Genomic DNA, 115,009 nt, shown 5'->3' with positions numbered 1-115,009 from the left:
GCCGCCCCCCCCCCCCCCCGCCCGGGGCGGGCGCCCCACCACCACCCCCCCCCCCCCCCCCCCCCCCCCCCCCCCGGCCCCCCCCCCGGGCCCCGCCGCCCCCCCCCCCCCCGCGGCCGTGTCAGCGCACCAGCAGCGCCACGATCCTCCAGTTCGCGGTGTCCGGCGCGCCGACGCGCAGTTCGGTCACCCGCCCCGAAGCCCCGCCGTCCAGGACGAACTCCTCCCACTGGTACGCGCCCGCCGGCACCTGCGGTCCCGGCGCGAGCACCTCCGTCCCGTCCGCCGCGACGGTGATCCCGGGCGTGGCGTAGCCGTCGTCGCCGCGCAGCACGGAGACCGTGCTGCGCCCGGCGGGCAGGCGCAGCCGCAGCAGCGCCGCGGGCTGGTTGTTGACCATGTCGCGGCGCAGCACGTCGGGGGCGCCGCGGTCGCGGGACATCGGCGCCGGCGCCCCGCCCGTCCAGCCGTAGTCCGCTCCTTCGGTCCAGGAGGAGTCGGGGGTCAGGGCGCGGTAGGAGGAGGTGAGCGGGGAGCCGGCCGGGCCCGCGTCGAGCGCGAGGGCCACGTCGTCGCCGTGCGGCACGGCGTAGCCGCGCACCGGCTCTCCGGTCACGGTCCGCCCGTCGATCCCGACGCGGGGCGTCAGTTCGTACGTGGCCAGCCGTCCCGCGGGGGCGGCGACGGCGGCGGGCGGGGTGACCTCGACGTCGAGCACCGGGTCGGAGTCGAGGTCCACGACCTCCCGTACGGTCGTCGTCGCCCAGCCGTCGGGCGCCCCGAGCGACACCGTCACCTCCGCGACGGGATCGCCGCCGGGGCGCAGCGCGCGGGTCAGCCGTACCCGTACGGCATTGGGGCGGTCCGCGAACAGCGGGAGGTCCGCGGCGAGTTCCACCGGCGGGCGCTGCTCGCGCGCGATGTCCTCCTCCAGCGCCGTCAGGAACTCCCGGAGCCGCGCGGTCACGTCCGGCTGCCGCGCCGTCAGGTTCACCGACTCCCGCGGGTCCGCGTCGAGGTCGTACAGCTCCGGCAGATAGCGCTGGTCCGAGCCGCGCCGCCGGACGTGCAGCTTCCACCGGCCGTCGCGTACGGCCGCGGCCCGCGCGCTGAGGAAGAACGGCACCGGCGCGCGCTCGCGCAGCCGTGCGCCGCGCAGCGTCGGGGTCAGGTCGGTGCCGTCCAGCGGCACGCCTGGATCCGGCTCGACGCCGGCCAGCGAGCACACCGTCGGCAGCAGGTCGAGGAAGGAGACCACGTCGTCCGACTCCCGGCCGCGCGGCACGGTGCCCGTCCAGCGGGCGATGAAGGGCACCCGCACGCCGCCCTCGAAGACCTCGAACTTCCGGGACCGCAGCCCGCCCGACGAGCCCTCGAACCAGGGGCCGTTGTCCCCGGCGACGACGATCAGGGTCTCCCGGTCGAGACCGCGCTCGGCGAGCGCGTCGAAGAGGCGGCCGAGGTGGTGGTCGACGGACTCGATGGCGTCGCCGTAGAGGCCGCCGCGGGAGACTCCGTCGAACTCGGGCTCCACCGCGAGCGGGAGGTGGGGCATGGTCTCGGCGAGGTAGATGAAGAACGGCCGGTCGCCGGCGCGGTCGATGACGCCGATCGCCTCGTCGGTGAAGCGCCGGGTGAGCGTGGCCAGATCGGCGTCGCTGTTCAGCGTCTCCACGGGTTGCTCGTCGCGCCAGACCTCGGTGGGGTACGTGTCCGCCGTGTACATCGCGTCGACGCCGAAGAAGGAGTCGAAGCCGTGCCGCGCCGGGTGGTGGGCGTCGAGCCGGCCGAGGTGCCACTTGCCGATCGCCGCGGTGACGTAGCCCGCGGTGCGCAGGTACTCGGGCAGGGTCCGCTCCGCCGTGCCGAGACCGTGCGCGTCGTCGCGGCTGAGCACGTCCGGTATGCCCGTGCGCGGCGGTACGCGGCCGGTGAGCAGTGCGGCGCGCGAGGGGCTGCACACGGGGGCGGCGCAGTAGCCCTGGGTGAAGCGGGTGCCCTGGCGGGCGAGCCGGTCCAGCCGCGGGGTGCGGATCAGCGGGTGGCCGTAGCAGCCGAGGTCGCCGTAGCCGAGGTCGTCCAGGAGGACCATGATGACGTTCGGGCCGCCGCCCGGGGGCCGGGCGGGCTGCGCGGCCGCGGTCTGCAGGTGGGGCCCGCCGACCGAGACGGACAAGGCGCTCGTACCGAGCGTCGCTGCCGATCCTGCTAAGACACCGCGACGGCTGACCAAGACGGACTCCCTTCCGACGCCGGCGCGTAGGGAGACCGGCAGGTGCCGCCGATCCTCGGACTTCGGCGGCCCCTGCGTCAAATAAGAGCGTATTACAGGTTTGTGAAGGCGTGCGGGAAGGGGCTTCCCGGCGCCGTGGGAGCAAGTCGGCGGCGGGGCCGCCGCGTCGGGCGGCCACGGGCCGCGCCGGGCTACCGGCCGCGGCGCGGCCGGGTCAGTGCACCACCAGCGCCACGAGCGTCCACCTGTTGCCCCCGGTGCCGGTCAGCCCCAGATCGATCGTCCGTCCTTCGGCCCCGCCGTCGAGGACGAACTCCTCCCAGCGGTACGCCCCCGCGGGCAGCCGCGGGCCCGGCTCGATCACCGTCTCGCCGTCCGCCGCCACCGTGAAGCCGTGCGTGGGCCGCTTGTCGTCGCCGCGCAGCAGCGAGATCCGGCGCCGGCCGGCGGCCAGCCGGAGCCGCAGCACCGCCGCCGACCGGTCGCGGACCACGCCGCGGCGCAGCGGGTCGGGTCCCGCGTGCGCGCGGGACTGCGGCGGCGCCGAGACCCAGCCGAAGCCGGCGGCCCGGTCCCAGGCGGTGGCGGGGGTCAGATGGCGGTACGAGGGCAGCGCCGGGCGTCCTTCGGGTCCCGCGTCGAGCGCGAGGGCCGCGTCGCGGCCGTACGGCACGGCGTGCACCTGCACGTCGGCGCCGGTCACGGTCCGGCCGCCGACGACGACCCGGGGCGTGAGCCGGTGGCCCCGCAGCCGCCCGGCGGGGGCGCCGGCCGAGGGCGGCGGGGTGACGTCGACCTCGACCACCGGGGCGGCGGTCAGGTCGACGGCCTTCCGCACGGTCGTCGCCGTCCAGCCCGCCGGCACCGCGACCGTCACCGAGACCTTGGCCTTCGCCTTGCCGCCGCTGTCGCCGTCCGGCCGCAGCGCGGGCGACAGCCGTACCCGCAGGGTGTTGGCCCGGCCCGCGAAGAGCGGGGGCTTCGCGGCGAGCGCCACCGCCGGGCGGCGCTCGGAGGCCACGTCCTCCTCCAGCGCGGCCAGGTACGTCCGCAGCCGCTCGGTGACCTCGGGCCGGCGCGCGGCCATGTTCGCCACCTCGCGCGGGTCGGCCTCCAGGTCGAACAGCTCGGGCAGGAAGCGCTGGTTCCGCCCGGCCCGCCTGACGTGCAGCTTCCAGCGGCCGTCGCGTACCGCCGCCGCGTGCCGGCCGAGGAAGAACGGCACCGGCGGGCGCTCGCGCAGCCGCTCGCCGCGCAGCACCGTGCGCAGGTCGGTGCCGTCGAGCCGCACCCCGGGGTCCGGCACCACGCCGGCGAGCCCGCAGAGTGTCGGCAGCACGTCGAGGAACGAGACCACCTGGTGCGAGTCCCGGCCGCGCGGGACGGTGCCCGTCCAGCGCATGAGGAACGGCACCCGCACCCCGCCCTCGTAGCAGCCGGACTTGCGGCCGCGCAGCCCGCCCGTGGAGCCCTCGAACCAGGGGCCGTTGTCGCTGGCGACGACGACCAGGGTGTCCCGTTCGAGACCGCGGTCCGCCAGGGCGCGGAAAAGGCGGCCGAGGTGGTGGTCGACGGACTCGACGGCGTCGCCGTAGAGGCCGCCGCGGGAGCGGCCCTCGAACTCGGGCTCGACGGCGAGCGGGAGGTGGGGCATGGTCTCGGCGAGGTAGATGAAGAACGGCCGCTTCCCGGCGCGGTCGATCACGTCGATCGCCTCGTCGGTGAACCGGCGCGTTAGCGTCGCCAGGTCGGCGTCGTTGCGCAGCGTCCCCACCGGGGCGCCGTCGCGCCAGATCTCCGTGGGGTACGAGTCTTCGGAGAACATCGCGTCGACGCCGAAGTACGAGTCGAAGCCGTGCCGCGAGGGGTGGTTCTCGTCGAGCCGGCCGAGGTGCCACTTGCCGATGGCGGCCGTGTGGTAGCCCGCGTCCCGCAGATAGCCGGGAAGCGTCTTCTCCGCGGCCCGCAGCCCCTGCGAGTCGTCCCGGCTGAGCACCTTGCGCACGCCGGTGCGCGGCGGTACGCGGCCGGTGAGCAGCGCGGCGCGCGAGGGGCTGCACACGGGGGCGCCGGAGTAGCCCTGGGTGAAGCGGGTGCCCTGGCGGGCGAGCCGGTCCAGGTGCGGGGTGTCGATCAACTCCGAGCCGTAGCAGCCGAGATCGCCGTACCCCAGGTCGTCCAGGACGATCAGGACGACGTTCGGGCCGCGGCCCGGCGGCCGGGTCGGGTCGGGGTCGGCCACCGCCGCGCGGGCGTTGGGCGCGCCGGCGGACAGCGGTAAGGCGGTCGCACCGACCGCGACCGCGGAGGTGGCGAGGACTTCGCGACGGCTGGCCATGACGGGCTCCCCTCGGGCGCCGGCGCGCTGGAAGGGACCGGCAGTTCACGCCGATCTTGCGCGACGGCGGACCTTCCGTCAAATAAAGCCCTACTAAAGGTTTATGAAACCTTGTGGGTGGGAACCGCCCGGCCCCGATCGGGTAAGTCAGGAGCCGAGCTGCTGGCGCAGGTACTTCGTCGTCTCCGGATCCGCGGGCAGCAGCGTCTCCAGCGCCAGCTCCGAAACCGTCACGTCCATGGGCGTGTTGAAGGTCGAGATGGTGGAGACGAACGACAGCAGATGGCCGTCGTGCGCGACCCGCAGCGGCAGCGCGAACGGGGCCCGGCCGCCGACCTCCTCGACCTCCTCGTCGCCCGCCTCCGGCGGGAGCGGATAGGCCGCCACCTCGTCGTACAGCTCCTTCAGCGCGGGCGAGCGCACGAGCGAGAGCTGGCGGTCCATCTGGTGCAGCAGATGGGCGCGCCACTGCGGCAGGTTGCGGATCTTCTTCGCCAGCCCGCCGGGGTGCAGCGTCAGCCGCATCGCGTTCAGCGGCGGGCGCAGCAGCTCCTCCGGCACCTCGTCCAGGACCAGCATGATGCCGCGGTTGGCGGCCACCACGTTGTACGCGCCGTCCACCACCACCGCGGGGAAGGGCTCGTGCGCGGCGACGAGCTGCTCGACGCCCTGGCGCAGCTCGGCCATCGCCGGGTCGTCGAGCGGCGTCTCGGGGTAGTGCGGCGCGTAGCCGGCGGCGAGCAGCAGCGCGTTGCGTTCGCGTACGGGCATGTCCAGGTGCTCGGCGAGCTTGAGCACCATCGCCCGGCTCGGCCGCGACCTGCCCGTCTCGACGAAGCTGATGTGCCGGGCCGAGGAGTCCGCGCGCAGCGCCAGCTCCAACTGGCTCAGCCCGCGGCGCTCCCGCCAGTTGCGCAGCAGGGCGCCCGCGGTGGCGGTGCCGTCGTCGGGGCCGCCCGTGCGGGGCGTGCCGCCGGCCGGCGTACCTGGGGTGACGGGGAGACCGGGGGTCGTCATGTCATCGACGGTAACCGAGCCCCGCGGGGTACTGTCGGCCGGGAACCGCCCCGCCGCGAAGGGAGCACCTCGCATGGCCGTCGAACCGCTTTCCCCGCAGGAGACCGAGGACCGGCTCGCCGGGCTGCCGGGCTGGTCGGTGGCCGAGGGGGAGCTGCTGTCGCGCACGTACCGCTTCGACGCGCACCCGCCCGCCGCGGCGATGGTCGCGGACGTCTCCCGGATCCAGGAGGAGCTGGGGCACCACGCGATGCTCACGCTCGGTTACAACACCCTCGATATCGCCGTCAACACCCACAGCGTGGGCGGCCGGGTCACCGAGCTGGATTTCGACCTCGCCCGCCGGATCGAGGCCGTCGCCCCGGAGCACGGCGCGAGCTGACGCCCCGCCGCCTCACCCCGGGGCGAGCAGCCGCTCCCGGGCCGCGGCGACCGCCGCGTCCGGCAGCCCGGCCTTGGCGAGGTACGCCGCCGCGTCGAAGGTCGCGTGCGTGTCGGTGACGACCTGCGTGGCGGTACGGCCCGAGCGGGCCTGGATTTCGGTGATCTCCAGCGTCTGGTCCGGGTGGCCGAGGGCGGCCGCGGCCCGCCGGTGGTTGGGCCCGCTGAGCAGGTAGTCGGCGGCGATGTCGGCCGCGGCCACCCCGGCGAGCGTCAGCAGCACGAAGGAGGCGAAGCCGGTGCGGTCCCGGCCGGCGGTGCAGTGCACCACGACGCCGCCCGGCGGGGCCGCGGCGACCTCGCGGACGACGGACGCCGCCACCTTCGGCACGTACTCCAGATAGGCGGCCCAGGTCAGCGGGGTCCCTTCGAGGTGGCCCCAGTCGCGCCACCAGCGCACGTTCCCCGCCAGCTCGTCCACGGGCACCCGGACCAGGCCGATGCCCTCCGGGCGCGGCAGGCGGGGCCGGTGGTCGATGGCGTTGCGCAGGTCGATCACCGTACGGACGCCGTGGTCCGCGACGGCGGCCCAGCCCGCCGCGGTCAGCCCGTCCAGGTTGTCGGCGCGCACCAGCGCGCCGGGCCTGGTGCGGCGGCCGCCGGCCGCGGGCAGCCCGCCGAGGTCGCGTACGTTGAAGCAGCCGTCCCAGTCGAGCTCACGTCCGGCCCGTGCAGCCATCTGACTCCCCCTCGATGATCGACTTCCGGTCGCCCCCTCAGACGCGGTTGCGGGTGCAACGGTTCCGAGCGGGACGACCGGTGGCCTGTGGGCGGGGTGCGTCAGTTCACGTCGTCGGGGTTGTCGCCGATGCGGTTGCCCGCGTCCAGGCCCGCGACGGCGGCCATGTCGGCCTCGTCCAGCTCGAAGCCGAAGACGTCGATGTTCTCCCGGATCCGCGACGGGGTGACGGACTTGGGGATGACCACGTTGCCCAGTTGCAGATGCCAGCGCAGCGCGACCTGTGCCGGGCTGCGGCCGTGCTTCTCGCCCAGCTCCCGCAGCACCGGCTCGTCCAGCAGCCCCTTGCCCTGGCCCAGCGGCGACCACGCCTCGGTGGCGATGCCGTGGGCGGCGTGGAAGGCGCGCACGTCCGCCTGGGCGAAGTCCGGGTGCAGCTCGACCTGGTTCAGCGCGGGCACGACAGTGCCCTCGTCCAGGACCCGCTGCAGATGGGCGGGCTGGAAGTTGGAGACGCCGATGGCGCGGGCGCGCCCGTCCGCGTGGATCTTCTCCAGGGCCCGCCAGGTCTCCAGGTACTTGTCCTTGGCCGGCGCCGGCCAGTGGATCAGGTACAGGTCGACGTGGTCCAGGCCCAGCCGGCGCAGCGAGTCGTCGAACGCGCGCAGGGCGGCGTCGTAGCCCTGGTCGGAGTTCCACAGCTTGGTGGTGACGAACAGCTCCTCGCGCGGGAGGCCGGACCCGGTCAGGGCCTTGCCCGTGCCCGCCTCGTTCCCGTAGATGGCGGCGGTGTCGATGCTGCGGTAACCGGCGTCGAGGGCGGTGCGCACCGCGGTCTCGGCCTCCGCGTCGGGCACCTGCCAGACGCCGAAGCCGAGCTGCGGCATCGCGACGCCGTTGTTGAGGGTGATGGTCGGAACGTTGCTCACGTGGGATGCATCCCTCTTCGTCGAAAAGTTCGTACAGGCGGTTCGCCCTCCCGACGCTAACCGCGATCGGCCGCCGTGGCATTCCCCCGATCAGCATCCGGACCGGGGCTACGTCTGGTACAGGGCCTCGACCTCGTTCGCGTACGCCTTCTCGATCGCCCTCCGCTTCAGCTTCAGCGACGGCGTCACCAGCCCGTGCTCCTCGGTGAACTGCACGGCCAGGATCCGGAACGTCCGGATCGACTCCGGCGGCGACACCTGGGTGTTGGCCGCCACCACCGCCCGCCGGATCTCGGCCTCCAGCTCCCCGTCCCTGACCAGCTCGGACGGGGTCATCGAAGGCCGGCCGCGCATGAGCTGCCAGTGCGCCACGCCGTCCGGGTCCAGGGTGACCAGCGCTGCGACGTACGGCCGGTCGTTGCCGACGGCCAGGCACTGCGACACCAGCGGGTGCGCCCGCACCCGCTCCTCCAGCGGCACCGGTGAGACGCTCTTGCCGTTCGACGTCACCAGCAGCTCCTTCTTCCTGCCGGTGATCGTCAGATAGCCGTCCGCGTCCAGGCTGCCCAGGTCGCCGGTGGCCAGCCAGCCGTCGCGCAGCGCGTGCGCGGCGCCGGGCCGGTCGCCGATGTAGCCGCTGAAGACCTGCGGGCCGTGCAGCCAGACCTCGTCGTCGGGGGCGATGTAGACGGTGATGCCGGGGATGGGGATGCCGACGGTGCCGTAGCGGGGGCGCTCGGGCGGGTTGGCGACCGCGGCGGCGGTGGTCTCCGTCAGGCCGTAGCCCTCGATGACCGTGATGCCCGCGCCTGCGAAGAACAGCCCGAGCCGGCGCTGCATCGCCGAGCCGCCGGAGAACACGAAGCGGGTCCGGCCGCCGAGCGCCGCGCGCATCTTGGCGTACACCAGCTTGTCGAACACCTGGTGCTCCACCCGCAGCGCCGGGCCCGGCCCGCGGCCCGCGTCGAACGACGCGTCCTCGCGGGCCCGGGCGTGCCGGACGGCGACGTCGGCGGCCTTGTCGAAGACCGCGAGCCGGCCCTCGGTCTCGGCCTTGCGGCGGGCGGCGGCGTAGATCTTCTCGAAGATGTGCGGTACGGCCAGGATGAGGCTGGGCCGGAACGTCCTGAGGTCCGCGAGCAGCACCGGCGCCGACGGGTCCGGCTGGTGACCGAGCTTGACCCCGCCGCGGACCGCGGTGACCTGGATCATCCGGCCGAAGACGTGCGCGAGGGGGAGGAAGAGCAGGGTCGCCGCGGGCTCGCCCTGGTACGGGCGGAAGAGGGCCTCGTAGCGCAGCAGGATGTTGTCGGCCTCGGCCATGAAGTTGGCGTGGGTCAGCTCGCAGCCGCGCGGCCGGCCGGTGGTGCCGGAGGTGTAGATCACGGTGGCGGGGGAGTCCGGGGTGACCGCGAGGCGGTGCCGCTCCACCACGTCGTCGTCGAGGTGCGCGCCGGCGGCGGTCAGCTCGTCGATGGCGCCCTCGTCGATCTGCCAGAGCAGCTTGAGCCCGGGCAGCTTGTCGATCACCGAGCCGACGGTCATCGCGTGGTCCGCGCTCTCCACCACGCAGGCCACGGCGCCGGCGTCGTGCAGCATCCAGTACGCCTGGTCGGGGGCGGAGGTCGGGTAGACGGGCACGGCCTGGGCGCCGATCGACCAGAGGGCGAAGTCCAGTTGGGTCCACTCGTACCGGGTCCTGCACATGATCCCCACCCGGTCGCCGAACCGCAGCCCCGCGGCCAGCAGCCCCTTGGCGAGGGCGAGCACCTCGTCGCGGAAGGTCCCTATCGTCACGTCCCGCCACTCGCCGTCGACCTTGCGGGCGAAGGCGATCTGCCCGGGATCCTGCGCGGCCCGCTGGAAGACCGCGTCCGCCAGCCCCCCCGACTTCTGTGCGTCTGCCAGGGGAGGCACGGTGAACTCGCGCAACGCTTTTCTCTCCTCAGACGGTGGGGCGCCCGGCGCGGCGACCGTACCCGAGGAGGCCGCTGATCTGCGGTCCTCCATCACCTCTGCACGGAACCTCTGCGAGGGGCGCACGTCGCCCGGCCGGCGGGAAAGGGTGGCGAGTCCAGCATGGCGCGGCGCACGGGGGCGCGGGGCGGGGACGGGGAAAGTGCGAGGGCCCGGTCCGTACGCCGCGGGTGGCGGCGGCGTACGGACCGGGCCCTGCTGCTCCTGCGGCGTCCCTACAGCGCCCCCGCGTCAAGGGCCGTCCACAGCGACGGATACAGCGGCCGGAAACCCAGCTCCGCGCGGATCCGTGCGTTCGAGACCACCCCGTGCCACGGGTCGTCCGACGTCCGCTCCGCCATCCCCTCGGGCACCGGCGCGCCGACCAGGTGCAGCAGCTCCAGCGCGCTGACCGGCGCGTCGTCGGCGACGTTGTAGACCCGCCCGGCGAGTCCCGGAGCGCTCAGCACCCGCCACAGCGCGCGGGCGACGTCCGCCTGGTGCACCATCTGGATCCGCTGGTGCGCGGCCATGTGCGGGGTCCAGCGCAGCGACGCCTCCAGGTGGCCGTCGCCCTCGCCGTAGACGAACGCCAGCCGCGCGACCCGCACGTCGAGGCCGCGGTCCCGGTGGAGTTCGAGCAGCCCCTGCTCGGCGGCGGTCTTCGACCGCGGGTACGCGCCGGCCAGCGGGCCGTCACCGCGGGGCTCGTCGGCCTCTACGGCGGGGCGGCCGCGGCCGGCGCCGTAGACGAGGTTGGTGCTGGTGAAGACGAAGCGGCGCACGCCCGCCGCGGCGGCCTCGGCGCCGAGGGCGAGCGTCGCGTCGCGGTTCACGGCGTACGCCTCCTCGTCCGGTACGTCCCGGAAGGCCGCGGCGACGTGCACCACGTCCCGCACCCCGGCCAGCGCCCGGCGCCGGTCGCCGGGCTCGCGCAGATCGCCGACGACGAGGCGGGCGCCGCGCCCGGCGAGCGGTGCGGCCCGCTCCGCGTCGCGCACCAGGAGCCGCACCTCCTCGCCGCCCGCCCACCGCAGCAGCCGCGGTACGAACCGCTGCCCCACCGCCCCCGTCGCTCCCGTCACCAGCACGCTCATCGTCACTCCGCTCCTCGTACGCCGATGTCCCCGCCACCCTGCGGCCGGCGTGCCCGCGGCGGGAGAGACGGCTTCATCCGGGGACGGGCGGTCCCTGGCTGCGGGCGCAGCGCTCCGGCACCCTTGGTGGACATGGACAGAACGGAGCTGGCCGACTTCCTGCGCCGCAGCCGCGCGCGGCTCACCCCCGCGGACGTCGGCCTGCCGCCCGGGGCGCGGCGCCGCACGCCGGGCCTGCGGCGCGAGGAGGTCGCGCAGCTCGCCGGGATGTCCGCCGACCACTACACCCGGCTCGAACAGGCCCGCGGCTCCCGCCCGTCGCGCCAGATGCTCGCCGCCGTCGCCCGCGGGCTGCGCCTCGGCGACGACGAGCGCGACCACCTGTTCCACCTGGCCGGCGAGGAGCCGCCGCGCGCCCGCGGCGCGGGGGCGCACGTCCGCCCGGGGCTGCTGCTGATCCTCGACCGGCTCACCGACACCCCGGCGCAGGTGCTCGCCGACTGCGGTGACGTGCTGGCGCAGAACGCCCTGTCGCGGGCGCTGTCCGGGGACACCGCCGACCGGGCCGGGGACGGGCGCAACATCGTCTGGCGGTTCTTCACGGAGCCGGAATCCCGCGCGCTGATCCCGCCGGAGGACCGCGAGGACGTCGCCCGCCGCGCCGTCGCCGACCTGCGGGCCACCGTCGCCCGGCGGCCGGACGACGCCCGGGTGGCCGGGCTGGTACGGCGGCTGCGGGCGCGCAGCGCGGAGTTCGCGGCGCTGTGGGAGGCGCACGACGTGGCGGTGCGGCGCCGCGAGGCCAAGCGGTTCGTGCACCCGGTGGTGGGGCTGCTGGAGCTGGACTGCGAGGTGCTGCTGAACCCGGAGCACGACCAGCGGCTCGTGGTCTACACGGCGCGTCCTGGCAGCGAGTCGTACGAGCGGCTGGAGCTGCTGCGGGTGGTCGGGCTGCAGCGGCTCACGGGCTGAGGCCGCTCCGCTCCCGGGCGGTCACGGGCGGGGCGTACTCGCGTACGAACTCCCGCCGCCACCACGCCCCGGTGCGGCGCAGTTCGGCCCAGCCGGTGTACTCGTACCGGAACAGCCGCGCGCGGACGCTGCCCGGCGGGTGGTCGGGGAAGGGGTTGTGGGCCAGCAGCCGCAGGGTGTCGCGGTCGCCGTCGAGCAGCCGCAGCAGGAAGGGCCCGAACCACCGCTCCGCGTACGCGGGGGAGAGCGCCGCGAACCACATCAGCCAGTCGAGCCGCAGATGGTACGGCGCGAACTGCCGCGGCAGCCGCCGCGGATCGCCGGGCTTGCCCTTGAACCCGTACTCCCGCCACTCGCTCGCCCCGGTGGGGCGGGGGTCCGCGGTGCCCTCGACGACGATCTCGTGCCGTACGCGGGTGATGCTGCCGAAGGCGCCGTAGGTGTTGACGAGGTGGAGGGAGTTGAACGAGGCGTTCATCCGCTGCCGCCGGGAGAGCAGGTTGCGGGCGGGCCACCAGCTCAGCGCCAGCACGAGGGCGGTCGCGGCGAAGACGGTGACGTCGAACCAGATCGGCGTGGCGCCGAACTCGGGCGGCCCGGGCAGCGGGGTGTGGTCGGCGACGAGCTGCCCGTCGATCGCGGTGAGGGCGATGAGGATGGTGATCCAGTTGAGCCAGGCGAAGTTGCCGGAGAGCACCAGCCAGAGCTGGGTGAGGACGATGGCCGCGGCGGCGCAGCCGGCGACCGGCTGCGGCGTGAACAGCAGCACGGGCAGCACGAGTTGGGCGACGTGGTTGGCGGCGGCCTCGACGCGGTGGAGGGGCCGGGGCAGATGGTGGAAGAACCAGCTCAGCGGCCCGGGCATCGGCTGGGTCTCGTGGTGGTAGTAGAGGCAGGTCAGCTTGCGCCAGCACCGGTCGCCGCGCATCTTGATCAGCCCGGCGCCGAACTCGACCCGGAAGAGCAGCCAGCGCAGCAGGAAGAGCACCAGCACGGGCGGCCCGACGGTGTCGTTGCCGAGGAAGACCGCGAGGAACCCGGCCTCCAGCAGCAGCGACTCCCAGCCGAAGGAGTACCACGCCTGCCCGACGTTGACGATCGACAGATACAGCGCCCACAGCACCGCCCACACCAGCATCGCGCCCCACAGCGGCACCGCGTCCGCCGCGCCCGCGGCCACGGCGGCCGCCAGGGCGGCACCGCCCCAGGCGACCCCGGCGAACAGCCGGTCGGAGTACCGCACCTGGAACAGACTCGGTGCCCGCCGGAACGGCACCCGCGCGGTGAACCGCGGCACGGGGAGCATGCCGCGGGAGCCGATGAGCGGCCGGAACTGCAGCGCCGCGGCGACGAAGGCGACGACGTACAGCAGGGCGAGCCCACGCTGGAAAACCAGCCGGCTCAGCCAGTACCCCTCGAACGAGAACCACGCCACGACGCCATCCGTACCACCACCGCCACGGGGCCCACACCCCGCCGCGCCGGATCAGCGGGCACGGGGGCGGACCGGAGCGCGGGCGCCACCGGCAGCGGACGGATCCCGCACCGCCGGGGCCGCTACCGCGGCCAGCCCGCGGACGGGGCGCCGCTGCCGCCCTCGTCGTACCGCTCGGCGCAGCGCTTCCGCACCTCGCTGTCGACCAGCCGCCGGGCCGCGGCGGCGCCGTTCGCGCGCCGCTCCTCCTCGGCCTGTTCCACGACGTCGAGCAGGATCGTGTTCTGCCCGTCCGACAGGCCCTTCTGCTGGTAGTCGGACTCGCTGCCGCCGCCGGGCCCGAGCTGGTCGCGGGCCCAGTACGTGATGAGCCGTACGCAGACGGCCTCGGGCGAGGCGGCGCTCCGGGACGGGGGAGCCGGCGTTTCGCCGCGGCCGGCCGCCTCGTCCGCGCCGCCGCCGCACGCGGTCAGGACCGCCGCGAGCAGCGCGGCGGACGCGATCGGAGTCCGGGTTCGCCTCGTCGCCATGACCACGCAGTCGACAGTATGCGAACCGCCCGCTCCCGTGTATCCGCTTTGTATCGGCGCCCCTTTCAATCGCCGGGTCACCGACGAGAAGGGGAGCACCATGCGCAGACGATTCCACCGGCTGTTCGCCGCGGTGAGCGTGGCCGCCGCCGTGGCCGTCGCGACGCCGGTCGCGGCCGCGGCGCCCCAGGCCGGCCCGTCGTCAGAGACGGCGGCGCCGCTGGCCAGGCCCGGCTTCAGGATGCCGTTCATCTGCGGCCAGACCTGGCGCGGCAACAACTGGCGCGGTCACGGCCCGGCGCACTCCATCGACTGGAACCACTACAACGCCCAGGGCACCCCGGACGACCTCGGCCGCCGGGTGCTCGCCAGCGCGGGCGGCACGGTCGTCGCGTCGTACTACTCCACCGGTGACGGCTACGGCAACACCGTCGTCGTCGCCCACGGCGACGGATGGCGGACCCGGTACGCGCATCTGAAGGAGCGCACCGTCGCGCGCGGCGCGCAGGTGAAGCGGGGCCAGGTGGTCGGGAAGGTCGGCGCCACGTCCGCCGTCCACGACTTCACCCCCCACCTGCACTACGAGCAGATCCACAACGGTGCCGTCGTCGTCGCGGTCGTCCAGGGCGTCACCTGGTACGACTACCTCGACCGGCGGCTGAAGAGCACGAACGGTTGCTGACGTACCCGCGTGGAGCGAATGCGGCCGATTCCCGGCGCATTCGCTCTACGCGCGTCATCCCTGGCCGGAGTGCAGCGACCGCAGCTTCTCGTGCACCGCCTCGGCCCGGTCGTGCGCCTCCAGCCGCCGCCAGGTGGACAGGGAGCGGAGGAAATAGTGCCGCGCGGTCTGCACCCTGCCCGTCGCGCGGTGCAGCTCACCGAGCAGGCAGGCGAGACTCGCCTCCGCGCGCCGGTCGCCCAACTGCCGCTGTACGGCGAGCGCGTCGGCCAGCAGCGCCGACGCCTCGCCCGCGTTGCCGCGGCGCAGGCACAGTTCGCCGATGCTCTCCTGCACGTAGGCGGCGCAGTGCGTGTCGGCGAGGGCGCTGAAGATGTCCAGGGCCCGCTCCAACTCCGCCCGCGCCAGGTCCGGTTCGCCGCGCAGGTCGTGCAGCACGGCGATGCGGCGGCGGACCTGCGCCTCGCGGTGGCGGTCGCCGAGGTCCCTGGCCAGCTCCAGCGCTCCGTCCAGCCACGCCGCCGCGGCTCGCGGCTTCCTGCACGCCAGCCAGACGGAGGCGATCGCGTTGCGCGCGACCGCCTCGCCGTGCCGGTCGCCGGCCTCCCGGAACCCGCTCAGCGCGTCGGTGAACGTCGCCAGCGCCGCGTCGGGGTCGCCCAGGATCCGGTGTACGGATCCCTCTCCGGCCGCCGCCACCGCCTCGCCTGCGGGGTGCCCGACCGCCCCGAATATCGTGCGTGCCCAGACGAAGGAGTCGAGGGCGTCGGCGTAGCGGTCGCGGTAGAGGTGGAGTTGCCCGATGTTGCGGAGCAGCGCCGCGGCCCGTGCGTCCGACGGGGCCGGTATCGCGTCGAGCACCAGTTGGTGCGTGCGCAGCCAGTCGCCGTAGTAGCCGCGCAGGTCGAAGAAGCTCGCCAGCTCCAGCGCGAGGTCGGCGGCCTGCGTGACGCGCCCGAGCCGCAGCGCCGACTCCACCGTGGCGACGAGGACGCGGCGTTCGGTCTCGAACCACTCGACGGGCGCGGCCCGCACGGCCCGCGTGATCTCCGCGCCCGCCCCGGCCGGATGCGCCGCCGCACCGCACACGCCGAGGAACCGCGTGGGCATCGCCGCGTTCGCCGCGCGCGCGAGCGCGGTCAGGGCGTCGACGATACGGAGTTGCTGCCGGCGGCGCACCGTGAAGGTGTCCGCGTCTGCCAGCTCGCGCGCGTAGCAGCGCAGCAGATCGTGCATGCGGTAGCGCGGCAGCCCGAGCCCGTCGGTCCCCACGGCCTCGATCAGGTGCCTGTCGGCCAGCGTGGCCAGCGCTTCGGCGGCGTCGTCGGCGGCGCCGCCCACGGCGACGGCCACGAGCCAGCCGCCCACCGGCTCGGCCGGCAGCCGGCCGAAGGCGCGGAAGGCCGTGGCCGCGGCCTCCGGCAGGTGGCGGTAGCTCAGCTCCGCGCTCGCCCGCACCTCCAGCTCGCCCGCCTGGAGTTGGTCGAGCCGCCCGCGCTCGTCCTGGAGGAGATCGGCCAGCGTCGCCGCGGTCCAGGACCGCCGGCTCGCCAGCCGTGACCCGGCGATCCGTACGGCCAGCGGCAGCGAGCCGCAGCCGGCGAGCACCCGGTCCGCGCCGGCCGCGTCGGTGGCCAGCCGGTCCGGCCCGGCGACCGTGCCCAGCAGGGCGCGGGCCTCTTCCTGCCTCAGCTCGCCAAGCGAGAAGTGGTGCGCCGGCAGGTCGGGCATCCGGCGGCGGGAGCTGACGAGCACGGCCGAGCCTCCGGTGCCGGGCAGCAGGGGGCGTACCTGCGCGCCGTCGGCCGCGTCGTCGAGAACGATGAGGAAGCGCCGCTGCGCCAGGCGCGAGCGGAGCAGCGCGGCCCGTTCGCTCTGCCCGGCGGGGACCGTGCTGTCGACGACACCCAGGCCGCGCAGCATCTCGGCCAGGACGTCGGCGGGGTCGCGCGGCCGGTCGCTCAGCCCGCCGAGGTCGACGAAGAGCTGGCCGTCGGGGAACGCCGAGCGGGCCCGGTGCGCCACGTGCACCGTCAGCGCGGACTTCCCCGACCCCGGCGGCCCCGACATCGCGACGACGACCGGCCGCCGGTCCGCCGCCGCCAGCAGTTGGTCCAGTGCGGCGATCTCCGCCGTCCGGCCGGTGAAGTCCGGTACATCCATGGGTAACTGGGACACGGGCACGACCGCCGCCGCGCGGCGCCGCGCGGCGTAACCGTTGACCTCCTCGCCGACCGCCCGCAGCGGCGTGCTCGGCTCGGTGCCGAGTTCGGCGGCCAGGACGCGCTCTGCCTCGGCGTAGGCGGAGCGGGCCTCGGTCGTACGGCCCGAGTCGTGCAGCGCCCGTACGAGCATGCGCCACAGATCCTCCCGCAGCGGATCCTCGGTGAGCCGGGAGCGCAGCTCGGCGAGGAGGAGCGCGTAGTCCCGCAGGCGCAGCCGGACCCCGAGGCACTCGTCGACCGCGGTCGCCCGCAGCTCCTCCAGCCTGGTGACGCCGGGGTCCCAGACCACGCTGGCCGGTACGTCCTGCAGTACGCCGCCGCGCCAGAGGCCGAGCGCCGTCTCGTAGTCGTGCAGCGCGGCGACGTCGTCGCCGCGGTCGCGGGCCGTGCGGGCCCGGTCCAGGCGCCGCTCGAAGAGCAGCATGTCGACGTCGTCCGGCGCGACGTCGAACGCGTAGCCGGACGGCTCCGTCCGCAGCCCCGCGGCGGAGATCCCCGCGGCGGACAGCGCCCGGCGCAGGTTGCGCACGTACGTGCGGACGTTGGCCACGGCCGACGGGGGCGCCCCGCCCGGCCACAGCACCTCGGTCAGGACGTCCACGGAGACGAAGCGGCCGGGCTGGAGCAGCAGCGTGGCGAGCGCCGCCCTCGGCTTCGGCCCCCCGATCCGGATCGGGACACCTCCCGCCCACACACGCAGCGGCCCCAGGAGTCCGAACGTCGGCTCCCCCATCCACGTACCTCCGTGTCGGCGGCCTGTCCTCGGCTCTGCGCCCCGGAGCGGGATGTGCGTCGCCGACGGCCTCGACAGTCATGGACATGACGCAATGTGTCAACCCCGCCCCGGCTCGCCGGACATGGCGGGAGAGCGGGGCGGGGCGGGCGCGAACACCGGCACCGACTCCCCGGCTCCCGGACGGGTTTCACCCTTCCCCACCGGGGCCGGCATCGCGAAGGCGACCAGCTCGGGCGGCGGTCTCCGGCCGAAGCGCCGGCCCTCCCGGGCGGGCCCGGGTCAGGACTGCCGGGGGAGGCGTGCCAGTTGGCGGGACTGGGCCACCAGGCGGTCGGCGGAGTCCCAGATCTCCGCGTCCTCCTCCATGTAGCCGCCCGCGACGTTGCGGGTCGTGTGGATCATCCGGAGCCAGCCCGGTGCCGGGCTCGCGCGTACGTGGGCGGTGAGTTCCAGCGTCGGGGCCCAGCCGATCGCGCCGAGGTCGAGGCTCACCGGGGGGAGGACGTCCACTGCCATCAGGAGGAGCAGGGGGTCGGGGTTGCGGGATTCGGGAAGGCGGAACCAGCCCTTCATTTCGCCGCGGCCCGAGGGGGCGCCGACCGCCCAGCCCACGCAGGACGGGTCCAGGCGGAGGTCGGTGCGGGTGAGCATCGGGGACTCCGCGCGGAACTCCGGCGGGGCCGCGTGGCTTCCTATGCACTGCTCCAACGGTGCCAGCGCGGGCGGCTTCGCGGAGGTCTGGACGTCGTCGGGCTGGTCGGCGAGGGTGCCGTACGCGGCCAGCACGCGCAGCCGGGAGACCGGGGCGGCGGTGTCCGGGTCCTGCTGGAGGAGTTCCGCGCCGCCGTGGGAGACGGAGTTGCCGCGGCGGATGGTCTCGGTGCGGACGACCGCGGGACCCGCGGTGGCCGTCGAGAGGTAGTACGCGGAGACCGACAGCGGATCCGGGTGGCCGGGGCTGTCGTCGCGGGGGGTGCCGAGTTCGGCGGCCAGGGCGCGGGCGGTGACCGCCAGCAGCACGCCGCCGTTGATGCCCTGGCCGACCTTCCATGCGCCGGGCAGGTCCGTGTCGTACGTACCGGGCTCGCCAGGGCGCGCGTGGACGGCGGTCTCCCGGTCGAAGTCCGGGGGAGGGGTGGTGGTCATGGCGTGCTTCGCTTTCGTCGTGCGGTGGGTGGGCCGATCTCGAACGCCTCGCAGAGGCCGTCGAGTACGTCGTCGATGGTCGACGCGCCGGTGGCCAGCGGCAGCGAGCCCCAGGACCACAGCTCCGCGGTGCCGTGCAGGGCGGACCACAGCGCGCCGGTGAGCAGCCGCGGGTCCGCGTCCGCCCGCCAGCCCTCGGCCTGCCGCGCCTCGACGAGGCGGACGAGGTTCTCGAAGCCGCCGAGGGAGGCGCGGCCCAGCTCGCGGTCGTGCGGGTCGAGCAGGTCGCGGCGGAACATCAGCGCGAACATCTCGGGCCGGGCCACGGCGTACTCCACGTACGCGCGCGTGCCCGTGCGCAGCCGCCGGGCCGGACTCGCGTCCGGCGGCAGCTTCGCCAGCGCCTCGCCGGCCCAGTCCTGCAACTCGCGGAAGCCCTGGGTGGCGACGGCCGACAGCAGCGCCGCGCGGTGCGGGAAGTGTTTGAGCGGAGCGCCGTGCGAGACGCCGCAGCGCCGGGCGATGGCGCGCAGGGTGAGGGCGTCGACGCCTCGTTCGTCGAGCAGTTCGAGCGCGGCCTCCAGCAGGCGCGCGCGGGTGTCCGCGGTCATGGTGGACAGTGTCTACCACCGAGGTGGACACTGTCTACTCGCCCCGGCGTCAGAGTGCGATGCGGTGTTCGCCTGCGTACACGTTCATGGTGTCGCCGCGGAGGAACCCGACGAGGGTCATGCCGGTCTCGGCGGCGAGGTCGACGGCGAGGGAGGAGGGTGCGGAGACGGCGGCCAGGACGGGGATGCCGGCCATCGCGGCCTTCTGGGCCAGCTCGAAGGAGGCGCGGCCGGAGACCATCAGCACGGTGCCGGCGAGCGGGAGGCGGTCCTGTTGCAGGGCGCGGCCGATCAGCTTGTCGACGGCGTTGTGGCGGCCCACGTCCTCGCGCAGGTCGATCAGTTCCCCGTCCGGGGTGAACAGCGCGGCGGCGTGCAGGCCCCCGGTGCGGTCGAAGACCCGCTGCCCGGCCCGCAGCCGGTCGGGCAGCACGGCCAGGGTCTCCGGCGTCAGCCGCATGCCGCCGTCGGCCAGGGGCCAGCGCGTCGTCGTACGGACCGCGTCCAGGCTCGCCTTCCCGCACAGGCCGCACGACGACGTCGTATAGACGTTCCGCTCCAGCGAGACGTCCGGGACCGGCACTCCCGCGGCCAGCCGCACGTCCACGATGTTGTACGTGTTCCCGCCCTCCGCGCCGTCCACCGCCCCCGCGCAGTACGTGATGCCCGCCAGCTCACCGCCCTCGGCCACCACCCCCTCGCTGACCAGGAACCCCGCCGCCAGTGCGAAGTCGTCACCCGGCGTCCGCATCGTGATCGCCAGCGCCCGGCCCGCCAGCCGGATCTCCAGCGGCTCCTCCGCCACCAGCGTGTCCGCCCGCCGGTCCACCCGCCCCCCGCGCACCCGCACCACCGGACGCCGCACCGTCACCCGACCCATCCGGTCAGCGTACGCGGCCGAGGGGAACCCCATCTTTGTCCTGGCGGTGGAGAAAGTAGATACCGATTCCTGCAGAACTTCTTCCCTCAGTGGCGAAGCACTGCTACGTTCCCCCTGGAATGCCGACAACGGCGTACGAGAACGACGTACGCGAGGCCGGGGAGGAGTGGCGTGAGGCGCATGACAGCTCGGCCCGCGAACGCGCACCAGGCGCGACTGCTCCGCCTGCTGCGTGACGGCGGGCCGAACTCCCGGGCGCAGCTCGGCGACCAGGTGGAGCTGTCCAGGTCCAAGCTGGCGGTCGAGATCGACCGGCTGCTGCAGACCGGGCTCGTGGTCGCCGACGGCCTCGCCGCCTCCCGGGGCGGACGCAGGTCGCACAACATCCGCCTGGCGCCCTCGCTGCGCTTCCTCGGCGTCGACATCGGCGCCACCTCCATCGACGTGGCGGTCACCAACGCGGAGCTGGAGGTGCTCGGTCATCTGACCCAGCCCATGGACGTGCGCGAGGGCCCGGTCGCGGTCTTCGAGCAGGCGCTGGCGATGGCGGCCAAGCTCCGCGCCTCCGGGGTGGCGGAGGGCTTCGACGGCGCCGGTATCGGCGTCCCGGGTCCCGTCCGCTTCCCCGAGGGTGTGCCGGTCGCGCCGCCGATCATGCCCGGCTGGGACGGCTTCCCGGTCCGCGAGGCGCTCAGCCAGGAGCTGGGCTGCCCGGTCATGGTCGACAACGACGTGAACATCATGGCCCAGGGCGAGCAGCACGCCGGTGTCGCCCGGGCCGTACGGGACTTCCTCTACGTCAAGATCGGCACCGGCATCGGCTGCGGCATCCTCGTCGGCGGCGAGGTCTACCGCGGGACGAACGGCAGCGCCGGCGACATCGGCCACATCCAGGTGGAGGTGGACGGGCGCCCGTGCGCCTGCGGTAACCGCGGCTGCCTGGAGGCGTACTTCGGCGGTTCCGCCCTCGCCCGGGACGCCGAGAACGCCGCCCGCGAGGGCCGTTCCGCGCAGTTGGCCGCCCGGCTGGAGGAGACCGGCGAGCTGGAGGCCAAGGACGTCGCCGTGGCGGCGACCGCGGGCGACGCGGTCGCGCTGGACCTCATCCGCGAGGGCGGCACCCGTACCGGCCAGGTCATCGCAGGACTGGTCAGCTTCTTCAACCCCGGGCTCGTGGTCATCGGCGGCGGCGTCACCGGCCTCGGTCACACGCTCCTCGCCGCCATCCGCACCCAGGTCTACCGCCAGTCGCTGCCCCTGGCGACCGGCAATCTGCCCATCGTGCTCGGCGAGCTGGGCCCCACCGCGGGCGTGATCGGCGCCGCCCGGCTCACCAGCGACCACCTGTTCTCGCCCGCCTGACGCCGGGCGCGGACGACCGCGTACCACCCGTAAGGCCCGCACCACCCCGTACGACCCACGCACCACCCCTGCACCACAGGCACCAGCAGCACCACCTGCACCACCCGCAGCACCCGCACCGTGCAACTCCCGCAGCACCCTCGGCCGACCGCGGCACCACCCGCTGAGGCCCCCGCACCACGCCGCTGCCCTCCGACCACCCGCACCGCATCACCCGCACCGCCCGGTGAACCCGCCCGTTTGCGCTCCGCCCTGCCCAAACTGCCCCTGCGCAGCCGCAGTCGGAGCACCGCCGAGGAGATCCGTACATGGCGCCTACGTCAGATACGCCGCCCACCCCCGCCACACCCCTGCTCACCATGACGGGGATCACCAAGTCCTTCCCCGGCGTCCGCGCGCTCGACGGCGTCGACCTCGACGTCGTGGCCGGCGAGGTGCACTGCCTGCTCGGCCAGAACGGCGCCGGCAAGTCCACCCTCATCAAGGTCCTGGCCGGCGCCCACCAGCCCGACGAGGGCACCATCGTCTGGCAGGGCGGCGAGACCGCGCTGAAGTCGCCCGTCGCCGCCATGCGGCTGGGCATCGCCACCATCTACCAGGAACTCGACCTGGTGATGCACCTGTCGGTGGCGGAGAACGTCTTCCTCGGCCACGAGCGCTCCTCCGGCGGGTTCATCAAGGCCCGCGAGGCGCTGAGCACAGCCCAGGACCTGCTGGCCAGGCTCGGCCACCCGGAGATCTCCGCGGCCACCATCGTCGGCGACCTCTCCGCCGCCGGCCAGCAGGTCGTCTCCATGGCGCGGGCGCTCTCCCACGACGTGAAGCTCATCGTCATGGACGAGCCGTCCGCCGCGCTCGACCCCGACGAGGTCGACAACCTCTTCCGGATCGTCGCCGACCTCACCGCGCAGGGCGTCGCCGTCATCTACATCTCCCACCGGCTGGAGGAGATCCGCCGGATAGGCGACCGCGTCACCGTGCTCAAGGACGGCCGCGCCGTCGCCCGCGGGCTGCCCGCGCAGAGCACGTCGACCAACGAGATCGTCACCCTGATGACCGGCCGCAACGTCGCGCACGTCTTCCCCGAGCGGCCGGAGGCACCGGGCGCGGGCAAGGATCCCGTCCTCACCCTCGAAGGACTCGCCAGGCAGGGCGAGTTCGCGCCGGTGGACCTCCGGCTCGCCCCCGGCGAGATCGTCGGGCTCGCGGGCCTGGTCGGCTCCGGCCGCTCGGAGATCCTGGAGACCGTCTTCGGCGCCCGCAAGCCGACCGCCGGCCGGGTGCTCGTCGACGGCCGCCCGCTGCGCCCCGGGAGCGTCACCGCCGCCGTCAAGGCGGGCATCGGGCTGGCTCCCGAGGAACGCAAGTCGCAGGCGCTGCTGATGACGGAGTCCGTCAGCCGCAACGTCTCCATCTCCTCGCTCACCCGCTTCTCCACCGGCGGCTGGCTCGACCGGTCGGGGGAGCGGTCCGCGGCGCGGCAGGCCGTACGCGACCTGTCGCTGCGCCCCGACAACCCCGACGCCCCCGTCCGCACGCTCTCCGGCGGCAACCAGCAGAAGGCCGTGCTCGCGCGCTGGCTGCTGCGCGACTGCCGGGTGCTGCTGCTGGACGAGCCCACCCGCGGCGTGGACGTCGGCGCCCGCGCCGAGTTGTACGCGCTCATCCGCAGGCTCGCCGACGAAGGCGTCGCGGTCCTGCTCGTCTCCAGCGAACTCCCCGAGGTCCTCGGCCTCGCCGACCGGGTCCTCGTGCTGCGCGAGGGCCAGGTCGTGCACACCGCCCCGGCCCGGGAACTCGACGAGCACCGGGTGCTCGACCTCGTCATGGAAGGGACCTCGTAAGTGTTGAGCAAATCGGACTCGCTCTCCGCCCCGGCGCCGGAGAAGCCGAGGGGGAACGGCAACGCCGCCGCCTGGCACAGTCATCTGGACTTCAGACTCCTGGCGCTGGTCGGCGTGCTCGGCCTGCTGGTCGTGGTCGGCGCCCTCACCAAGCCGGACCAGTTCCTGGACGTCGACAACTTCCGGCTGATCCTCACCCAGTCGTCGGCGATCGGCGTGGTGACCATCGGCGTGACGCTGGTCATCATCGGCGGCGGCATCGACCTGTCGGTCGGCGCCATCGTCGCCCTCGCCTCGGTCTGGGCGACGACGCAGGCGACGCAGGACTACGGCCTGACGGGCATGCTCTTCTGCGCCGTAGCCGTGGGCATAGGCTGCGGCCTGGTCAACGGCGTGCTCATCGCGTACGGCAGCCTCGTGCCGTTCATCGCCACGCTGGCCATGCTCGCCTCCGCGCGCGGCTTCGCCGAGCAGATGAGCGACGGCCAGACGCAGATCGTCGAGGTACAGGCGGTGCTGGACCTCGGCAACGCGGACGCCCGCATCCTCGGCATCCCGTACCTGGTGCTCATCTTCCTCGGCGTCTCCGCCCTGGGCTGGGTGCTGCTCAACCGCACCACGTTCGGCCGCCGCACCGTGGCGGTCGGCGGCAACCCCGAGGCCGCCAGGCTCGCCGGCATCGACATCAAGCGGCAGCGCCTGCTGCTGTACGCCCTGTCCGGGCTCTGCTGCGGCATCGCGGCGTTCATGCTCATCGTGCTCGCGGGCTCCGGCCAGAACACGAACGGCAACCTGTACGAACTGGACGCCATCGCGGCCGCGATCATCGGCGGCACCCTGCTCAGCGGCGGCCGGGGCACCATCATCGGCTCCGTGCTGGGCGTGGTCGTCTTCACCACCATTACCAACCTCTTCGCGCTCAACAACGTGCAAAGCGACGTACAGAAGATCGCCAAGGGCGCGATCATCGTCGCCGCCGTCCTTATCCAGCACCACACTTCGCGTAAATCCTCGACGCAATGAAGGGTCGTACCCACATGCCAGAATCGCCTTTCAGCCGTAGAAACATGCTCTTCGGCGCCGCCGGAGTCTCGGCTGCTGCCTTCCTCACCAGTTGCACCAGCAATGACGACAGTGACGACGACGGCGGCTCCGAGCAGCAGCAGGCCAACGTCTCCGAGGACAAGCCCGGCAAGCCGGTCACCATCGGCTTCGCCGGCCCGGAGGCCGACCACGGCTGGCTCAACGCCATCAACGACAACGCGCGCTCGCGCGCGGAGAAGTACGAGGACGTCACCCTCGACATCACCGAGGGCTCGAACGACACGGCCACCCAGATAGGCCAGGTCGACTCCCTGATCAACAAGAAGGTCGACGTCCTGGTCATCCTGCCGGCCGACGGCAAGGCGATGACGCAGGCGGGGCTGAAGGCCATGCGGGCCGGCATCCCCGTCGTCAACCTGGACCGGATCTTCAACAGCCCGCAGGCGTACCGCTGCTGGATCGGCGGCGACAACTACGGCATGGGCCTGAACGCCGGCCGGTTCATCGGCGAGCAGCTCAAGGGCAAGGAGAACGCGAAGGTCGTCGAGCTGGCCGGGCTCGACAACCTGGAGCTGACCCAGCAGCGCACGAAGGGCTTCGACGACGCGCTGAAGAACTACCCCAACATCGAGAAGGTGGCCCGGCAGGCCGCCGAGTTCACCGTCGAGTCGGGCCAGCGCAAGATGTCCGACCTGCTCCAGGCCGTGCCGGAGTTCGACGCCATGTGGAACCACGACGACGACCAGGGCGTCGGCGTCAAGCGCGCCATCGACCAGTCGGGCCGCGACGAGTTCATCATGGTCGGCGGCGCCGGTTCCAAGGCCGTGATGGACTCCATCAAGGCCGACGACTCGGTGATCAAGGCCACCGTCCTCTACCCGCCGACGATGGCCGCCTCCGCGATCGACCTCGCGCGCGCCCTCGGCCAGCAGAAGGGCGTCTCGGGCATGGCCGAGTTCGAGATCCCGGCGTCGATCACGCTGTACTCCGCCGTCGTGAGCAAGGACAACATCGACCAGTACCTGCCGACCGGGTTCAACTGACGGGAATCCAGCGCCAGGAGCCGCACGCCCGGAGATCCCGGAACGACCGCTGCGGCGCGCCGGAAGCAGCCTACTGACAAGGAGTTCTATGTCCCACGACACGACCGCACCCGCGCTCGGCGTCGGCATGGTCGGCTACGCGTTCATGGGGGCGGCCCATTCGCAGGGCTGGCGGACCGCCGCCCGGGTCTTCGACCTTCCGCTGACTCCCGTCATGGCCGCGATCTGCGGCCGCGACGAGGACAAGGTGGCCACGGCGGCCCGCAAGATGGGCTGGGCCGCCACGGAGACCGACTGGCGCCGGCTCATCACCCGGGACGACGTGCAGCTCGTCGACGTCTGCACGCCGGGCGACAGCCACGCGGAGATCGCCATCGCCGCGCTGGAGGCGGGCAAGCACGTGCTGTGCGAGAAGCCGCTCGCCAACACCGTCGCCGAGGCCGAGGCGATGGCCGACGCCGCGGCGCGGGCGCGGGAGCGCGGGCAGTTGGCCATGGTCGGCTTCAACTACCGCCGGGTGCCTGCCCTGGCGTACGCGCGCGAGCTGATCGCCCGCGGCCGGCTGGGTGCGCTGCGGCACGTGCGTGTGACGTACTTGCAGGACTGGCTCGTCGACCCGGAGTTTCCGCTCGCCTGGCGGATGCAGCGGGAGAAGGCGGGCTCCGGGGCGCTCGGCGACCTCGGCGCGCACATCGTCGACCTGGCGCAGTTCCTCACCGGCGAGCCGCTGGTGGGGGTCTCGGCACAGACCGAGACGTTCGTGAAGGAGCGACCGCTGCCGTCCGCGGCGGCGGGGCTCTCCGGCGCGGCGGCGGGCGGCGGCGAGCGCGGTCCGGTCACGGTGGACGACGCCGCCCTGTTCACCGGCCGGATGGCCTCGGGCGCGCTGGCGTCCTTCGAGGTCAGCCGGATGGCCGCAGGCCGCAAGAACGCCCTGTCGGTGGAGCTGAACGGCGAGCACGGCTCGCTCTCCTTCGACCTGGAGCGGCTGAACGAGCTGCAGTTGCACGACCACGCGGAGCCGGCCGAGACCGCCGGCTTCCGGCGGGTCCTGGTCACCGAGCCGGAGCACCCGTACCTGGAGGCGTGGTGGCCGCCGGGCCACGGCCTCGGGTACGAGCACACCTTCGTGCACCAGGCCCGCGACCTCGTCCACGCCATCGCCACCGGCGCCCAGCCCGCGCCGTCCTTCGCGGACGGGCTGCAGGTCCAGCGGGTGCTGGCGGCCGTGGAGGAGAGCGCGGAGAAGAACGCCGTCTTCACGCCCGTGGCGCAAGCCGGCCAAGCCACCTGACCCCACCGGATCAGCCGACCACCCCCGGAGGCACTCCGGAGAAAGAGGCAGCACACGATGCCCCGGTCCTTCACCCTGTTCACCGGCCAGTGGGCGGACCTCCCCTTGGAGGAGGTCTGCCGGCTGGCCCGCGACTTCGGCTACGACGGCCTCGAACTCGCCTGCTGGGGCGACCACTTCGAGGTGGACAAGGCCCTGAACGAGCCCGGTTACCTCGACGGCCGCCATCAGTTGCTGGAGAAGTACGGCCTGAAGTGCTGGGCGATCTCCAACCACCTGGTGGGCCAGGCGGTCTGCGACCACCCCATCGACGAGCGCCACCAGGCCATCCTCCCGGCCCGGATCTGGGGCGACGGCGAGCCCGAGGGCGTCCGGCAGCGGGCCGCCGCCGAGATCGCCGACACCGCGCGGGCGGCGGCGGCCTTCGGCGTCGACACCGTCGTGGGCTTCACCGGCTCGTCGATCTGGCATCTGGTGGCGATGTTCCCGCCGGTCCCGCCGCACATGATCGAGCGCGGCTACCAGGACTTCGCCGACCGCTGGAACCCGATCCTGGACGTGTTCGACGCCGAGGGCGTGCGCTTCGCGCACGAGGTGCACCCGTCCGAGATCGCGTACGACTACTGGACGACGCACCGGGCGATGGAGGCGGTCGGGAACCGGCCCGCCTTCGGGCTGAACTTCGACCCCAGCCACTTCGTCTGGCAGGACCTCGACCCGGTCGGGTTCCTGTGGGACTTCAAGGACCGCATCTACCACGTGGACTGCAAGGAGGCCCGCAAGCGGCTCGACGGCCGCAACGGCCGGCTCGGCTCGCACCTGCCCTGGGGCGACCCGCGCCGCGGCTGGGACTTCGTCTCGGCGGGCCACGGCGACGTGCCGTGGGAGGACGTCTTCCGGATGCTCCGCTCGATCGACTACGCGGGGCCCATCTCGGTGGAGTGGGAGGACGCCGGCATGGACCGGCTGCAGGGTGCGCCGGAGGCGCTGCGGGCGCTCAAGGCGCTCGACTTCGAGCCTCCGCAGGCGTCGTTCGACGCCGCTTTCGGGGGCGACTGACCGCCGCGGCGGCGCGGAGCGCAGCCCGGCGGCGGCACCTGCCGCCGGGCCGCTCCGGCATGCCCGGGGGGCACTTTGTCCTTATCAAGGATGAAGATAACTGAAGTCCTGTCAAAGGGCTTCTCTATCCCGCAAAAGACGGTTACGTTCCTGTGATGTCCCTGACATAAACCCCCCACTCTCGGCAGGAGAGATCAGGTGCACACCAGAAAGATCCGGAGAACGCTCACGAGGACGGTGGCGGCCCTGCTGGCCGTGCCGGCCCTCGTGCTGAGCACGTCCGCCAACGGTGCCGCGCACCCGGGCGAGGACCACGAGGCCCCGGCCGCGGCGGAGTTCCAGCAGGTGACGCTGGCCAAGGGCGAGCCCGAGATGGGCGAGCCGATGACCATGGCGGTGCTGCCCGACCGGTCCGTGCTGCACACCTCGCGCGACGGCACGGTACGGCTCACGGACGCCGCCGGTACGACCAAGGTCGCCGGCAAGCTCGCCGTGTACAACCACGACGAGGAGGGCCTGCAAGGCGTCGGGGTCGACCCGGGGTTCGCGCAGAACCGGTTCGTCTACCTCTACTACGCCCCGCCCCTGGACACCCCAGCGGGCGACGCCCCCGCCGACGGCAGTGCCGCCGACTTCGCGCCGTTCGACGGCGTCAACCGGCTCTCCCGCTTCGTCCTGAAGGACGACGGCACCCTCGACACCGGCAGCGAGAAGGCGGTCCTGGACGTGCCCGCCTCCCGCGGCGTGTGCTGCCACGTCGGCGGCGACATCGACTTCGACGCGCAGGGCAACCTGTACCTGTCCACCGGCGACGACACCAACCCGTTCGCCTCCGACGGCTACACGCCCATCGACGAACGCGCCACGCGCAACCCCGCGTTCGACGCCCAGCGCTCCGCCGGCAACACCAACGACCTGCGCGGCAAGGTGCTGCGGATCAAGGTCGAGGCGGACGGCTCGTACACCATCCCGGACGGCAACCTCTTCGCGCCCGGCACCGAGAAGACCAGGCCCGAGATCTACGCCATGGGCTTCCGCAATCCGTTCCGGCTCAGCGTCGACAAACCCACCGGCACCGTCTACGTCGGCGACTACGGCCCCGACGCCGGCACCGCGAGCGACGCCCGCGGGCCCGCGGGGCAGGTCGAGTTCGCCCGCATCACCAAGGCGGGCAACTTCGGCTGGCCGTACTGCACCGGCGACAACGACGCGTACAAGGACTACGACTTCGGCTCCGGCGCCTCCGGCGCGGCCTTCGACTGCGGCGCGCCCGTCAACAACTCGCCGCACAACACCGGACTGACCGAACTGCCGCCCGCCCAGGCGGCGTGGATCCCCTACGACGGCAACTCCGTCCCCGAGTTCGGCAACGGCTCCGAGTCCCCGATGGGCGGCCCGGTCTACCGCCGGGACGAGGTCGCGGACGGCTCCGCCGTGGCCTTCCCCGCCGAGTACGAAGGCGACTTCTTCGCCGGCGAGTTCGGCCGCAAGTGGATCAAGCGGATCGAGCAGGGCGACGACGGCACCGTCTCCGCCATCAACGACTTCCCCTGGTCCGGCACCCAGGTCATGGACATGGACTTCGGCCCCGACGGCGCCCTCTACGTCCTCGACTACGGCACCGGCTACTTCGGCGGCGACGAGAACTCCGCCCTCTACCGCATCGAGAACATGACCGGCGGCGCCTCGCCGGTCGCCGAGGCGAGCGCCGACAAGACCTCCGGACAGGCACCCCTGGCCGTGCAGTTCTCCTCCGCGGGCACCACCGACCCGGACAGCACCGAGCTGACGTACTCCTGGGACTTCGGCGACGGCGCCACCTCCGACCAGGCCGACCCCGCGCACACGTACGCCGGGAACGGCACGTACAACGTCACCCTCACCGCCACCGACCCCGACGGCCTCACCGGCAGCGCCAACGTGCAGATCACCGTCGGCAACACCGCGCCCACCGTGACCCTGGACCTGCCTCAGGACGGCCAGTCCTTCTCCTTCGGCGACGACGTGCCCTTCGAGGTCACCGTCGCCGACCCGGAGGACGAGACCGTCGACTGCGCCAGGGTCCGGGTCGCCTACATCCTCGGCCACGACTCCCACGGCCACGAGATGACCAGCGCCAACGGCTGCAGCGGCACCCTGAAGACCGCCGCGGACGGCGAGCACGACCCCAACGCCAACCTCTACGGCGGCCTCACCGCCACGTACACCGACGGCGGAGGCGGCGGCCAGGGCGCCCTGACCGGGACCGACCAGGCCAAGCTGCAGCCCAAGCACCGCCAGGCCGAGCACTACGACAGCGCCCAGGGCGTGGCACCGCAGAGCAAGCCGGCGGCCAACGGCGGCAAGACGGTCGGCGACATCCACGCCGGCGACTGGATCGCCTTCGAGCCCTGGGTCCTGTCCGATGTCACCGGGTTGACCGCGCGGATCTCCTCCGCCGGCGCGGGCGGCACCCTGGAGGTGCGCGCGGGCGCCCCCGACGGGACGCTCCTCGGCTCCACCGAGGTGCCGGTCACCGGCGGCTGGGACACGTTCCAGGACGTCACGGCGAACCTGTCGGGCGCCCCGGACGGCACCACGAAGCTCTACCTCGTCTTCGCCGGCAGCGGTACGGACGCGCTGTACGACGTCGACGACTTCACCCTCACCACCGGATAGCTCCCCCACCGCCCCGCCGGCTCCGGCCGGCGGGGCGTCCCACCCGACGAGACCCTCAAGGAGCGCACCATGAAAGCTCCCGGACGCCTCGCCCTCGCGACGGCGGCGGTCGTGCTCACCACGCTGGCCATGAACACCTCCGCCGTCGCCGAGAAGCCGGCGAAGAAGAAGGAGGGCGAGCACGTGCTCGTCTTCTCCAAGACCGCCGGTTTCCGCCACGACTCCATCCCCGACGGCATCGCGACCATCCAGCAGCTCGGCGCCGACAACGGCTTCACCGTCGACACCACCGAGAACGCCGCCGTCTTCACGCCCGGCACCCTCCAGCAGTACGACGCCGTCGTCTTCCTCTCCACCACCGGCGACGTGCTCGACGCCAAGCAGCAGCGGGCCTTCGAGAACTACGTGCGCGGGGGCGGCGGCTACGTCGGCGTGCACGCCGCCGCCGACACCGAGTACGACTGGCCGTTCTACGGCGGCCTCGTCGGCGCGTACTTCGACTCGCACCCGCAGATCCAGCAGGCGACGGTCGAGGTCGAGGACCACGACCACCCCGCCACCGCGCACCTGGGCGACCAGTGGGTGCGTACCGACGAGTGGTACAACTACCGCACCAACCCGCGCGAGCAGGCCCGCGTCCTGGCGACCCTCGACGAGGGCTCGTACAGCGGCGGCAACATGGGCGGCGACCACCCCATCTCCTGGTGCCAGACCTACGAGAGCGGCCGCTCCTTCTACACCGGCCTCGGCCACACCAAGGAGTCGTACGCGGAGCCCGAGTTCCGCACCCATCTGCTCGGCGGCATCCAGTACGCCGCCGGGGCCGTCGAATCGGACTGCAGTTCTGCCGAGAGCGACTACACTCCGATCTTCGACGGCACTTCCACCGAGGGCTGGAAGCAGGCCGGGCCGGGCTCGTTCCGCCTGGAGGACGGCACCCTGACCTCGGAGGGCGGCATGGGCATGCTGTGGTACGAGGCCAGGCAGTTCGGCTCGTATTCCCTCAAGCTCGACTGGCGCATGGAGGGCGACGACAACTCCGGCGTCTTCATCGGGTTCCCGCCCTCGGACGATCCCTGGTCGGCCGTGAACAACGGCTATGAGATCCAGATCGACGCCACCGACTCCCCGGACCGGACCACGGGCGCCGTCTACGGCTTCCAGTCCGCCGACATCGCCGCGCGCGACGAGGCGCTCAACCCGCCCGGCGAGTGGAACACCTTCGAACTGCGCGTCGAGGGTGAGCACCTGCAGATCTGGCTCAACGACGTGAAGATCAACGACTTCACGAACACCGACCCCGCCCGCAGTCTTGCGGACGGACACATCGGGATCCAGAACCACGGTGCGGACGACCGGGTGTCGTTCCGCAACATCCTGGTGAAGGATCTCCCGTGAACGCCGTGGGCGGGGGGTCACGACGCCTCCCGCCCACGGGCGCACCGTGTATCTGAACTGAACACACGTGGGAGGCAGCAGCCGTGACGGTCCATCCACAAGACACAGCGCCGCAACCGGCGAACCCGGCGACGGCCGATACCGGCGTCTGGCTCATCGGCGCCCGCGGCTCCGTCGCCACGACCGTGATCACCGGCTGCGCCGCGCTGGCCGCCGGACTCCACCCCGCGGCCGGCATGGTGACCGAGACCGCGCCGTTCGCCGACTGCGGGCTGCCGGCGCCCGCCCGGCTGGTCTTCGGCGGCCACGACGTGGCCTGCACCCCGCTGCCCAAGCGCGCGGACGAACTCGCCGCCGGCGGCGTGCTCCCGCACGGGCTGCCCGCCGCCGTCGCCGCGGAACTGGCCGCCGCCGACGAGGAGATACGCAACGGCGGCCCCGAGCCCGGCGAGCCGTACGACGAGCAGGCGCTGATCGACTCGTACGCGGCCGACATCACCGACTTCGTCCGCCGCCGCAACCTCGCCCGCGCCGTCGTCGTCAACGTCGCCTCCACCGAGCCGGTCGCCGAGGGCGACGCGCTGCCCGCCTCGTCCTGCTACGCCGCGGCGGCCCTCAAGGCCGGCTGCGCGTACGTCAACTTCACCCCCTCCACCGGCATGCACCACCCGCGGCTGCGCGAGCTCGCCGCCGCCTCCGGCCTGCCGTACGCGGGCCGCGACGGCAAGACCGGCCAGACGCTGCTGCGTTCCGTGCTGGCGCCGATGTTCCTCCAGCGCGCGCTGGAGGTACGGGCCTGGTCCGGCAGCAACCTCCTCGGCGGCGGCGACGGCGCCAACCTCGCCGGCGACCCGGCCGCCGCGGCGGCCAAGAACGTCGGCAAGGAGCGGGTGCTCGTCGACTCCCTCGGCGCCGGAGTCGACGGCGAGGTGCACATCGACGACGTACCGGCCCTCGGCGACTGGAAGACCGCCTGGGACCACGTCGTCTTCGACGGCTTCCTCGGCACCCGCATGGTGCTCCAGACCATCTGGCAGGGCTGCGACTCCGCGCTCGCCGCACCGCTGGTCCTCGACCTCGTCCGGATCGTCGCCCGCGCCCACGAGGCCGGGATGTCGGGTCCCGTGCCGGGCCTCGGCTTCTTCTTCAAGGACCCGGACGGGGGCCCGCCCGGGCTCGCCGACCAGTGGCGCGAGCTGCTGTCGGTCGCGGAGCGCCTGCGGGTCGCGCGATGAGCGCGCCGCAGCCGAAGCGGGTGCGGCGGCGGGGCGGCATGCGGCTGCTCGCGCTGGGCGCGGGCGCAGGTGCCGCCGGGGCCGGCGTCCTCGGCGCCGTCGCCGCCGCGCGGGGCCGCGGGGCGTCGCCGGCCGCCGCGGTGGCGGGCGTCGCCGGGCTGCTCGCGCTGGGCGGCGGCGCCGCGGTCAGGCGCCGGCGGGCCGTGCCGGTCGCCGCCGCCGCCGTCGCCGTCTCCGGGGCCGTGCTGGGCGCGGCCGCCGCGGGGGTGGCCGCGCGGGTACGGCGGGACGCCGGCGCGGCACCGGCGGGCCGCGGGCCCGTCGCCGCCGTGGCCGGGGGAGTGGCGCTGCTCGCCGCCGCCGTCCCCGGCGCCGTGCTGCGCCGGCCGCGTACCGCCGGGCCGATCGAGCCGCAGGCGCGCAGCGCCCAGGGGCGCAAGCAGCCCGCACCGCCCGCCGCGCAGGCCCGCGCCTGGGTCGAACTGCTCCGCGTCTCCGCGCTGTTCACCGTCCCCGGCGACGCCCTCGCCGGCGCCGCCGCGGCCGGGCTGCGACCCAACCGCGGCACCGCGCTGGCCATCGGTTCCTCCCTCTGCCTCTACGAGGCGGGCATGGCGCTCAACGACTACGCCGACCGCGACCTCGACGCCGTCGAGCGCCCGCACCGCCCGCTGCCCTCCGGCCGGATCACGCCCCGCGCCGCGCTGACCGCCGCCGCCGCCCTGACCGCGGCGAGCCTCGGTCTGGCCGCGGCCGCGGGCCGCCGGCCGCTCGCGCTCGCCACCGCGCTCGCGGGGGCGGTGTGGGCGTACGACCTGAAGCTGAAGAACACCCCCGCGGGCCCGGCCGCGATGGCCGCCGCCCGCACCCTGGACCTGCTCCTCGGCGCCGCGGCCACGGAGGCCCGCGCGGCCCGCAGGGCCGCACCGCCGGCCGCCGCGGCCGGCGGGTACGCCACCGCGCCGCCGGCCGGCGCCGCCTCGTCCGCCCTGCGCCACCTCCAGGGCGGCGACGGCACCGGCTGGGCGGACGGACCGCTCGCCGCCGCCGTCCTCCTCGGCGTCCACACCTACGCGGTCACCGTCGTCTCCCGCCGCGAGGTCGAGGGCGGGTCGACGGCCGTCCCGCTCGTCGGCCTGGCCGTCACCACCGCCGTCGCCGCCACCCTGCGCCGCGGCAACGACCCGTATCCGCAACCCGATCCGCACCGCCGGCCGGACGGCTCCCCGCCGCCCGGCGGACCCCGGCTGGCCCTCACCCCCGGCGACCTGCTCGCCGGGGCGTACGCCGCCACCGCCGTCCGCCCGTACCTGCACGCCGCGCTCAACCCCAGCCCGCAGCTCACCCAGCGCGCCGTCGGCGGCGGCATCCGCGCCATGATCCCGCTGCAGTCCGCCCTCGCCGCCCGCGCCGGCGCGCCCGGCAGCGCCGCCGCGCTGCTGGCCCTCGTGCCCGTCGCACGCCGGCTCGCGCGGAAGGTGAGCCCCACATGAGCCGGCTGCGCCTGGCCTACGGCACCAACGGCCTCACCGACCTGCGGCTGACCGACGCCGTCGCGCTTCTCGCCGACCTCGGCTACGACGGCATCGCGCTCACCCTCGACCACATGCACCTCGACCCGCTCGCGCCCGACCTGCCCGCCCGCACGGCCACCGTGCGGCGGCTGCTGGCGCGGCACGGGCTCGCGGTGACCATCGAGACCGGCGCCCGCTACGTCCTCGACCCGCGCCGCAAGCACCACCCCACCCTGCTCGACCCGGACCCGGAGGCCCGCGCCGTACGCTCCCGGCTGCTGCGCACCGCGGTGAACGTCGCCGCCGAGCTGGGCGCCAACGCCGTGCACTGCTTCAGCGGCACGCGCCCGTACGGGGTCTCGGAGCCGGACGCCTGGAAGCGGCTGGGCGAGGAGCTGACCCCGGTGCTCCAGGCCGCGGACGCCGCCGGGGTGCCGATGGCCATCGAGCCGGAGCCCGGCCATCTGCTGTACGACCTCGCCGGGTTCCACCGGCTGCGCGAGGAGCTGGACGACCCGCCGGCGCTGGCGCTCACCCTCGACATCGGGCACTGCCAGTGCCTGGAGGAGGCGCTGCCCGCCGACTGCGTACGGGCCGCCGCGCCCTGGCTCGCGCACGTCCAGATCGAGGACATGTGCCGGGGCGTGCACGAGCATCTGCCGTTCGGCGAGGGCGAGATCGGCTTCCCCTCCGTGCTCGAAGCCCTGCAGACCACCGGCTACCAGGGCCTGATCAGCGTCGAGCTGCCCCGGCACTCGCACGCCGGGCCGGAGCTGGCGGGCAGCTCCATCCGCTTCCTGCGCGCGGCGGAGGAAGAGGCGCGGGCGAGGGGGTCGGTGCCGTGCTGAGCCTCCCGTACGCACCCGCCACCGCGCCGCGTGCCGCATCCGTGACCCGAGTGAGAGGAGCCGCGCAGTGGTGACCCCCGACCCCGCCGCACCCGCACCCGCCGCCGACCCCGCCGCACCCGCCACTGCCTCCGCCCCGGCGGCCGCGACGGTCGCCGCCCTGCGCGCGTCCGTCGAGGCCGGTCTCGCGCCCGAGGCCCGCGAGTGGCTCGCCGCCGCGCTCGCCGACGCGGCCGCCGGCACTCCCGGGCCCAGCACGGGGCTGCTCGCCTGGGAGGCCCACTTCGCCGCCGCGCGCCGCCGCACGGGCGCCGGGGCCGCCGACGCCGTACGCGTGCTGATCCTGCACGCCGCCCGCGCCGACGAGGAGGTCGCCACCCGGGTCTACGACCGCGGGGACGCCGCGGAACGCCGGGCCGTGCTGCGCGCGCTGCCGCACCTGGGCCTCGGCCCCGGCGCCGTACCGCTGATCGAGGACGCGCTGCGGACCAACGACACCCGCCTGGTCGCCGCCGCCCTCGGCCCGTACGCCGCCGAGCACCTGGGCGGCCACGCCTGGCGGCAGGCCGTCCTCAAGTGCCTGTTCACGGGCGTGCCCGCCGACGAGATCGCCGGCCTCGCCGACCGCGCCGCCGGCGACGGCGAACTCGCCCGCATGCTCGACGACTACGCCCGCGAGCGGACGGCCGCCGGCCGCGCCGTACCGGCAGACCTCGACCGGATCCTCGCCCTGACCCGCAAGGAGGTGTGATGCGCATCTTCGACCCGCACATCCACATGACGTCCCGCACGACCGATGACTACGCCGCCATGTACGACGCCGGCGTACGCGCCCTCGTCGAGCCCTCCTTCTGGCTGGGGCAGCCCCGCACCTCCCCGGAGAGCTTCTACGACTACTTCGACTCGCTGCTGGGCTGGGAGCCCTTCCGCGCCGCCCAGTACGGCATCGCGCACCACTGCACGCTCGCCCTCAACCCCAAGGAGGCCAACGACCCGCGCCTCCTGCCGGTCCTTCAGGAGCTGCCGCGCTACCTGCTGAAGGACCACGTCGTCGCCGTCGGCGAGATCGGCTACGACTCCATGACCCCCGAGGAGGACCACGCGCTGGCCGCCCAGTTGGAGCTGGCCGCCGACCACGGGCTGCCCGCCATGGTGCACACGCCGCACCGCGACAAGGCCGCGGGCCTGGCCCGTACGCTCGACGTCGTCCGCGAGTCCAGGCTGGCGCCCGAGCGCGTGATCCTCGACCACCTCAACGAGACGACGGTGGCCGCCGCCCGGGACAGCGGCTGCTGGGCGGCCTTCTCCATCTACCCCGACACCAAGATGGACGAGGACCGCATGGTCCGCATCCTGCGCGAGTACGGCACCGAGCGGATGCTCGTCAACTCCGCCGCCGACTGGGGCAAGAGCGACCCGCTCAAGACCCGCAAGACCGCCGACGCCATGCTCGCCGCCGGCTTCACCGACGCCGACGTCGACAAGGTGCTCTGGCAGAACCCGGTGGAGTTCTACGGCCAGAGCGGCCGGCTGGAGCTGGAGCCGGAGAAGCCGGAGGCCGGCGGCGCCACGTACGAAGGGAACTCCATCCTGCGAGGGGGAAGCTGACCCATGCGGTTCCGACACCCCGACGGCTCCCTCGTCCATCTCGCGTACTGCACCAACGTGCACCCCGCCGAGGATCTCGACGGGGTGATGGCGCAACTGCGCGACCACGCCGAGCCGGTGCGCCGCCGGCTCGGCCGCGACCGGCTGGGCATCGGCCTGTGGCTCGCGCGCGACGCCGTCCGCACCCTCGGCTCCGACCCCGCCGCGCTGCGCCGGCTGAAGAAGGCGCTCGACGAGCGCGGCCTGGAGGCCGTGACCCTCAACGGCTTCCCGTACCAGGGGTTCGGCGACGAGGTCGTCAAGTACCGCGTCTACCGGCCCGACTGGACCGAGCCCGAGCGCCTGGACCACACCGTCGAACTGGCCCGGCTGCTCGCCGCGCTGCTGCCCGACGACGTCACCGAGGGCACCATCTCCACCCTCCCGCTCGCCTGGCGCACCGACTTCGACGACGCCGCCCGCAAGGCGTCGCTGACGGCGCTCGGCACCCTGGCCGCGCGCCTCGACGCCATCGAGGAGCTGACCGGCCGCTCCATCCGCGTCGGCCTGGAGCCGGAGCCGGGCTGCACGGTCGAGACCACCGCCGACGCGGTCGCGGCGCTCACCGCGGAGGGCGCGCCGCCGCCGGAGCGTATCGGCGTCTGCGTCGACACCTGCCACCTGGCCACGTCCTTCGAGGACCCGGCCACCGCCATCGCCGGCATCACGGGCGCGGGCCTGCCCATCGTCAAGTCCCAACTGTCGGCGGCCCTGGTGGCCGAACGGCCCGCGGATCCCGGGGTACGGACCGCGCTGGCCGCCTTCGCCGAGCCGCGGTTCCTGCACCAGACCCGGATCCGCGCCGCCGACGGCACCGTACGGGCCACCGACGACCTCGACGAGGCCCTGGCCGGCGGCCTCCCCGACGACGGCCCGTGGCGCGCCCACTTCCACGTACCGCTGCACGCGCCGCTGGAGCCGCCGCTGACGGCGACGACGCCGGTGCTGGAGGAGACGCTGGCCCGCCTCGTCGGCGGTCCCGCACCGCTGACGAGACACCTGGAAGTGGAGACGTACACCTGGCAGGCTCTGCCCGCACACCTGCGGCCGCGCAGCCGCGCACAGCTCGCCGACGGCATCGCCGCCGAACTGTCCGTCGCCCGCGACCTGCTCACCTCGCTCGGCCTGAAGGAGCTGCCATGACGCCCCCGAAGCGGCTGGTCGTCGTCGACGTCGTCGGTCTCACGCCGCGTCTCCTCGACCACATGCCGAACCTGCGCGCGCTGGCCGACGCCGGCTCGAACAGCGCGCTGACGCCGCCGCTGCCCGCCGTCACCTGCACCGTGCAGTCGACGATCCTCACCGGCGCGCCGCCGGCGGAGCACGGGATCGTCGCCAACGGCTGGTACTTCCGCGAGCTGGGCGAGATCTTCCTGTGGCGCCAGCACAACGCGCTCGTCGGCGGCGACAAGCTGTGGGAGGCGGCCCGGCGCGCGTACCCCGGCTACACCGTGGCCAACGTCGGCTGGTGGTACGCGATGGGCATGGACACCGACTACATCGTCACCCCGCGCCCCATCTACTACGCCGACGGCCGCAAGGAGCCCGACTGCTACACCCGGCCGCCTGAGCTGCACGACGAACTGACCGCCGCCTTCGGCACGTTCCCCCTCTTCAACTACTGGGGCCCGACGGCGAGCATCGTCTCCTCGCAGTGGATCATCGACGCCTCGCGGCACATCCTCGACGCGTACAGCCCCGACCTCACCCTCGTCTACCTCCCGCACCTCGACTACGACCTCCAGCGCTACGGCCCCGACGACCCGCGCTCGCACGCCGCCGCGCGCGAGCTGGACGACGCGCTGGCGCCGCTGCTTGCGGACGCCAGGGCGGCGGACGCGGAGACCGTGGTGCTCTCGGAGTACGGCATCACGCAGGCGGCCACGCCCGTGGACGTCAACCGCGCGCTGCGCAAGGCCGGGCTGCTGGAGGTCTACACCCAGGACGGGATGGAGTACCTGGACCCGTGGGCGTCGCGCGCCTTCGCGGTCTCCGACCACCAGATCGCGCACGTCTACGTCCGCGACCCGGCCGACATCGAGGCCACCCGGGAGATCCTCACCAAGCTGCCCGGGGTCGCCGACGTGCTCTCCGACTCCGGCAAGAAGGCCCACGGCCTGGACCACCCGCGCGCCGGCGAGCTGGTCGCGGTGGCGGAGCAGGACGCCTGGTTCACGTACTACTACTGGCTCGACGACGACCGTGCCCCGGACTTCGCCCAGCTCGTCGAGATCCACCGCAAGCCCGGCTACGACCCCGCCGAGCTCTTCATGGACCCCACCGACCCGTACGTACGTCTGCGGGCCGTCTCCGCGATCGCCCGCAAGAAGGCCGGCATGCGCTACCGCCTGGCCGTCGTCCCGCTCGACCCCGCCCCGGTACGCGGCACCCACGGCCGCCTCCCGGACGACGAGCGCGACGGCCCCGTGCTGCTCACCACCCGGCCGGGGGCGACCTCGGGACCCGTACCGGCGACCGACGTGAAGTCACTGCTGCTGTCGCTCGCCGGTCTCGACTGAATCCCCGTCAAGGAGCGTTGCCATGTCCACCAAGAACAGAGACGAACTCGACCACGCCGTCAACAGACGCAGATTCCTCGGCGTCGCGGCCGGCACCACGGCGGCGGCCATCGCCGGCACCGCGGGCGCCGCCGGCGCCGCCGCGCAGCCGCAGGGCGGCGGCCACGGCCGCCCGGCCGTCCCCCGGGGCAACCTGGGCATCCAGCTCTACACCCTCCGCGACCAGATCGGCACCGCCGGCTTCGCGAAGGTCTTCGACGCCCTGGAGCGCTACGGCTACGACCAGGTCGAATACGCCGGCTACACCCAGGGCAACGGCCCCCTCACCCTGCCCCAGCTCCGCCGCCTGGCCCGCAACCACGGCCTGCGCGGCATCGGCAGCCACGTCGCGTACCACGTCGGCGACCCGTCGGGCTACTCCTTCGCCACCAGCCTGGAGCAGGTCCTCGACGACGCCGAGACCCTGGACCTGCCGTACGTCGGCACCTGGGACGGCCCGTTCCGCTACGGCAACACGGTGGCCGGGGTGAAGCGCGCCTCGGCGGAGTTCAACGCCTACGGCGCGGCGGCCCGCCGCCGCGGCCTGCGGTTCTACCAGCACAACCACGGCAACGAGTTCGGCTTCTGCAGCGACGACCCGACGGTGCGCATCTACGACCTGATGCTGGCCGAGACGGACCCGGACCTGGTGTTCATGGAGATGGACATCTACTGGGCCTACACCGGCGTCCACCGCTTCAGCGTCCGCCCGGACGGCACCCCGGCGCCGTTCGACCCGCTGGACTACGTCACGGCCGACCCGCGGCGCTTCCCGCTCTTCCACGTCAAGGACGGCGAGCACGACGCGGCGTCCCAGGACGGCTACCACATGACCGACGTGGGCGACGGCGACATCGACTACCAGCGCTTCATCGGCACGGTCACCCGGGGCCGGTACCGCAAGTACCACAACTGGCTGGTCGAACGCGACGACGCGGTGAGCCCCGACACGAACCCGGCCGGCTCCCTGTCCACGGCCCGCCGCTCCGCCGCCCACCTCCGCCACCTCCGCGCCTGACCCCGGGGGCCCGGCCCGGCCGTCCCGCCCGGCCCGGGCCCCCGTACCCGCCTCGCCCGAATCCCCCCGGCCCGCCGCCCCACCGGCGGGCCGGGGCCCGGACCGCTCACCATCCGCAACGGGCAGCCACGTACCGTAACCAAATACTGGTGCGAACGGCCCCGGAATCCTTGGTATCGTTGGCCGTGCCCCGCGGCCCTCTGCCGCGGCACGGCAACCCGGTCCGGGTGGCGGAATGGCAGACGCGCTAGCTTGAGGTGCTAGTGCCCGTTAAGGGCGTGGGGGTTCAAGTCCCCCCTCGGACACACAATTGCCCCACGACCGCGGGTTCGCGGGCAGGTGTCATTGACACCCGGATCTCACCTGGAGTGAGGGACGGGTGTTTTGTTCTGTGTCCGTCCCTGGTGGTGGAGGGGGCGCTGGTCAGCCGATGCGGATCCTTTCTCTCCTCGGGGTGCCGGCGGTCAAGGAGCTGTCCGCCGGGTCGTAGGTCAGGGTCACGTTCTCGGCCCGCAGCCGGGCGGCTGCCGCTTCGGGATCCGTCGGCTCGTCGCCTTCGGTGAGGCGGAGCAGCAGGGCGGGCAGGCGGGCCAGGATGCGGTCCTCACGGACGTAGGTGTTGCGTGACGGGCCGGCGCCGGGGCCGGTGGCGCTGGTGTGGCCGTGGCGGCAGCGGTAGGCCGCGCGGCCGTGGGACCAGCAGGAGTCCATCCGCCGCCCGCACACCCCGCAGCGCAAGAGTCCGGCGAGCAGGTAGGTGCGCCTCGGCGCGGTGGTGGTGGCCCGCGTGCCCTGGACGGCGACGAAGTCGGCCTCGCTGACCAGAGCCGGATGCGCCTGCTGGCGGGAGATGATCCAGTCCTGCGGCGGGTTCCAGCGGGCGATGTCGCGGTGGCCGAGGGTGGTGTTGGCCGGGTCGATCAGCTCCTGGTCGGTGCGCTGGCGGTTCCACACCTGCCGGCCGGTGTAGCGGGGATTGGCAAGGATCGCGCGCACCGCGGTCAGCGTCCAGCGTGTGCCGGTGCGGTGCGGGTTGCGGTCCGGGTCGGCCGCCGACGGACACGGCACCGCCGCGTCGTTGAGGGAACGGGCGATGCGAGCCACGCTCTTGCCCGACTGGCGTTGCGCGAACATCCAGGAGACGACCGGTGCGGTGGTGGGGTCGGCTTCGAGGCGCTGGGCGCGGGCGCCGCGGCGTGCCCAGGCTCGGTTCGGGTGCGGGCCGGCGTCGGCGAGGCGGTAGCCGTAGGGCGGTCGGCCGCCGAGGTAGCGTCCTTGTTCGCGGGCCTGGACGGTCATGGCGGTCCGGGCTCGAAGGCGGGCGCGGGCGATCTCCCGCTTGGACAGGATGCCCAGCAGGATCATCAACTCCTCGTGCCCGGCAGGCTCGGGTCGACAGGGCCGCCCAACTCGGGCAGCCACAACCGCATGCCATGATGCTCGAACAGCGGGGCCATGGCGGCGAACTGGCTGCCGTGGAAGGCGCGTTCGCTGGAGCCGATCACCACCGCATCGAAGGTACGGTCCGGATCGGCCAGGGCGTCGATCAGCCGGGCGGCTTCCGGGCGGCGGGGCCAGGGCAGCACGCGGCTGTGCCCGACATCGAAGAACTCGGCGGTGATTCGTCCGTGCCCGGCGACCAGCGCCTGCGCACGCATCAACTGCCAGCCCCGGGAGGTGTCCGGGTCCTGGTAGTCCTCCGTCGACACCCGCCCGTAGAACGCAAACCGCACCCCAGCCTGGGCCTTCGGCGCGGTCGCCTGGCTGCCCACCCACGTGCCCAACGCGCCCCGATCAGCAGGTGCGTCGAAAAGTGGCAACGTGCCCGACGAAGCCATGCGAACCTCCCTGCAGGCGCCACCCGACCAGGCCAGAGGGATCGGAATCCTCCGGGTACGCCATTGGGACCGTCGCATGCACAGCCGCCGAAGGGAAACGGAAGTCGCTCGTCCGGGTGAAGGGGTATTGACAAGCCCGCACCACCGACTCTCTTGATCCGTGATGGCGCGCACTCCGGGGCCATGATGTGAACTCTCATGCTGGTTGCCCGTGGGCCGAAGTGTTCCGGTCAAGGCGATCTTGCGAGTGCATGCCGAGCCCTAGTTCACGCTGGTGAGGCTGTCCCTTGAAAAGAGCCGCACCCAATGCCGATGGGATGTCGGCGGCCACTACTACTCTGACAGCCCCGAGCCTGAGATCGGGGACGGGGACGCGCGCCATTGAAGCCACGAACTGCTGGACGTAGCGAGTTAGGCACGGTCTCGTCGGAATCACGAGCACGCGCATGAAGGGAACGTGGTGGCGCACGGTTCAGAGAACGTCGGCTGGGGTCAACGTCCTGGCACGCCCGACTCCGCTGGAACAGCAGCGGCACGCATACCCGTCGAGACGGCCAACACGCCCGAGAGTGGCACACCGGGTCCGGCAACGCCGGCGGCGGCTGCTGGCCGTGACTCCGCTGCTGCCCCGCTGGTAGTGACCAAGGTGGCGGACATGCCGCTGGAGTCGCTGACTCCAAAGTACGAGGAGGGGCACCACGGGACGTACCTGCGCCGGCTGGAGGAGGCGGTCAAGGACCCGAAGAACCTCAACATCGCGCTGACAGGTCGCTACGGCGCGGGTAAGTCGAGCGTACTCAACGAGTTCCAGGCGAACCATGACAAGTCCGTGTTGCGCCTGGCCATCTCGACCCTCGCCCCGGGCGAGGAGGGTGAGAGCACCACGAACCGCATCCAGAAGGAGATCGTCAAGCAGTTGCTGTACGGCGCGTCGGAGAAGGTCGGGAAGAACTCTCGGTTCCACAAGATCGCCGTCTTGGGCAAGCGTAAGGCGTTCGCGCAATCGGCGGCGGTCGTCGGCACCGTCGGGGGCTTGCTGTACCTGCTCGGGCTGCTGCCGCACATCAAATGGACTGGTGCTCACGAGGCCACGTGGGTGCGGGTGGCGGCGTGGGCCGGCGCCGCGGTCCTCGCGACGCTGTTGGTGAGCGCTGTGCGGATGCTGACTTACGGCCGCCTCACGGTCTCCGATGTGTCGGCGGGTGGCGCGGCGCTGACCCTCACGGAGAAGCCGCAGTCGTTCTTCGACATGTACCTGGACGAGATCGTGCACTACTTCAGTCGGGAGTCGAAGGACATCGTGGTCTTCGAGGACCTCGACCGGTTCGAGGACCCGCACATCTTCGAGGCCCTGCGCGAACTGAACATCCTGCTGAACGAGACCCCAGAGCGGCGTGCGAAGCGGCACGGGAACAGGCCTGGGCACGCGCTGCGGTGGCTGCTCGGGCATATGAAGGAGGACTGGCCCGACAGGCTTGCCACGAAGCTTTCCTACAGGTGGGCTGCGCGGCTCCTGGGTCTCGGTACGCCGCTGCGATTCGTGTACGCCGTCAGGGACAGCGTCTTCGGCAAGATCGATGCCGACACCGCGTCCAGGGCCGTATCCACGACCGCCGCTGGGATCGGCGCCGCGGAACCCGTAGAGGCCACCCCCACGATGGTCGCCGCCACCGATGGGGGTATGGACGCGGCCGCCGCTGAGACGCTGCGGGCCAACCGGACGAAGTTCTTCGACGTGGTCATTCCGCTGGTACCGTTCATCTCCCACCGCAACGCCCGCGACCTGCTCCAGAACCTGCTCAAGCACCGCGGCATCACCGGCATCGAATCGCGATTGGTTAACACCGTCGCGCAGCACTGCACCGACATGCGCCTGATGCGCAACATATGCAATGAGTATCTGGTGTTCGCCGAGCGACTGCTGGAGCCAGTGGAGCCGAACAAGACTGCGCCTGGGATGGACGCGAGCCACTTGTTCGCGCTGGTGGTGTACAAGAATTTCCACCTCGAGGACTTCGAGAACATCACCCGTCGTGACAGCGACCTGGACCGGCTCTATGACCTGCATCAGCGCTTGGTGCGGGAGTCCATCGCGGCCAAGGACCAGCGCAAGCGCTTCCTGCTTGCCGAGCCAAGCCGGGTGCGCACCAGGAGCAGCGACGCCGAGCGGCTCGGCAAGCGTCTGCGGCGCTACGCCGAGGCTGAAATAAAAGGTACGGGCTGGAGCTACCTCAGATTCGTGGTCGGCTCGGACCGGTTCATTGTCGACGACGTCACCGACTACGCCTTCTGGGCAGCGGTCGCGCAGGCTCAGCGCCTCACCATCGCGGTCTCACCCGGCCAGGCGCATAGTCAGACTCAAAACGTCGCCACCTTCGACAGGGCCGGACTGGAGATGTTCGCACCCGAGGGGCTCGACGCGCACCGGTGGGCCGAGTTCGACGCGACCGCCGTCGACGCCGAGCTCGATGACATCGAGCGCGACATCGAGGAGCTGCGATGCGCCGACTTCGCTCAACTGGTGAAGATGCCCCGGTTCGAACTGACGCCGACCCCGACGGCTGACGGTGCTGGCCCGCAGGACCAGCAGTCCCCGCAGACGTTCGCTCAGCTGCTGGTCGCGACCCTGAAGTCGCAGCTCGCGTGCGAACTTGTCCGCCGCGGTTACATCGACCGAAACTTCCCCCTCTACGCCGCCCAGTTCTACGGCACCTTCACCGGCGTTGATGTCGCGAACTTCATGGTCCAGCACGTGCAGAACAACATCATGGCCATCGACTACGACCTCAGCCGCGCCGGCGCTGTCGCCAACCTGCTGGCGGAGGCCGAGGAGGCCGGCGAGGAGCTCGTGCACACGGTCGCCGCGTACAACATCGACATCGTCAACCACCTCCTGGCCACCGACCACCCGGGTGCCGGTGACGTCGCCAACCAACTCGTTGCTGGCTGGCCTAGCGAGGGCGCGTCAACCTTCCTGGCCGCGTACTTCACCTCCGAGGCTGCCGAACGCGACAAGCTGGCTGCGCGCCTAACCGAGCACCGGTGGCGTGACGTGTTCACCTACCTGGTGGGCAATGAAGGTGTCCCGGAGGACGCGCGCACCAGCTTGGTCAGCGCCGCGCTGTGTGCCTTCGACCCGGACGCGACCTACGACCTGGATCAGGGCGTCCGCGCGTTCGTCCTCAAGAACTACCGCGAGATGCCGGCCTTCACCGGGCCTCAGCCCGCAGACGAGCGCGACCCGGAACGGCTGGATGAGATCCTGCGCCGCGCCAGCATCGTCGTCCCCGAGCTGAAGCCGCTCAAGGAAGACATCCGGAAGCGCGTCGTCGATGCGAACCGGTACGAGCTCACCGCCGACAATCTGCGCTCGGCCCTCGACATCACGGGCGATGTGTCGCTCGAGAAGGTCCACGGCAACCCAACCGTGTACGCGTACTGCCTCGACGACCTGCCGGCCTATCTGGCTGCGGTTGACCAAGACCCCAAGACCGACCACGCGCTGATCAGCCCGCAGACCCTCATCACCGTGCTCAACGACATCGTTGAGGACGGGGATAACCAACAGGTCGACCCGCACTCCGGTGACCTCGCCGACGTGCTCGCACGCACATCATCTGACGCGCGGCTGCGCAGGCTGCGCGATGCGCCGAAGTCCACATGGACGGCGCTCGCCGCGGCCGACCTGTTTCACGCGTCGCTGGCCAACCTCGAGAGCTATCGCGCCGAGGTCGGCTCCATCGACACTCATCTCGCGTCGTTGCTCGAGCAAGCTGGGACCATCAACGTCGACGAGTCAGAGGACACCGCGGACCCGGACGGAGCCGACTACGACAGTCAGGCCGCGGCAGTTGCCATCCTGAATGCGAGCACCATGGCTACCTCCGTACGCGTCGACCTCGTCACCAGCCTGGGCGCAGCCACGCCGCTGCCGGTCGACGGCCTTGTCGCAGAGGGGAACGACCTGTTCGCGCTCCTGCTCGAACGCGGGATTGTCGACGACGACGAAACGTCGTTCGCACACTTCCGCGCAGGCGGCTGGCCCGCCCTTGGGCGCGCCATCAAGGGCTCGAAGAACATCGGCAATTTCGTCAGCCCCGACCTTGTCTCCGGGATGGTCGGCGAGGTGCTCACGGACTCCATGACTGCCGCCAAACTTGGAGCTGAGATCCTCGCCGACGTCGAGGACTACGTGCCCGATGACAACTGGGCGGCACTCAACGCAGTTGCCGTCTACGCCGACGCCCAGCAGCTCCCACTGCTGCCGCAGACGGTGATCCGCATCGCGCGTGTCGGGCAGGAGCACAGAGAGGTCAACACACCGCTCGTGCTCCGTCTGCTCTGCTCCGCTGCGTCCGAGGCGTCCGCGGACGACATCGTCAACGCCTTCGCACACCTGGGAGGGCCATACAGCAAAATTACCCGGCCCGGTGCGACGTTCAAGGTCGACCGCGACGGGACCCATGACCAACTGCTCAAGGTGCTTAAGGCAGCGGGACGAATCACGCGCGGTACCACCCGTCTTAGCCCGCCCCGATACACAGTTACCGTGCTCTGAGAACCCCCGAGGCTTGCGAGGCGGCGACGGACCCTGCTGGGGCGGGCGAGGACCCACCACTGCCGGGTTGGCTCGTCGCTTTCGAATTCGGTGATGGCGGGCAGGCGGGCGGCGACCAAGCCGTAGAATCGCCGGCCCTTCGCGCCGGGGCCAGCGAACAGTCGCGCACGTAGTGGGCGCCCCAGCGGCTGGCGGACAGCAGGTGCTGCAGACCATCCGGAGTCGCGTGGCCGGTGTACTCCGCGAGCTCAAGTCTCCTGGTCGTGGCGACTTCTGGAGCCGTAGTCAGCGTCCATGGTGGAGGAGGGCGTGGTGGGTCCGGTCGTCTGCGTGGGCGGGGGAGCCCGCGTGCGATCGTGCTGTCCTACACCGGCTGATGCACTCTTTTCCGGAGGAGGACGGCGCTATGCGCGACTTTCTGCAGGGGGAGGTGACGGTCGAGGCGATGTCCTGATCCCAACCAGAACCACGTTGCGCTGCAACTCACGACTCGCACGGCGAGCCCTCCAAGCGCCCGATCACTGCTTCCATACGCAGACTTTCTCGGCACGACCCCGTGTCTCTTCCTCGACCTGGACGACGAAGGTGCGGCGCACCTGGAAGGTTTGCTCGACTCCGGCGAACCCGCCCCGGCACATTGGACGCAGGCTGACCTCTTCGAGGAGTGAGCGCGGAGCCTCGCGCCACCCTTGCAGCCTGTGGTCGCTGGGGCCGTTACCCAGCGCCAATGCGAGCTTCCTTCGCCAGGCCGCAGTGCACGGTCCTTTGAAATGATCGACCATCTGAGCTCGGAACTGGTATCGGTAGATGTTGTGGTCGTTGCCGGTGGTCGGCGAACAAGGAGTCGTGCTTGCGACGGGTGACGACCTGCCCGACCACGAAACGGCGGGATCGCGTCGAGCAGCGGTATCGGCTGGGTGACCCTTGCGGTTGCCGCCGGTTAGCAGGACAGCGAGCGAGGTGCCGTCCCCGTCGGTGGTCAGGTGATGCTTCGAGCAGGCTCGGCCTGCTCGAGGGCAGTCTGTGCCAGCACGTCACTTCCGACCTTATGCCGAGGCCGGCTGGGCAGGAGCTACCTCCTGGGGGCAGGGGTCAGATCTGGCTTATCGCCGAACGGGAATGTCGGCCACCCTTCGAAGCAAGAGCCATCGTTCAGTACCTCTGGATAACCCATGCCAGTGCGGTAAATAAGAGTGAGCGCGATGGCTGTGATCAAGGGCAACAACAGCAGCCACCAGAACGTACCTTGATGACCGTACGGCCTCCCGATCAAATGAATCATCACCTGGAGCAAGCCTAGAAGTGCGGTCATGCATAGCCATACCGTAGGCATTGTGACGAACGTCAGACCGAAACCGTTAGTAGCCGAATTTCCCCCGGGGCAGTCTTCCCAGGCGCTAACGGTCCAGCGGGTGCCGATCAAAGTCCCAAAGGCGGCAAGAAGGGGGGGGAGGGCGAACGCCAGGATCAAGTAGGCCCTTCTAGGCTTCCTTGTGTCCGGCCGGGCGCCCCCCTGCACAATCACCCTACTTCTCCGGCCAGAAATGCCATTCGCAAATTTCTGGGGTTCATCAGAATTTCTCCACCTGAGGAGCGCCCTCACGGGCCATAGCCTTGATATTGGCGATCACTTCCGCATAAAATTGCCCTGCGGTCATACCGCTACCGTACTTTTCGTACATGCCGATCCCCGCCGAGACCGTCATTCGGTCTCCTACGTCAGTGCGGCCGGCTCCGGGCGCTTCTACAGCTCCGTACTCGAGAGCCCATCGACCGAACCCGGCATGCATCCCGACGTACCCGTAGTGATAGTTCGACCAAATGTCGAAGTACGCCGACAAATTTTCCCCGGGAACCTGGAAGTTCAGGTCGCTATCGTTTGAGAACATGGCTCGCAATATACCTTTGTGATCCCAGGGTCCTCCCGATTTTACAAGTCCCCACCACATTATACCCGCGGGTCCGTAGGCTTTGTTTATTTTGGTCCAACCAAACCAGCTGAGCGGCCCCTCTTTCCCTAGCATCTGCCGCAGCAGCTTGACATCTTGAGAATTAATATTCTTCTTCATCTCGCCGTACATGAAGCGGGCAGCGAGGAGGAAGCGTGATTCCCCGTACTCCCGGTCGACTTGAGTTACAGCGCTGAACAGGCAGTCGTTCGATAGCGTCATCAACTGGCGGCCGGCTCTGACGAAAATGCCGCTGGGGTTCAGGGACGACCCCCTAATGCCACGTGCAGTATTCGACCAGCAGTTGGTATTGCTGTTGCCCCACCAGCAGGTGCCTGCGGGGTCGAGGCGGTGATTGGGTGCGTTACCCGCATAGGCGTACGCGGATTCGGCCGGCGTTCCCTGAGGCATCGTCAGTGGATCCGGGCTGGTGAAGCGGCCGGTAGCCGGAGTGTAGGTGCGTGCGCGGAGGTTGTAGCCGAGTGCATCGGCCAGAGACGGGTCTTCACCGCTGACGGGTTCCTTGTACTGGCCGGTGTAGCCGAAGTTGTTGCTGGGCTGTTCGGCGCCGGCGGCGGGGCCACCGGTGCCGAAGGCGCTGGTGTAGTTATAGGTCTTGGCGTGGCCGCCCGTTTCGGTGGTGAGGTCGGTGACGGAGCCGGTGAGGTCGCGGTGGTAATAGTAGGCGGTGTTGGTGCCGGAGATCGTCCGGTGCTGGGATTCGATCTGCTCGAGTGGGTTGTAGGTGTACTCGGCGTTGAGGGCTCCGGTGGAGGTGTACTCGGCTGCGAGCTGCGGCAGGGTGTTGTTGATGTCCCAGGCGAGGGTGACGTTGCCTCGGGTGCGCTTCACGCGGTTGCCGTCGGCGTCGTATTGGAACCCCCAGGTGCTGCCGGCGGCGGTCATCGACGTGAGGCGGTTTTCGGCGTCGTAGGCGTAGGTTCGGGCGCCGACCTGGGTTTGGTTGCCGTCTGCGTCGTAGGCGTAACTAGTGGTGCTGGAGCCGGTGGTGGCTTCAGTGAGTTGGTCGGCAGTGTCGTAGGTGTAGTTGGTGATTGCCCCATCTGGGGCGGTGCGGGTCTTGCGGTTGCCGACCTTGTCGTAGGTGTAGCTGGTTGTGGGAGCGCCGGTGGGGCAGGTCTCGCCTTCGGTGGGTGAAGTGCATTCGGTGAGCAGGCGGCCGGCGTCGTCGTAGGTGTAGTAGCTGTGTGCGGTGGTGGATTTGCGGGTGCTGGTGATGCGGTGTGGCTGCCCGGCCGGGTCGAGGGTGGCGTGCCAGCCGGAGAGCGTCACATTGGCCTTGGTGCTGGCGATGTCGGTGAGTCGGCCGGCGGCGTCGTAGTCGCGCTGCTCGGTGTATCCGTTGGCCGTCGGCAACTGGCTGGCCGTCAGGTTCGCGGCTGCATCGTATCGGTAGGTGGTGGTGGCGCCGGCGGTGGTGGCCGTGTCCTGGTTGCCGTTTGCGTCGTAGGTGTAGGTGGTGGTGTTGCCGCTGGGCGGCGTGCGCTTGACGAGCTGGCCGACGCCGTTGTAGCCGTAGGTGAAGCCGCTGCTCAGGCCGGGCACGGAGACCGTCTTGAGCTGCTGTAGCGGGTTGTAGGTGAAGGTGCGGGTGCCGCTGCCGTCCTTGACCTGGAGCCGGTTGCCGGTGGCGTCGTAGCCGACGGTGACATCGGGGGTGGCGTCGGAATAGTCGGTGACCGTCGGGCGGCCCAGTGCGTCGTGACTGATCGTGGTGGTGGTGCCGCGGGCGTTGGTGACTTCGTTGCGGTTGCCGTCCGGGTCGTATTTGTAGCTGGTGGTCCGGTTCAGCGGGTCGGTGGCCGAGGTCAGCTGGCCGATTTTGTCGTAGCCGTAGGTGGTGGTCTGCTCGTTGGCATCGACTCGCGTGGCGGTGTTGCCTGCGGTGTCGTATGTGTAGCGGGTCACGCCGCTGTCCGGGGCGCTGACTGACTTGATGCGGCCGAGGGCGTCGTAGTCAGTGGTGGTGGACTTGCCGTTGGGGTCGACGACGACGGTCTGGCGGTTCAGTACATCGAGCGTGTAGCTGGTGGTTCCGCCTAGCGGATCGCGGACTTCGGTGAGGTTGCCCGTCGCGTCGTAGTCGTAGGTGGTGGTGAACTGTGCCGGATCCGCTCCTTCGGCATGTCCGCGGGGGTCGACCTCGGTGCGCATCTGCCCGTCGGGGGTGTAGCTCCAGGTGCGCTGGTGGCCCAGCGGACTGCTCTCGCTGGCCTTCTGGCGGGCCGTGGTGTAGCCGTAGCTGGTGGTTTCGCCGTTGGCGTTGGTGACGGTCTTGAGCAGGTTGTCGTCGGTGTAGGTGTACGTCGGGCCCTTGCCGTGCGGCAGGATCTCCTGGGTGACGTTCCCGGCCGCGTCGTAGCGGGTTTCGGTCACTCGCTCCATCGGGTCGGTGATTTTGACCGGGCGGTCGAGTTCGTCGTAGTCGGTGGTGGTCAGTGCTCCCGTGGGGTCGACGCTCTCCGTCAGGTTGCCGTTGTCGTCGTAGCCGTAGGTGGTGGTGAACTGCGCCGGATCCGCGCCTTCGAGGTTGCCTCGTGGGGTGGTCGATGACGCCATCCGGCCGACCGCGTCGTAGGTGTAGCTGGTGCGGTTGCCCTCGGCGTCCACCGCGGACGTCATGTTGCCGCGCTTGTCGTACTCGGTGGTGGTGACGCTGCCGTCAGGGCCGGTGATTTTGGTGACCTGATTTGCCGCGTTGTAGTCATACGACGTCACCCGATCCAGCGCATCGGTGACGGTCTTGGTGTTGCCGTTGAAGTCGTAGGTGTAGGCGGTGGTGTTGCCCTGCGGGTCGGTGACTGTGGCCAGTCGGCCGGCGGCGTTGTACTCATTGGTGGTGGTGTACTTCGCCGGGTCCGCACCGGTCTCATTGCCGCGTGGGTTGGTGGTCGTCTTGATCCGGCCTGCGGCGTCGTAAGTGTAGGTAGTTTTCCGGCCTGCCGGAGTGGTTTGCGAGACCGGTAGCCCCTGGTTGTTGTACGCGTAGTCGGTGGTGCGGTCGCCGGGCTCGGTTATGGACTCCACCTGCCCGTCGGTGTACGTGTATGTCGTCGTACCCTCTGGTCCGGACACTTCCAGCGGCCGGTCCGAGGTCCCGTCGTAGCTGATCGTGGTGGTCTTCCCGCGGCCGTTGGTGTACGACGTCAGCCTGTCGGAAGCATCGAAGTCGAACTCTTCGGTCACGCCGCCTTTGGTCTGCGTGGCGACGTTGCCTCGGGCATCGAATGTGCGTTGAGTGGGCTGCACCTTGTCGTCATACTCGGTCTCGGGATTCAGGTGCTGGTCGAAATAGCGGCTGGTGTAGCCGCCTGCGGGACGGAAGCCGCGGATCAGAACCCCGGTCTCGTAGACGTCTGTCCACCGTCCGCCATCTGGATCGACCATAGTCGACTCACCCGACCCCGCCGGCAGATCGGGGTCCGGCTCCCAACTGAACGTGTACTCGCCACCATGGGCGTCGACCTGCGTGGCTATTCGCCCAGTAGTTGCGTCATAGGTATTCTGGGTGACAAGAGTCCCGCCTGGATCGGTGATCGAGGCCAGTCGGCCGCCTGTGTCGTAGCCGTACCTCCACACCGCACCGTCCACGCTGGTGACACTCGCCAACTGCTCACCTTCGTAGCGGTAGTCAACGGTTCGGGCGTCAGCCAACGTCACGGACGTCAGTCGCCCTGTGGCGGCATCCACATCAAGGGTGTGCTGCCGGCCGACGGCGTCCGTGACCGTGTCCAGGGTGCCGTTCGCGTAGCCGAGTGTCAGGCCCTTCCCCGAGCCGTCTAGCCATTTCACCAGACGTCCCGAGGTGTCATAGACGCGCTTGGTCTGGTCGATGTTCGTCAGTGTATGGCCGTCGGCTGTCGGTGTGAGTTTGTAGCGTGCTGGCTTCGGCGCTGTATACGTGCCGTCACCATTTGGGGTAAACCGCGCTACCGCCCCGTCGGTGTCGGTCAGCGTCACCGCATCGGCTGTGGCCGTAAGCTTGGACTCGAAGGACAGACGCCAGCCTTTACCCAACAGGCCATCCCCATTCTTAGCCAGCGAGGAGTAGTTCCGAGTCAGAGAAAGCGGCAACCCGCTGCCCGGCACGCTCGCGTCGGTGGCAGATTCCGTGACAGCACCTGTTGCGGTGTTCACCGGATCAGCCCGGTACACCTGGTAGGGGCAGGTGCAGGCGCCCGCCATAGAGCCGGGAACGCCGGGTGTGCGCAGCGCCGGCGCTGTCGGGGTGCGAACGGCCGTGGTCCAGCCAGTGGGAGTTTCGTAGTGCTGCCAGCTGTCAGCATCCAGCTGTTCGTAGTAGCTCCCAATTTCGTTGGCGTAGGACAGCTTCGCGTAGTAGTCCGTGCCTGCGGTGCCTGCGATCACACCGTCCGTGACACTCCAGGAACAGAGCTGGTCTCCCCCTTGGCCGATCCACTGCAAACAGCCACCGGAGGTATCCTTTCTCCTCAGGGTGGCGAAGTTGGTGATCCGGGTGGCCACCAGCGCGTTGTCCGAAGCCCGATATAGTTGGATGCGGATGAAGTACGGAAACCGCGCCTCTCCGGTCCAATTGGCATCCACCGACCATGTAGTGCGTCCGGGCCGCCCGTTGAACCACAAGGCCACGTTACTCGGTGCGTCGACGGCGAACGGATATTCCTCATCCGGATACGGCTGCTCCGGCCAGCCGTTGTATATGGAGCCCCAGATTCTGTCCGTGTTGTCGTCATCATCCGCTGCACGCGGCCCAGTCCCCGAACCTGAGAGAACGCCCTCGCGCAGCATCCCGACTCCCGAAGAGGGCGGCGGGAACGTCTCCTTGCTACCTTCGGAGCGAGTCACGGTGGGCGGCCGGACACGCTTGATCGGCTTGTAGCGATCCGCCATGTACTTCGCCCCATGCTGGAACCCCTCTAAGAGCTCAGCACGTTGAATCTGGGTTCGCCGCTCTTCACGGGTCATCGCCTTGGCAGGCTTCAGCGGTTGCGAGGTCCGCTTGGCCACAACCCCGGCTGGCACCGTCAGCGGCTCACCCTCCGCAGCGAACGGACCCGCTCGCAGCACATCGGTCAGCAACAGCGCCGCGAACGCGGCAAAAGCCGCAACAACCCGCAGATGCCAAGCACGCGTCAGCACAAGCCCTCCCCAGACACCAACGGCCCGATCGAGGACATCGAACGGGCGGTCGGACTCTCTCGCCTCACCAGGCTCACGTCAACCGATCGGACACGCTTTGCACTTGTGACATCACTCACCGCATTCGCTGTGCAACCTTTCCTATCGCTCGGCCGTCCACATCTGATGCTTTGTAAGGCGATAGTGACAGGAGAGCTGCATGCATCACCCGATCACCCACCTTGCTCTGAGACATCACCGCAGACGACACCGCACGGTGCTGACGCTGGCTGGGCTGCTTCTGATCCCGGTGCTGATCTCTCCGTCTGTCGCATCCCAGGCGCATGCCGCGCCGACGGGCACCGCACTGGCCGCAGGGGCGCAGGTGCGGTCGATGCCAGTTCCACAAGGCGGGCTTCCGGCCACGGAGACAGAACCGTTTGGACTGCTCGGCGCAGCGTGGCCCGCTGCGGCAAACGCCGCGGAGCACATTGAGGTCCGCACTCGCAGCACCGCCGACGGCGCCTGGTCTGCCTGGCGTCCGCTCGACGCTCAGGCTGCGCAGGTTTCCGAGGGCGAACCGAACGGAGCGCGGGAGCAGCGGTTGGTGACGGGGCCGTTGTGGGTCGGTGCCTCCGATGCAATCGAGGTGCAAGCGGCAGAAGGGCGCACTCTCCCGCAAGGGATTGATCTCACCCTCGTCACCCCTGCCACCGCTAGGAGTGAAGATGCTTCCTCGCCGTCGCCGGCCCCCGCTTCGCCCGAGGCACGGGATCTGCCCACTGCATCACTGGCGGCGGTCGGACGGCCGCCGATCACCACCCGCGCCGAGTGGGGAGCTGACGAGAACCTGCCCCAGCCACCGTCCTACAGCAGCGACGTCAAGGCAGTCATCGTGCACCACACAGGCGGCACCAACGCATACAACTGTGCCGACTCCGCGGCGATCGTTCAGTCAATACAGGCGTACCACATGGCAGACCCCGACCACCTGTGGAATGACCTCGGCTACAACTTCCTCATCGACAAGTGCGGCACCATCTTCGAAGGCCGCGCCGGCGGCATCGACCAGCCCGTGATCGGCTACCACACCCCCGGCTTCAACACCGACACGACCGGCATCGCCCTCATCGGCGAACTGGACACGGCCGAACCCACGCCTGCCGCCCACGACGCCATCGGCCGGCTCGCGGCATACAAGCTCGGCCTGACCGACCGCGATCCGCTCGGCACCGAAACCCTGACCGCCACCGTCGACAACGGCACCTACGCCGCAGGCGAGCAGGCCACAGTCCCCGCCATCGCCAACCCGCAAGACCTCGTTCTGACCACCAGCCCCGGAGCCAAGCTACTGGCACGACTGCCTACCATCCGCTCCTTCGCCGCCAGCCCCGCCGCCGCCGCCGCCACCCCGACCGCCGACATCGACCGCAACGGCGTGATCGACCTGGCCGCCGGCGTTCCCGAGGCCGCCGTCGGTACCCACGCCGGAGCCGGAATGATCACCGTGCTACCCGGCACCACCACCGGCCCGGACGGCACCATCCGGCCGATCACCCAGAACGCCACCGGCGTGCCCGGAAGCGCCGAAGCCGGCGACGCCTTCGGCACGGACAGCGCTTACGGCGACGTCAACGGCGACGGCTATGCCGACCTCGTAGTCAGCACCCCCGGCGAGGACGACACCGCCGGCATCGTCGACATCGGCAACGTGACCGTACTCGACGGTCCCGGTTTGACCACCGGCGCCAGCTACAGCATCCCCACCGCCGAGCGCGTCGCCGGCGCCAAACTCGGCACCGCCGTGTCCGTCGGCGACTTCAACAGCGACGGCAAGGCCGATGTCTTCGCCATCGCGCCCGGCGCACCGGCAACCTGGTGGCTCCGTGACAGCGCGACCGGCACCATCACCACCGGTCGACTGGCCACCTCCACCGCCGCAGCCGTCACCTTCCCCCAAGCCGCCACCGGCGACTTCAACCGCGACGGCTACACCGACGCGGCCGTCACCTACATCGATCCCGACGGCACCGGCCGCATCATGACCTTCCCCGGGTCCGCCGCCGGCCTCCAACCCGGCACCCGCCTGAACGCCACCGGCGGCCGGGCGATCGCCGCCGGCGATGTCAACGCCGACGGCTACACCGACATCGTCATCGGCCAGCACAACACCCCCGAATCCGGCGCCTTCACCGGCGGGCAGGTCACCGCCTTCTACGGCTCCGCCACCGGCATCACCACCACCGGCGCCACCACCCTCCACCAGGACAGCCCCGGCGTACCCGACACCGCCGAAGCCGGCGACTCCATGGGGCGCAGCGTCTCCATAGGCGACTACAACAACGACGGCTACGCCGATGTCCTAGCCGGCGTCCCCAACGAAGACATCACACGCGACGGTGTCACCTACGCCGATGCCGGCACCGCCCTCCTCCTGAACGGCAGCCCCTCCGGCCTCACCGGAACCGGCTCCCACGCCATCAGCCAGGACACCCCCGGTGTCCCCGACACCGCCGAAACCACAGATCGCCTCGGCAACGCCGTCTCTCTCACCGACCTCACAGGCGACACCCTCGCCGACCTCACCATCGGCGCCGGCAACGAAGACAACGCCAACGGCACCATCCTCCAAATCGACACCGCCCCCACCGGCATCCAACCCACCACCGGCACCTACTACGGCCCCGCCGCCATCGGCGCGCCCACCACCTCCCACATCGGCAACAACCTCACCCCTTAATGGGGTGGTCGGGAGTCGCTGATGATGGGGCAGAGGCTCAGCATGCGGACCAAGTTCCTGGTCGTGGCGATTTCTGGAGCCGTAGTCAGCGTCCATGGTGGAGGAGGGCGAGGCGGGTACGGACGTCCGCGTGGTGGGGGAGCCCGCGCGCGATCGTGCTGTCCTTACACCGGCTGATGCGCTCTTTTCCGGAGAAGGACGGCGCGATGCGCGGTTTCTGCAGGGAGAGGTGATGGTCGAGGCGATGCCCTGATCCCAACCAGAACCATGTTGCGCTGCAAATCCACGACTTGCTGTCGGCGTACACGTGAACGTGGCTCTGGCAAGATTTTCGTAGCCGGAGATCATCTCGGTGCGGCGGTGGGCTGGTCCGCATAGCGGGCAGCCTGTGGCTGTGCTCTGTTGAACTGGCAACTCTGTTGCCGCAGTTGGCCAAGGTGCTGGTCGGCTCGATCGATGTCTCCGATGCCGTCGTGGCGGTCCACGCCCGCACGAGATCCGGTGTTCCAGCAGGATGCACGGGATGCGGCCAGCTCAGCGCGTGGTGCCACAGCCGCTATGTACGGCGGCTCGCCGATGTCACTCTCGGAGGCCGGCCACTGCGTATCGACTTGTCCGTGCGCCGCCTGTACTGCGAAAACCCGGTTTGCCCGAAGAAGACCTTCGCCGAGCAGGTGGCGGGGCTGACCGTGCGATACCAGCGGCGCACACCGCAGTTGCAGCGCCTGGTGGAGGACGTCGGCGTGGTGCTGGCCGGCCGCGGCGGTTCCCGGATGCTGCGGATCTTAAACGTCACGCTCTCGCGGTGCACCGTTCTGTCTCAGCTGATGCGGGTGCCGCTTCCGCCACCGGAGACACCCCGGGTGCTGGGGGTGGATGACTTCGCGCTCTACGGCGACACCTACGGCACCCTCCTGGTCGACGCCACCGCCCGGCTCCCGCTCACGCTCTGGGAGGGACGCGACGCGGAACAGCTCAGCCGGTGGCTCCGCGAGCACCCTGGTGTCGAGGTCGCGTGCCGCGACGGGTCCCTCACCTACCGGCAGGGCATCACCGCTGGCGCCCCCGATGCCGTGCAGGTCAGCGACCGTTTCCATCTCTGGCAGGGGCTCTCCCGCCGCGTCCAGGACATCGCCTCCGCCCACCGCGGCTGCCTGCCCGCAGCACTGCCCCCAGTCAGCGAGACCGATCCCGCACCGATCGAGGAGGCCGCTGAGGACGCCGCTGCGGACTCCCGAGCCGGGCGCCATGCCCGCAGGCTGTTCGAGGCCGTGCACGCCTTGACCCGCACCGGCCGGACCCACAGCTCCGTGGCCCGGGAGCTCGGCCTGGACCGCCGCACCGTACGCAAGTACGCCCGAGCCCGTGCCTGGCAGGAAGTGATGCGCCGCCCGCCCCGCAAGCCCTCCACCCTCGACCCTTACCTCGACTACCTGCAACAACGCTGGGACGAGGGACAGCACAGCGCGAAGATCCTGCACGAGGAACTCCAAACAAGGGCTATCTCGGCCACTACCAGCGCGTGAAAATGGCCGTCGCACCCCTCCGCCGGGGCCTGCCCCTGGACGCGCCTCGCGAGCGACCGCCCTCCCCACGCGAAGCGGCCCGCTGGATCACCACCCATCCGGCCCGCCGCAGTCTGCACATCAACGATCGCCTGCCCCGGCTCCTCGATCACTGCCTTGAGCTCAGGCACACCCACGACCTGGTCCGCCGGTTCGCCAGCATGCTCGACAACCGCGACGCCACACCCCTCCCAGGCTGGCTCCACGACCTCGCGAACAGCGGACTGACCCCTCTTGCCGGCCTCGCCGGAGCCCTGCGCGAAGACCGGCAAGCCGTCGCCCAGGGCATCACCACCCCATACAACTCCGGAGTCAACGAAGGCCGCATCACCGATGTCAAGCTGCAGAAACGCCTCATGGCCGGCCGCGCCAGCGTCCCACTCCTCCGCCACCGCGTCGTCCTGATAGCCCACCTCCGCCGACGCTACGCGGACCAGCCCACCGCCGCACCGAGATGATCTCCGGCTACGAAAATCTTGCCAGAGCCAGCTCAGGTCGTACGCCGACACTTGCACGGCGAGCCCTCCAGGCGCCCGAACACTGCTTCCGTACGCAGAGCTTCTCGGCACGACCCTGCCGCTCTTCCTTGGCCTCGACGACGAAGATGCGGCACACCAGGAAGGGCTGCTCTACTCCGGCGAACCCGCCCCGGCACAACGGACGCAGGCGGACTACTTCGAGGAGTCAGCGCGGAGTCCGCCGCCCTTGCATATTGCGGTGGCCAGGGCCGTTACCCAGGATCATGGGCGAGCTTCTTTTCGTCAGGCCGCAGTGCACCGTCCTTTGAACACAATCGACCGTCTGAGCTCGGAAACCGAGCTCGAAGCGTTCTCGGCAGACGGCGATACAGTCGGCGCGGTGATCGTCTACGGCGTCCAGGAGACGCAGAAGGCGGCGACGGAGCGTGTCGATGTCGGCGAGTTCGAAGAGGGCCATGAGCGCGCCTTGCGTAGCGCTGCGATCACCGCCATCTCGCCGCCGGTCTTCGATCTGCGTGTGAACCGTCTCAAGTCCGCGGGCGGCGACCGGGCAGTGGTGGTGGAGGTTCCGTCGAGCGTCGATGGACCCCATCTGATCTACAGGCACGAGTACTTCGGTGCACCAGTGCGCAACGACTCCGACACGGTGTGGATGAAGGAGCGCCAGATCGAAGCCATGTACCGCGCCCGGTTCGGCGAACGCCGCCACGCGACCGAGGCTCTGGACGCGCTGGTCGCTGACGCTGCTCCCGCCGCGATGCCGACAGGCGTGCATGGTTGATCGCTGCTGCTCACCCCCGCATCCCCCGCCTTGCGGGCCGTCTGTCCCGGGACGAGGCACGCCTCGTCCCGGAGAAGAGCGCGGACCTGGCGCTGGCCCTTGCAGGACGCGGAGGCATTCATCCGCTGGAGAGCGTGGACCGACTCAACCCCCGTCCCGGGCTGCGCCGGTGGGTTGCCGTCAACACAGCAACGGGTGAGCGTGCAGCGTGGAAGGAGTCATGGGTCACTATCCATCACGAAGGGTCTGTGACCCTCGCGGCCGCGGTTGGCGGGCACAGAAACAGGGACGGTTATTTCGAGGGCTGGCAGGTCGAGTCTTCGTCCATCGAGTGCGCCATCGCAGATCTGATGGCGCTGGTCCGCACCACCGCTGGTGCCACCGGCAACGCGGAGTACGAGGTGCGTGTCCGGATCGACTGGAACGGTGAGGATCCGCTCTCGATCCTGACGGTGGACACCTTCGGCTTCCCCTATCACGACGTCTCGACTCCGCTGCGCCGCTACACACCGGTCGAGACCACAGTGAACGCCGGCGAACCAGATCTGGACTATCACTGGCAGGTGCACGACCTGGCGCAGGACTGTGTGAACCAGGGCGGCATCTCCAACCTGCTCCAGACCGGACCGCCTGAACCAAACGATCAGGTGTAGACGAGTCGCCGTTCCGCAGGTCAGACCGAAACAGGTTGGTCTGCAGGGGAGGGGGATCGATCACTTCAACGGCAACGATGTACCCCGGGTGAGGGCGTGGGTGTAGTGGTCAACTCGCCCCTCGGACACGCAAATTCGTACATATCTTGGCATGCTGAACTGGCGCCCATGTCTCGCCCAGGCGAGGGACGGGCGTTTCGTCGTTGCCGGCCCCTGTGTCGGTCAGAGGGCGTGCCGGTCGGCCGATGATGATCCTTTCTCTCGCCGGGGTGGCGGCGGTCAGGGAGCTGTCCGCCGGGTCGTAGGCCGGGGTGGTCAGGGAGCCCGGGCTTCGGTGCGCCGAGGGTCGAGGTGGTGCGGACTTCGGGGACCTCACGATTTCGCTGTGGGTGCACCACGGCATCGGGTGCTCCGGCCCGGGTTCGGGCCTCCCTCCCGGGGTGGCGGGGTGATCTCTGCGGTGATGCCGCGCCGGCGGGAGGCATATGACCCGGACTCATGCCCCCATCGGGAGGAAAAGCGAACTATTCGGTCTAATCTTCCTTGCGGCTGCTGAGTAGCCCGTGCGTTGCTTGTCACACCTGTGAAAAGTGTTGCCGGAGGAGACTGGCATGGGTGTGGTCCAGGACAAGGGCCTGAAGCAGATCGCCGACCCCACCACGCTCACCACGCTGCTCACCCCGCACGCGCAGCTCCTCGTCGAGCGCACGCACACCCTGGACTACGAGCGCATCGTCTCCGTCAAGCAGCTCCGGATTCTGCGGAGCACCCTCGGCGAACCCCTGTTCGCACCCCGCCGCCGGCAGGGCGCCTGGAATCAGGTGACGCCCGCCCCCACCCGTACCGAGTTCTCCTGGGAGGGCGAGGCCACCGCGCCCGTGTGGATCGACGTGTCCGCCGACCTGGAGATCGACGTGGTCGCGGAGACCGACCCCGGTGGCATCGACTCGGTGGTCACCCGTGCCGTGGACTCGTACCGGACGCTTGACGAGTTCCGGGCCCAGTTCTCGTACCTGAACCTGGACGAGTTCATGGCGAGTCACGGGCTGCGCACCGTCGAGGATCTCAGGGACGCCGGCGAGTACCTGCGGACGGAGGTCCGGCTGCGTCATCCGCCGCCGTTCGACCCCACCGACCCGCACAACGTCCGCACCGTGCTCCTCACCGCCGCCGTCCTCGTCGCCGACCCCACCGATGTGGTCGCGGCGCTGCGCTCCGCCCGTCGCGTGGCGGCGGCGGCCCGCGACCGGCCCCTGCCGCCGAGCACCTTCGGCGTACGCAGCGCGCCCTACGCCCACGCCGCCGCCTTCACCCCCCTCCCGCAGCCGCTGGCTCAGGCGCTCTCCCAGGCGGAGATCACCGCTGTGTTCGGCAGCGCCGGCATCACCCCGCTCTTCCTCACCTGATTCCGGAAGGAAGCACGCTCCATGGCCACCCCGAGCCCCGTTCGCTACATCCGTGTCCAAGCCAAGCCCAACTTCTTCTCGCCCGCCGTCCGGCCCACCGGCAACATCGCGATCATCGGTGCCGTGACGGCCGCGGCGGGGGCGACCGGCCTCATCCCGGTGAACGAACCCAAGGTGTTCGCGGATCCCGACGACGCCCTGAAGCAGGCTCCCGGGCCGCTCGGCACGGCCGTCGCGCTCGCCCTGAGACAGGAGCCGGGACCCGGCGACGTCTACGCCGTCCGCCTCGCCGACCAGCCGAACGTCGACGAGACCCTCGCCGTGATCAAGACACTGGCCGTCCAGTTCGTGGTCATCGCGGACACCCCCCTGGAGGTGCCCGCCGGAGGGCAGCCGACCGAAGCCATCGTGAAGCTGGCCGACCACGTGAAGGGGCCGTTCGGCGAGGGCCTGGAACGCATGGGCGTGGCCATGCTCGGCACGGGCGACCACGATCCTTCGATCATCACCGGCGCGCTCAACACCGATCGCATGGTCTACGTGGCGCACAAGAGCGCCGAGGACGTGGCGGCCGCGGTCGCCGGCACCATCGGGGGATACGACCCCCAGGTGTCGATGCTCCTCAAGAAGGTCGGCGTGACGTCCGCGGAGTTCACCGCCGACGAGCTGATCACGATCAACGGCAGCGAGGACGACTCGTCGCCTCCGGCCGGCAACAACCTCAACTGGCTGGTGAACCCCGCGCTCATCCCGGGGCAGGGCGTCTACCTCGGCGAGGGGTACACCGGCGCCAACGGCACCACGGACAAGAAGTACATCGACATCGTCCGCACTCTCGACGACCTCACGTTCCGGCTCAAGGCATCGCTCATCACCACCATCGGCGAACTGCGGATCAGCCGGACCGGGCTGCGGGCGCTCGCCGGCCAGATGGAGGGGGTGCTCGAACCGCTGCGCAGGAGCGAGGTGATCGAGGACTACGAGGTCGTCATCCCGGTGCTCCAGTTGTTCGACAAGCCGCAGCCCACCCCCGAGGACGAGAAGATCATGGCCGCCGCCCGCCGCGACCGGCTGGCCGAGGCCATGGTCCAGATCACGTACGCCGGCGCCATCCACCGGCTCAGCATCAAGCTGACCTTCAAGTAGGGAGCGTCTCATGTCCGACTGGAACACCCGCCTCGAGGTGAAGCTGGACGGTCGCACCATCACCCCGATCACGAACTTCTCCCCGTCGTTCAACGTGCCGCACACGGTGCTGCACAGCCTGGAAGCGGACGGCGTCGGCTTCGTGCGCCAGCCGTTCACGTTCACCTTCACGATGACCGTGCCCGCGGTGGCGTCCGCGGTCGCCGACCTCACCGAACTCGCCTCCACGGGCAAGGAGTTCGCCGTCGCCGTCGCCGAGAAGCAGGGCAACGACTGGGCCTTCTCCGCCCTGAAGTTCGGCCGCTGCGTGGTCAGCGCCGTGCAGCCCAGCACGGTCACCGTGGACGGCGTGCCCCAGGCCAACTTCACCTGCATGGCGCTCAACGTGGGCGTGGAGGAGTGACGTGACCGGTGACGACGAGGAGTTCGCGCACGCCGACGCCTTCGCCGCGGGCGGCCGTGTCGACAGGACCGGCCTCGCCCTCGTGCACGAGGGCGAGCACATCGTGCCCGCGGCCGGCAGCGAGGCGGTCGTCACTCGGCACGGCGCGTCCGGCACCGTGATCCACTACCACTTCCCGGTCGAGGTCGAGGTGGTCGGCGAACTCGGCGACCACCACGTCCGGCGGATCGCGGACCACGTCTTCGCCGAATTCGACCGCGAACTCGGCAGCCGGGGGTGACCCGTGACCGAGAAGGTGCTCGTCGGCACGGTTCCCCTCCTGTACGCGCAGAGCGTCACCATGACCGAGGGGTACCGGGTCGAACGGATCCTGGGCAGCCGCTTCTCCCAGGCCACCCAGCCGTCGACGAAGACGATCGCCATCGAGGCGGTCCTCCTCGGCCCGGACCGGCACGCGACCAAGAAGGCCCTGGAGGTCATGGCGCTCAACTCCCGGGCACTACTCGCCGCGGCCGCGCCCGCGCTCGCCGTCACCGGGATCCCGGTCGTCTGCGGTCTCACGCTCAGCCTCGACATGCAGATCACCGATCTGCGGTTCACCCAGAGCGTGCAGAAGCGGGACGCCTTCGACCTCTCCCTCACCCTCCAGCATGTGCCCCGGTCCAGCCTCACCGCGCTGCTCGGCGAGATCGCGGAGCTCGCCACGAGCGCGGGCAGCGCGGGTGTGCCGAGCCTGCCCGTACCCGGCCCCGTACCCCGACTGCCCCTGTAGAGGAGGCGCGATGCCGCTGCTGCCCGTCGACGCCGACGAGGGATTCCCGCAGAGCTTCCGGCTGCGCTTCGGCCCGCACGTGTACCGCGTCGGCCTGTACGCCAACGCCGACGAACGGACCGTCGCGCGGGGCGGGATGCTCGACCTCCTCGGCACCGGTCCGTTCCTGGTCGTGGTCGTGGACCGCGAGGACCCGGACGGGATCGTCCCGCTGGTGCGCCGGAAGGCGGTACGGGACCTGCCCTGCCCGGCGGGCCGGCTGCGCCTCGTCTTCCGGGAGGCCCGGGTGCACGTGCAGAACCTGAACGCCGCGGGCAGCCACGGGTCCCGGGTCGTGGCGGAGGTGTCCGCGTGAGCCTCGTGATCCGCTACCGCGTGACCGTGGACGAGGACAAGCCGCCCGAGGACTCGCCGTTCGGCGCCATCGCGGGTGCGGTGGCGGGCGCCGCCGCCTCCCTGCTCGGCCTCACGGGCCTGCCGCTCACCGTCTCCAACCACGTCTTCGACGGCTCGCTGGTCCTGGACGCGGAGATCACCGTCACGATGAACGAGGGGGCGGTCGCGGGCACCTTCGACGTGCTGCTCGTCAACGTCCCCCGCGACACCGTCACGATGCTCCGCTCGAAGATCGCCGACGTCCCGCTGAAGGCCGTCGTGTCCCTCGGCTACTTCGACGAGCCGGGCAGCGTCGACAAGCCGGTGATGCAGGGGAGGATCCTGCGGATCACCTCCTGGGTGGGCGAGGACGGCCTGAGCCGGGTGCGCCTCACCGGGCAGGACGCGGCCGGTTTCGCCCTGCGGAAGATGCCGGTCGCGGAGCACCGCGCGAACTCCTGCGACGCGCTGGAGTTCGTGGAGAGGATCGCGAAGGCCGCCAAGCTGACCCTCGCCGAGGGCTCGAAACTGCCGGCCGACCTCAGCGACCACACCGTGCGCGGCCCGACCGCCCTCGGCGTGCTGCGCGACCTTGCCCAGACCGTCCCCGCCCCGGTGGTCATCCGGGACAAGGAGATCAGGACCGGCCCCGCAGTCGGCGCGGGGGACGACCGGGCCCCCGTCGCCTTCGACCCCGAGCTCAACCTCGTCTCGTGCGGCGACTCCCAGGGGGACGACACCGTCGCGACCGCCCCGGGGGAGGAACGTCCGCCGCCGCGCACCTCACTCGACCTGGTCGTCCTCGGCCACCCCGGGCTGCGGGCCGGCCAGGTGGCCACCGTCGAGGGCGTCGACGCGCCGCCCGGTCCGCTGCGCATCACCCGCGTCCTGCACCGCTTCGGCGGTCGCACCGGCTACGTCTGCGACGTCCAGGTCGTGGCCGTACCCGCCGGGGCGGTCGCCGAGGTCCTGGACGGCGGCGTACGCGGCATGGTCGACCGGTTCGACGCGCGCGCCGAGCGCGAGCGGCTGGCCCGGCCGTCGGTCGACGTGGGCGAGGTCACCGGCTACCGGGGCAACGGCCACCAGGTGTCGCTCGCGTACGGGCAGACCCCGCCGCCCGCCATGGGCGCGCCCAGCGTCCAGGGGGAGATCGGCGACGCCACCCTCCTCGACAAGCCCGTCGCCGCCCCGTTCGCCTTCGGGCCCTGCGGTCTGATGACCCCGGTCTACCCGGGGATGCGGGCACTCCTCGCGCACAACCGCGACCTCGTCAACGACGCTGCCGTGGTGGGGTACCTGTGGCCCCGTACGAGCGGAGCGAAAGCGCCGGAACCGCACCCGGGGGACTACTGGCTCTCCCTGCCGACGCGGCTCGGCCCCGACGGCGCCCCCGACGGACCGGGCGTCAACGATCTGACCGACGCGGCCGGCGGCCGGATCATCCAGGCGCGCGGCCTGCGCATCCACGTCGGTACCGGGAAGCTCCCGAACGTCGGCACCCGGCCCACACCGCCCCCGGACGACACCGTGACGATCGAGCACCACACCGGCACCACGATCAAGGTCGACACCGCCGGCGCGGTCACCGTCAGTACGCCAGGAAGGAAGATCATGCTCACCAACGGGACCGTGAGTCTGTCCCTGGACGGCACCTCGGTGCAGGTGACCTGATGCCCGAGGTCCTCACCAGCGCCGCCGACATCCGGTGCGACCACGGAGCCCCGCTCGTGGTGGTGCCCACGCAGAACTCCCTGACCGTGGCCGGGAATCCGGTCCTGCTCGTCAGCGACCTGCTCGCCGCGACGGTCCCGGCCTGCCCCAACCAGCCCACGCCGGCCGCGCCGAATCTCCTGCCGTGCGGCAAGGTCACCTCCCTGACCGGCGGGGCCAGCACCGGCCTGTCCGTACGGGGCACCCCGGTCGCCCTGGCCACGGCCCAGGGTATGACCCTCGCGTTCCCCGTCAAACCCGTGCTGTGGAGCGTCGCCGCGCCCGGCCAGAGCGTGCTGAAGGCGAGGTGACCGCCGTGACGGAGTATCCCGGTGCGGCCGCCCCGGCGGCGGCGACCGACCCGCTCGGACACAACCTGCGCCTGGACGACGGCGACCTCGTCGTACGGGACGGCGGCCTGGCGCAGGTGCGCGGACTCGCCAGTCTCGTCCAGGCGCTGACCCTCTCCCTGCTCACGCCCTACGGATCCGACCGCTTCGCCGGCCGGTACGGGCTGAGCGTCGGGGACGCCTTCGGCGGCACCGGCGGCATGGCCGAGGTGCGCGAGCTGCTGCGGCTGGAGATCGTACGCACCCTCGCCGCCGATCCGCGGGTGAACGAGGTCACGGACGTGACCTTCTCCCACCCGCCGGACGACCGCAGGACATGGACCGTCGAGGTGGTCGTGGAGGCCGTGGACGGCCGGACCACCGCCGTCTCGGCGGGGCTGGAGGTGTAAGGCATGACGTACGGCGTGACGGACGAGGGATTCGTCCTCAAGGGCATCGACCAGCTCCTCGCCGAGAGCAGGGCGCGGGCCAGGACCGCCTTCGGCGATGACGTCGACCTCGGGCCCGCAGGACCGCTCGGCAAGATCCTCGAGGTCGTCGCGGCCGAGGACTCCGAGCTGTGGAAACGGCTGGAGGACCTGTTCTACGCGCAGTTCCCGGCCACCGCGACGGGCCCCGCGCTCGACCTGCTCGGCGACGACGCCGGGCTGCCCCGCCGGGCCGGCCGGCGGACCGGCCAGGTCCGTCTCACCCTGGGCGGCGGGGCGCCGAACCGGCCCTACGTGGTCCCCGAAGGGACGCTCCTGCTCACCGCCCCGCCACCCGACGACGGATCCCCGCCCGCCCGGGCGTTCGCGACCGAGCAGCCCGCCGTCCTCACTCTCGCCGCCCCGCAGGCGACAGTGGACGTACGCGCCGTCGAGCCGGACGACGAGCCCGTGGCGGCCGAGGCCGTCACCCGGATCCATCCCGAGCACATGGGCGAGTACCTGGCGGACTGGGCCGGAGCGACGCTCACCCTCTCCAACCCGGCGCCGTTCGCGGGCCCGCTCCCGCCCGAGGACGACGTCGCGTACCGGGCCCGGCTCATCGCCCTGCCCCACGCCCTGTGGACTCCGGACAGCGTCAGACAGGCCGCGCTGGGCATCGAGGACGTCGTCGACGCCCGCGTCACGGACGAACTGGGCGGCCTCGACGTGTCGCAGGTCTTCTTCGACGGCTTCGACTTCGGAGAGCGCGTGTTCAGCGCCGAACGGCGGATCGGTGAGCCCTACTTCGCCGAGGTCGCCGTGGCCCACCGGGGCCCCCGCCCGTGGCTGACGACGTCGGGACCGGACCCGGTGACCGGCGTCCGCGACCTGGTGGCGGCGGCCGTCGAACGGGTCCGCCCCATCGGCGTGTACGTCAACGTGGTGGAGGCCGACCACATCGAGGTCGCGGTCAGGGCCGAGGTCGCCGTCGATCCCCGGTTCGTTCCGGCGGCGGTGGACGCCGGCATCCGGGCCCGCCTCGCCCACGACATCGGCAGTCTGCGACTCGGCGACGACGTCCTGTACGCCCGGGTGATGTGCGCGCTCGTGGACGAGCCGGGTGTCACGGACGTACGCAACCTCCATCTGCGGCGCTGCCCGCCCGCGTTCGGCCGGTTCGGCTTCGGCACCGTCCCGTACCAGACGGAGGTCATGGAAGCCCCGGTCGGTGAGAGCCTGGCCATGGGACTGACCGAGATGGCGCTCTTCACCCGCGACTCGGACCTCACCAGCATCGAGGTGGTGTCCCGATGACTCCCGTTCCCGCCACGGAGGTCGAACCACCGCCGCTGGCCGGCACCGACATGGCGGCGCGGCTCACCGCCCCCTTCGCCCGGGGCGCCGACCACCTGGACCTGGTCGTGGCCGACGGGACCGTCGCGCCCTACGACTTCACGCTGCACACCGCGGTGTTCGGGCACACCCCCGACCCGCTGTACGTCCTCCAGGCCAGGAAGGACGCGGCCCCCGGCACGACCGTCACGTTCACGCTGCACCCGGGCGGGGCCCCGGGCACCGTCGTCGTGGAGCTGCCGGACGGCCTGCTCGCCGGCACCACCGCGGCCCTGCCCCGGTTCACCGGCCTGCTCAGCCGCATCGAGACGACCGACCCTCCCGGTGAGCCCGACCCGCCCGACCCGCCCGACCCGCCCGGACCCGAGGCGGAACGGTGGCGGCTGACGGCCCTCCTCGGCACGATGGGCAAGCTGCTGTGGGCCGCCGGCTGGGAGCGGGACCATCTGCGCGCCCATGCTGGGCGCACGGCCGCTGTCCGCTCGCCCCGGGCCACGCACGTACGCGCACGCGTCCTCGACCTGCACGGGGCGAGCCTCGGCGTCCTCCGGGCGAGCGGTGAGAACGACACGGAGTACCGCAGGAGGGTGGAGCTCGCCCGCCGCTGGACGCTGCCGACACCGGCCGGATTCGCCGCCGCGCTCAACGCGGGCGTCGGACCCATCGGCGGCGTGGCCACCCCCCTCCTCGTGGACGACACCAACGGCCCGCTGCGGCGCGGGCTGCTGCGGCTGAGGGTGGTGCCGGCCACGCTGCTCCCCGGCCAGTCGATCGACCCGCTGGGACGCACCGGCACCGGCCCCGCCGTGCCCCTGCCGGAGGGCTACTTCGATCCGTACTACCTGGCGGCCCTCGACCCGGCCGTCGTGGACGTCGCGCCGCCGCGCCCCGGCCCGTACGCGCCGGGGCAACCGCCGCCCGCGCCCGGCCGGGTGCAGCCGGCGGTGGCGAACGCCCTGGGCAGGCTGGCCCCGCTGCTCACCGGCCGCGCCCGCGTGACCTCGGGGTTCGACCCGGACGCGGCCGACGCGCGGGCGACGGGGCGGGCCGTGCTCCTCACCCACCCCACCACCGGCCCCGGCCGGCTCGCCGCGCTCGCCCACCGGGCCGGCTTCGACGTGGTCACCCACCGCACGGACGGCACGGTGTACGCGGAGTGCGCCCCCGGCGACCTGCTCGTGCTGGCCACCGGTTCCGGGGTGGTCGCCAAGGGGGAGCAGCTCACGCTGAGCGTGACGCCCCTCCCGCCGTCGGGGGCGACGGTCCGCTGGCGCACGGCCCACTGCGGCCCCGGCCGGGCAGCCCTGTCCGGGGCCGCCGACGCGCCGACGGCCGTCCTCACCGGGCAGGAGGCGGGTCGGGTCGTCGTCACGGCGGAACTGCACGACGGGCCCCACACGCTGACCGTCTCCGGGGAGTTCACGGTCCTTCCCGGGCCGCTCGCCGACGGCACGGCCATCGGCGCGGACGGCACCCCCGACCCCGCCGAGCCCGCCGCCGGGGAGCCCCTCGACCCGGTGTTCCTGGCCCGCCACGACGACGCCGCGCACGTCGACTACGGCACCGACCCGAACCACCACCGGATGCGGCGCGAGGTGGCACGGCTCCTCGACGAGCTCCTCACCCTGCTGCGTGGCGGCCGCATGCCCGGCAGGCTGGTCGTCACGTCGGCGTACGAACCGTCCGGTACCCCGCTGGCGAGGGAGGGCCGGGAGCTGCGGCTGACCCATCCGGGGCTCGCCCCCGGCGTGCTGGCGGTGTGGGCGCACCGCGCGGGGTTCACCTACGTCAGCGTGCTCGGAGCGGTGGTGACGGTGCGTCAGGACGTCGGCGACCGCCCGGTCGAGGTGGGCGCGGCGGGACCGGCCGACGGTGTCCTGGAGGTCGGGGCGGTGGCGAAGCTGACCGTCTCGCCCGCCGAGGCGGACGTCGGGGCGCAGGGCGTGCTCGTCTGGTCGACCGGCGACGGCGCCGCCTCCCTGCTGACCACCGCACCCGCCGAGATGTCGGTACGGGGCGAATACCCGGGCCCGGCCTGGGTGCAGGCCGCCTACCGTCCGGCCGCAGGCCCGGGCGCGTACCAGATGACCGTCCGGCCGCACCCCGACCTGGCCGGCCACGTCCTGACCCCCGCGGAGCGGGGCCGCATCACGCACCTCCTCGCCCAACTGCGTCCGCTGGGCGTGGAGGTGGTCACCAAGGAGCTGACCGGAGGGTCGCCATGACCGACATCGCTTTCACACCGACGTTCAAGCACACGCCCTGGGTGGACAACCGGGACCGGGTGTCCGCCAGCGGCCCGAACGGGTTCAACACCCGCTTCGACGCGCTCCAGAAGGACCTGGAGACCCTGTCGTCGGTGGTGAAGACCATCGACACGGCGATCAAGGCGACGGGACAGGTGCCCGCCGTGGAGCGGAAGCTGACGCTGTCGCCAGCCTTCGTCGCCGTACCGCCCAGCAAGGCATGGTCCCTGGACCGCTTCGGCGCCGCGGTCCGTCCCTCGGCGGAGACGGATCTCACCGGCATGCTGACCGTCGCCCCGCCGGACGGCGCGAAGCTGCTGAAGTTCCGTGCCGCCGGGAACAACACCGGCTCGGGCACCCTGCGCATCAGCCTCTTCCGCGCGCCGTTCGCCGACGCCACGACGGTGCAGCTCATGGCCCGGGTGTCGGGCGCCGGGGCGTACGACGCCACCCAGCCGGTCGACCCCGCGATGGACCGGGTCGACATGAACGCCTTCCGCTACTTCGTCATCGGCGCGCTGGCGGGCGCCGCGGTCACGGACACGGTCACCGTCATGAGCGTCCAGCTCACGTACCTCATCTGAAAGCGAGGCTCCACCCCATGGCAGACAACCTCTATCTCGCCATCGACTTCGGACGCAACGGCGGCAGCGGGGACGACAAGGGGACCGAGCGTCCGTGGAACCGGTCGGATCCGCCCTTCTGGGCCAGCTCCAGCATCTGGGTGGACCCGGGCGGCACCGAGGCCCACACCGGCGAACCCACCGTGGTCAAGGTGCGGGTCTCCAACCGCGGTGACCAGACTGTCAAGGACGTGGCCGTCCAGGCATGGGCGTTCGTGCCACAGGTCGGAGTGATCAACACTCCGGGGAACGCCAAGGTGTCGTTCCGCAGCCCGACGCGAGACGTGGCGCCCGGCTCCGGCACCCTCAGCAACAGCGACCCCCACGTGTTCACCTGTCTTCCCGAGTGGACCCCCACGGAGGCAGACCTCCCCCCGGGTCAGACCGAGCTGCACATGTGCATCATGGCCAACGCGTTCCAGGACCCGGCCGTCGCCGACCCGCCGCCCCCGGGCGAGGAACTCGACGGCACCGAATGGCCCAGTGGCAACGAGGTGCAGCCGAACGGCGACGGGCACGTGGGCCAGCGGAACATCACCCTCAAGAAGGTGCCCAGGGCCATCGCCGCCGAGCCCGTGCGGGTGCCGTACCACACGTATCCGCCGACACCACCGCCGCACGGCCCCTTCCTCCGCGAACTCCTGGTCAGCGCCACGACCGTCACTCCGCGCGATGTCCTGGGGCCCGACGAGTACTTCGTCCTCGCCGGACATCCGGAGATCGTGGCACCCGAGCGGGAGAACGAGCAGCAGCAGCCCGAGCTGATGCTCAGGACCTCCTACGGCACGGAACCGGTCCGCGTCGGTGAGAGCCGCCTGTCCTTCCGGCTCGATGCGGAGGGCATCCCCGGGCTGGACCGGAACTTCGTGCCGCCGCGGCCGGAGTCCCAGGCCCAGTCCCAGTCCGGGTACGGGGAGAAGGGCATTCCGAGCGAACTCCTCATCTCCCTCGAATCCGACCCCGTCGTGGGGAGCGTGCACACCTTCGACATCACCCTCCAGGACGCCGAGGAGGGAACGGTCGTCGGCGCAGGTCTGCGCGTCATGATCCTGATCACCGAGTAGCGCGGGAGCGGCGGCCATGGGTGAGGTGCACGTCCGGGTGCCGATCCGGATCACCCTCGTCGGCGAGCCGGGCCCGGAGGAACTGGCGGCGGTGCGGCGGCAGCTCACCTCGGCCGTCGCCTCGGGGCTCCGCAGAGCCGAGCGGATGCTGCCCCGGTACGGGCCCGGGTACGGCCCGGGCCCGGCCGGGGAGCGGTCCGACGGCGGGCGGGACGGGTCCCGCGGGTACGCGGTGCCGTCGTACGCCGGCGAAGGCCGGCCGGCCCTCGTCCCCGTACGGGGCAAGGCCCCGGCGCAGCCGTGGACCGTCGTGCGCACGGTGCGGACGCGGATGGCCGTCGACCGGTTCCTCGCCTTCGTCGCCGAGACCCTGGGCCATCCGCTGCCGTTCGCGGTGCTGTACGAGGCGCAGGCGGGCGTCGAGTATCCGCTGGAGGTCTCGCTCGTCCGGGTCGACGCCCCGGCCCTGCCGGCGGACCTGGGCGAGGCGCTGCTGCGTGCGGCGGCGGGGCGCGCCGCCCGGCCGGCACCGGGGGCCGCGCCGGGAGCGGCGCGTACCGAACCCGCCTGGGTGCTGACCGCCTCGTCCGCCGCCCTGCGCGCCCTCCACGCGCTCGACCGTGGCGGGCCCGTCCCCGCCCGGATCCCGGCGCTCCAGTCCGGTCACGTCCTGTTCGCGTCGATGGCGCTGCCGAGGATCGACGCCACGGACGTCGCCGCCCTCGGCCCGGGCCTCGGCTTCACCGTGCCCGTGCGCGAGGCCGGGTTCTGCGTGGACCCGGTCCTGTTCCAGCAGGGCACGGGCGTGGCCTGGGACCAGTACGCGGCGGAGTTCGGCGCGGAGGAGGTGACGGTGTGGCTGCAGCCCGCCGTGGTCCGCCCGTCCTCGGGGCCGGCGCGCGGCGCGGACGGGCGGGTCCGGGAGGACGTGGTGTTCCAGTTGCTCGACCGGCGCGCGAGCGGCGGCGGCGCCCGCCACCGGGAGCCCACCGCGCGACTGTTCATGCAGGAGGGGGAGGGCTTCCCGGGGCTGCCCGACGCGGTGCGACGGCGAGCGGAGTGGCCGGACGAGCCGGGGACCCGGGTCCTGTACGCGCGCGCCCACCCGGACTTGGCGCCCGACAGGCTCGACACCGCGGCCCTGCGGCCGCCGGCCCGGCAGCTCGCGCGGCTGCTCCTCCAGCGGCTCAGGGGAGGAGAGGACGCGGGCCGCGCGGTGGACGCGCTGCTCGACGAGGTGGCCGCGCCACGGAGCCGGGCACGGCCCGGCGGCCTCTTCGGCCACGTCCTGGCCGAACTGGAGCAGGAGGGCGCCCTCGACGAGGTCTTCGACGCCCTGGAGGGCACGGGCCGGTTCGCGCTGCGGGCCGAGTGGCTGCGGAACTGCGCCCTCACCCCGTACGCCCGCCACCCCCGGGTCCAGCGGCTGCGCGGGGCACTCGCGGAGCAGCGGGCCACGACCGCCGCGCACGGCTACGTCCCGGGCGGCGAGGGGCGGGGCGCGATCCTGCTGGAGCACGAGGAGCGCAGGAAGGTGGTCGCCGGCCGCGTACTCGCCGAGGGCGACGAGATCTACTCCCGGCTGGTGCCCGGAATGCGGCCGAAGCCCGGCAAGGCGGAGGCACTCCGCGGGCATCTGCTGCGGGAGCGGCACCGGCTCACCGAGGAGATCCTCACCGGGCGCGACACGGGTGTGTACGACGCGAAGGAGTTCTCCGCCACCGCGCTGACCCGGGCGGCGAAGGCGGCGGGGCTCACGAAGGACGACTTCGAGAAGGCCGACGTCGAGTACACGATCCGGCTGCTCGACGTGATCGCGGCGGAGCGGGACGGCCTGCCCTCGTACGACGTGCGGTTCGAGATCGTCTCGCGGCCGGCCGGGAGCCGGCAGACGTGGGAGCGCAGGGCGGGGCCGCTGGTCGAGCCGTTCGGCGAGTTCGAGGCGCGCCTCGTGCAGTGGGGTGCGCTGCGGTCGGGCGAGGCGATCCAGGTGGTGAACCTGATCGTGCTCGGCGCCGGTGCGCTGGTCGTGGGCTGGTCGGCCGGGATCGTCGGCATCCTGATCCAACTGGGCGGCGGTCTGGGGACGATCGCGGGCAGCATCACGCTCTCGGAGCTGATCTACGCCCTGAAGATCGTCTTCGGGGACGAGCACCTGACGGTCGAAGGATTCGCGATGGCGGCGGTCGAGGGCTATCTCAACGCCGTGGGTTTCCGGTTCGGCGCCGGGCTGGGCGGCTGGGCCGGCAAGCTCGGCACCCGCGCGCTGCGCAGCGAGGCGGCAGGCGGGGTGGCGTCGAAGCTGGTCACGGGCTCCGTGTCCGGTGCGTCCGCGGCCGCACTCGACCAGTTCGCCCGCGATCTCGTCGACGTCACCCTGCACGACGGGCCCGGCTCCGACACCGAGACGTACGTGCGGGCCATGGGGATCGGCGCGGCGATCGGGGTGTTCTTCTCCTTCGTCGGGGAGCCGCTGCTGCACGGTGCGTACCAGGCCGTCACCAAACGGCTCGGCCCCACGGTGGCGAAGGTGGCGATCGTCGCGCAGCTCTTCGCCGCCGAGGGGGTGACCGCCCGGCAGTGGGCGACCGCCACGGCGACCGGGCAGCAGCGGATGGAGCAGACGCTCGCCGGGACGCTGCGCGAGACGGAGGCCGCGGCCTGGGCGAAGCAGATGGGGCTGCGCATGGAAGAGGTGGGCGAGGAACTGTCCCGGATCGCCCCGGGGCGCGGTGCCGCCGCCCCGGGGGCGGGGGGCGCAACGACGGCCGGGACACGGACCGGGGCGCGGGCCGGGGCGCGGCCCGTCGATCCGCACGCGGCGCAGCCGCCGGTGCCGCCCGCGACGCCCGCTCCCGCCCTGCCGCCGGGGCCCGCCACACCGAAGCCGGTGCTGCCGCGCCCCGGCCCGCCGGCGCGCTGGGCGACCCGGAAGGAGCTGGAGGACGCCGCCGGAACCGGCGACGCGGAGGCCATGCAGGACCTCCACTGGTACGACACCGCCTCGTACGAGCAACTGCGGGCGCGGGAGGCGGTGGACCCCGTGGCCCGGCAGATCATCGACTCGCGCTACGGCGGTGTGCGCCGCCCGTACGCCCCCGACCTCAAGACGTCGTCGCCGGCCATGCAGACCCGGCTCGTCCGCGACCTGGCAGAGGTGCGGGCGGCGGTCGAGGCCGAGCGCGCCCAACTGCCGCCTGACGACCCGCGGAACGTGCCGCGCAAGGAGCCGCGCGGCTGGCAGACCAAGCGCACCTGGGGGAGCGGGCCGGAAGGGCAGCCGGTCCCGCCGACCGCCAAGGCGGCGGCCGGATACCAGGGGACGGTCGCCGTCGCCCGGTCGGACATCCCCGCCCTGGCGGAACAGCGCTTCGACGGAGGCTCCTTCCTGGCGCTCGGCGAGTACCAGTCGGCGCACAGGATCCGGCCGGGTTCGAAGGTCACGAACATCAAGGCGCACGGCCACGCCGAGCAGGCGGTGGGCCAGCAGCTCAGCGACCGCGTCGCGACCCTCACCCCCGCGGAACTGGCCGCCGCCCGTGGCCGTACGGTCTGGATCCGGGTCGACCAGGAGGTCTGCTCGGCGTGCGCCGCCGGGATCGTGCGACGGGTGACGGAAGCAGGAGTGCTCCGCACCCTCAGCGAGGCCCACCCGGAGATCGTCTTCGAGATCACCGCCGACGACACCAGCAAGGTGTACCGGCTGGTCGGCGGGAGGATGATCGAATGACGCCGCAACGGCACCACCATCTGCCCGAGCCGCCACCGCGCCCCGAGGGGCTCTCCCCGGAGGCGGCGCGGGCTCTGGAGCAGGTGGTGCGGGAGGCGGTGGTGGCGGCGATCCGGCTGGCCACACCGCGCGAGGGCGCACCGGCCGGCGCGGGGCCGCCGCGCGAGCCGTACGCCCCGGGCCGTGCCGTGCCGGAGGGCTACCGGGTGCCCAGCTTCGACGGCGAGGGCCGCCCGGTCGTCCTGCCCGTGCGGGACACCGGCACGGGCGTCCGCACCGGCGGGGGCGTCCGCACCGGCGGGGCCGCGGGGCGTTCTGCGGGCGGTCTGGGGCCGGGGAGCCGGTCCGGCTCCGGGGCGCTGAACCCGGGCGGGCGCGCGGGGCGGCAGCGGCCCGACCCGTCGGCCGCCGGGAGCGCCGCCCCGATGGCCGCGCTCGCGGCCGTGCGGAACCGGATGGGTCCCGACTTCCAGGCCGCGCCGCTCGGCCGGATCACCGTCAACACCCTGTACTTCGGCCGGACATCGGCACACCTGATGCCGACGGCCGGCGGCGGCGCCCCGCCGGGGCCCGCGGCCGTGTCGGCCCGGCTGGGTCCCGGGACGTTCTATCTTCAGCCGGTGCCCCGCGAACGGCTCGGCATCCTGGCGGCGACCGCACCCGGCGCCGCGTACGCCGTCCAGCGGGTCGCGGCGGACGGGAGCCGGCAGGACACGGGCACCCTCGTCCTCACCCGGGACGTCGAGCCGGTGCGGGCAGGGATCGTCGCGTACACGACGGACGTCGGCGCGGCCCCGCCCCCCGCCCCCGCGGAGCGGAAGCCGGGAGACCCGAAGCCGGGCGACCCGAAGCAGGCCGTGGCCCTGATCGTCGCCGCGCTCCCGCATCTGGGCCCGACGGCTCCTGCGAGCGCCGCGACGGGGCTGCTCACGGCGTACCTGCGCGACCTCGACCACGACGGGCTCATGGCAGCCCTGGAGGAGTTGCGCCGGCTCGGCCATCTCGGCACGGTGCTCGCCTGGGCCCGGGCGCGCGAGTTCCGCCGCTTCCTGAGCGAGCGCGGTGTGCCGCGGGCGTACGTCCTGACGCACTCCGTCCTGGACGCCGCCGACGTCGCCGCGCTCGTCGGCGGGATGGTGTGGGGCGCCGGCGAGAGCTATTACCAGATCGTCGAGATCATCGGCATTCTGGCGGGCTCCGCCGCCTCGGAACGACTCGCGCAGGAGCGGAACCAGCTCTGGCAGGGCATCGTGCTCCTCGTCGAGAATCCGCTCGTCACCGGCGTGACGGGCGCGAGCCTGCTCGTCGCCACGATGACGGAGAAGTTCGAGGAGCGGGAGTTCTTCGACCTCGGCCGGATCGTCGGGCAGATCGTGGTCTTCGTATGGACCACGTGGCAGGCCCTGAAGTCGCTGCCCGCCCTCGCCCGGCGGGTGGTGCAGGTAAGCGTCACCGTGACCCGGATCGGGGTGGCCGCCCTGAAGGAGTTCGGGCTGGGCTTCGCGGACGTGCTGCGGTTCGTCCTGTCCAGGAAGCGGGTCTTCAGCGCCCCGGACGGGATCACCCTCATGGCGGTCGGCGGGGACGTCGCGATCTCCAGCCCCAAGCTCAAGGGCACCTCCTCGCTGGCCAAGGACGAGATCGTCAAGGCTCTCGGGACGGACAAGGCGCCGCTGACGGACGCCGAACTCGACGAGGTGTTCCGGCTGCTGACCGACGCCGAGAAGAAGGCGGCGAAGGACCCCGAGCCGAAAGCCGGCGCCGCGGCGGCCGCCGGTGCCACCACGGTGACCCCACAGAACCTGGAACCCCTCGTGGTCCAGGCCCTCACCCAGGTCGAGGGCATGCCCGGCAGCGCGGCCTTCGCCCCGGGGGTGCGGGGCACGCACATGCACACGGCGCTCGGCGACCTGGTCAAGAAGACGTTCCCGACCGCCGTCTTCGAGGTCTTCAGCGAGCAGCCGCTGCGGAAGTTCGCGAAGCTCCCCCAGTCGCTCCTGGACACGCCCGTGGAGACCTTCGTGGCCAACGCCCCGGAGGTGGCCGACTACGTGAGCAACCTGAGGTACCTCTTCCGGTCGGAGGAATCGGGAGCCGTCCGGCTGCTCGGCGACCTGAGACCGGACCTCGTCACGCGCGCGCAGGACGGACTGGTCGTCTGGGACCTCGTCCCCGTCCAGCGCCAGAACCACGTCGCCAAGACCCTGCTCTACCGCACCATCCTCAGCCGGGGCGGCGAGTCCGTCGAGGCGGCCGAGGTCTACTACAGCCACTTCGGGAAGACGGCAGAGGAGATCGGGAAGCTCCCCGCCTACGGCTCGGCCGCCCGCCGGGCGGAAAAGCAGCGCGCCATCGCCAAGGCCGTCGCGAAGAGCCACGGCCTCGGCGGATCGCAGTGAGGCGGACGTGAGGAAAGCGCCGGGCCCGCCTGCCGGCTGCCCACCATGCGAGCCGCCGACACGGTTGCCGCGCCGAACGCGAGGGCCTGTCCTGCGCGGGTTCCTCGCCGCCTGCGAAGGGATCGCCAAGGGTTACCCACTGTGTCTGATCGGGGACTCGGGCACGGGCACGTCGCACCTGGTGATCGGGCTGGGCACCGCGGCTGCCATGGCCGGATACCGCGTCCGCTACACCGCCGGGGCAGCCCTGGCGAACGAGCTGGTCGAGGCGGCGGACGACGAGCAGTTGGGCAAGACCATCGCCCGCTACGGGCGCGTCGACCTTCTCGAAATCGACGAGCGCGCGGGTTGCTCCGCATAGGTGAAATCTGCGGATTCACTGGCGCGTCCACCCCGAATCACCCTGTATTTCGGGTGAGGAATGGAAAGTTCCGTTGCTTTCTGACCGAGGAGGGTGTCCATGGCTGAACGCACCGTTCGTCGACGCGGGTATCGAGAAGGGCTCGGCGGCGAGCTGGCTGCCGAGTTCCTGGGCACGTTCGTCCTGATTCTGCTGGGTATCGGGTCGGTGGCTGTCGCGGTCGCCGGTCTGCCGGGATCAGGCCGGCAGACCGGGAACTTCGGGGCCGCCAACTGGCTCATCATCTCGTGGGGATGGGGCCTCGCCGTGGTATTCGGCGTGTACGTGGCAGGGGGCATCAGCGGAGCCCACATCAACCCCGCGGTGACCCTCGGCTTCGCGGCTCGGCGGGACTTCCCGTGGCGGAAGGTCCTGCCCTACTGGCTGGCGCAGGTCGCGGGCGCCTTCGTCGCCGCCGCGCTCATCTACGCTTCCTACAGGTGGGCCATCGACGCGGCCATCAAAAAAGAAGGTGTCCCGCGAGACAAATCGCTGCCCACATTCTCGATCTTCGCCACGTACCCCGCCGAGTACTTCGGAGGCTCCTGGTGGGGTCCCTTGCTCGACCAGATCGTGGGGACCGGCATCCTGCTTCTGCTGATCTGCGCACTCATCGACAAGCGCAATACCGCTCCGATGTCCAATCTCCATCCGTTCCTCATCGGCTTGGTGGTCGTCGCGATCGGCTTGTCCTTCGGCACGAACGCAGGGTACGCAATCAATCCCGCACGCGACCTCGGACCCCGCTTGCTGACGTATTTCGAAGGCTGGGGATCCATTGCTCTCCCCGGTTCGTTCGAGTGGTTCAGCGGCTACTGGTGGATCCCCATCGTCGGCCCGCTCATCGGCGGACTCGCCGGTGTCGCGGTGTACGACCTGCTCATCTCCCCGCTGATCAGGGCCAGGGGTGTAACGCGCGAAGAAGGTCCCGCCACCGAGGAGCCGTAGAACACGGAGCAGGCTCCGTCCGGCAGTGGCGGCACCCGCGAGGGTTCCGAACAGGTCGGCCGCCGCGGGGCCGATACGCGGGCCGCGGGTGGCGCCGGCGGCGGCTTCGGTGGTGGCGGCCCAGTGGGCGGCGGTGAGCGTGCCCAGTGAGGGGATGACGAAGCCGCGTCGGTCCGGCGGGTCTCCTGCTGCGTCCTCCAGGACTATCGCGGTGTTCGCCAGTGTCCGGGGCGGATTGTCGCTGGGATCGCGGGCGTCGAGGTCGTGGATCTGCCCGGCCTCACCGCACCGGATGCCGCCCGGCTGCTCGACGACCACGCACCGGAGCTCGCCGAAAGGGTGCGGACGAGGGTTCTCGCGGAGTCCGGCGGTAGTCCCCTGGCGGTCATCGAGCTCGGGTCGTCGCGGCCCGCGGCCCGCGATGACGGCGAATCCGACCCCGCCGGGCAGGTCGGGCCGCTGCCGGTGCCCCGCCGCGTGCAGGAGGCGTTCCGCCACCGGATCGTGGAGCTTCCCGACCTCACCCAACGCGCGCTTCTGGTGGCGCAGCCGACACGGCGGCGCCCCTTGCGACGATCCTGCACGTGATCGAATCCCTCGGTGGCGCCGCCGGCGACCTGGCGCCCGCTGAACGCGACCGGCTGGTCCGGATCGACAGCCGGATAACGTTCCGCCACCCCCGTGTGGGTGGCCGAGAGTTGTCGCTGTTTTCATCTGGCGAGGGCCGGTGATGTTCTCCGTGCGTGGGCGTGGGGTGCCCCGCCGGGATTGACGTGGACACGCTTCAAGCCTACCTTCCGTCCGGAGAACCGGTCGTTGTTCGAAATCACGAACAACCCGCCCCCGGTGAGGAGCGACTCCACATGTCCCTACCGCCATCTGTTCCCTCCGTTCCACCTGTTCCTTCACCGAGCCGCCGGCGTCTGCTCGGCTCGGCCGCGGGGCTCGCCGGGCTCGCCGCGCTCACCGGCGCGGGCGCGGCCGGCACGGCGGGCTGCGCCGCGCCCTCCTCCGTGGCGTCCGGCAAGACGCCGCTGCGCTACTGGCACCTGTTCGGCGGCGGCGACGGCGTCACCATGCAGGCGATGCTCGACGGGTTCGAAGCCGAGCACTCCGGCATCGCCCTGGACGCGGCCCAACTGGAGTGGGGGGCGCCGTACTACACCAAGCTCGGCATGGCCGGCGCCGGGGGACGGGCGCCCGAGGTGGCGGTCCTGCACCTGGCGCGGCTGCCGGGCTTCGGTCCCGGAAAGCTGCTGGACGCCTTCGACCTCGACCTGCTCGCCGAGAACGGCGTACGCCCCGGGGACTTCCCGGCGGAGATCTGGGACCGCGGCACGATCGGCGGCAAGCAGTACGCCGTACCGCTCGACACCCACCCCCTCGTGCTCTACTACCAGACCGAGATCTGCGAGCAGGCGGGACTGCTGCGGGCGGACGGGCGGATCAAGACCCTGGAGGGCACCGGCGAGTTCGCCGACGCGCTGCGCGCGATCCGCCGGGTGACCGGCAAGCCGCCGCTGGTCATGGAGACCACCGGCGCGGACGCGGCGGGCCCGGCCCGGGTCTTCGCCACCTTCTACGCGCAGACCGGCGGCACCCTGCTGGACGACACCGGCACCCGCCTCACCCTCGACGAGGACAAGGCCCTGCGCGTGCTGGAGTTCATGCGCACGCTCACCCACGAAGGACTCGCCGTCCGCATCGCCGACTACCAGGGCAGCGTCGGGATCTTCAACGCGGGCGAGACGGGCCTGGCCCTCAACGGCGACTGGGAGGTCAGCACCTATCTGGAGACCGGGCTGCCGTTCTCCATGGCCCCGGTGCCGAACCTCTTCGGCCGCCCCGCCGCCCAGGCCGACTCCCACTCCTTCGTCCTGCCGCACCAGGAGGACCGCGGCGGCGAACCCAACCGCGCGGCCCACCGGTTCGTCGCCTGGATGCTCAACCACTCCGCCGACTGGGCCCGCGGCGGGCACATACCCGCGTTCACCCCCACGCTCAGCAAGCCCGCCTACCTGAAGCTGGAGCCGCAGTCCGAGTACCGCCACGTGATCGACCACGTCGCACTCGACCCGCCCGCCTGGTTCGCCGGCTCCGCCTCCCTCATGTGGCTGGAGCTGGGGCACACCTTCTCCGGAGTGTTCACGGGATCCCGTACGCCCCGGAGCGCCCTGGCCGAGGCGACCGCGGGCCTCAAGAAGCTGCTGGACACGCCCAGTCCGCTCGGCGACGTCCCGGCCCCGGGAGGTGAGCAGGCATGACCGCACCCACGCGGACCGGGCGGGACACCACCGCCGCGCACGACGCACCCGCCGCCCCCGCCCCCGCACCCGTACCCGGCGGCACCGCCATCCGGCACAGCCGCTTCGAGCACGGGCTGATGTTCGTCGCGCCCTTCCTCGCCCTCTACGCCCTCTTCCTCGTCTGGCCCGTGGTGCTCGGCATCAAGATGAGCCTGACCAGCGACAACATCACCGGCACCGGCGGGGAGTACGTCGGGTTCGACAACTACACCGAGGCGCTCTCCGACCCCGACATGTGGGAGGCGCTGTGGCAGACCGTCTGGTTCACCGTCCTGTCCACGGTGCCGCTGGTGCTGCTCGGCCTGGTGATGGCCCTGCTCGCGCACGGCCTGCGGTTCGTCGACTGGCTGTGGCGGCTGAGCTGGTTCGCGCCCTACCTGCTGCCTTCCGGCGTCGTCGGGCTCCTGTGGCTGTGGATCATCTATCCCGCCGACTTCGGTCTCGCCGACCAGGTGCTTGCCGAGTTCGGCCTGCACCCGGGCATCGGCTGGCTCACCGACCCGCAGTACGCGATGCTCTCCATCGTCATCACCACGATCTGGTGGACCGTGGGCTTCAACTTCCTGCTCTACCTCGCGGCGCTGCAGTCCATCCCGCAGCACCTCTACGAGGCGGCCGAGCTGGACGGCGCGAGCGCCTGGCAGCGCCTGTGGCACCTCACCCTGCCGATGCTGCGGCGCACCACGGGCGTGGTGGTGATCCTCCAGTTGCTGGCCTCGCTCAAGATCTTCGACCAGGTCTACATCATGACCCAGGGCGGTCCGGACGGCGCCACGAAGACCACCCTGCTGTACGTCTTCGAGGAGGGCTTCACCGGCTACCGGATCGGCTACGCCTCCGCCGCCTCGTACATCTTCTTCACCCTGATCGTCATCGTCTCCCTCATCCACCTGCACCTCGCCCGCAGGACACGGCAGGAGAGCACCTCATGAGCGCAGTGGCCGGCACCTCCCGCCCGGACCAGGTCTCCTCCGCCGCGCCCACCCCGGCCGGCGGCACCGGCACCGGCGGCGGCCGGCGGCCGCGCTGGACCCGGGGCCGCGTCGCCATGCTGCTGGCCGCGCTCGTCCTCGCCGCCGCCTGGGTGCTGCCGCTGGCCTACGCCCTGGCGACCTCGCTCAAGCCCATGGGCGAAGAGGTCGAGACCCCGCTCACCTGGATCGGCTCCAGCGTCACCTTCGACGCGTACGACAAGGTCTGGGCGGCCGGGGACATCCCCCGCTGGATGCTCAACACCCTTTACATCTCGGTGATGACCACCCTGCTGACCGTGCTCCTGTGCGCCATGGCGGCGTACGGGTTCGCACGCACCGAGTTCCGCGGCCGGAAGGTGCTCTACGCGGTCGTACTCGCCGGCATCATGGTGCCGCCGCAGGTGCTGATGGCACCGCTCTTCGCGGAGATGGCCGCGCTCGGCCTGGTGGACACCTACTGGGGCGTGATCCTGCCGCAGGTGGCCGTGCCCGCCATGGTGTTCATCCTGGTGAAGTTCTTCGAAGGAGTGCCGCGCGAACTGGAGGAGGCGGCCTTCTGCGACGGCGCCGGGCGCTGGCGGGTGTTCTTCACGATCGTGCTGCCGCTGTCCCGGCCCATCCTCGCCGCGGTCTCGATCTTCGTCTTCATCCACACGTGGAACAACTTCCTCTGGCCCTTCCTGGTCACCACCGACCCGAACGGCATGACGCTGCCGGTGGGCCTCGTCAACATCCAGTCCAGCTACGGCGTCCGCTACTCCCAGGTGATGGCCTCCCTGGTGATGGCCGGACTGCCGCTGCTGGTGGTCTTCGCCGTCTTCCAGCGCCAGATCGTCCGCGGCGTCGCGCACACCTGTCTCGCGGGCAAGTGACACCGGCCGTGCGGCGAAGTGAACCGGGCAGCCACAGAGAGGAACCCATGAGCGCCAGCGCACGCTTCACCCTCGATCCCGCCTTCACCGTGGGCGAGTCCGGCCCGCGGCTGTTCGGGTCCTTCGTCGAACACCTGGGCCGGTGCGTCTACACGGGCATCTACGAACCGGACCACCCCGCCGCCGACCCGGCCGGACTGCGCACCGACGTCCTGGACCTCATCCGCGAACTGGGAGTCACCGCCGTCCGCTACCCGGGCGGCAACTTCGTCTCCGGCTACAAGTGGGAGGACGGTGTCGGCCCCCGGCAGGACCGGCCGCGCCGGCTCGACCCGGCCTGGCAGACCACGGAGAGCAACCGGTTCGGGCTCCACGAGTACGCCGACTTCCTCCGCAAGACCGGCTGCGAACCGGTCCTGGCCCTCAACCTCGGCACCAGGGGCGTCGCCGAGGCCGTCGAGCTCCAGGAGTACGCCAACCACCCCCGGGGCACCGCGCTGGCGGACCTCCGCATCGCGCACGGGAGCAAGGAGCCGTACGGCATCCGGCTCTGGTGCCTGGGCAACGAGATGGACGGACCGTGGCAGACGGGCCACAAGACCGCGGCGGAGTACGGGCGGCTGGCCGCCGAGACCGCGCGGGCGATGCGCCAGATCGACCCGGCTCTGGAACTGGTCGCGTGCGGCAGCTCTAACCAGGCGATGCCGGCCTTCGCCGAGTGGGAGAGGACGGTCCTCACGGAGTGCTACGACCTGGTCGACTACATCTCCCTGCACGCCTACTACGAGGAAGTGGACGGCGACCGCGACTCCTTCCTGGCCTCGGCCGTGGACATGGAGTCCTTCATCGACAACGTCGTCGCCACCTGCGACCACGTACGGGCCCGGCTGAAGTCGAAGAAGCGGATCAACCTCTCCTTCGACGAGTGGAACGTGTGGTATCAGCGGCGTTTCCACGCCGAGTTCGACCGGAACCCGCCGGACTGGGCCGAGGCCCCCCGGCTGCTGGAGGACAACTACACGGTCACCGACGCCGTCGTCGTCGGCTCGCTGCTGATCGCGCTGCTGCGGCACGCGGACCGGGTGAAGCTGGCCTGCCTCGCGCAACTCGTCAACGTCATCGCACCGATCATGACGGAGCCGGGCGGCGCGGCCTGGCGGCAGACCACCTTCCACCCCTTCGCGCAGGCGGCGCGCCACGGTCGCGGCACGGTCCTCGAAGTGCGCGCCGAGTCGCCGGCGTACGACACCGCCCGCTACGGCGAGGTCCCGCTACTGCACGCGACGGCGGTGCGGGACGAGGAGAGCGGTGCCGTCACGGTCTTCGCGGTCAACCGCGCGCAGCAGGCCGAACTCCCGCTGGAGACCGCCGTGCACGGGATGGGCGTGACCGCCGTCGCCGAGCACAGCGTGCTGTCCGACAGCGACCCCGAGGCCCGCAACACCCTGTCCGATCCCGACCGCGTCACCCCGCACGGGGCGGAGGGCACGGCGCTGTCGGACGGGGTCCTGCGGGCCGTGCTGGAGCCCATGTCCTGGAACGTCATCCGCCTGACCTGAACGGGCCGCGCGCGGGCACGAAAGGGCGGAGAACGTCACCGGCTCGTGCGCCTACTCGCTCCAGAAAGCCTGACGCGCGACGGACCCGCTCACCGACCGGCGGTACTGGCCCGGTGATTTGCCGGTGTGCTTCTTGAACACGACGCTCATGTACTCGGAATGGCTGAAGCGGAGCCGTTGGGCGATCTGCTGGAGGGTCCAGTCCGTGGAGGACAGCAGTTCGGCGACGTGGGCCACCCGGACGCGCACGATCTCGCCGTGGACGGTCCGGCCCAGGCTCCGGAGGAAACGGTGGTCGAGTGCGCGCCGGGAGAGCCCGATGTGCCTGAGGACGGCGGTGACCGCGAGATTCTGGTCCGAGCGGTCGCGGATGAACCGCAGGGCCTCGGCGACGAGGGGGTCGTCCACGGCCAGGATGTCCGAGGACTGCCGGGTGACGAGCCGGGTCGGTTCGATCAGGCGCAGACCCGGTTCGAGGGCACGGCCCTGCATCATGAGGTCCAGGAGTTCGGCGGCGAGATAACCCGTCCGCGTGGTGTCGGGCTCGATGCTCGACAGCGGGGGCGTCGTGAGGCTGCCGATGAGCTCGTCGTTGTCGACACCGATGACGGCGACCGAGTCGGGCACCGCCAGGTCGGCGGTCTTGCAGGCTTCCAGCACTTCCTGGCCGGCGATGTCGTAGCAAGCAAAGACGCCGACGGGTTTGGGAAGGCCGCTGAGCCATTCGGCGAGGAGTTCGCGGTCCACGGCGCGCATGCCCGTGGACTTCATCCGGAACTCCCGTGGGACCGAGCCGCGTTCGCGCACATGCTCCGCGAACCTGGCGCCGCGCATGAGGGACCAGCCGAATCGTTCGTCGCCGCAGAAGGCGAAGTGCCGCAGTCCGCGTTCTTCGAAGTGCCGGAGGGCCCACTGCGCGATCGTGTCGTCGTCGGTCTCGACGCCCGGCAATTCCGGCACGAGCCGGGCGGCGCTGAGATCGACGGTGGGAAGGCCGAGCCGCCGGATGAAAGAAGCGGTCTCGGCACTCTCGATGCGGGCCAGTACACCGTGGCCCTGCCAGTCTTCGAGCCACGAGAAGTCGGTCTCGTGGCGGCTGTGCTCGGCGAGATACATGGACCAGCCCGGGTGGGCCTCGACGTACTTCTTCACGCCCACCAGCACACCCCGGGCGTACGCGTTCGAGGTTTCGACCAGCAGCGCGACGTGACGTGTCCGGGGGGCGGGCATGTAAAAATTCTAAGCCAGACTGCGAGATAACGCATGGCTTGGTCTCCGCCGCGGTTCGTAATCTACACGGCCATGGGAGGTCAACGATGACGCAGAAGGTACGCGTGGCGATTGCAGGACTCGGATTCGGGGCCGAGTTCATCCCCATCTATCAGGCCCACCCGGACGCCGAGTTGGTGGCCGTCTGCCAACGCACCGAGAAGGCGCTGACGCACGTCGCCGATCACTTCGGCGTCCCGGGCCGGTTCACCGGCTTCGACGCGATGCTGCGGGACCCCGGCATCGACGCCGTCCACATCAACACCCCGATTCCGCAGCATGCCGAGCACACCGTCTCGGCCCTCCGGGCCGGCAAGCACGTCGCGTGCACGGTGCCGATGGCCACGACGCTCGACGAATGCCGGGAGATCGTCGCCGCCGTCCGGGAATCGGGCAAGAAGTACATGATGATGGAAACGGTCGTCTACTCCCGTGAGTTTCTGCACGCCCGCGATCTCGTGGAGAACGGCACGATCGGCCGGATCCAGTTCCTGCGCGGCGCCCACCACCAGGAAATGGCGGGGTGGCCCGGGTACTGGGAGGGCCTGCCGCCCATGCATTACGCGACACACGCGGTGAGTCCGGTGCTGTGCCTCGCCGGTGCGCTGGCGGAGAGCGTCGTGTGTATCGGTTCCGGGCGCATCTCCCCGCATCTCACGGAGAAGTACGGTTCGCCATTCGCCGTCGAAAGCGCGCTGATCACCCTCCGCGGTACGCCCGTCGGCGCCGAAATCGCGCGTTCGCTTTTCGAGACGGCCCGCGAGTACGTCGAGAGCTTCACGGTGTTCGGGGACCTGGCGAGCTTCGAATGGGAACAGACTCAGGGGTCCGGGCATGTGCTGCACACCGGGGAGGACCCGAAGAGGATCGGGATCCCGGATTTCGCGCACCGATTGCCGCCGCAGATCGCCCAGTTCACGACACGTGGCGTCTACGACGACGAGAACGAGCACCTCTCCTTCGTCCAGGGCGGCGGCCACGGTGGCTCGCACCCGCATCTGGCGCACGAATTCATCCGGAGCATCGTCGAGGACCGGGCCGCCGCGATCGACGAGGTGACCGCGGCGAACTGGACGTCCGTGGGCATCTGCGCCCACGCGTCGGCCATGGACCGCGGAGCGCGGGTGGCGGTCCCCGACTACCGGGAGCTCCGCGAGCGGGGCCCCGCCGCGAACTGACCGGCGGCGGATGCATCGACCGGGCGCGTGAGGCGACGCGCGGTGTGCCCGCCCGGGCGAACCAGAACATGCGCCGCTTCACGGCACCGAGCAACGGGAGGAAGCGATGAAGCCTGCCCGGATCGATCCACCACCGACAGAACACGACGATGCCGAAGAGGGGAGCGCCCGTACCCGTGCGGACGGTATCCCCGTGAACGTGAGGCTGCGGCGCGGCCCGGCGGACTCCGCACGACGCCGGCGCGGCGTCCTGCGCAGGCTGCCGGTCTGGGCCGTCGGCCTGGCCGTCACCGCCGTCGCCGCGTGGGTGGCGTTCCTCGCCGACGGCACACCGGCCGGACCCGCGGCGGAGGACCCGGGCAAGTTCCTCGTCACGGTGCTCGACGCGGTCACGTTCGCGGGGCTCCTGTTCGTCGCGGCGTCCGGCTTCACCCTGATCTTCGGTCTGATGCGCACGGTGAACATGGCGCACGGCTCGCTGTTCCTGCTGGCCGGGTACCTCGCCATCCGCGTGCAGGAGGCGATGGTCGGCCAGTCGCGCAACATCGACCCGGCACAGGTGGGCATGCTCGACTGGCTGGTGCCGATGCTGGCCGGCGCCGCCGTCGCGGCCGTGGCCGGCCTGGCGATCCAGCAACTCTTCCTGCAGTGGAACGAGGGCCAGGAGCTGCGCCAGGCGCTGATGACGCTGGCCCTCACGGTCGTCCTGGCCGACCAGATGCTGCGTGAATTCGGCGGGCTGGCCCAGACGATGGTCTGGCCGGGCGCGATCACACACTTCTTCTCCGTCCAGGGCGAGCGCTACCCGGTCACCCGTCTGTTCATCCTCTGCGTGGCCGTGCTGGTCGGCATGCTGCTGTGGCTCTGGCTCACCAGGACGGGCATGGGGATGGTGATACGGGCCGGCGTGGACGACCGCGAGATGGTGCGCGGACTCGGCATCAACATCAAGCTGGTCTTCGCGATCACGTTCTTCGTCGGCTCGTTCCTGGCCGGGGTGGGCGGTGTGCTGGGTGCCTCCTTCGCCGGAGCCGCACCCGGCACGGACGGAAACTGGCTGCTCAACTCCCTCGTCGTCGTCATCATCGGCGGCCTCGGCTCACTCCGGGGCGCCGCGGCCGGCTCGCTGCTGTACGGCACCGTCGTCGCGTTCTCGCCCGCCTATCTGCCGAGTGAGTACTCCTACTACGCGATCATCATGACCTTCGTCCTGCTGGCGCTGGTCCTGGCGATCCGGCCCTACGGACTGTTCGGGAGACCGGCATGACCGTACGCGACCTGCTGACCCGGAGGAACGTCCTCGGAACCGCCCTGGTCGTCGTCCTGCTGCTCCTGCCGCATCTGGCGACGGCGTACTTCGTCAACTTCGTCATGACGCAGACGCTCATCCTGGGCCTGGCGGCGGCGACCCTCGTCTTCCTCGCCAGGTACGGGGGGATGACCTCACTCGCCCAGTTCCTGCTCTTCGGCATCGCCGGCTTCATGTTCGGCAACGCGGCCCAGGAGACCGGCGCCCGCGGCCTGAACCTCGGCTGGCATCCGTGGGCGGCGGTCGCGTTCGCCCTCGTGGTCACCACGGCGGCCGCGTTCGTCCTCGGCGCACTCGCCAGCCGCACCACGGGGCTCTACTTCCTGATGCTCACGATGGTCTACGCCGTCATCGGCTACTACGTCTTCGCCCAGATCGTCGAGATCTCCGGGCCCGGCGGCCTCACCAGCATCCGGCGGCCGGACCTCCTGGGGCCGCCGGTGCGGCTGTACTACACGGGACTCGGCCTCTCCGTGCTGGCCTACCTCGGCTTCCGGGCGGTCGGGCGGACCGGGTTCGGGCTGACGCTCCAGGGCGTCCGCGACGATCCGGTGCGGATGGCGTCGCTGGGGTTCAACGTGCCGTTGCACCGGACGCTGGCCTTCACCCTGGCCGGGTTCGTGGCCGGGGCGGGCGGCCTGCTCAACGTGTGGTGGAACGGCCAGATCGACCCCGCGTCGATCGCGATCGGACCCACCCTGATCCTGCTGATCATCGCGGTGATCGGCGGCATCTCGTCCTTCGAGGGCGCCTGGCTGGGCGCCTTCGTCTACGTACTGGTCTTCACCTATCTGCGCGATCTGCCGCTGATCGACCGGATCGGCATCACCGAGGCGCGGTTCAACACCGTGATCGGGCTGATCGTCCTGCTGATCATGATGCTCTCTCCCGAAGGGCTGACCGGAATCGCCCGGCGACTGCGCCCCGGCCCCCGGCCGCGTACCCGAACGGGGTCGGACCCCTCCACCAGAGAAGCGCCATCCACGCGCACGACCGAGAAGGAATGGGGAGTCACACGATCATGAGCGCACTCAGACGCCCGGCGGCACTGACACTCTCCCTGGTGGCGAGCCTGGCCCTGGTAGCCGCCGGATGCAGCGGCGACGGCGGCTCCTCCGGGCTGCCCGCCGACGAGCAGTCGTCCGCGTTCTCGCCCGCGGACGGCGACGGCGTCCGGCTGGGGATCCTGGGCCAGTGCGAGGGCCCGTTCGGCGGATTCCACGAGGACGTGGCCGCGGGCACGACGCTCGCCCTCGCCCGGTTCGCCGGCGCCGGCCCGAACTCGTCCACCAGCGCACTCAAGGGCTTCAGCGGCGCGGAGGTCGAGGGCACCCCGATCGAACTCGTCGGCATCGGCTGCGGCGACGACACCGCCGACCGCATCCTCCAGGAGGTACGCCGCCTGGTGGAGCAGCAGGGGGCCAACGTCATCATCGGCCCGCTCTCCGGCGACGAGGGCATCGCCGTCGCCGAGTACGCGAAGGGCAAGCCCGACCTCACCGTGTTCGCGGGCATCTCCGGCTCGCAGGAGCAGACCCTGCAGGTCCAGGCGCCGAACTACTTCCGGTTCTACGGAGACGGCGCGATCTGGAACGCCGGCCTCGGCGACCTGCTCTACCACGAGGAGGGCTGGCGCAAGGTCGCGGTCATCGCCGACGACTACAGCTTCGGCCACACCTCGGCGGCCGGCTTCATCGCCGACTTCTGCGGCGTCGGCGGCGAGGTCACCCACCGGGTGTTCCCGCCCCTGGGCACCACCGACTACTCCTCCTACATATCCCAGCTCCCGAGCCCGGACGAGGTCGACGGCTACTTCTGGGCCGTGGGCGGCACCGGTACGCAGGCCGCGCTCGAGGCGTTCGTCAACGCCAAGGGCGACCTGACCGGCGACGAGCACGCGGGCAACTTCTTCTTCAACCCGGACCTCGCCCAGGCGCTCGGCACCGGCATCGCCGGCGCGCACATCGGCGGCTTCGCCACCCTGCCGGGCGACATCCGGACCCCGGAGATCAAGGAGTACCTGGCCGCCGCCGACGAGACCTGGGAGTCCCTCCCGGGATCGCTGAGCGGCAACGAGCCCGCCCCGCCGTCCACGGCCGCGGCCTTCGGCTTCTTCTACGGGTACTACACGGCCGGCGTCGCGCTGGTCGAGGGGCTCAAGGCGGTCGACGGCGACATCTCCGACCCCGGGGCATTCCAGGAGGCCGTCGCCGGCCTCACCCTCGACCTGCCGCACGGCCCCATCAGCCTGGACGAGAACCGCAGCGGCATCGTCGACGTCGGGCTCTCGCGCCTCGCGGTCGACGACTCCGACGAGGTCGTGCAGGAGAGCGTGGCCATCGTGCCCGGGGTCGACCAGACCTTCGGCGGCACGTTCAGCCCGGAAACCCCGTCGCCGGGCCGGGACTTCCCGAAGTGCGAGAAGCGGGACCTGCCCTGGGAGGGCAAGGCCATCCCCGTCGTCGACGGCACCCCGCAGCGATAGGAGGTCCCGGTCATGGCCCACACCAGCACGGCGCCGCACGAGCCGGGCGGCGGGATGCCCGTCGTCCAGGTCCGCGCGCTCACGGTGGCGTTCGGCGGCCTGCTCGCCCTGCGCGGTATCGACCTCGCCATCGCGCGGGGCGAGCGGCTGGCGATCATCGGACCGAACGGAGCCGGAAAGACCACCCTGTTCAACGTGATCGCCGGCGATGTCACGCCGACCGGCGGCTCCGTCGTCATCAAGGGCGTCGAGTGCGTCCACCGGCCGTCGCGCTACCGCCCCCGCCTCGGCGTCGCACGGACGTACCAGAAGGCCCGGGCCCTGGCAGGTCTCACGGTGCGCGAGAACATCTACCTCGCGCTCGCCGGCCGGCACGGCCGGCACCGGGCGCTGTGGCGGTCGTCCGCCGATCGGCGGTTGAGCGACGAGGCCGCCGGCGTGGCGCACCGGGTGTGGCTGGCGGGACGGCTCGACGTCACCGCGGGGGAACTGGCCCACGGGCAGCGGCGCCAGCTCGAACTCGGCATGGCGATCGCCACGAAGCCGGACGTGATGCTGCTCGACGAACCGGCGTCCGGCCTGTCGCGCGGCGAGCGCGAACGCCTCGCCGAACTCCTGGAGTCGTTCGGCGAGGAGCTGACCCTGCTGCTCATCGAGCACGACATGGACGTGGCGTTCCGCATCGCCCAGCGGGTGGTGGTGATGGCCGACGGGGAGCAGGTCACGGCCGGCACCCCGGCCCAGGTACGCGCCGATCCCCACGTCCACCGGATCTACCTGGGCACGGAGGCGCCGGTATGAGCACGGAACCGCTCCTCGACGTTCGCCGGCTGCGCTCCGGCTACGGCGCCTCCGTGGTCCTGGAGGAACTCAGCTTCAGCATGGGCGTCGAGGCCGTCGGGATCGTCGGCCGCAACGGCATGGGGAAGACCACGCTCTGCGACACCCTGGTCGGATTCCTGCCGGCGTCGGGCGGGGAGGTCCGGCTGCGGGGCGAGCGGGTCGAAGGCCGGACGCCGGAGAGGATCGCGGGCGCCGGCATCGCCTACGTCCCGCAGGGTCGGCGGCTGTTCCCGTCGCTCACCGTCGACGAGCACCTGGCCATGCTGGCCAGGCGGGCCCGCGCCAAGCGATGGACCCCCGAGGCCGTCTACGAGCTGTTCCCCCGGCTGGCCGAGCGCAAGAAGCACGGCGGTGCCGCGCTCTCCGGCGGTGAGCAGCAGATGCTCGCCGTGGGACGGGCACTGCTGCTGAACGCGCACCTGATCGTGATGGACGAGCCGTCCGAAGGGCTGGCCCCGACCATCGTCGACGTCCTCGTCGACGTCGTGCACCACCTCGTCGACGAAGGGGTGGCCGTACTCGTCGTCGAGCAGAACCTGCGCGCCGCGGTCCGGATGGCCCGGCGGCAGCTCGTCATGGTCTCCGGCCGGCTGGAGGCCGAGTTCACCGGCGACGAACTGCTCGACCGGCCGGACCTGCAGAGCAGGTACCTCGGCGTCGGCGGTGCCGACCGGGCACTCCGGTGAGACGTCCGGCCCCGGCCGTGCGGCGGACCAAGGAAACGGCGATGGGAGAACCGATGACGGAGCCAAGGACGTTCGGGGTCAACACCTGGGTGTGGACCTCACCCCTGACCGACCGCCGGCTGGCCGAGCTGGCGCCCCGCATCCGGGAGTGGGGCTTCGACGTGATCGAACTCCCGGTGGAGAACGTCGGCGACTGGGACCCCGGGCGGGCGGCGAAGCTGCTCGACTCGCTCGGGCTGTCGGCCACCCTCGTCGTGGCGATGGGACCGGGGCGCGAACTGGTCGCGGCCGGCCGGGAGACGATCGCCGCCACGCGCGACCTCCTGCGGCGCGTGGTCGACGCGGCGGCCACCGTGTCCTCGCCGGTCGTCGCCGGCCCGCTCTACGCCTCGGTGGGGCGCACCTGGCGGATGGACGACGCGGAGCGGCGCGCCTGTTACGAGCAGTTGCGGGACGGCCTCGCCCCGGTGGTCGAGCATGCGCGTGCGGCCGGCGTCACGGTGGCGGTCGAGCCCCTCAACCGGTACGAGACGAGCGTGGTCAACACCGTCGGCCAGACGCTGGACGCGCTGGCGGGGCTGCCCGCAGAAGGCTGCGGGATCGCCCTGGACGTCTACCACATGAACATCGAGGAGCAGGACATCCCGGCGGCCGTCCGGAGGGCGGGCGACCGGATCGCGCACGTCCAGGTGTGCGCGAACGACCGGGGCGCCCCCGGCGCGGACCACCTCGACTGGCCGGGCATCCTCGCCGCGCTCGACGCGGCCGGCTACCGGGGGCCGCTCGTGATCGAGTCGTTCACCGGCGACAACGAGACGATCGCGACGGCCGCCTCCATCTGGCGGGCACTGGCACCGAGCCAGGACGCGATCGCCGTCGACGGGCTGTCCTTCCTCGCCGCGCTGTCCGCCGGGCGCCCGCGTACCCCTTGATTTCTTACGTCTGCACCCGCAACGAAGCGACGGAGAGGACTATGCGACAACGCCATAGATATGCCCTGTTCACGGTGGTGATGGCCGTCCTGGTCTCGTTCCTTCCCGGAATGGCCACCAGCGCGGCACAGGACACCGAGCAGGAATACGACGTGCTGTTCTTCCACAAGACGACCGGCTTCCGGCACGAATCGATCCCGTCCGCCCTCGCGGCCGTCGAACAGCTCGGCCAGGAGAACGGTTTCACCGTGACCGAGACCCGGGATGCCTCGGTCTTCACCGACGAAGGGCTGGCGCGGTACGAGGCCATCGCCTTCTTCACCGACGGCGAGGACACCCTCGACACCGGCCAGCGGCACGCGTTCGAGCGCTACATCCAGCGCGGCGGCGGATTCGTCGGGCTGCACTCGTCGTCGAACATGGACAAGAGGGACTGGCCCTGGTGGTCCGATCTCATGGGCGGCGCGTTCTTCAAGAGCCACCCCTCCGGCGCCGACCAGTTCCAGGAGGCGACCGTACGGATCGAGGACCCCGATCACCCGTCGACGGCGGGGCTGCCGGCCGCATGGGTCCGCGAGGACGAGTGGTACAACTTCACCGCCAACCCCCGTGAGAACGTCCACGTCCTCGCCACGCTGGACGAATCGACGTACAAGCCGGGGGCGGACGCCATGGGCGACGACCACCCGATCGCCTGGTGCTCCGCCTTCGACGGCGGCCGGACCTGGTACTCGGCGCTGGGCCACAGCCCGGAGGACTACGACGAGCCGCAGTTGCGCCGGCACATCCTCGGCGGCATCCAGTGGGCGGCGGGCGCCGCCGAGGGCGACTGCGGCGAGCCGCGCGAAGCGCTCCCCACGGAGTCCTCCTTCGAGAAGGTCGCGCTGGACGACAACACCGCCAACCCGATGGAGCTCGCCGTCGCCCCCGACGGGCGGGTCTTCTACGTCGAGCTGGGCGGCACGGTGAAGGTCTACGACCCCGGGACCGGCGCCGTGCAGACCGCCGCGCAGATCCCGGTCCACCGCGGCAACGAGAACGGGCTGCTGGGCATAGCCCTCGATCCCGGCTTCGAGACGAACGGGTGGGTCTATCTCTTCTACAGCGCACCCTCGCCCGAGGTGCAGCACGTCTCCAGATTCACCGCCGACGGCGACAGCCTGGACATGGAATCCGAGAAGGTCCTTCTGGAGATCCCGCACCAGCGGGAGGTGTGCTGCCACTCCGCCGGCTCGATGCGGTTCGGCCCCGAGGGGAACCTCTTCATCTCCACCGGCGACGACACCGCGCACTTCGCCTCGAACGGCTTCGCCCCGATCGACGGGCGCGTCCACGACGACCACGACAGCGAGGACGCCAAGCACTCCTACGACGCGCGACGCACCTCCGGCAACACCAACGACCTGCGCGGCAAGATCCTTCGGATCAGACCCGAGGACGACGGCACCTACTCGGTCCCGGAGGGCAACCTGTTCCCGCCGGGCACCGACAAGACACGGCCCGAGATCTACACGATGGGCCACCGCAACCCGTTCCGGATCGCCGTCGACGACGAGACCGGCTGGGTCTACGCCGGCGAGGTCGGTCCCGACGCGGGCAGCGACAACGCCGACCGCGGCCCGCGCGGCTACGACGAATGGAACCAGATCCGCGAGGCGGGCAACTACGGCTGGCCGTACTGCATCGCCGACAACCAGGCGTACCGCGAATGGGACTTCGGCGCCGGCACCCCGGGCGAGTCCTTCGACTGCGAGAACGGCCCGGCCAACACGTCCCCGTTCAACACCGGCCTGGAGACCGTCCCACCGGCCAAGGACGCCTTCGTCTGGTACCCGTACGGGCAGTCGCCGCAGTTCCCGGAGCTTCCCCAGGGCGGCGGGCGCTCCGCGTACGCCGGCGACGTGTACCACTACGACCCCGAACTGCTGGGAGACGGGCAGTTCCCGGAGTACTACGACGACGCGGTCTTCGTCATGGAGTGGTCGCGCAAGTGGATCGGCGCGCTCCGGCTGGACGAGAACGGCGACTACAAGAGCTTCGAGCAGTTCATGCCGAACACCCTCTTCCGCAGCCCGCACGACATGGAGTTCGGGCCGGACGGGGCGATGTACCTGATCGAGTGGGGCATGGACTTCAACTACGGCGGGGCGAACGTCAACCCGGACTCCGGCCTCTACAAGATCAACTACACCAAGGGTGCGCGCACCCCGGTCGCGAAGGCCGCGGTCGACAAGGACTCCGGACCCGCTCCGCTGGACGTCGCCTTCTCCAGCGAGGGCAGCCACGACCCGGACGGCGACGAACTGACGTACGCGTGGGACCTCGGTGACGGTACGACATCGGACGAACCCCACCCGACCCACACCTACACCGAGCCCGGCGAGTACACCGCGCAGCTCACGGTCAGCGACCCGTCGGGACGTTCCAGCAGCTCCAACATCACCATCACCGCGGGGAACACCCGACCCGAGGTGACCATCGAGCTGCCACACAACGGTCAGGTCTTCGACTGGGGCGACAAGATCCCCTTCAGAGCCTCGGTGTCGGACGCCGAGGACGGCTCGGGCGACGCGATCGACTGCGAGCGCCTGACCGTCCAGCAGGGCCTCTACCACGACGAGGGCGGCAACGCGCACGTGCATCCGGGCGAGGTGCAGAACGGCTGCGAAGGCGTGCTCGCCACCCAGACCGACGCGGACCACGGCGAAGCCGCGGACATCGCGCTGACGGTGACGGCCAGCTACACCGACCTCGGCGGCGAGACCGGCGCACCTGCGCTCACCGGCGGCGTGACGCACTTCCTGCAGCAGACGCGGAAGGAGGTCGAGCACTTCGGCGACTCGTCGGACGTCAGCGTCAGCGGTGCGAACGACGAGGAGACCGGCGGCGGTCAGGCGATCACCGCCGGGGGCGGCGCCTGGGCGTCGTACGACCCCTACAACCTCGACGGCGTCGGCGAGGTGACGTTCCGTGCGGCGGCGGCCGGGGACGCCACGGTCGAGGTACGGCGCGGTGCGCCCGACGGCGAACTGCTGGGCAGCGCGCAGATCGAGGGCAGCGTCGAGGTGCCGCGGGCCGGCGGTCCGGAGGGCTTCGGCAGCGCCGTCCGGCTCAACGGATCAGGGCAACTGGAGAAGGTGGAGCTGCCCACGGGCATCGTCGAGGGTGCCGAGGACTTCACCGCCTCCGCGTGGGTGAACTGGTCCGGTGACCAGACATGGGCCCGCATCTTCGACTTCGGCTCCGGCACCGACAACAACATGTTCCTGACACCGCGCGCCGGCAACAGCGGGAACCTGAGGTTCGCGATCACGACCGGCTCCGGCGAGCAGCAGATCGACGGCTCGCAGCCGCTGCCCGCCGACGGCTGGCAGCATGTCGCGGTCACGCTGTCGGGTACGAAGGGAACGCTGTACCTCAACGGAGAGCCGGTCGGAACCAACGACAACATCACGCTGAACCCGTCGGATCTGGGCCCCACGGCGCAGAACTGGATCGGCGACTCCCAGTGGACGGCGGATCCCCTGCTCGACGGCGCGGTCGACGACTTCAACATCTTCGACCGGGCCCTGACCCAGAACGAGATCCAGTCGCTGACCGCCGCCCCCGGCGGTGACGCCGGCGGCGGCAACGTCGCCTGGTACCGGTTCGACGAGGACGGCGGCACCGCGGCAGTGGACACGTCCGGACAGGGCAACGACGGACGCATCGTGCTCGCCGAGGACGCCGCAACCTGGCAGAACGTGACGCTGGACCTGAAGCCGACCGAGGGCACGTTCCCGCTGCACCTCGTCTTCCCGGACGGTCAGGTGCGGGTCAACTGGATGGAGTTCGGCAAGGCCGGCGAGCCGGGGGAGTGCACCACTCCCGATCAGCGGGCGACGGTCGTCGTCGGCGACGTCGACAGCGGTGTCACGAACTACGCCGTCGGCGGCGGGTGCACGATCAACGACCGCATCCTGGAAGAACAACCGTGGAACGATCCTGGCGAGTTCCACAGGCACGTACGGGAGGTGACCGCCACGCTCATGGACGACGGTGTGATCACCAAGCAGGAAGCCCGTGACATCAGGCGTGCCGCGGCCCGCAGCGAGGTCGGCCGCCCCGCGTAAGCCGCGGACCCGGCCGGACCTGCACACCAGGGCGGCCCGGCGAGAACCGCCGGGCCGCCCGACCGCCGGCCCCGAAAGGCCCGCGCGTCAGGTCCTCGCGCCCCCCGTCGGTACGCGTGTGGACGCGGGCGTCTTACCCGGCCGCAACGGCGTGCGTCATGCGGAGGGCGGCAGGGAGCCGCCGCCGACCCGGCACACGCTCGGATCGGGATGGAACCCGCTGATCACCGGGTTGTCGTACGTGCGCACGGGAGGTGTTCCCTTCGAGCCGGCGGGAGCCGTGGTGCGGAGCCGCTCGGCCGGGCTCACCGGCTGAATCCGGCGGTCAGACCGCTCAGCAACTGCCGGCGGCCGAAGGCGTACAGGACGATCAGGGGCAGGGTGGTGAGGACGACGGCCGCCAGGACCGCGGGGATGTTGACCCCGTACTCGCCCTGGAAGGTCCACAGCGCGAGCGGCAGAGTCCGCTGGGACGGGCTCTGGGTGAGGATCAGCGGCAGCAGGAATCCGTTCCAGATGGTCAGCGCGTTGAAGATGGTCACGGTGAGGATGGCCGGCCGGGTGAGCGGCGCCGCCAGGCGCCACAGCGTCCCCCACTCGGTGGCCCCGTCCACCCGCATCGAGTCGAACAGCTCCTTGGGTACGTCCCGGATGAAGTTGGCGAGGATCAGCACGGACAGCGGGATGGCGAAGGCGATCGACGGCAGGATCAGCGCCAGCAGGCTGTCGTAGAGCTGCAGCTTGATGATGATCAGGTAGACCGGGATCGCCGTCGCCTGCAGCGGGATGGCGAGGCCCATGAGGAACAGCCCGTTCACCACGCGCAGGAACCGCAGGCGCCAGCCGCGCACGATGGCGTAGGCCGCCATGAAGGAGACCGTCACCGCCGGGATGACGGCGCCGGCGGTGACCACGACGCTGTTCACGAAGTAGCTGACGAAGTCGGACTCCAGGACCAGCTCGTAGTTGTCCAGCGTGGGTTCGCTCGGCGGTGCCAGCGGGTTGCTCGCGTAGTAGTTGCTCTGGGCCTTGAGGCTGGTGACGAGGATCCAGTAGAGGGGCACGACGACGACGGCGAGCCAGAGCCATCCGGCCAGACCGCCGAGCCAGTTGCGCCGGGGGGAGCTCGGGCCGGGGCGTCGCCGCCGTTCGCGGGGGGTCGCCTTCCGCGGCTGCGGCTTGGTCGGTTTGGTCGGCGTGGTGGTCACGTCAGGCTCCCTCGAGCTGGCTCTCACCGGCGTCCCGGCCGCCGAGCCGGCGCAGCAGCAGGGCGATGGCGAGACCCATGAGGACGAGGACGACCGCGATGGCGCTGGCCGGTCCCATCAGGTTGGCCTGGAAGCCCCGTTTGTACATGTCCAGCGCGAGGACCCGGGTGGCGTCTCCGGGGCCGCCCTCGGTCAGGACGAAGATGAGGTCGAAGAAGGTGAGCGACCCGATCACCATCAGCGTCGACGAGGTGATGATGGTGTATTTGAGCTGAGGCAGAGTGATGCTGAAGAACTGGCGGATCCGTCCCGCGCCGTCCAGCGCCGCGGCCTCGTACAGCGACCGGGGGATCTGCTGGACGCCGCCCTGGTAGATCAGCGAGTGGAACGGGATGAACTGCCAGGAGACGATGAAGACGACGACGCCGAACGCGAGCCAGGGGCGCCCCAGCCAGTCCTTGCTGAGCCACTCGGTCCCCAGCCCGGCGCCCAGCCCGAAGTTGGGGTCAAGCAGCGCCTTGTACGCGACCGCGATCGCGGCGGAGCTGAGCAGGAGCGGGACGAAGTAGACGAGGCTCAGCACGGCGCGGTAGCGCTGCCGGCCGGCGAGGAACGTACCGAGCAGAATGCTCGCCGGCGTCTGGACCGCCCAGGACACGGCCATCACCAGGAACGTCACCCAGAGGGCGTGCGGCAGCCCGGGGTCGGTGAGCACCGCACGCCAACTGGTCAGCCCGGACGGGTGGATGTCGCCGATGCCGTCCCACGTCGTGAAGCTCAGCAGGAGGACGCCGACGAGCGGGACGACGGCGAAGCCGACGAAGAACAGCAGCGCCGGCACGGCCAGCCAGGGCAGGATGCCGCCCCGCTCCCTGCGCCCCGTGGAGCCGGTGAGGGTGCTCACTTGCCGATGACCTCGTTGAGGTTGTCGGTGAACTGCTGTGGCGAGACGGACAACTGGAACAGCCTGGCGATGTTGTCCAGCAGCGTCTCGGCGGCCGTCGGGCTGAGCGCCTGGTCCCAGGACTGGCCGAACGTCTTCGCGTTGCTGGCGATGCCGTAGACGAACTCCAGGAACTCGGCGCTCTCGGATGCGGCCAGCAGCTTCTCCGAGCCCTTCGCGATCGGCACCGCCCCGGTGTCGATCCACGCCTTCACCTCGTCGTCCGTCAGGACACCGGTGGCGAAGAAGTCCTTGGCGATCTTCTTCTGCTCGGCACTGGCCTTCGAGGAGATGGACAGGTATTGGGCGGGGTTGCCGACGGAGTTGCCCGGATCGCCCTTGCCGCCTTCCACGGGTGGGAAGTTCATGAAGCCGAGGCCGCCGCCGGAGACGAAGTCTCCACCCTCGGTCTGCTGGATGCCGTACGACCACGAGCCGTGCAGCATCATCGCGGCCTTGCCCGTGTACAGCAGCGCCTGGTCGGCGTTGGAGTCCGCGGTGATCGAGGAGAAGCCCTTGATGAATCCGTCCGCCTTGATCAGGTCCTGCACCCTGGTCAGCGCGTCGATGGCGGCCGGGTGGGACCAGGCGTCCTTCTCGCCGTCGAAGACGGCCTGGAACACCTCGGGGCCGCCGATGCGGTCGAACAGGAACTCCAGCCACATCATGTTCGTCCACCGGGACTGGCCGCCGAGGGAGAACGGCGCTATGCCCTCCGCGTTGAACCTGGGCACCAGGGCCATGATGTCGTCCCAGGACTGGGGCGGCTCCGCGCCGACGTCGTCGAAGACCCGCTTGTTGTAGAACAGGACGATCGGCTCGACGCTCTCGAACGGCATCGCGTAGATACGGCCGCCGACGGTCGCCGCGCCGAACGAGGACGGGAAGAGCCGGTTCTTGACCTCGGGGTTCTCGTCGAACCACGGGGTGAGGTCGTCGACCTGGCCGGCCTGCACGTAGCTGCGCAGCGTGCCACCGCCCCACCCCCAGATGATGGTGGGCGCCCTCCCGGCCCCGATGGCGGTCTTGATCTTCGTCTTGTACGCGTCGTTCTCGAAGGTGGTGACCTCGATCCGGCCTGTGGAGCCGGCCTCGTTGAACCGCTCCACCGCTCCGGTTCTGACGCCTTCCTGAGGCTGCCCGCTCAGGTGCCAGTACGTGGCCGTGCCGCCGTCGCCGCCCTTGCCGGGGCCGGACGAGCCGCAGGCGGCGAGCGCCGCGGAGGCCGGCATACCGGCCGCCAGGCCGAGGAGGGTACGACGAGACAGGTGGATCTCCATGTGTGTTCTCCGCACTAGCGGGCCGTCAGCTTTCGGCGGGCGATGGCTGAAAACTTTTCGAAACTTCTGAGTGCATTGCGCTTCGTGGGTGCAAGTTAGGTATCGGGTATACGGCTGTCAAGGCATGCGTAAGTCCGTTGTAGGGCAAGGTCTGTACGCGTACTCTCGGATGGAGGCGACCTCGACGGTCCCGGCAGGAGCCGAAAAAGTTTCGAGATCCGCGGATTGAGTGCAGAGGAGTGCGCGATGCCCACGGCTGACTCACCACCGGTGCCGGGCTGGGGCACGCACCGCTGGCGGGACCCGTCGCTGCCCGTACCGGAACGGGTCGACGCCCTGCTGGCCGAGATGACGCCGGCGGAGAAGGTCGCGCAGCTCGGCAGCCGCTGGATCGGCAACGGCACGGCGCGCGTACGGGAAGACGGCGACGAGCGGGCCGCGGAACACCGAGTGGCGCCGATCCAGGACGTGTTCGAGTCCGGGAACGTCCCCCTGGCCGAGGCGTGCCGGGACGGCCTCGGCCATCTCACCCGGGTGTACGGCAGCCGGCCCGTGACCCCGGTCGAAGGGGCCGCCGAGCTCGTCAGGTCGCAGCACACGGTCCTGCGGGGCTCCCGGTTGGGCATCCCCGCGCTGGTCCACGAGGAGTGCCTCACCGGGTTCACCACCTACGGCGCCACGGTCTATCCCGCGGCCCTCGCCTGGGCGGCGGCGTTCGATCCGGATCTGGTGCGACGACTGGGTGCCGCGATCGGGCGGGACATGCGGGCGGTCGGCGTGCACCAGGGGCTCGCCCCGGTCCTCGACGTGGTCCGTGACTACCGGTGGGGCCGCGTCGAGGAGACCATGGGGGAAGACCCCTACCTGGTCTCGATGCTCGGCGCCGCCTATGTCGCCGGCCTGGAGGGCGCCGGCGTCATCGCCACCCTGAAGCACTTCGCCGGGTACTCCGCGTCCCGCGCCGCCCGCAACCACGGGCCGGCGTCCCTCGGCCGCCGCGAGCTGACGGACGTCATGCTGCCGCCGTTCGAGACGGCCATCGCGGTGGGCGGGGCCCGCTCCGTGATGAACGCGTACTCCGAGGTGGACGGCGTCCCGGCGGGTATCGACTCCTGGCTGCTGACCGATCTGCTGCGCGGCGACTGGGGGTTCACCGGCACCGTCGTCTCCGACTACGGGGCGGTCGCGTTCCTCGCCGGCATGCACGGGGTGGCCGCGGACACCGAGGAGGCGGGCGTACTGGCGCTCGGCGCCGGCATCGACGTGGAACTGCCCGACACCGTCGGCTTCGGCCGGCACCTCGTGGAACGCATCGGCCGCGGCGAACTGCCCGAGTCGCTGGTGGACCGGGCGGTGCGCCGTCTGCTCACCCAGAAGGTCCAGCTCGGGCTGCTCGATCCGGGCTGGACCCCCGAGGGCTCGGTCGCCGGGGCCGCCGAGGTCGATCTGGACTCACCGGGGAACCGGGATCTGGCCCGCGAACTGGCCGAGCGGTCCGTCGTCCTGCTCGACGCGGGCAGCGCACTGCCGCTGCTCGGCGCCGGACGTACCGCGCCGGCCCGGCTCGCCGTGATCGGGCCGTGCGCCGACGACGCGCGTACCCTCATGGGCTGCTACGCCTTCCCCAACCACGTCCTGCCCCGTCATCCGGGCCTGGGCCTCGGCGTGGCGGCGCCGACGGTCCTCGACGCACTGCGCGGCGAACTCCCGGACACCGAGATCGTCCACGAGCCGGGGTGCGACGTGTCCGGCGGCAACCGCTCCGGCTTCGCCGCCGCGGCGGCCGCGGCCCGCGAAGCGGACCTGTGCGTGGCGGTGGTGGGTGACCGCGCGGGCATGTTCGGCAACGGCACGTCCGGCGAGGGCTGCGACGCCGAGGATCTGCGGCTGCCCGGCGTGCAGGCCGACCTGCTCGCTGACCTCTTCGCCACCGGGACGCCCGTGATCGTCGTGGTGGTCTCCGGCCGCCCGTACGCCCTGGGCGAGGTGCATCCCCGCACCGCCGGTCTGGTCCAGGCGTTCATGCCAGGCCAGGAAGGCGCGGCGGCGATCGCGGGGGTGCTGTCCGGCCGGGTCCAGCCCGCCGGCAGGCTGCCGGTGCAGATCCCCCGCCGGCCGGGCGGCCAGCCCGGCACGTACCTGCAGCCACCGCTCGGCGGCGACAGCCACGGCATCAGCAGCATCGACCCGACGCCCCTGTTCCCCTTCGGCTACGGCAGGTCGTACACCACGTTCGAGATCGACGACCCGCGGGTGAGCGCGGCCGAGATACCCACCGACGGTGAGTTCGCCGTATCGGTGCGGGTGCGCAACACCGGTGCCAGGACCGGCCACGAGGTCGTCCAGTTGTATCTGCGCGACCCCGTCGCCCAGGTGACCCGGCCGGCCCGGCAGTTGGCCGGCTTCGCCCAGGTCCGGCTGGAGCCGGGCGCGAGCGCGCGGGTCCGGTTCCACGTGCATGCCGACCGGACCGCGTTCACCGGCCGGGACCTGCGGCGGATCGTCGAACCCGGGAAGGTCGAGGTGCTCCTCGGCACCTCCGCGGCGGATCTCCCCTGCCGGGTTGCCGTACGGTTGACCGGCGCCACCCGTGTGGTCGGCCACGACCGGCGGCTCACGACGCCGGTGGACGGACAGCAGGGGGGAGCCGATGCCGACGGACGCTAGGCGCACGACGCTGGCGACCATCGCCCGGGCGGCGGGGGTCTCGGTCGCGACCGTGTCCAAGGTGGTCAACGACCGAAGCGACGTAGCGCCTCAGACGCGCGCCCGGGTCCTGGAACTGCTGCACCGGCACGACTACTTCGCGCCCGTGTTCCGCCACACCGAGGGCCCGCAGAGCCCGACCATCGAAGTGCAGTTCGCGGGCGGCCTGAGGCCGTACGTGGCCGAGGCGGTGGAAGGCATCGTCGACGCGGCCGCCGAGCTGGGGGCCTCGGTGGTGATCGGCACGTCGTCCCAAGCCCCGCACTGGGCCCGGGACCTGGTCACAGCCGGCCGCCGCGCCCTCATCGGGGTCACCAGCGTCTACACCGAAGCGCACCTGAAAGCGCTGGCCCGCGCAGGGCTCCCCGCGGTCGTGCTCGACCCGCTGCACCTGCCGCACCACCGGGTCAACAGCGTAGGAGCCACCAACTTCGCCGGCGGCCTGGCCGCGACCCAGCACCTGCTCTCCCTCGGCCACCGCCGCGTCGCCCACCTCGGCGGGCCGGCCACGGCCGCGTGCAACCAGGCCCGCGTGCACGGCTACCGCGCCGCCATGGAGGCGGCGGGAGCGCCCGTGCCCCCCGCCTACGTCAGGACCGGGGAATTCACCTTCCAGGCCGGCCTGGCCGGCGCCGCGGCACTGCTGGACCTCGAAGAGCAACCGACGGCGGTGTTCGCGGGGAACGACGAGATCGCCCTCGGCGTCATCGAGGCCGCCCGCACCCGTGGCCTGCGCATCCCGGAGGACCTGAGCGTGGTCGGCTTCGACGACACGCTCCTGGCCCGGACGGCGTCGCCGCCGCTGACGACCGTACGCCAGCCGCTGCGGGAGATGGGCGGCGTCGCCCTGCGCACCGCCCTCCGCCTGGCCAACGGCGAGAAGGTGGAGTCCCACCACATCGAACTCGCCACGGAACTGGTCGCACGCGCGTCGACGGCACCGCCGGGCCCGCGTGCCCCGGCCGATGGCTGATCCCGGACCGGAGGTCCGGAAGAGGAACCCCGGCCGACGTGCGGCCGGGGTTCCTCGCCATGGTGAGTCCAGGCCCGCCGGTGTCCGCGGCGCATCGTGATCACCGCGGACCGGGCGGGTCAGCGCTGCAGGGTGAGGACGCCCGGCCGCCAGGGAAGCTGGTCGTAGGGGCCGCCCGCGTTGGGGGACTTGCCCTGGTAGAGGAACTGCAGGTTGCAGGGGTCGATGGTCATGGTCTGGTCGGGGTTGTTGCGGACCAGGTCGCCGTGGCTGATGTCATTGGTCCAGGTGGCACCGCTGTTGGCCTTGCCCGCGAAGGGGTTGCTCTCGCTCGTGGCCTGCGGGGTCCACGAACCGCCGAGGCTGGAGGACGTGAACGAGCGGAAGTACCGCCCGTTCGCACCGATCGCCTCGACGATCATGAGGTACTGGTTCTGGCCCTGGACCTTGTAGACCTGCACGCCCTCGAACAGGTTGTTCGTCGAGTCGCTCATGATCGTCGTGTACGACGAGCCGAAGTTGCCCGGGAAGTTCCCGATCGGCATGCTCGCGCGGTAGATCTTGCCGTTGTCACCGGCGAAGAACAGGTACATGTTCTGGCCGTCGCCGATCAGCGTCTGGTCGATCGGGCCGGTGCCGGAGCCGGAGATGCTGCCGGTGAACAACGGCTGCGGCGAGGACCAGCCGTTGGGGTTGGTGGGGTCGCTCGACGTGCGGTAGATGAAGGGCCACGAGCCCCACTGGTACGCCAGCACCCAGACGTTCCTGGGCGCGAAGTAGAACAGGGTGGGTGCCACCGCGGCCTGGTTCATCCCGTTCTGGCCGGCCGAGGCCATGTCCGACCAGTTCGTGAAGGGACTGAACGCCATCGAGCCGTACGACCCTCCGGCGGTCGTCCCGTAGACCAGGTGCCTGCCGTTGTGCATCACGCTGGTGAAGTCCTTGAGCGCGGCCCATCCGTTCGCGGGCTGCGCCAGCACGCCCGTCGACGACCACCGGTACGTCGACGGAAGAGCGCACTCGCCACCGGGCGTCCCGGACAGGCCGGTCCACTTCTGGTTGTTGCCGCCGTTGCACGTCCAGAGCGCGACCGCCGTGCCGTTGGCCGTGGCACCGCCGGTGACGTCCAGGCACAGCCCGGACTCCACGCCGACGACGGTGCCGTCGGAGTTCACCCGCCACTGCTGGTTGGCACCGCCGCTGCAGGACCAGATCTGTACCCGCGTACCGGGCGTGGTGGCATGGCCGGGAACGTCCAGGCACTTGTTTCCGTACACGGTGAGCTGGTTGGCGTCCGTGTGCGTCCACTGCTGGTTGGTCCCGCCCGAGCAGTCCCAGATCTGCAGGTACGCGCCGTCGGTCTGGCTGGCGTTCGACACGTCGAGGCACCGGCTGGACGCAACGCTGCGCAAGGCGCCGCTGCTTGCCGCCTGAGCCGGGCCGGCGCCGATCGCCGGCGCCAGCGCGATCAGGACCGCGACCGCGGTGGCGAGTACCACCAACGGGTGTCTGCGGCTGGAACTTCGTCTGCGCATGGGGACCTCCTCATCCTTGAGCGAGCGGTTCCGGTCGGCCCCGTCCGAGGCTGTCCGGACGGGTCGTCCGGTGCGGTTCAAAGCGGCCCTGGCGCACCGGGCTGACCGGGGCTCGCCGGTCCGGTTCGACGGCGGCTGCCGTTGCGGTGCGGATGCGCGTCAGGGTCAGGTCGATCTGTTCGCAATCTCGAACAACGACCGAGATATTGAGCAACCTGGATGATAGGGAACCGGCGGGCGGCGTCAACCCTCCCCGCATGATTCGTCAGTTGAGCAGAAATTTTCGGCCGCGATGGCGGGTGGCTTGCCGCAGTTCAAGCCGGTCGAGCGGTTCCCGGTCGAGCGCCCGGTGCCGTCGTGGCCGGCTGCCGGGCCCGTGGGTTCGCGCACAGGATGTTCCGAATGATGTACGAAGGATCGAACATCGCTGGTGACGGGAGGCGGGACGGCGGAGATCCACGCCGTTGTCGAAACTTTCGGGTAGCTGGACGCGTGACGTCCGCCCATGTCTTCGTCCCAGCTCACCGGAGGTTCCCGGTCTGGGTCGCAAGTGAGCTGCTTGGATGGCGAGTTGAGGACCGAGCGAAATTTGCGCTGGACGGGCAGAAACTATTGACGGCGTGGCACACCCTGACGAAACTGTCATGGCATCGACAGGTGCTCGCCACCGTCGGTTCGCGTCGCCACCGGGACGAGGCCCACCGGTCCGGGGCCGTAGGACGACCAGCCGCATCCCGCCGACGTGTTCGTCGCGTCTCATCACGCTGCCTGCCCCTCTCCAGCCCTTGTCGAGGAGGAAGCATGGACAAGCACCACGATCCCGCCCGCTCGCTCAGCCGAAGACGATTCGTCGTCGGCGGCGCCGGCACACTGGCCGTGGCCGCATCGCCGCTGCTGCTGCCGGGCACGGCGCACGCGCAGACCGTCACCACCAACCAGACCGGAACGCACAACGGTTACTACTACTCGTTCTGGACGGACAGCCAGAACACGGTCTCCATGACCATGGGGTCCGGCGGCAACTACAGCACCTCGTGGCGCAACACCGGCAACTTCGTCTGCGGCAAGGGCTGGAGCAACGGCAGCCGCCGCAGCGTGAACTACTCCGGCAGCTTCAGCCCGTCCGGCAACGGCTACCTCTGCCTCTACGGCTGGACCTCGAACCCGCTCGTCGAGTACTACATCGTCGACAGCTACGGCACCTACCGGCCCACCGGCGAGAACCGGGGCTCGGTGACCAGCGACGGCGTCACCTACGACCTCTACCGGACGATGCGCTACAACGCCCCGTCCGTCGAGGGCAACCAGACCTTCCCGCAGTACTGGAGCGTCAACCGGGGCAGGCGCACGGGCGGCACCATCAACACCGGCAACCACTTCGACGCCTGGTCCCGCGCCGGGATGAACCTCGGCAGCTTCAACTACTACATGATCATGGCAACCGAGGGCTACCAGAGCAGCGGCAGCTCCAACATCACGCTGGACGGTACCGGCGGCGGCGATCCCGGCGAACCGGGCGCCTGCACCTCGACGCTGTCCGCGGGGGAGAGGTGGAGCGACCGGTACAACCTGAACGTCGCGACGTCCGGCGCCGGCAACTGGACCGTCAGGATGAACGTCCCGTCGCCCGCGAAGATCATCGCGACCTGGAACATCAGCGCCAGCTATCCCGACAGCCAGACACTCGTCGCCAGGCCCAACGGCAGCGGCAACAACTGGGGCGTGACCATCCAGGCCAACGGCAACTGGAACTGGCCCACCGTCTCCTGCAGCGCATGACCCCGCACCTCTGACGCGGGAACAGCCGCGGCGCGCGGCCCACCCACCTCGCGCCGCGGCCGTGCCGCCACCCTCGGAGCACCCCGGATCGTCGCTACGGCCGCGCCGTCGACCGACGCGCAGTGGGTACGTAGAGAGCTGCCGCTGCCGTCGGGAGGCTCATGCAGTTGACCGGAACCAGCCTCGCGTTTTCACCGGGTGGACGGCCCGCCCCGTGAAAACGCGAGACTAGGCTCTGGGCGATGCGCGGAGCGACGGGCACGCGGGCGGCCGGCGGTGCCCTGTTCGCGATCCTCGTACTCGGGCACCGGCCGTCGCGACGAGGCGTGCCTCGCCGCTCCGGAGTGATCGGACAGGCCCGCTCGTCGACGGCGTACGACGTATCCGGCGAGTGGTGAGTGGTGAGTGGTGAGTGGTGAGTGGTGAGGAGAGCATGACCGACGAGGGCGCCGATGACGGATGGGACCGCGAGCGCATCTGGCGCAGCATGCTGTACGCCCAGCGTTCCATGTGGCTGCGGCTGACGGCACGGCTCAAGAAGGACTTCGACCTGACGGCGGCCGAGTTCGAGGTCCTCGGCGTGCTCCGGGAGGCCCCGGACCACCGGATGCGGGCCACCCGGCTCGCCGCGCAGATGGCGTACAGCTCCGGCTCCGCCTCCAACCTCTTCAGCCGCCTCGTCGAGCGCGGGCTCGTCGCGCGCGCCCCCTATCCCGAGGACGCCCGCGTGGTTCTCATCGCGCTCACGCCGGACGGCCTGCGGCTGAGCCGGCGGGCCGGGGCGGCTCACCGGCAGGACCTCCTGGAGCAGTTCGCACCCCTGGTGCGCCCGGAGGAGGTCGCGCCCCTGCTGGAGTTCACGCGGCGTTTCGAGGAGGCCGAAGGTGTGGTCACGTCCGAGGAGGCCCTCCCGCGCAAGTGACGGCCCGACAGGTGACGGGTGTGGCAGGCGGTGGCACGGACCCCGGGAATGACCGGCAAGATATCTGTGTTTACAGATACATCGAGCCGGCGGAGATCCCGCCCCCGAGGAGAGGCCGGAGCCATGAGCTACACCGGACGTATCGCCGTCGCACGGTCCTTCGGTCCGCCGGAGGTCATCACCATCGAGGAGCACGACTACCCGGAGCCCGGGCCCGGCCAGGTGCTCGTGGCGGTCCGGACAGGCGGGCTGAACCCGGTCGACGCCCAGCGCCGGGCCGGCGTCTACGGGGGCCCCACCCCGTTGCTGCTCGGTGTGGAGTTCGCCGGGGTCGTCCTCGCCTCGGCGAGCCAGGACTACCGGCGCGGTGACGAGGTCATCGGCTGGCTGGTCTCCGGCGCGGACGCCGACCTGGTGCTCACCGACCCCGCGCGGCTCCGGCTCAAGCCCGCTGACATCGGCTGGGACCTCGCCGGCGGCCTGAGCGGCGTGGGCCAGACCGCGCTCACCGCCCTGAACGCGCTGGACCTTCCGGCCGGCGACACCGTGGTGGTCCACGGCGCCGCCGGCGGTGTGGGCACCGTGCTCGTGCAGCTCGCGGTCGCCCGCGGGCTGCACGTGATCGGCACGGCGAGTGCCGCCAACCAGGAGTACGTGCGCGGGTTGGGCGCCGTCCCGGTGGTCTACGGGCAGGCCCTGGACCGTGCGCTGGCCGCGGCGGCCGGCGAGCGCACGGTGACCGCGTCCATCGACCTCGCCGGTTCCCCTGAGGCCGGCCGGTACGCGGCCGCCGTGCGGAGCGCGGGCGGGCAGGCGATCACGCTGGTGCCGTCGACCGTCCCGTACGGCATCCCGCTCGTGCAGGCCCGTTACCTCACGGAGCAGATGGACGAACTGCTGGCGCGCGTCGCGGACGGCTCGCTGGTGCTCCCGGTGGAGGCCATCCCGTTCCCGCGGATCTCCGACGCCCACCGCCGCTTCGACGCGAAGCGCGCCCGCGGCAAGACCGTGCTGGACCTCGCGGACAACCCGCACCTGGCCCGGGCCCGTGCCTGATCCCACCGTTCGTCCCGTACACGCGGCCGGGCGCGGTTCAGCCCGGTACGCGGACGTCCCTGCCGCTGAACCGCTGCCAGTAACCCACGCAGGTGTCCCGCCAGTCGGCCGCGTCCGTCTCGTGGAGCGCCAGCTTGGCCCTGACCTCGGCGAACCGGCGCGCGTCGATCCAGGGTTCCAGGGAATCCCAGGTCCGGCGCATGCCGCTGACGTACCGGACGCCCGAGTAGTAGTGGTGGACGAGTTCGTCCCAGAAGATCCTGCCGCTGCTCATGGGGCGGTCCCAGGGCACGTGGTGGAACCACATCATGAGGTTCTCGGGGACGGTGCCGATGTCTCCGTAGGCCGCTTGAAGGGTGGGGGAGTACTGGGCGGTGAAGTCGCTTCCGGAGGGGGAGCGGTCGTAGCCGAGGCCGACGCTGTCCGCCTTGTTGTAATAGACGGGGTTCCAGTCCTCGCGCGGGAGATGTGCTTCCGAGGGGCCGGGGCCGTAGTGCACGTCGGCGGTGAATTGGTGTGCGATCCCGAGGGGGGTCTGGTAGCTCACCAGCGCTTCCCAGGAGCCCATCATCATGGAGACGATCGCGTCGACGACGTTCCGGCTGTTGCTCCAGGTCATCCGCACCCAGTCGACGGCGATGTCCGCGGAGTCCGCGGTCCAGTCCCAGGACTGGCGGCCGAAGGCGTACAGGTTCGCCTGGGAGAAGTGGTGTCCGGTCAGGTTGTCGGCGTTGCCCAGGTTGGCCACGCCGACGACGGCGGTGTCCGAGTGCCCCTGGGCCGTTCCGTCCACGACGTGGCCGACCAGGCGCCTGTCGAGGGGCCGGCCCCGCGCGTCCGTGGCGTGGGTGTCGGTCTTGAGGATCTCCTCCCACATGGGAGCCAGGAAGCAGAGCATCCGGTTCTGGCCGGTGTACTCCTGGGTGATCTGGAGCTCCAGGGCCTGGTTGGTGTTCTCCATCCGGCCGAACATCGGGTGGACGGGCTCCCTGGCCTGGAAGTCCAGGGGGCCGTTCTTGGTCTGGAGGAACACGTTGTCCAGGAATCGGCCGGTGGTTCCGTCGGGCTGGGCCTCGTCGTCGATGTGACCGAACTCCAGGTAGGCGCGCTTCAGCCGGTCGCTGTCGACGTCGGGGTTGTAGACGAAGGTCCGCCAGTAGATCTTCAGGCCGAGAGGTGCCACGGCGGTCGCCATGCCGTTGGCGCCGTCTCCGTGGTCGTAGCCGAAGTCCTGGGGGCCCGGCTGGCCCTCGGAGTTGGCCTTCACGGTGAACCCGAGGAAGTCGGGTATGGATTCCTGGATCCGCCGGGCCCTGCGGGTCCACCAGGCCCGGAAGCCGGGGTCCGTGGGCGCCATCTGCTCCTCGGTGAGCGTGTCCGGTGCGAAGCGGCCGTCCATGGGAGCCGCGTAGCGGATGGAGAGGGCGAGCCTGATTCCGTACGGCCGCAGCGCGTCGGCGAGCGCGGCCTCCTGGGCGATGTACGCGGGGGTGAGGTAGGAGTTGTCGGCGTTGACGTTGTTGATGGTGATCCCGTTGATCCCGACGGAAGCCATCGCCCGCGCCGCCACGAGGTAGCGGTCGAGGACGGCCGGCAGGTTCAGCGGGGCGCTGGCGCCGGTCGCGGCGAAGTTGAAGATCGCGCCGTTCTCGCCGTGCAGCCCGCCCGTTCCCTGCTCGTCGTTGCCGGCGTAGAGGCGCTCGGTGTCCCAGTAGTTCAGATGGCGGTTGGCGATCTTCGGGGTGTCGGTGAGCGCCAGTCCCGTGATCGGCTTGTGCGTCTGCACACGCCGCAGGAAGGCGAACGCGCCGTACAGTGCGCCCACTTCGGTCGTGGCCCCGATGAGGGTGAACGCCCGGCGCCCCTGGGAGACCGACTTGATGACGAAGCCGTCCCGGCCCACGCCCTCCAGTTCGCCGGCCGGCAGGAACCGGCGCACGGCTGGTGAACTCTCCGGGGTCCCCACGACGACGGCGCCGTCGGGCGGGACGGCCCCCGGCCGCGGCAGTGCCCGTACCGGCCGGTCCAGCAGCCCGCTCAGGCCCCGGACCAGCTCCTCCCTCGCCGCTTCCAGGGTGGATGCCATCAGCCGCTCGGTCGATCCCGGAGCCATGCTCAGGTCCGGTGTGTGGCGGTACGAAGCGTTCCGGTCGGCGTTCTCCACGACGACGGCGGTCACCTGCCGCCGGTACTGCCTGAGCAGGTGCGGATCGCGGACGGGCACGTAGCGGAGCCACATATCGGAGCCGTCGTCATCGTCGCCCCGCGGCCCGGCTGGACCGATGAGGGCGCCCTTCCGGTCCAGTGCCCCCGCGGCCGTGGCCGCGTTCGGTCCCAGGGCCGCGCCCGCCGCGACCGCGCCCATGAACGATCGTCGATTCATTGACATGAACCCGTCTTACCAAATCGTTCCCGGCTTGTCAGTCCAGAGAACTCCGATCACATCCGTGAACCCCCCTTGTGGCGTGCCTCCGTTGCCTTCGTTGCCTCCGTGCCCCGGGGTCACGGGGTTGCCAACTCGAATCGCGCCACCCGCACGCTCCCTCCGAGCGCTTTGGTGGCGTGGTTGAAGACGGCGTAGCGGTAGCCCATGAAGAACTGCCAGGCGTTGTCGAGCGTGAAGGCCGGCCCGAGCGGGCTGAAGCCGCTGCCGTCCGTGCTGTACGAGAACTGGGCCTGCCGCCCGCTCCCCGGCCGGATGTCGGCGCGGGCGCGCAGCCAGATCCGGCTACCCGAGAAGCCCGCGCCCGCCCGCTCGGTGCCCCTGCCCGTGGTGTTCGCCGTGCCCGTCCCGCGGGATCCCGCTGGCCGCGGGACAGGCGATGGGTTGCGGCTGTCCGGTGTTCGGCGGGTGGCGTCGGCCCGGGCGGGCGGACCCGTGCACAGCCCGGGAGTCCCGCCCGGCGCCGGGTGTCAGTAGCCGAAGATCATCTTGTAGGCGACCTCGGGCAGGAACTGCCCGGCGGTGGAGCCGGATCCGACACCGCAGTTGCCGTCGGACTCCCCGGGTGTCTTGATCCACAGGAGCATCTCGGCGCCGCCTCCCTGCTGGGTGGGGGTGCCGATCCTGCGTCCGCCGGGGTTGCACCACTCGCCGTTCGAGCCGTTGCCGTTTCGGCTGGTGTCCACGACGAACGGCTTGCTGTAGCCGTGCCGCTGGCTCAGTGCCTGGTTGACGCCGCCGGCGTAGGACACGTTCTCCGAGGTGGGGTAGTAGTTCGAGACGTTGAGGGAGAAGCCCCTGGCGAGGCTGACTCCGGAGGCGTGCAGACGCTCGGCCATGGTGGCGGCGTCGACCCAGCGGGGGTTGCCCGCGTCGAGATAGACCCAGGCGTTCGGTGCGGCGGACCGGAACCGCGAGAGGGCGTTGGTGAGCATGGTCTGCCGCTCGATGATCTGCGCCTGGGACATGCAGTTGTAGTCGCCGAGGGCGTCGGGTTCCAGGACGACGACGGCGGGGCGGCTGCCGATTGCGCGGGCGAAGGAATCGATCCACCTGGCGTACTCGGACGGGGACGCGGCGCCACCGCCGGAGTGCCCGCCGCACGCGTCACGGCCGTACATGTTGTACGCGACGAGGAGCGGCAGCTTGTCGGCCGCCTGGGCGGCCCCGGTGTAGGAGCCGACCGCGGAGCCGATGTCGCCGCTCCAGGAACCGAACCAGCGGGCCATGGGGGTGCCGGCGATGGAGTTGCGGATCGCGGCGGCCCGGCCGTCTCCGGGGTTGGCGGCCGACCAGGCCGCGGGGCTGGAGTTCGGGTCGACGTAGAAGCCGCTGGTCATGGCGAGCGGGGTGGGCGCCGCCTGCGCGGATGGTGACGACGCCAGGAAAAGCGGCAGCGCGAGGAGTGCTGCCACCGCCCCGCGTATGAGTTTGCGCATGGGTGAACCTCATTCATGAAGGGGAACGCCGCGAGGCTTTCGTCCGGGGCCCGCGGCATGACGGTGCGGCGATGTCGGGCTGCCGCACTCCGAGCACGAGTGGCGCACGGGAGCGGCGGTCTTGGGAGCGCTCCCATTTTGTGGCAGAGATTCGCAGGTGCTTCCGGTCAGAGTGTGGGCGCTGATGGGAACCTGTCAAGGGTTGGCGCGCCGCCACTCTTCACCAGAGGGCGGGGAGTCGTTAAGGTCCCAGGACTGGAAGCGCTCCCGGCCTGTGGGGGACATCCTGACGACCACGGCTCGGAGAGGGCCCGGGATCCATGACAGACGTGCCGCGCCGGCAGCCCACGCTCGACGAGGTGGCCGCGCGCGCCGGCGTCTCCCGCTCGGCGGCCTCCCGGGTGCTCAACAACGCGCCCCATGTCAGCCCCGCGAAGCGGGCGGCGGTCCTACGGGCCATCAGGGAACTCGACTACGTGCCGAACACGACGGCGCGGGCGCTGGCCACCCGCCAGAGAGGCGCGGTCGCGCTCGTCATCTCGGGCGAGGCGCCGTCGATCTTCGCGGACCCGTTCTTCGCCAGGGTGATCGTCGGCGCCTCCGCCGCCCTGGAGGAGGCGGACCTGCACCTGATGCTGTGCCTCGCGGCAAGTGATCGCAGCCGGCGGCGACTGGCCGAACTCCTGCGCGCCCGGGGCGTCGACGGCGCCATGCTCATGGCCGTCCGGGAGAACGACCCGGTGCTCGAC

Annotated in this window: 84 protein-coding genes, 1 tRNA gene and 3 pseudogenes (1 of these 88 only partly in view); 63 read left to right on the top strand and 25 right to left on the bottom strand. The window is 71.3% G+C overall.

The annotated features are described in order from the left end of the window. Positions 1 to 121 precede the first annotated feature (121 nt). From ACFYVJ_RS14925 to ACFYVJ_RS14915, 3 genes are all read right to left on the bottom strand, one after another. A complete protein-coding gene (locus tag ACFYVJ_RS14925; RefSeq protein WP_388890880.1) occupies positions 122 to 2,176 on the bottom strand; it encodes a sulfatase-like hydrolase/transferase in 2,055 nt (684 codons plus the stop codon). Between the two features lie 271 nt (positions 2,177 to 2,447). Beyond that, positions 2,448 to 4,571 carry a sulfatase-like hydrolase/transferase gene (locus ACFYVJ_RS14920; protein ID WP_388890877.1) on the bottom strand — a complete coding sequence of 708 codons (2,124 nt, stop codon included), beginning with the start codon at positions 4,569 to 4,571 and terminating at the stop codon, positions 2,448 to 2,450. 147 nt (positions 4,572 to 4,718) lie between these two features. After that, complete coding sequence (locus ACFYVJ_RS14915) at positions 4,719 to 5,588, bottom strand: helix-turn-helix domain-containing protein (RefSeq protein ID WP_388890875.1); 870 nt, start codon at positions 5,586 to 5,588, stop codon at positions 4,719 to 4,721. Between the two features lie 73 nt (positions 5,589 to 5,661). Here ACFYVJ_RS14915 and ACFYVJ_RS14910 point away from each other — a divergent pair, with 73 nt between their 5' ends. Continuing rightward, the gene (locus tag ACFYVJ_RS14910; RefSeq protein ID WP_388890872.1) at positions 5,662 to 5,970 is read left to right on the top strand and encodes a 4a-hydroxytetrahydrobiopterin dehydratase; all 309 of its coding nucleotides are present in this window, start codon (positions 5,662 to 5,664) and stop codon (positions 5,968 to 5,970) included. A gap of 12 nt (positions 5,971 to 5,982) precedes the next feature. On the opposite strand, the gene ACFYVJ_RS14905 is transcribed toward ACFYVJ_RS14910, so the two are convergent. The 4 genes from ACFYVJ_RS14905 to ACFYVJ_RS14890 form a co-directional block, all read right to left on the bottom strand. Beyond that, positions 5,983 to 6,708: a tyrosine-protein phosphatase gene (locus tag ACFYVJ_RS14905; RefSeq protein WP_388890869.1), complete on the bottom strand. Its 726-nt coding sequence runs from the start codon at positions 6,706 to 6,708 to the stop codon at positions 5,983 to 5,985. A 101-nt stretch (positions 6,709 to 6,809) separates the two neighbouring features. Beyond that, on the bottom strand, positions 6,810 to 7,637 hold the full coding sequence (locus ACFYVJ_RS14900; protein WP_388890867.1) for an aldo/keto reductase: 828 nt from the start codon (positions 7,635 to 7,637) through the stop codon (positions 6,810 to 6,812). A 108-nt stretch (positions 7,638 to 7,745) separates the two neighbouring features. Continuing rightward, a complete protein-coding gene (locus ACFYVJ_RS14895) occupies positions 7,746 to 9,569 on the bottom strand; it encodes an AMP-dependent synthetase/ligase (protein WP_388890864.1) in 1,824 nt (607 codons plus the stop codon). A gap of 260 nt (positions 9,570 to 9,829) precedes the next feature. Beyond that, positions 9,830 to 10,690, bottom strand: coding sequence for an NAD-dependent epimerase/dehydratase family protein (locus tag ACFYVJ_RS14890; protein ID WP_388890861.1), 861 nt, complete (start codon positions 10,688 to 10,690; stop codon positions 9,830 to 9,832). A 132-nt stretch (positions 10,691 to 10,822) separates the two neighbouring features. Here ACFYVJ_RS14890 and ACFYVJ_RS14885 point away from each other — a divergent pair, with 132 nt between their 5' ends. After that, positions 10,823 to 11,662: a helix-turn-helix transcriptional regulator gene (locus ACFYVJ_RS14885; RefSeq protein ID WP_388890858.1), complete on the top strand. Its 840-nt coding sequence runs from the start codon at positions 10,823 to 10,825 to the stop codon at positions 11,660 to 11,662. On the opposite strand, the gene ACFYVJ_RS14880 is transcribed toward ACFYVJ_RS14885, so the two are convergent. Both ACFYVJ_RS14880 and ACFYVJ_RS14875 read right to left on the bottom strand, forming a co-directional pair. Continuing rightward, the gene (locus tag ACFYVJ_RS14880) at positions 11,652 to 13,097 is read right to left on the bottom strand and encodes a lipase maturation factor family protein (RefSeq protein ID WP_388890856.1); all 1,446 of its coding nucleotides are present in this window, start codon (positions 13,095 to 13,097) and stop codon (positions 11,652 to 11,654) included. The two genes, ACFYVJ_RS14885 and ACFYVJ_RS14880, sit on opposite strands and share 11 nt — an antisense overlap. 122 nt (positions 13,098 to 13,219) lie before the next feature. Continuing rightward, positions 13,220 to 13,627, bottom strand: a complete 408-nt coding sequence (locus ACFYVJ_RS14875) for a hypothetical protein (protein ID WP_388890853.1) — start codon at positions 13,625 to 13,627, stop codon at positions 13,220 to 13,222. A gap of 100 nt (positions 13,628 to 13,727) precedes the next feature. Here ACFYVJ_RS14875 and ACFYVJ_RS14870 point away from each other — a divergent pair, with 100 nt between their 5' ends. After that, the gene (locus ACFYVJ_RS14870; protein WP_388890851.1) at positions 13,728 to 14,309 is read left to right on the top strand and encodes a M23 family metallopeptidase; all 582 of its coding nucleotides are present in this window, start codon (positions 13,728 to 13,730) and stop codon (positions 14,307 to 14,309) included. Positions 14,310 to 14,363: 54 nt separating this feature from the next. Here the strand turns inward: ACFYVJ_RS14870 and ACFYVJ_RS14865 are convergent, their stop codons facing one another. The 4 genes from ACFYVJ_RS14865 to fdhD all read right to left on the bottom strand — a co-directional run bounded on the left by ACFYVJ_RS14865 (position 14,364) and on the right by fdhD (position 19,907). Next, the gene (locus ACFYVJ_RS14865; protein WP_388890849.1) at positions 14,364 to 17,267 is read right to left on the bottom strand and encodes a BTAD domain-containing putative transcriptional regulator; all 2,904 of its coding nucleotides are present in this window, start codon (positions 17,265 to 17,267) and stop codon (positions 14,364 to 14,366) included. 282 nt (positions 17,268 to 17,549) lie between these two features. After that, positions 17,550 to 18,416, bottom strand: coding sequence for a thioesterase family protein (locus ACFYVJ_RS14860; protein WP_388890847.1), 867 nt, complete (start codon positions 18,414 to 18,416; stop codon positions 17,550 to 17,552). Continuing rightward, the gene (locus ACFYVJ_RS14855) at positions 18,413 to 19,027 is read right to left on the bottom strand and encodes a TetR/AcrR family transcriptional regulator (RefSeq protein WP_388890845.1); all 615 of its coding nucleotides are present in this window, start codon (positions 19,025 to 19,027) and stop codon (positions 18,413 to 18,415) included. Before ACFYVJ_RS14855 ends, ACFYVJ_RS14860 begins: the two co-directional genes overlap by 4 nt. A gap of 49 nt (positions 19,028 to 19,076) precedes the next feature. Continuing rightward, positions 19,077 to 19,907: a formate dehydrogenase accessory sulfurtransferase FdhD gene (gene fdhD / locus ACFYVJ_RS14850; RefSeq protein ID WP_388890842.1), complete on the bottom strand. Its 831-nt coding sequence runs from the start codon at positions 19,905 to 19,907 to the stop codon at positions 19,077 to 19,079. Between the two features lie 180 nt (positions 19,908 to 20,087). On the opposite strand from fdhD, the gene ACFYVJ_RS14845 reads away from it, so the two are divergent. The 17 genes from ACFYVJ_RS14845 (at position 20,088) to ACFYVJ_RS14765 (ending at position 40,734) form a co-directional block, all read left to right on the top strand. Beyond that, positions 20,088 to 21,269, top strand: a complete 1,182-nt coding sequence (locus ACFYVJ_RS14845) for an ROK family transcriptional regulator (protein WP_018840402.1) — start codon at positions 20,088 to 20,090, stop codon at positions 21,267 to 21,269. Positions 21,270 to 21,577: 308 nt separating this feature from the next. Beyond that, positions 21,578 to 23,113 (top strand): sugar ABC transporter ATP-binding protein, encoded by a 1,536-nt coding sequence (locus ACFYVJ_RS14840; protein ID WP_388890840.1) that lies wholly within the window; start codon positions 21,578 to 21,580, stop codon positions 23,111 to 23,113. Continuing rightward, on the top strand, positions 23,114 to 24,136 hold the full coding sequence (locus tag ACFYVJ_RS14835; protein ID WP_388890838.1) for an ABC transporter permease: 1,023 nt from the start codon (positions 23,114 to 23,116) through the stop codon (positions 24,134 to 24,136). It begins immediately after the preceding gene. A gap of 44 nt (positions 24,137 to 24,180) precedes the next feature. Further along, positions 24,181 to 25,200 (top strand): substrate-binding domain-containing protein, encoded by a 1,020-nt coding sequence (locus tag ACFYVJ_RS14830; protein WP_101420655.1) that lies wholly within the window; start codon positions 24,181 to 24,183, stop codon positions 25,198 to 25,200. Between the two features lie 88 nt (positions 25,201 to 25,288). Further along, the gene (locus ACFYVJ_RS14825) at positions 25,289 to 26,494 is read left to right on the top strand and encodes a Gfo/Idh/MocA family protein (protein WP_388890835.1); all 1,206 of its coding nucleotides are present in this window, start codon (positions 25,289 to 25,291) and stop codon (positions 26,492 to 26,494) included. Between the two features lie 57 nt (positions 26,495 to 26,551). Beyond that, entirely contained in the window at positions 26,552 to 27,553 is a 1,002-nt protein-coding gene (locus tag ACFYVJ_RS14820; RefSeq protein WP_388890832.1) for a sugar phosphate isomerase/epimerase family protein, read from the top strand. Between the two features lie 198 nt (positions 27,554 to 27,751). Continuing rightward, complete coding sequence (locus tag ACFYVJ_RS14815) at positions 27,752 to 30,211, top strand: PQQ-dependent sugar dehydrogenase (RefSeq protein WP_388890829.1); 2,460 nt, start codon at positions 27,752 to 27,754, stop codon at positions 30,209 to 30,211. Positions 30,212 to 30,280: 69 nt separating this feature from the next. Next, the gene (locus ACFYVJ_RS14810; protein ID WP_388890826.1) at positions 30,281 to 31,609 is read left to right on the top strand and encodes a ThuA domain-containing protein; all 1,329 of its coding nucleotides are present in this window, start codon (positions 30,281 to 30,283) and stop codon (positions 31,607 to 31,609) included. A gap of 83 nt (positions 31,610 to 31,692) precedes the next feature. Continuing rightward, complete coding sequence (locus tag ACFYVJ_RS14805) at positions 31,693 to 32,844, top strand: inositol-3-phosphate synthase (protein WP_388890823.1); 1,152 nt, start codon at positions 31,693 to 31,695, stop codon at positions 32,842 to 32,844. Next, positions 32,841 to 34,337 (top strand): UbiA family prenyltransferase, encoded by a 1,497-nt coding sequence (locus tag ACFYVJ_RS14800; protein WP_388890820.1) that lies wholly within the window; start codon positions 32,841 to 32,843, stop codon positions 34,335 to 34,337. The genes ACFYVJ_RS14805 and ACFYVJ_RS14800 overlap by 4 nt, the downstream gene beginning before the upstream one ends. Further along, positions 34,334 to 35,206: a sugar phosphate isomerase/epimerase family protein gene (locus tag ACFYVJ_RS14795; protein ID WP_388890817.1), complete on the top strand. Its 873-nt coding sequence runs from the start codon at positions 34,334 to 34,336 to the stop codon at positions 35,204 to 35,206. Before ACFYVJ_RS14800 ends, ACFYVJ_RS14795 begins: the two co-directional genes overlap by 4 nt. Positions 35,207 to 35,273: 67 nt before the next feature. Next, positions 35,274 to 35,957: an EboA domain-containing protein gene (locus ACFYVJ_RS14790; protein WP_388890814.1), complete on the top strand. Its 684-nt coding sequence runs from the start codon at positions 35,274 to 35,276 to the stop codon at positions 35,955 to 35,957. Beyond that, positions 35,957 to 36,814: a TatD family hydrolase gene (locus ACFYVJ_RS14785; protein ID WP_388890811.1), complete on the top strand. Its 858-nt coding sequence runs from the start codon at positions 35,957 to 35,959 to the stop codon at positions 36,812 to 36,814. The genes ACFYVJ_RS14790 and ACFYVJ_RS14785 overlap by 1 nt, the downstream gene beginning before the upstream one ends. A gap of 3 nt (positions 36,815 to 36,817) precedes the next feature. Beyond that, complete coding sequence (gene eboE / locus ACFYVJ_RS14780) at positions 36,818 to 37,996, top strand: metabolite traffic protein EboE (protein WP_388890805.1); 1,179 nt, start codon at positions 36,818 to 36,820, stop codon at positions 37,994 to 37,996. Continuing rightward, complete coding sequence (locus ACFYVJ_RS14775; RefSeq protein WP_388890802.1) at positions 37,993 to 39,372, top strand: alkaline phosphatase family protein; 1,380 nt, start codon at positions 37,993 to 37,995, stop codon at positions 39,370 to 39,372. The genes eboE and ACFYVJ_RS14775 overlap by 4 nt, the downstream gene beginning before the upstream one ends. Positions 39,373 to 39,394: 22 nt before the next feature. Beyond that, positions 39,395 to 40,429, top strand: a complete 1,035-nt coding sequence (locus ACFYVJ_RS14770; protein WP_388890799.1) for a sugar phosphate isomerase/epimerase family protein — start codon at positions 39,395 to 39,397, stop codon at positions 40,427 to 40,429. A 221-nt stretch (positions 40,430 to 40,650) separates the two neighbouring features. Then, positions 40,651 to 40,734, top strand: a tRNA-Leu gene (locus ACFYVJ_RS14765). A 118-nt stretch (positions 40,735 to 40,852) separates the two neighbouring features. Here ACFYVJ_RS14765 and ACFYVJ_RS14760 read toward each other — a convergent pair. Next, positions 40,853 to 41,794: a recombinase family protein gene (locus ACFYVJ_RS14760; protein ID WP_388890796.1), complete on the bottom strand. Its 942-nt coding sequence runs from the start codon at positions 41,792 to 41,794 to the stop codon at positions 40,853 to 40,855. Then, positions 41,794 to 42,267, bottom strand: a complete 474-nt coding sequence (locus ACFYVJ_RS14755) for a hypothetical protein (RefSeq protein WP_388890794.1) — start codon at positions 42,265 to 42,267, stop codon at positions 41,794 to 41,796. The genes ACFYVJ_RS14760 and ACFYVJ_RS14755 overlap by 1 nt, the downstream gene beginning before the upstream one ends. A 655-nt stretch (positions 42,268 to 42,922) precedes the next feature. Here ACFYVJ_RS14755 and ACFYVJ_RS14750 point away from each other — a divergent pair. Continuing rightward, positions 42,923 to 46,825 (top strand): hypothetical protein, encoded by a 3,903-nt coding sequence (locus ACFYVJ_RS14750; RefSeq protein ID WP_388890792.1) that lies wholly within the window; start codon positions 42,923 to 42,925, stop codon positions 46,823 to 46,825. Positions 46,826 to 47,612: 787 nt separating this feature from the next. Here ACFYVJ_RS14750 and ACFYVJ_RS14745 read toward each other — a convergent pair. Continuing rightward, positions 47,613 to 47,832, bottom strand: a pseudogene (locus ACFYVJ_RS14745) (IS5/IS1182 family transposase); the annotation flags it as partial. A gap of 564 nt (positions 47,833 to 48,396) precedes the next feature. Next, entirely contained in the window at positions 48,397 to 53,916 is a 5,520-nt protein-coding gene (locus ACFYVJ_RS14740; RefSeq protein ID WP_388890789.1) for a DUF6531 domain-containing protein, read from the bottom strand. A gap of 199 nt (positions 53,917 to 54,115) precedes the next feature. Here ACFYVJ_RS14740 and ACFYVJ_RS14735 point away from each other — a divergent pair, with 199 nt between their 5' ends. The 28 genes and pseudogenes from ACFYVJ_RS14735 (at position 54,116) to ACFYVJ_RS14600 (ending at position 85,162) form a co-directional block, all read left to right on the top strand. Further along, a complete protein-coding gene (locus ACFYVJ_RS14735) occupies positions 54,116 to 56,635 on the top strand; it encodes an FG-GAP-like repeat-containing protein (RefSeq protein ID WP_388890786.1) in 2,520 nt (839 codons plus the stop codon). A gap of 437 nt (positions 56,636 to 57,072) precedes the next feature. Beyond that, on the top strand, positions 57,073 to 58,161 hold the full coding sequence (locus ACFYVJ_RS14730) for an ISL3 family transposase (RefSeq protein WP_388890888.1): 1,089 nt from the start codon (positions 57,073 to 57,075) through the stop codon (positions 58,159 to 58,161). Between the two features lie 2 nt (positions 58,162 to 58,163). Then, the gene (locus tag ACFYVJ_RS14725; RefSeq protein ID WP_388890783.1) at positions 58,164 to 58,658 is read left to right on the top strand and encodes a hypothetical protein; all 495 of its coding nucleotides are present in this window, start codon (positions 58,164 to 58,166) and stop codon (positions 58,656 to 58,658) included. Positions 58,659 to 58,983: 325 nt separating this feature from the next. After that, positions 58,984 to 59,460 carry a hypothetical protein gene (locus tag ACFYVJ_RS14720; protein ID WP_388890780.1) on the top strand — a complete coding sequence of 159 codons (477 nt, stop codon included), beginning with the start codon at positions 58,984 to 58,986 and terminating at the stop codon, positions 59,458 to 59,460. Positions 59,461 to 59,708: 248 nt separating this feature from the next. Next, the gene (locus ACFYVJ_RS14715) at positions 59,709 to 60,113 is read left to right on the top strand and encodes a hypothetical protein (RefSeq protein WP_388890777.1); all 405 of its coding nucleotides are present in this window, start codon (positions 59,709 to 59,711) and stop codon (positions 60,111 to 60,113) included. A 611-nt stretch (positions 60,114 to 60,724) separates the two neighbouring features. Next, a complete protein-coding gene (locus tag ACFYVJ_RS14710; RefSeq protein WP_388890775.1) occupies positions 60,725 to 61,519 on the top strand; it encodes a hypothetical protein in 795 nt (264 codons plus the stop codon). A 21-nt stretch (positions 61,520 to 61,540) separates the two neighbouring features. Continuing rightward, positions 61,541 to 62,665, top strand: a complete 1,125-nt coding sequence (locus tag ACFYVJ_RS14705; protein ID WP_388890772.1) for a hypothetical protein — start codon at positions 61,541 to 61,543, stop codon at positions 62,663 to 62,665. Positions 62,666 to 62,675: 10 nt separating this feature from the next. Beyond that, positions 62,676 to 63,068 (top strand): hypothetical protein, encoded by a 393-nt coding sequence (locus tag ACFYVJ_RS14700; protein WP_388890770.1) that lies wholly within the window; start codon positions 62,676 to 62,678, stop codon positions 63,066 to 63,068. 1 nt (position 63,069) lies between these two features. Then, positions 63,070 to 63,348: a hypothetical protein gene (locus tag ACFYVJ_RS14695; protein ID WP_388890768.1), complete on the top strand. Its 279-nt coding sequence runs from the start codon at positions 63,070 to 63,072 to the stop codon at positions 63,346 to 63,348. Positions 63,349 to 63,351: 3 nt separating this feature from the next. Then, complete coding sequence (locus ACFYVJ_RS14690; protein ID WP_388890766.1) at positions 63,352 to 63,840, top strand: hypothetical protein; 489 nt, start codon at positions 63,352 to 63,354, stop codon at positions 63,838 to 63,840. A 10-nt stretch (positions 63,841 to 63,850) separates the two neighbouring features. Further along, complete coding sequence (locus tag ACFYVJ_RS14685; protein WP_388890764.1) at positions 63,851 to 64,195, top strand: hypothetical protein; 345 nt, start codon at positions 63,851 to 63,853, stop codon at positions 64,193 to 64,195. Beyond that, on the top strand, positions 64,192 to 65,889 hold the full coding sequence (locus tag ACFYVJ_RS14680) for a hypothetical protein (protein ID WP_388890762.1): 1,698 nt from the start codon (positions 64,192 to 64,194) through the stop codon (positions 65,887 to 65,889). The genes ACFYVJ_RS14685 and ACFYVJ_RS14680 overlap by 4 nt, the downstream gene beginning before the upstream one ends. Then, positions 65,889 to 66,239 (top strand): hypothetical protein, encoded by a 351-nt coding sequence (locus tag ACFYVJ_RS14675; RefSeq protein WP_388890759.1) that lies wholly within the window; start codon positions 65,889 to 65,891, stop codon positions 66,237 to 66,239. The genes ACFYVJ_RS14680 and ACFYVJ_RS14675 overlap by 1 nt, the downstream gene beginning before the upstream one ends. A 5-nt stretch (positions 66,240 to 66,244) precedes the next feature. Continuing rightward, positions 66,245 to 66,667 (top strand): hypothetical protein, encoded by a 423-nt coding sequence (locus ACFYVJ_RS14670; RefSeq protein ID WP_388890757.1) that lies wholly within the window; start codon positions 66,245 to 66,247, stop codon positions 66,665 to 66,667. A 3-nt stretch (positions 66,668 to 66,670) separates the two neighbouring features. Continuing rightward, the gene (locus tag ACFYVJ_RS14665; protein ID WP_388890754.1) at positions 66,671 to 68,002 is read left to right on the top strand and encodes a baseplate J/gp47 family protein; all 1,332 of its coding nucleotides are present in this window, start codon (positions 66,671 to 66,673) and stop codon (positions 68,000 to 68,002) included. Beyond that, on the top strand, positions 67,999 to 70,266 hold the full coding sequence (locus ACFYVJ_RS14660) for a hypothetical protein (protein ID WP_388890751.1): 2,268 nt from the start codon (positions 67,999 to 68,001) through the stop codon (positions 70,264 to 70,266). Before ACFYVJ_RS14665 ends, ACFYVJ_RS14660 begins: the two co-directional genes overlap by 4 nt. Then, on the top strand, positions 70,263 to 70,871 hold the full coding sequence (locus tag ACFYVJ_RS14655) for a hypothetical protein (RefSeq protein WP_388890749.1): 609 nt from the start codon (positions 70,263 to 70,265) through the stop codon (positions 70,869 to 70,871). Before ACFYVJ_RS14660 ends, ACFYVJ_RS14655 begins: the two co-directional genes overlap by 4 nt. A gap of 17 nt (positions 70,872 to 70,888) precedes the next feature. Further along, a complete protein-coding gene (locus ACFYVJ_RS14650) occupies positions 70,889 to 71,974 on the top strand; it encodes a hypothetical protein (protein WP_388890746.1) in 1,086 nt (361 codons plus the stop codon). Positions 71,975 to 71,990: 16 nt separating this feature from the next. Beyond that, the gene (locus tag ACFYVJ_RS14645) at positions 71,991 to 75,704 is read left to right on the top strand and encodes a hypothetical protein (protein ID WP_388890743.1); all 3,714 of its coding nucleotides are present in this window, start codon (positions 71,991 to 71,993) and stop codon (positions 75,702 to 75,704) included. Then, on the top strand, positions 75,701 to 78,103 hold the full coding sequence (locus tag ACFYVJ_RS14640) for a hypothetical protein (protein ID WP_388890739.1): 2,403 nt from the start codon (positions 75,701 to 75,703) through the stop codon (positions 78,101 to 78,103). Before ACFYVJ_RS14645 ends, ACFYVJ_RS14640 begins: the two co-directional genes overlap by 4 nt. A 103-nt stretch (positions 78,104 to 78,206) precedes the next feature. After that, positions 78,207 to 78,443, top strand: a pseudogene (locus ACFYVJ_RS14635) (ATP-binding protein); the annotation flags it as partial. A gap of 120 nt (positions 78,444 to 78,563) precedes the next feature. After that, positions 78,564 to 79,451 (top strand): MIP/aquaporin family protein, encoded by an 888-nt coding sequence (locus ACFYVJ_RS14630; RefSeq protein ID WP_388890736.1) that lies wholly within the window; start codon positions 78,564 to 78,566, stop codon positions 79,449 to 79,451. Between the two features lie 264 nt (positions 79,452 to 79,715). Continuing rightward, positions 79,716 to 80,039 (top strand): hypothetical protein, encoded by a 324-nt coding sequence (locus ACFYVJ_RS14625; RefSeq protein WP_388890734.1) that lies wholly within the window; start codon positions 79,716 to 79,718, stop codon positions 80,037 to 80,039. Further along, a complete protein-coding gene (locus tag ACFYVJ_RS14620) occupies positions 80,036 to 80,182 on the top strand; it encodes a hypothetical protein (RefSeq protein ID WP_388890732.1) in 147 nt (48 codons plus the stop codon). The genes ACFYVJ_RS14625 and ACFYVJ_RS14620 overlap by 4 nt, the downstream gene beginning before the upstream one ends. 192 nt (positions 80,183 to 80,374) lie before the next feature. After that, entirely contained in the window at positions 80,375 to 81,715 is a 1,341-nt protein-coding gene (locus tag ACFYVJ_RS14615) for an extracellular solute-binding protein (protein WP_388890886.1), read from the top strand. Next, a complete protein-coding gene (locus tag ACFYVJ_RS14610; RefSeq protein ID WP_388890729.1) occupies positions 81,712 to 82,689 on the top strand; it encodes a carbohydrate ABC transporter permease in 978 nt (325 codons plus the stop codon). The genes ACFYVJ_RS14615 and ACFYVJ_RS14610 overlap by 4 nt, the downstream gene beginning before the upstream one ends. After that, on the top strand, positions 82,686 to 83,603 hold the full coding sequence (locus ACFYVJ_RS14605; protein ID WP_388890726.1) for a carbohydrate ABC transporter permease: 918 nt from the start codon (positions 82,686 to 82,688) through the stop codon (positions 83,601 to 83,603). Before ACFYVJ_RS14610 ends, ACFYVJ_RS14605 begins: the two co-directional genes overlap by 4 nt. A gap of 47 nt (positions 83,604 to 83,650) precedes the next feature. Then, positions 83,651 to 85,162, top strand: a complete 1,512-nt coding sequence (locus ACFYVJ_RS14600) for an alpha-N-arabinofuranosidase (protein ID WP_388890723.1) — start codon at positions 83,651 to 83,653, stop codon at positions 85,160 to 85,162. Positions 85,163 to 85,213: 51 nt separating this feature from the next. Here the strand turns inward: ACFYVJ_RS14600 and ACFYVJ_RS14595 are convergent, their stop codons facing one another. Further along, on the bottom strand, positions 85,214 to 86,392 hold the full coding sequence (locus ACFYVJ_RS14595; protein ID WP_388890721.1) for a XylR family transcriptional regulator: 1,179 nt from the start codon (positions 86,390 to 86,392) through the stop codon (positions 85,214 to 85,216). Positions 86,393 to 86,478: 86 nt separating this feature from the next. Here ACFYVJ_RS14595 and ACFYVJ_RS14590 point away from each other — a divergent pair, with 86 nt between their 5' ends. From ACFYVJ_RS14590 to ACFYVJ_RS14555, 8 genes are all read left to right on the top strand, one after another. Then, a complete protein-coding gene (locus tag ACFYVJ_RS14590; RefSeq protein WP_388890719.1) occupies positions 86,479 to 87,609 on the top strand; it encodes a Gfo/Idh/MocA family protein in 1,131 nt (376 codons plus the stop codon). Positions 87,610 to 87,802: 193 nt separating this feature from the next. Beyond that, positions 87,803 to 88,876, top strand: a complete 1,074-nt coding sequence (locus tag ACFYVJ_RS14585; RefSeq protein ID WP_388890718.1) for a branched-chain amino acid ABC transporter permease — start codon at positions 87,803 to 87,805, stop codon at positions 88,874 to 88,876. Continuing rightward, complete coding sequence (locus tag ACFYVJ_RS14580; RefSeq protein ID WP_388890717.1) at positions 88,873 to 89,943, top strand: branched-chain amino acid ABC transporter permease; 1,071 nt, start codon at positions 88,873 to 88,875, stop codon at positions 89,941 to 89,943. The genes ACFYVJ_RS14585 and ACFYVJ_RS14580 overlap by 4 nt, the downstream gene beginning before the upstream one ends. Beyond that, entirely contained in the window at positions 89,940 to 91,403 is a 1,464-nt protein-coding gene (locus ACFYVJ_RS14575; RefSeq protein WP_388890715.1) for an ABC transporter substrate-binding protein, read from the top strand. The genes ACFYVJ_RS14580 and ACFYVJ_RS14575 overlap by 4 nt, the downstream gene beginning before the upstream one ends. Before the next feature lie 12 nt (positions 91,404 to 91,415). Then, entirely contained in the window at positions 91,416 to 92,204 is a 789-nt protein-coding gene (locus ACFYVJ_RS14570; protein ID WP_388890712.1) for an ABC transporter ATP-binding protein, read from the top strand. Further along, complete coding sequence (locus tag ACFYVJ_RS14565; protein ID WP_388890709.1) at positions 92,201 to 92,932, top strand: ABC transporter ATP-binding protein; 732 nt, start codon at positions 92,201 to 92,203, stop codon at positions 92,930 to 92,932. Before ACFYVJ_RS14570 ends, ACFYVJ_RS14565 begins: the two co-directional genes overlap by 4 nt. Positions 92,933 to 92,985: 53 nt before the next feature. Next, a complete protein-coding gene (locus ACFYVJ_RS14560; protein WP_388890706.1) occupies positions 92,986 to 93,864 on the top strand; it encodes a sugar phosphate isomerase/epimerase family protein in 879 nt (292 codons plus the stop codon). A 41-nt stretch (positions 93,865 to 93,905) separates the two neighbouring features. Further along, complete coding sequence (locus tag ACFYVJ_RS14555) at positions 93,906 to 97,976, top strand: ThuA domain-containing protein (RefSeq protein ID WP_388890704.1); 4,071 nt, start codon at positions 93,906 to 93,908, stop codon at positions 97,974 to 97,976. A gap of 305 nt (positions 97,977 to 98,281) precedes the next feature. On the opposite strand, the gene ACFYVJ_RS14550 is transcribed toward ACFYVJ_RS14555, so the two are convergent. The 3 genes from ACFYVJ_RS14550 to ACFYVJ_RS14540 are packed head-to-tail and all read right to left on the bottom strand — an operon-like array spanning position 98,282 to position 101,407. Beyond that, complete coding sequence (locus ACFYVJ_RS14550) at positions 98,282 to 99,184, bottom strand: carbohydrate ABC transporter permease (RefSeq protein ID WP_388890701.1); 903 nt, start codon at positions 99,182 to 99,184, stop codon at positions 98,282 to 98,284. A gap of 1 nt (position 99,185) precedes the next feature. Continuing rightward, the gene (locus ACFYVJ_RS14545) at positions 99,186 to 100,088 is read right to left on the bottom strand and encodes a carbohydrate ABC transporter permease (protein ID WP_388890698.1); all 903 of its coding nucleotides are present in this window, start codon (positions 100,086 to 100,088) and stop codon (positions 99,186 to 99,188) included. Further along, positions 100,085 to 101,407: an extracellular solute-binding protein gene (locus ACFYVJ_RS14540; protein WP_388890695.1), complete on the bottom strand. Its 1,323-nt coding sequence runs from the start codon at positions 101,405 to 101,407 to the stop codon at positions 100,085 to 100,087. The genes ACFYVJ_RS14545 and ACFYVJ_RS14540 overlap by 4 nt, the downstream gene beginning before the upstream one ends. A 246-nt stretch (positions 101,408 to 101,653) precedes the next feature. On the opposite strand from ACFYVJ_RS14540, the gene ACFYVJ_RS14535 reads away from it, so the two are divergent. Then, a complete protein-coding gene (locus ACFYVJ_RS14535; protein WP_388890692.1) occupies positions 101,654 to 104,074 on the top strand; it encodes a glycoside hydrolase family 3 N-terminal domain-containing protein in 2,421 nt (806 codons plus the stop codon). Beyond that, on the top strand, positions 104,058 to 105,086 hold the full coding sequence (locus tag ACFYVJ_RS14530; RefSeq protein ID WP_388890689.1) for a LacI family DNA-binding transcriptional regulator: 1,029 nt from the start codon (positions 104,058 to 104,060) through the stop codon (positions 105,084 to 105,086). The genes ACFYVJ_RS14535 and ACFYVJ_RS14530 overlap by 17 nt, the downstream gene beginning before the upstream one ends. Before the next feature lie 119 nt (positions 105,087 to 105,205). On the opposite strand, the gene ACFYVJ_RS14525 is transcribed toward ACFYVJ_RS14530, so the two are convergent. Further along, complete coding sequence (locus ACFYVJ_RS14525; protein ID WP_388890686.1) at positions 105,206 to 106,621, bottom strand: non-reducing end alpha-L-arabinofuranosidase family hydrolase; 1,416 nt, start codon at positions 106,619 to 106,621, stop codon at positions 105,206 to 105,208. 801 nt (positions 106,622 to 107,422) lie between these two features. Here ACFYVJ_RS14525 and ACFYVJ_RS14520 point away from each other — a divergent pair. The 3 genes from ACFYVJ_RS14520 to ACFYVJ_RS14510 all read left to right on the top strand — a co-directional run bounded on the left by ACFYVJ_RS14520 (position 107,423) and on the right by ACFYVJ_RS14510 (position 110,378). Then, entirely contained in the window at positions 107,423 to 108,400 is a 978-nt protein-coding gene (locus tag ACFYVJ_RS14520; RefSeq protein ID WP_388890683.1) for a glycoside hydrolase family 11 protein, read from the top strand. Between the two features lie 433 nt (positions 108,401 to 108,833). Beyond that, entirely contained in the window at positions 108,834 to 109,322 is a 489-nt protein-coding gene (locus ACFYVJ_RS14515) for a MarR family winged helix-turn-helix transcriptional regulator (protein WP_388890680.1), read from the top strand. A 123-nt stretch (positions 109,323 to 109,445) separates the two neighbouring features. Beyond that, on the top strand, positions 109,446 to 110,378 hold the full coding sequence (locus tag ACFYVJ_RS14510) for an NADP-dependent oxidoreductase (RefSeq protein WP_388890677.1): 933 nt from the start codon (positions 109,446 to 109,448) through the stop codon (positions 110,376 to 110,378). Positions 110,379 to 110,415: 37 nt separating this feature from the next. On the opposite strand, the gene ACFYVJ_RS14505 is transcribed toward ACFYVJ_RS14510, so the two are convergent. The 3 genes and pseudogenes from ACFYVJ_RS14505 to ACFYVJ_RS14495 all read right to left on the bottom strand — a co-directional run bounded on the left by ACFYVJ_RS14505 (position 110,416) and on the right by ACFYVJ_RS14495 (position 114,260). Then, positions 110,416 to 112,761 carry an alpha-glucuronidase family glycosyl hydrolase gene (locus ACFYVJ_RS14505; protein WP_388890675.1) on the bottom strand — a complete coding sequence of 782 codons (2,346 nt, stop codon included), beginning with the start codon at positions 112,759 to 112,761 and terminating at the stop codon, positions 110,416 to 110,418. Positions 112,762 to 112,880: 119 nt separating this feature from the next. Next, a pseudogene (locus tag ACFYVJ_RS14500) lies at positions 112,881 to 113,165 on the bottom strand (xylosidase); the annotation flags it as partial. Between the two features lie 126 nt (positions 113,166 to 113,291). Next, positions 113,292 to 114,260 carry a glycoside hydrolase family 6 protein gene (locus tag ACFYVJ_RS14495; protein WP_388890673.1) on the bottom strand — a complete coding sequence of 323 codons (969 nt, stop codon included), beginning with the start codon at positions 114,258 to 114,260 and terminating at the stop codon, positions 113,292 to 113,294. Between the two features lie 320 nt (positions 114,261 to 114,580). Between ACFYVJ_RS14495 and ACFYVJ_RS14490 the strand changes: the two genes are divergently transcribed. Continuing rightward, positions 114,581 to 115,009: the 5' portion of a LacI family DNA-binding transcriptional regulator gene (locus ACFYVJ_RS14490; RefSeq protein WP_388890670.1), read on the top strand. The gene runs 582 nt beyond the window's last position; the window shows 429 of its 1,011 coding nt (coding positions 1–429); it begins with the start codon at positions 114,581 to 114,583; its stop codon lies off the right edge, out of view.

Source organism: Streptomyces sp. NPDC004134 (assembly GCF_042874195.1).
Taxonomy (GTDB): domain Bacteria; phylum Actinomycetota; class Actinomycetes; order Streptomycetales; family Streptomycetaceae; genus Streptomyces.
The sequence above is the reverse complement of the archived record's forward strand: the minus strand, read 5'-3'. Positions and strand labels throughout refer to the sequence as shown.

Coding starts and splice junctions, on each gene's coding strand:
- ACFYVJ_RS14825 (WP_388890835.1), top strand. CDS start 25,289: ATGTCCCACGACACGACCGCACCCGCGCTCGGCGTCGGCATGGTCGGC.
- ACFYVJ_RS14820 (WP_388890832.1), top strand. CDS start 26,552: ATGCCCCGGTCCTTCACCCTGTTCACCGGCCAGTGGGCGGACCTCCCC.
- ACFYVJ_RS14725 (WP_388890783.1), top strand. CDS start 58,164: ATGGCCGTCGCACCCCTCCGCCGGGGCCTGCCCCTGGACGCGCCTCGC.
- ACFYVJ_RS14735 (WP_388890786.1), top strand. CDS start 54,116: ATGCATCACCCGATCACCCACCTTGCTCTGAGACATCACCGCAGACGA.
- ACFYVJ_RS14675 (WP_388890759.1), top strand. CDS start 65,889: ATGCCCGAGGTCCTCACCAGCGCCGCCGACATCCGGTGCGACCACGGA.
- ACFYVJ_RS14560 (WP_388890706.1), top strand. CDS start 92,986: ATGACGGAGCCAAGGACGTTCGGGGTCAACACCTGGGTGTGGACCTCA.
- ACFYVJ_RS14905 (WP_388890869.1), bottom strand. CDS start 6,708: ATGGCTGCACGGGCCGGACGTGAGCTCGACTGGGACGGCTGCTTCAAC.
- ACFYVJ_RS14760 (WP_388890796.1), bottom strand. CDS start 41,794: ATGATCCTGCTGGGCATCCTGTCCAAGCGGGAGATCGCCCGCGCCCGC.
- ACFYVJ_RS14570 (WP_388890712.1), top strand. CDS start 91,416: ATGGCCCACACCAGCACGGCGCCGCACGAGCCGGGCGGCGGGATGCCC.
- ACFYVJ_RS14655 (WP_388890749.1), top strand. CDS start 70,263: ATGACCGACATCGCTTTCACACCGACGTTCAAGCACACGCCCTGGGTG.
- ACFYVJ_RS14755 (WP_388890794.1), bottom strand. CDS start 42,267: ATGGCTTCGTCGGGCACGTTGCCACTTTTCGACGCACCTGCTGATCGG.
- ACFYVJ_RS14555 (WP_388890704.1), top strand. CDS start 93,906: ATGCGACAACGCCATAGATATGCCCTGTTCACGGTGGTGATGGCCGTC.
- ACFYVJ_RS14775 (WP_388890802.1), top strand. CDS start 37,993: ATGACGCCCCCGAAGCGGCTGGTCGTCGTCGACGTCGTCGGTCTCACG.
- ACFYVJ_RS14520 (WP_388890683.1), top strand. CDS start 107,423: ATGGACAAGCACCACGATCCCGCCCGCTCGCTCAGCCGAAGACGATTC.
- ACFYVJ_RS14810 (WP_388890826.1), top strand. CDS start 30,281: ATGAAAGCTCCCGGACGCCTCGCCCTCGCGACGGCGGCGGTCGTGCTC.
- ACFYVJ_RS14535 (WP_388890692.1), top strand. CDS start 101,654: ATGCCCACGGCTGACTCACCACCGGTGCCGGGCTGGGGCACGCACCGC.
- ACFYVJ_RS14650 (WP_388890746.1), top strand. CDS start 70,889: ATGGCAGACAACCTCTATCTCGCCATCGACTTCGGACGCAACGGCGGC.
- ACFYVJ_RS14870 (WP_388890851.1), top strand. CDS start 13,728: ATGCGCAGACGATTCCACCGGCTGTTCGCCGCGGTGAGCGTGGCCGCC.
- ACFYVJ_RS14525 (WP_388890686.1), bottom strand. CDS start 106,621: ATGCGCAGACGAAGTTCCAGCCGCAGACACCCGTTGGTGGTACTCGCC.
- ACFYVJ_RS14785 (WP_388890811.1), top strand. CDS start 35,957: ATGCGCATCTTCGACCCGCACATCCACATGACGTCCCGCACGACCGAT.
- ACFYVJ_RS14845 (WP_018840402.1), top strand. CDS start 20,088: ATGACAGCTCGGCCCGCGAACGCGCACCAGGCGCGACTGCTCCGCCTG.
- ACFYVJ_RS14510 (WP_388890677.1), top strand. CDS start 109,446: ATGAGCTACACCGGACGTATCGCCGTCGCACGGTCCTTCGGTCCGCCG.
- ACFYVJ_RS14885 (WP_388890858.1), top strand. CDS start 10,823: ATGGACAGAACGGAGCTGGCCGACTTCCTGCGCCGCAGCCGCGCGCGG.
- ACFYVJ_RS14860 (WP_388890847.1), bottom strand. CDS start 18,416: ATGACCACCACCCCTCCCCCGGACTTCGACCGGGAGACCGCCGTCCAC.
- ACFYVJ_RS14580 (WP_388890717.1), top strand. CDS start 88,873: ATGACCGTACGCGACCTGCTGACCCGGAGGAACGTCCTCGGAACCGCC.
- ACFYVJ_RS14855 (WP_388890845.1), bottom strand. CDS start 19,027: ATGACCGCGGACACCCGCGCGCGCCTGCTGGAGGCCGCGCTCGAACTG.
- ACFYVJ_RS14910 (WP_388890872.1), top strand. CDS start 5,662: ATGGCCGTCGAACCGCTTTCCCCGCAGGAGACCGAGGACCGGCTCGCC.
- ACFYVJ_RS14565 (WP_388890709.1), top strand. CDS start 92,201: ATGAGCACGGAACCGCTCCTCGACGTTCGCCGGCTGCGCTCCGGCTAC.
- ACFYVJ_RS14600 (WP_388890723.1), top strand. CDS start 83,651: ATGAGCGCCAGCGCACGCTTCACCCTCGATCCCGCCTTCACCGTGGGC.
- ACFYVJ_RS14830 (WP_101420655.1), top strand. CDS start 24,181: ATGCTCTTCGGCGCCGCCGGAGTCTCGGCTGCTGCCTTCCTCACCAGT.
- ACFYVJ_RS14800 (WP_388890820.1), top strand. CDS start 32,841: ATGAGCGCGCCGCAGCCGAAGCGGGTGCGGCGGCGGGGCGGCATGCGG.
- ACFYVJ_RS14795 (WP_388890817.1), top strand. CDS start 34,334: ATGAGCCGGCTGCGCCTGGCCTACGGCACCAACGGCCTCACCGACCTG.
- ACFYVJ_RS14705 (WP_388890772.1), top strand. CDS start 61,541: ATGGCCACCCCGAGCCCCGTTCGCTACATCCGTGTCCAAGCCAAGCCC.
- ACFYVJ_RS14605 (WP_388890726.1), top strand. CDS start 82,686: ATGAGCGCAGTGGCCGGCACCTCCCGCCCGGACCAGGTCTCCTCCGCC.
- ACFYVJ_RS14685 (WP_388890764.1), top strand. CDS start 63,851: ATGCCGCTGCTGCCCGTCGACGCCGACGAGGGATTCCCGCAGAGCTTC.
- ACFYVJ_RS14710 (WP_388890775.1), top strand. CDS start 60,725: ATGGGTGTGGTCCAGGACAAGGGCCTGAAGCAGATCGCCGACCCCACC.
- ACFYVJ_RS14645 (WP_388890743.1), top strand. CDS start 71,991: ATGGGTGAGGTGCACGTCCGGGTGCCGATCCGGATCACCCTCGTCGGC.
- ACFYVJ_RS14515 (WP_388890680.1), top strand. CDS start 108,834: ATGACCGACGAGGGCGCCGATGACGGATGGGACCGCGAGCGCATCTGG.
- ACFYVJ_RS14640 (WP_388890739.1), top strand. CDS start 75,701: ATGACGCCGCAACGGCACCACCATCTGCCCGAGCCGCCACCGCGCCCC.
- ACFYVJ_RS14530 (WP_388890689.1), top strand. CDS start 104,058: ATGCCGACGGACGCTAGGCGCACGACGCTGGCGACCATCGCCCGGGCG.
- ACFYVJ_RS14590 (WP_388890719.1), top strand. CDS start 86,479: ATGACGCAGAAGGTACGCGTGGCGATTGCAGGACTCGGATTCGGGGCC.
- eboE (WP_388890805.1), top strand. CDS start 36,818: ATGCGGTTCCGACACCCCGACGGCTCCCTCGTCCATCTCGCGTACTGC.
- ACFYVJ_RS14700 (WP_388890770.1), top strand. CDS start 62,676: ATGTCCGACTGGAACACCCGCCTCGAGGTGAAGCTGGACGGTCGCACC.
- ACFYVJ_RS14890 (WP_388890861.1), bottom strand. CDS start 10,690: ATGAGCGTGCTGGTGACGGGAGCGACGGGGGCGGTGGGGCAGCGGTTC.
- ACFYVJ_RS14840 (WP_388890840.1), top strand. CDS start 21,578: ATGGCGCCTACGTCAGATACGCCGCCCACCCCCGCCACACCCCTGCTC.
- ACFYVJ_RS14575 (WP_388890715.1), top strand. CDS start 89,940: ATGAGCGCACTCAGACGCCCGGCGGCACTGACACTCTCCCTGGTGGCG.
- ACFYVJ_RS14750 (WP_388890792.1), top strand. CDS start 42,923: ATGCCGCTGGAGTCGCTGACTCCAAAGTACGAGGAGGGGCACCACGGG.
- ACFYVJ_RS14920 (WP_388890877.1), bottom strand. CDS start 4,571: ATGGCCAGCCGTCGCGAAGTCCTCGCCACCTCCGCGGTCGCGGTCGGT.
- ACFYVJ_RS14660 (WP_388890751.1), top strand. CDS start 67,999: ATGACTCCCGTTCCCGCCACGGAGGTCGAACCACCGCCGCTGGCCGGC.
- ACFYVJ_RS14915 (WP_388890875.1), bottom strand. CDS start 5,588: ATGACGACCCCCGGTCTCCCCGTCACCCCAGGTACGCCGGCCGGCGGC.
- ACFYVJ_RS14665 (WP_388890754.1), top strand. CDS start 66,671: ATGACGTACGGCGTGACGGACGAGGGATTCGTCCTCAAGGGCATCGAC.
- ACFYVJ_RS14630 (WP_388890736.1), top strand. CDS start 78,564: ATGGCTGAACGCACCGTTCGTCGACGCGGGTATCGAGAAGGGCTCGGC.
- ACFYVJ_RS14770 (WP_388890799.1), top strand. CDS start 39,395: ATGTCCACCAAGAACAGAGACGAACTCGACCACGCCGTCAACAGACGC.
- ACFYVJ_RS14505 (WP_388890675.1), bottom strand. CDS start 112,761: ATGAATCGACGATCGTTCATGGGCGCGGTCGCGGCGGGCGCGGCCCTG.
- ACFYVJ_RS14865 (WP_388890849.1), bottom strand. CDS start 17,267: ATGGGGGAGCCGACGTTCGGACTCCTGGGGCCGCTGCGTGTGTGGGCG.
- ACFYVJ_RS14495 (WP_388890673.1), bottom strand. CDS start 114,260: ATGCGCAAACTCATACGCGGGGCGGTGGCAGCACTCCTCGCGCTGCCG.
- ACFYVJ_RS14595 (WP_388890721.1), bottom strand. CDS start 86,392: ATGCCCGCCCCCCGGACACGTCACGTCGCGCTGCTGGTCGAAACCTCG.
- ACFYVJ_RS14540 (WP_388890695.1), bottom strand. CDS start 101,407: ATGGAGATCCACCTGTCTCGTCGTACCCTCCTCGGCCTGGCGGCCGGT.
- ACFYVJ_RS14875 (WP_388890853.1), bottom strand. CDS start 13,627: ATGGCGACGAGGCGAACCCGGACTCCGATCGCGTCCGCCGCGCTGCTC.
- ACFYVJ_RS14610 (WP_388890729.1), top strand. CDS start 81,712: ATGACCGCACCCACGCGGACCGGGCGGGACACCACCGCCGCGCACGAC.
- fdhD (WP_388890842.1), bottom strand. CDS start 19,907: ATGGGTCGGGTGACGGTGCGGCGTCCGGTGGTGCGGGTGCGCGGGGGG.